Here is a 115,343-nt window from a genome sequence, read left to right on the forward strand (position 1 = left end):
CCCTCAAAGCACCCGGTGCCATACGCGAAGCCGTGAGTACGTACGGAGATAATACCTTTGTTGGCGGGGATAAATTCCCCATTCATAAACAATTCTTTGGCGTTCATGGCGTGGTACTGATAAGAAGCCTCGTTGCTCCCTATCTTCCCTCCTTTTCTGGAATGATTTGGTGAGATGAATTGTAGTAGTTATACGATACTCCAGAAACAAGGCTTTGGACAACATTGTCCCAGGATTATAGGATCTTTTTGCCCAGGGCCGAGAGGATAAGCTCAACGGCCAGGCGGGCCGTCGCGTTCTCCCGGTCGAGAATGGAGTTGACTTCTACGACGTCCATAGAGACCATGTGTTTGGAGTCTGAGACCATTTCCATTGCCAGGTGAGCCTCGCGATAGCTGAGACCACCACGGACCGGGGTCCCAACGCCTGGAGCCTCGCGTGGGTCAAGTGAATCCATATCCAGGCTCAAGTGAATGGGTTGATCCTGGCGGCCCGCAATCTCGATGGCCTGGCTCATAATATTGGACATGCCATAGCGGTCGACATCTGACATGGTATAGACATGGACGCGATGCTTGCGCAGGAGATCTTGCTCGCCTGGATCGAGGTCACGCGCGCCTACGATTACAATGTTTTCTGGATTGAGCTTGGGCGACCAGCCACCGATATGGGTGAGCCTGGAGTTTCCCTGGCCGACCAGGGCCGCGAGGATCATGCCATGGATATTGCCGGACGGGCTTGTCTCTTCAATATTAAAGTCGCCGTGTGCATCCACCCAGATGATGCCCAGGTTTTTGTGTACATTGGCGACGCCGCTGATTGAACCCAGGGCCATACTATGATCACCGCCCAGGATGAGCGGAAACTGGTCGGATTTGAGGGCGTCAGTGACAACATTTGCCAGTTCCTCAGAGACTTCGACGATGGGGTCGAGGTATTTGAGTTTGGGGCTCCCAATGGGCCTGCTTTCAGGCTGGGGAACATGTATATTTCCGAAGTCAGAGACTGTATGTCCAAGTGCGCGTAGGTGGTCGTGAAGTCCCGCATAGCGGATGGCGCTGGGGCCGATATCGACACCACGACGGTCTGCACCAAGATCGATTGGCGCGCCTATAACACGAATATGCATAGAAAAACCTCTTGTTCAACGCTGAACGCTAACTCTTTCCACGTTCCTATGTTCATTATAGACCCCCACTTGAGGTTTGTCTATGAGGGGTAGTTGAGTATATATGTGGGTGTGTTTGGCAGGCGTCCGCCTGCCAAACACACCCACATATATACTCAACTAAGTGGATAGGTAGTATGGAGCGTGGCTTTTGATTACAGATGGGGCTTTTGGATTTGGGTTTAGTTCGCTATACTATGGTGGTTGGAGTATGCTCAGTTATTCTTATTCCGAAACCCAACGTCACTGGCGTGACTAGCGCTTCGCGCTTAGGGTTTCGGAGAAGTAGTATTTTGTTTTATGGCGAAGAACAATCATTACCTGTAATGTTGTAATAGACATAGGCTCGCGAAGGCGAGTACATTTTGTGGCTTAAGAAAGTGAGGAGCCTGGATGCATCATCGCACGCTCTCTCAAATGAGCCTTTCTCCTGGTGCCCATAATCAGGTGGCGTCACGAAGGGGGAGGCAGGGAGTCGGAACCCTCTTGCTGCTGCTTTGCGCTCTACTACTTATTCTCGTTGCATGCAGCAATGGAAATTCATCAAAATCACCGGGAAATGGTACGCCAAGCCAGTCTGTGGCACAGGTCCTTAAATTCCCTAATGTTGGCACAGAGGATGCTGCCTCGCTCGATCCAGCGCAGGGTCCAGACGAGAATACAGGCCAGGTCATTTCGATGATCTTTAGTGGCCTGGTGGCTCTGGACGCGAATTTGAATGTGGTGCCAGACCAGGCAACCTGGCAGGCGTCCGATGATGGGAAGACCTATACATTCAAGATTCACGATGACGTTCGTTTCTCCGATGGTACGCCTGTAACCGCGCAGTCCTATATCTATACCTGGACGCGTGCGCTGCTACCAGAGGTTGCCTCTCCCATTGCCAGTACCTTTGAAGACCAGATCATTGGCTCTGATGAAGTGGCCAGTGGTAAGACGAAGACGCTTAGCGGCCTGAAGGCGCTGGATGACCATACCCTACAGGTTTCACTAAAGACGGCCTCGCCCTATTTTCTCTCGGCACTCACTAATTCCCTCTTTGCTCCGCTTAACCAGAAGGTGATTGAGAAGTATGGTGAGAAAAGCTGGCCGCAGAAAGCCCTGGGCGAGGGAATAGGCGCGGGTCCCTTCATCGCGCAGAGCTGGGATCACAATGTCAAAATGGTCTTTGTGCCAAACAAGTATTACTATGGCAAGAAGACGCGTCTGCAACAGGTCGAGATGTATTTTGTCAATGACGCCTCGACCGCTTTTAAAGCCTATCGAGCTGGGCAGTATAGCTTTGTCTGGAAAGTGTCGCCACAGGACCAGATAACTGCGCGCGGTATCTCTGGTTTCCGTAGTCAGTCGCGTTTACAGACTGACCTGCTCTTCTTTGACAATACCAAGCCGCCGTTTGATCGTCCCGAGGTGCGCCAGGCCTTTGCGTATGCGATTGATAAGACGAAACTGGTTAATAACGTACTCAAAAATGCAGCCCTAGCTGCGCCAACCATTATCCCTCCTGGGATGCCTAGCTACCAGCCGGATTATGCGGGCATTCCCTTCGATCCTAATAAGGCTAAATCCCTGATCCAGTCGGTATATCCTGATATTACGAAGGTTCCGACGATTACGTTCTCTTACCCCAATTCGCAGGTGTCTTCGGCTGAGGCTGCAGCGCTGCAAAATATGTGGCAGAGCGCGCTTGGCATCCAGGTAAAACTGCGCTCGGTCGAGGTCACAGCCTATAATGATGAGACGGCGAAGAAGCAGATTCAGTTTGGCTTTACCCAGTGGGGGGCAGATTTCCCCGACCCTTATGACTGGCTGTATCTGAACCTATTGTCGTCGGCGGCCAATAACAATGGCCAGTGGAAGAACACTGAATTTGATGCCACGGTGCAGACCGCTGAGACCAAGACGGGGGATGAGCGTATCTCTCTCTACAACAAAGCGGAGCAGATCGCGATTACCGATGTTGGCTGGCTGCCCCTGGATCATGCCTCGCTGGCCGCGATTATCCCACCAACCTTGCATGGCGTAACCCTGAATGCGAATGGCCTGTACTTTGGTAACTGGTCCAATGTCTACCTGACGCAGAAATAGAGAAGAGAGTTATGGGTGTGGTGGGCGCAGGTCTCCTGCGCCCACCACACCCATAACTCTCTTCTCTATTTCTAAAGTGGGGTTGGAAGCTCGCTAGAGGCCAGGCGAACTCTGCAATATATTGTAGGATTGATGGCCTTTTTTCTTGAAGGTCGCACTGACTGGTGCTATACTGAGGGCATATTCACATGCACATTTGTCCCGGCCAGCACTGGGCGGACTTTTCTAATAACCCTTTAAAGAGATAACCGCTTAAATATTCATAGGTTTTACTTCTATGATTTATTACAATGTGTGTCAGGTATCTTTTCTCTTTTCGAAGCAAAGATGCTTCACATGCGATGACGCAACACAGTCGAATGATCGACTCATACCAAGGAGGATCTAAACGTTATGGTTATTGAGATGGTCAATCCATACGATGTAGCAGTTCATCAGTTTGATGAGGCGGCGGAGCGTCTGGGACTTTCGCAGGCCATGCGCGCTATTTTACGCAAGCCCAAGCGTGAACTGATTGTAAATTTTCCTGTACGCATGGATAACGGTGATGTTGAGATGTTTACCGGTTATCGCGTTCAGCATAATATTAACCGTGGACCAGCCAAAGGTGGTATTCGCTATAGTCCGGCGGTCTCCCTCGACGAGGTGCGTGCCCTGGCTATGTGGATGACCTGGAAGTGCGCGGTCGTCGATATTCCCTTTGGTGGTGCGAAGGGTGGAGTCATCTGCGATCCCCACTTGATGTCGAGCGCCGAACTTGAGCGCATGACACGACGCTATACAACTGAGATTTCGCTCCTGATAGGCCCCGATAGCGATATTCCCGCGCCAGATATGAATACTAATCCCCAGATCATGGGCTGGATTATGGACACCTATTCCATGCACCGTGGCTACTCGGTTCCAGCGGTAACGACTGGTAAGCCCCTGGCGATTGGTGGGAGCGAGGGACGCCTGGAGGCCACGGCGCGTGGTGTACAGGTGGTGACACGCGAGGCCATTCGTGATAAAGGTTGGCAGCCAGAAAATTGTTCAGTCGTCGTGCAGGGCTTTGGTAACGTTGGTGGTATCGCCGCGCGCCTGTTGCATGAAATGGGCTGTAAGGTGGTTGGTATCAGCGATATCTCTGGTGGACTGTATAACCCCAATGGCATTAATGTTCCGGCGGCGATGCGCCACTCACGCCGCAATGGCAGCTTGAAGGGCTATGCCGAGGCCGATGCCGTAAGCAATACTGAGTTGCTGGAGCTGCCTTGCGACATCCTTATTCCCGCGGCATTAGAGAACCAGCTTACTGAGCGCAACGCTCCTCGCATTAAGGCGCGCCTGATCGTTGAGGCCGCCAATGGTCCTACCACCAATGAGGCGGATGCGATCCTCAATGATATGGGAGTCACGCTCATCCCTGATATTCTGGCTAACGCGGGCGGTGTGACGGTTAGTTACTTTGAATGGGTACAGGACTTGCAACGTTTCTTCTGGGCGGAGGACGAGATCAACAATCGCCTGGAGATGATTATGAAGCGCTCGTACAAGGCGGTCAAAGCTAAAGCTGATGAGCAAGAGGTGAATATGCGTATGGGGGCCTATCTACTGGCTGTTGCGCGTGTCGCCGAAGCGACCGAGATTCGCGGCGTTTATCCCTGATTTAAGGGCGTGTAGAAAAAAAGAAAAGAGGCGATGGACCATGCCATCACCTCTTTTCTTTTTTTCTACAGGGTAGGGGAATATTTGTGGGTACACCCCACACCCCGGCAGGAGGGTTTCCCTCCCGCACCTCCCCTAAACGGGTTCGATATCGAGTAATTTGAGGCGTGTGCTGGGGCCAATGCTGTCCTCGTAGACCTCCAGGTGGAAGATGATGTTGACCTGGGTGACCTCGCGCAGGCTCTCGAAATGCACGGCACCGCGTACAAAAGTGCCTTGCAGTTGTGTGCGAGCGCCTTTTTGCTCCAGACGCAGGCTCAAATTCTGCTTCTCGCGTCCCGAGAGCCACTTGCTTTTAATGGTCAGGTGCTTCATCTTGAAGACTGGCTCGGGATTGCCCGCGCCGAAGGGGGCCAGTTGATGAATCTCTTTATACAACTCGTGATTGAGGTCCTGAAGATGCAAGTGTTTGAACTCCAGGTCGATCATACGGGGTGGAAGCGGGATCTCCTCGCTCTCCTGGGTACTCTCCACAACCAGGCCAGTTTGATCGGGAAGTTGAGTGCCCTCGATCTGCGCGGGAACGCTTGCTCCACCATTCTCCTTCCAGGCGATCAGGTGCTGGTGTAGCTTCTCAATGGAAGCCTGCTGGAGGGTGAAGCCTGCGGCTTGGGCATGGCCGCCATAACGCTCAAAGGTGCCATCGAAGCCGCGCAGGGCCTCGATGATATTGAAATCTTTAGGGCTGCGGGCTGAGCCACGGCTGAGACTGGTCGCGTGATTATCACTCAAGACCAGGACGGGTTTCTGTACCTCTTCGGCTAGTTTGCCTGCTACCAGGCCAATGATGCCTTCGTGCCAGTCCTCGCCTCGCACCAGGATCACGGGAAGCTCGGATTGGGTCTGGGCCTGAGTACGCACGTTTCGCATCAGCTCCTCGGTTTCTTGCTGGCGCCCTTGATTCAGACTGTCCAGTTCAGCGGCGATACGTGTGGCCTCGTGTGTATCGTCGGTCGTGAGGAGGTCAAAGGCGATGCTGGCCTCTTTCATGCGCCCGGCGGCGTTGATGCGTGGCGCGATGGCGAAGGCAATATCGCGCTCGCGAATATGCCCCATCTGGAGTGTAGAGCGCCGGACCAGTTCGAGCAGGCCGGGCTTCTGAGTACGATTGAGTTTACGCAGGCCCAGGCGCGTGAGGGTATGATTCTCGCCGAGCAAGGGAGCGATGTCGGCGACGGTACCAATCGCGACCAGGTCAAGCAGGTCTTGCGCATCCTCTACAGGGCGCCTATATGCTCGGTAGAGGGCCTGTACCAGTTTAAAGGCTATCCCAGCCCCGCAGAGGTAACGCTCGCCGTATTCGCAGTCTGGGCGCCAGGGATTGACCATGGCATAGGTGCGAGGCAATTCTTCGGGTGGGCGGTGGTGATCGGTAATAATGACATCGATGCCCAGCGTACGCGCATACTCCACTTGCTCTACATCCGAGCTGGCGCAATCGGTAGTAATGATGAGCGTGGTGCCGCGTGCTTTAAGCATATCCAGGGCATGGAGGTTGAGTCCACAGCCATCATTGAGGCGGTGAGGAATATGAAAGCTGAGTGGCGCCTCAGGATGTTTGAGGGTGCGTAGCGCGCGGTAGAGGAGCGCTGAGGAGGTTACGCCATCGGCGTCGTAGTCGCCATAGACTGTGATATGCTCGTGCTCCGCCAAGGCCTGTTGAATGCGTGTGACAGCCCGGTCCATGTCGATCAGCTTGCTAGGATCGAGCAGGTTCTCATAGCGGGCCTCCAGGAAGGAGCGCATTTCGGATGTTTCTTCTATGCCGCGATTATAGAGCAGTTGAGCGCGAATGCGTTCATACTGTGTACGTGTGCCGAGTTGTTTAAATTGTTCGGCGCTTAGCTGGGGAAAGACATCCCAGGTGGAAGAGGAAAAATTTGCCGATGATGCCATAGTGTCGCCTCCCTTTCAGTTAGTCTGGCAGCAGGCGGAGAAAGACCTCGTTGCCAAGGAGGCGTCCGCGCTGGCTCAGGCGCAGCCAGTCGCCTACCTGTTCCAGTAGTCCCGCTTCGTCGACGATGTGCAGGCGATCCCCTACGAACTGGGCGAAAGGCTGGGCGAAGCGGCGTTCAAAGGTAGGTAGGTGCAGACCCATCGCGGTCCGTAGTCCCAGGAAAGCTGTTTCAGACATCGCCTGAGCCTGGTCTACCTCCTCGCTCTCGCTCTCTATGACGGGGATCTCATCGCGCTTGAGCCTTTTGATGTATGCCTGCGGATCGCGCTCGTCGGTGTAGCGTTTCTTGCCAAAGAAGGAAGAGGCGCCAGCGCCCATGCCGATGTAGGGCAGATTCTGCCAGTAGGTCAGGTTATGGCGGCTATGGTGACCAGGGAGCGCCCAGTTAGAGATTTCGTAGTTGATATAGCCCGCGGCGCGCAGGCGCTCGTCGGCGTATTCATACATGTCCGCGCACAGGTCTTCGTCGCCCGGGGTGATGCGTTTCTCCGCGACCCACTGGTGGAAGGGGGTGCCCTCCTCGATGATAAGCGAGTAGAGGGAGAAATGCTCTGGATGCAGATCGAGGGCGCGGTCAAGCGTTTCGCGCCAGTGTTGCATAGTCTGGTCGGGCAGGCCGAACATAAAGTCCAGGTTGATGGAGGTAAAGCCCGCGGCGCGCGCGAACTGGACGGCCTGGGTAATCTCGTCTGGATTATGGATACGTCCCAGCTTCTGCAAGAGCGCGGCGTCATAGCTCTGGGCGCCCATGCTTAGTCGATTGATGCCTGCCTCGCGGATGCCGACAAGTTGCTCCTGGTAGAGGGTACCTGGATTGGCCTCCAGTGTGATCTCTGCCTCTGGATCAAGCGCGAAAGCCTGGCGGCAGGTGTCGAGCAGGCGTGTAATCTGAGCGACAGTTAATAAGCTGGGGGTGCCTCCGCCAAAGAAGACGGTGCGTGAGCGACGTGGAGTGCCATCAGGATGTCTTGCTTGCTGACCCGCCAGTTCTATTTCGTGCAGGAGTGCCCGCACATAGGGTTCGCGCAGGGGGAGGATACCGGCGTAGGTATTAAAGTCGCAGTAGTAACAGCGTGTATGGCAAAAGGGGATATGAAGATAGAGTGAGGCTGTCTCCAGGAGATCTTCAATGGGTTCGGTCCGTAGAAGCTCCTGGGGGAGGGAATCTCTCTGTTGGGTTGTAGTGGGTGCAAAGCTGGTCATAGTGAAAAGCTCATCCTCAACTGGCTTAGATAGCGCGAAGGGTCGACCATCCATGGTGTCTGGTCGACCCAGGCTCGTGCGGGTGCGCTATGAGCGCCTGCACGAGCGCGAGACAGTGGTATGGTATACAAAGTTACTGGCTATTGGCCGCTTGTGGGATCCTGCCCAGGCAGGCCACTGGGCAGGCCAGTGCCTGAACCATTCTGGTTCTGCTGTGCAGGCGGAGAAACAGGAACGCTAGAGGGCAGATTCGACGCATCGAGAATCGTATCGATATCGGTGGCCGTAATCTTCGAGCCGAGAAGCGCTTTCTGCTTCACAAGCCAGAGGTCTAAGGCGCTGCCCTTGAGCGATTGCAGCTTGGCGCTATCGACGGCGCGTGACTGCTGGATCCCTGTAATCTGCACGATGTGGAAGGCGCCCGCATCGGAGATGATAGGACTGAGCTCATTGACTTTGCGCTGTGAAGCGAAGAGCCAATTATCGACAACGCCCCCGACTTTTTGTGCGTAGTCTAGTGAGTACTGGCCGTTGACCAGCCAGCCGAAGTCGCCACCTTTAGTATTGGTGTTGACGTCCTTGGACATATCCTTCGCCACTTTAGCGAAGTCCTCCCCCTTATGCAGGCGGTCGAGAGCCTTCTGCGCATCGGCCTGGGTATCCAGGGTTATGCCACGTGCCTGGACCTGGTAGGCGGGAGTGGTGTACTGTCCGGCCAGGTATTTCTGCATATTATCGCGGCGGACCTTGATGGTAATCATATCGTGGATATCCTGATCGCTGACATTGTCGCTGCTCAGGAATTGTGAGTAGCCGCCATTGGAAGACGCGGTATCGGCCTTGAAGGCATTGAAAGCCTGAGTAATAGTGTTGGGTGTTGGATCGATCTGAGTGCGTACATTCGCGCCCTGGTTGGCCTCCCACTGGCGAATCATGGCGTCTTGCTGGAGCCAGTCGGAGCTATCATTGGCGACTTGCGACTGGGTATAGAGTTGCTTCGCGTTGGGAATCTGGTTTTGCAGGATATCGTTGGACTGGACATCCAGAGTATCTTTTTTCGTCTGTGTATCCTTCACCTTGGCCTGGGCGTCGGTGACCTGTTTGGTCAGGGCATCATGCTGGTCCTTCTGGTCGGCGGGCAGGGCCTTGATCTGCTTATTCAGGTCATCGATCTGCTTATTGGTCGAGTCGATGGTCTTTTGCAGATCTGATGATTGCTTGGTGAGGGAATCGCCCTGTTTGGTGAGATTATTGATGCTATTCAGGCGCATCTGGGCCTGAAGTGCGGCCATCTTGCGGAAGTTCGCCAGCGGGATATTCTCACCATTAACGGAGGTGATGGTGTGATTAGGAATGATAACGTTGATATTAACCCATGAAAAGACGACTGTGCCCACGATAGTGAGGGCGATGAGAGCGGCAAGGACCCAAATAGCACGACGTTGTAGACGTGTTTTTTCGGTGCGAGAAAGGTGGCCTCCCCAACCAAAAATTAAGGGTGTTCCATCGCGCCGGGCCTCGACATGAGCTGTCTGTTTCGCGTATTTGCGGCTTCTTGCAGGGCGCGTGTTTTTTGTTTTCTCGGGGCGACGCGCTGTTTGACTGTTCATCAAAACCTCCAGTGAGGAAATCCAGCGGATATCCAGAACTGAACTACGAGGGAGAATTGGGAGTAAGGGATGAAGTTGGAATTTTACATATGGGCCTCTCCTGTAAGAGGAAAGGCCCATATGGCTACCACTGTTTACATTCCGCGAATGTGTTCGGCGGTATAAGGGAGCAGGGCCATGTAGCGGGCCTGCTTGATCGCTGTGCTCAAACCGCGCTGATGCTTGGCGCAGGTGCCGGTTTTGCGGCGCGGCTCGATCTTACCACGATCCGAGATGTAGCGCTTCATGAAGCGGCTGGCATCTTTATAGTCGATTTCACGAACATGATCGTGGCAGAACTGGCAAATTTTGCGGCGAGAGCCACGCTCTCCGCGTCCGCCCTCGCGTCGTGGGCGAGGGGCGGAGGTAGAATCAGTACGTCTCTGCACTGATAGTCTCCTTCTATCTGACTAGAAGGGATGATCGCCTAAGTCTCCCAGGTCGTCGTCGAAGTTTCCTCCGCCAACGCTAGCAGGGGCGGCACCAGGCTGTTGATTTTTTGGCGTAAGCATCTCCATATCTGTGACACTGACCTCGACAGCCAAACGCTCAGCGCCAGTCTTGTCCGTGTATTTACGCTGGACAAGACGACCTTCAATGAAGACTTTTGAGCCTTTATGAAGGTACTGGCTACACGTTTCGGCGAGTTGACGCCAGGCGACGATATTAAACCAATCAGTTTCACGTTCGCGTTCACCACTGCTATTGCGCGTGGGACGACTGACCGCCAGGCTGAACTTGGTGATAGCGGTGCCATCTTGAAGGTAGCTCATCTCCGGGTCGCGACCCAGGTTACCAATCAACATAATTTTGTTCATGTCTCAAACAAATCCTTTCGCCCGTAAAACTGCCCTGACCTATGATTGAGAGTTAGAACGAACATGCCCTGACATGTGACAACTAAGCCTCAACAGACTCCTCAGAGCTGGGGGGGACGGGTCCCTCCTCGGATGCAGTAGCGGGGCTGCTCTCGGTGCTGGCCTCGGCAGTAGCGACCTCGGGGGTCTCCTGCTCGCTGGTCGGCGCCTCACCCTCGCTGGCGGGAGCGGCGGCAGCGGCGGCGGCAGCCTCGGCTGCACGTGCCTCGCGGGCCTCACGATCCTCGCGCTCCTTCTGCACTGCTTTGGGGTCACGTTTCTTGGTCATATAACGAAGGACAGACTCCGAAACCTTGAGCGTACGCTCGATTTCGGCTACCGTCTCCGGGGTCAGGATCATATCAATGAATACATAAATGCCGTCGCGGTGTCGCTCGATAGGATAAGCGAGACGCCGACGTCCCCAATTATTCACCTTTACAATCTGACCGCCATAATTTGCGACGATCTGTTCGACACGATCCAGAATGGCGCGTGTCTCCTCTTCGCTGACTTCGGGGTTGAGAATGAAAGCCAGTTCATAATCTCTTCTCACGAAGCCCCCTCCTTCCTGTGGGTTCGACCCTGGTCAGGTATTTTTTCTGCCAGGGCTAGGTGGAGCATCAATTCCAGTTGAACGATGCAAGTGACAGATGCCGCGCACGAATTGGCGGCTTATAACAAATTGTCCCACGCTCAAGCGTGGGAGCGACATCCACTGCCATCAAGACGGGTATCTGTAGGTAACAGGTACCAGCAACGGCTATTGTGGGCATCAGTACCACGCTATTATAACATTGTTCATTCTAACTGACAATAGAGTCGGGCAAGTGACTCTTTGTATCTACCTATTCTTTTTATACACCCCAAATCTGGCAAAGCGGAAAGAAAAGTGGGGAGTTTTTGGCGTTTATTTCCAATGTACGCCAAATTCATGTTTTGGGTTTGTGTGCTCTGATCAGTACTTTTCATATGGTAAGGATTGGCTATGTCACAGCGAGCACCCCATAGAGGGATGACTTCAACTTATACACAAGAGCGTGAGTTTATTGAGTCGTTGCCTACTACTCCTGGTATAACGCGTATGCGCAGGTATGCTCAGGCTCTGCTAAAGGGGGAGCGTCCTCCTGGCCTTGGGCGCTGGCTTTTGAGCTTGTATGGCCTGGGTGCTGGATTGGGCCTCTGCCTGGTCGCGCTCTACCCATCCTGGCTTCGCCTGGGCTTTGCGCCTATGCAGGCTAGCCTGGCGACGCTCTGGCCCTGGCTTTATGGTATCTATCACCTTCTGGATGAGAGGCTCCCACTAGATGCTGGCTGGTGGCAGGGGCTGATGTTCCTGCTCGCACTGCTGGTACAGGCGCTGCTCTGGCGCTGGAGCGTGCGAGCGGCACGCTACCAGGATCGTGCTGCTCAAGGTATTCTGCTTGGTAGCATCGTTGGTTGGGCTGCCCTCTTTGTCGTGCTGATGCTCTTGGCACCGCTGGGCAGCAGCCTTCTGGCCAGCGATATCTTGCATTCAAGTTTATATGGGCGCTTGATAGTTCTCTACGCGGTAAATCCTTATCTTGTGAGTCCACAGATGTTTCCTCAAGACGTGGCTGTCATGGGGCTAGGGGGGCATCTCACCCCTGCAGCAGCGTATGGCCCGGCATGGCTAGATATAAATTTACTACTCACACTGGTGGCGCGGGAGCATGTGGGATGGCAGGTGCTGGGTTTGCGCTTGCTTGGGAGCGTGACTTACTTCTTGACGATAGCCCTGCTCTGGCAGCTGACGAAGCACCTGAAGCCAGAATGGCGGATTTCGGCCGTGCTACTATATGCCTGGAATCCCCTGGTACTGGCACTGGGTATCGCGCAGATGCATGTGGAGATCGTGGTAATTTGCCTGCTATGCGTTGTGCTCTGGTGCTGGTTGCGCGGGGCTTTGCTGGTTGGCTGGCTCTTTCTACTGCTGGCAATGCTGATGTATCCCCCCTGTGTCGTACTGCTCCCGCTCTGTGCAGGCTTCTTTATCCGAGAGAACGCGCTACGGCATGCCTCGCGCTGGCGACGCCTTGGGCAGTGGACTCTGTTATGTGTGCTGAGCCTTTTTGCGCTGGGGCTTACCTATCTGCCGTATTGGCAAGGTTGGGGAGGAGGGGGTCTGCTCCAGCAGGGGCAGATGATCTTCTGGTCGCCAGAGGCGCATGCTTCATTGGAGGCGGGCCTGCTTGCACTTATCAGGGGCCATCCTGGCTGGGTTGCAGACATGTGGCAACCTTCGTGGTGGGTGGTGGGTGAGCTAGTAGTGATGGCATGCTTTCTTGGCTTTAGCCTCTGGCTGGCTCAGACGCTAGAACTACTCGCTTTTTGTGCGGCCTGGTTGCTATTATTGCTGGCTTATCTGCATCCTGTATATCGATCGGCAAGTTTGTTGCTGCCCCTGGTGTTATTGCTGTGTACCGGGAGCTGGCGTAGCCTGGCCTTACTCTTACTACTCCAGATTGGCGCGCTTGCCACGTATGACTATGGGCTACAGCAGCCCGGTTGGGAACTGGCTGGCTTGCTGGGTATCTGCCTCCCGTTTCTGCTCTGGGGATGGGGGCTCTGTATATGTGCAGCCTGGCGTATGGCACGCGCGCGTAGTGTTCCCGAGGAGCCGGTCAAGCCTCGGCGTGGGCTAAGCCGCTTTAGCAGCCGCCTTTCGCGCCCTGGCTGGCTCTCCAGGCCCTCTCTGCGCGGCTTCAAAAGAAATGTCACTTAAAGGGAAGGCTGCATATTGCGAAGAGAGAGCCAGTTATGCTATAATCGTTCACGCAAGCGGGGAATATCTCTTGAAAAAGGCTTCTCTGCGCCTTTGATGGAGTGCTTATTGCTTGAAAGGGCTGAAAAATTTAGCATTCAAGCATTGCGGGATACGTTATAGTACCGCCCTCTTCTGATGTAGGTGCCTTCGATCCTCACGCTGTTGGCTGTTCTTGATATGAGAGCATGAGACTACAGAGAGAAAAGGTTGATGCGCTGCGTTAGCAATTGAGCGGCTGTTTTTGTGTGGGAAACACAGGCAGCCATGAGGATTGTGAAGAGGTATGGCTGCATAGAAAGCAGTTGCTCTCATTTATTGTCTACCCCGCCAGAAATGGAAAGAAGAGTCATGAAGCAGAAACTCAAAACACACAAAGCCATGGCCAAGCGGGTCCAGGTGACCGGCTCCGGCAAGTTCATGCGTCGTAAAGTGGCCATCAACCACCTGCGCACCAACAAGTCCTCCCATTTCACTCAATCGGCCGACAAGAAGTTCCAGCTCGCGACAGCCGATACACGTCGTCTGAAGCGCTTGCTGCCTTACGCCTTCTAGTTGTTGAGATTTAAACGGAGGATTCTAAAGAACTATGCCAAGAGTAAAACGTGGCGTACCTGCCCACAAGAAGCATAAAAAACTTTTACAATTTGCGGAAGGCCACCGTGGTACACGCAAGCGCTTATTCCGCCCGGCGCATGAATCAGTCATGCGTTCAATGGCTTACATGTATCGCGACCGCCGTAACCGCAAGCGCGATATGCGTAGCCTCTGGATCACACGTATCAACGCCGCCGCGCGCATGCATGGCATTTCTTATAGCACTTTGATGCACGCCATTCATGTTGCCAACATCGACGTCGACCGCAAGATTCTTGCCGAGATGGCTGTCAATGACATGGACGCCTTTAGCGCTGTGGTGAAGGCCGCGCTCGCGGCTGTCGAAGCCGCCAAGTAAGGATTGCAGTAGTAGCGCAAAAGAATGCGCCGGAACCAGCGTGCTGGTTCCGGCGCATTCTTTTGCGCTACTACAGAGGGAAAAAACATGACATTGATTAGTAGTACAGCTAATCCGCGTGTGAGTAAGCTACAGCGTCTGCATACCACGCGTGGGCGCAAAAAAAGTGGCCAGTGTCTTTTAGAGGGGCCGCACCTCTTGCTGGCGCTGCTGGATGCGGGAATGGTTCCGCTGGAGGTATACTACCAGCCGGAGGTCATGCAGCGCCAGGCTGAGACTCGACTCTTACTTGAGCGAGTGAAAAACGCAGAATTGGGCGAGCAGCAGCTTTTTGAAGTCAGTGAGCGGGTAATGGAAGCCATTAGCGACGTGCAGACCTCCCAGGGGATTGTGTGTGTCATGGACCTGGCGGCCTTTGAGGCCGCGACCGTGACCCGGCGACGTGCACCCGCATCGCGTCCCGCGCTCCTGATTCTGGACGACCTGGCTGATCCAGGCAATATGGGGACCATTATGCGCACTGCCCTGGCCGCTGATGTTGAGCGTGTGCTTCTGACACCCAACTGTGTCGATTGTTTTAACCCCAAGGTGATTCGTTCTGCTGCTGGTGCTCATCTCTTCTTGCCTGTTGAGAGAAATGTCAACTGGGATGAGATTCAGGAGCGCGTGCGGGCACATTGCCAGGAGCGGGTATTGATGGCAGAGGCACACAGCCCCAATGTGTACTTCGACCTTGATCTCGTGGCGCCTTTTGCGCTCATCATCGGAAACGAGGCGCATGGTCCTTCGCAGGCCGCGCGCGCCCTGGCAACCATCCCTGTAGCTATCCCCCAGGCGGCTGGCATTGAGTCTCTCAACGCCGCAATGGCTGCGGGCATTCTGCTCTATGAGGCGGTACGCCAGCGCTCTGTAGCTCGCAGATAGTCCAAGCGAGCCTGGATCCTACAGCTGGTAGACGAAAAAGAGGGCACTGTCACAAATGACAGTGCCCTCTTTTTCGTTTGTTGATTACCAGTTCGAGTTTTGCGGATTCTGTGGATAGCCTCGGTTGCCATTGCTATTGTTATTGCCATTATAGTCGCCACCGTTATTGTACTGCTGCCCGTTTTGCTGGGGAGCATTCAAGCGAGGTGGATTCTTGCTGGTTGGTGGTAGCCCTGCATTCCACCCTCTGCTGTTGGCCTGAGCTTCGACCGGGAACTGGGGCGAGAACTGATTGAAATCATCGTAGCCATTATCGAAGCCGCGATTATCTGAATTTGGTGAATAGGCTGGCATGGCGGTTGACGAGACAGTGCGGAACGTGTTTGTCATGGGGACTCCAGGATTGTTCCCATCGTCGACCGAGATGCGAGCGTTGCTATTAGGGGCGAGATAGCCTTCATTTTCGCGTAGCTTAAAGGCTTCCACCGAGGCGCGTAGCTGTTCAACCAGGCGTGCCAGGCGCTCCATGTTCTCAGAGGCATCGCGTGTGCTTGCGTTGCTCTGATGCGTCGACTCCGAGACGGCATGCATCAGGTTTACGACGGAGCCAGTTGATGTGAGCTGTTCAACGGCTAGCTGGTTGATGCCATCAATTTCACGGGCCTGGTTTTCAATGGCGGCGAAGATCGAACCCAGGGAGATACCGGCCTGCTGCGTCAATTGTGCTCCGCCAGCCGTCTCGCGCTGCGTATCTTGCATGGAGACTGCTACCGCGCCAATGTCTTCACGAATGCTGCGTACCAGGCGGTTAATAAAGCCTGCCTGCTCCTTTGAGCGTTCGGCCAGACGGCGGATGTCGGCGGCAACGGCGCCAAAGCCCTTACCGTTCTCACCGGCCATGGCGGCCTGGATGGCGGCGTCGAGCGCAAGTCGATTTGTCTGGTGGGCGATGCTGGAGATAACTTCAGCAATTTCATTGATTTCGCGTGAGCGGTCACCCAGGTTCTGAACTTTACTCGCAGTGGTCTGTACGTTTTCGTTGATGCGTCCCATGCCTTCGATGGCTTGATACACCGAGTTACGACCGGCGCGGGCATCGGTACGCGCCTGATTCGCCACTTCCAGGAGTACTTGAGAACGGCTGGCGACCTGGCGGCTGGAGGATGCAAGTTGTTCGACCACGGCCTCGGCTTCACCGATCTGGCCGATCTGAATGTCGCCGGTCTCTACCAACTGCGTCATACGGTCGAGGGTAGAGGTAGCCGATTTTTCAACCTCGCCTGCCACCATCTTGACGCGTACGACCAGGCTACCTAGCTCTTCAACCATATAGTTGAAGGAGTCGGCCAGCACACCCAGGGCATCCGCAGTGACCTCAGCCTGAACGCGCAGGTCACCTTCACCAACACCACTGACCTCACTCACCAGCTTTTCAACCTGTCCCTGTAGAACGTCGCGCTGCGATTGGGTCTCTTGAATCAGGCGAACGATGTTATCGAGCATGTTATTCATGGAGGTGGCGACGGTGTAGATCTCGTCGCGCCCATCGATATTAGCGCGTGCGTTTGTCTCGCCGCGGGCGATACGCTTAGTCAGGTTAGCGAGGTCGCGCAGGGGATCAGTAATGGTGCGGTTGACGACGTAACCAATAACGATGATGATGGTGATGGTAAACAGAAAGGAGATGGTGGTAGCGCTGATAAGAGTATTGTTCAGGGACGCGCCGGGATCGGCCACAATGTTGCTTATCTCGGTCGCGTAGACATCAACGAAGCCCCAGCGGTCGGAGAGCTCTTTATATTTGCTATCTAACGTTTGGAGATCGTTCAGGATAGCAGTTTTGTCGCCATTTGGCATATCGTGGTTATCCAGCCTCTGTTCTGCCGCGTAGTATTGACGCCAGGTGGTGCTTGTTAGCAAGTTAAGGGTCTGTGTCTGAACATGTGGAATATTAGTGTCGGCTGAATCAGCTGTGACAGCGTCGAGAATACCCTTCATCTTAGGGGAATCTTGAAGCGAATACTTGTCCTTAAATTGGCTGAGGTTGCGATCAATCTCACTGGCCTGGGCATCGAGGTTCTGGACAAAGTTCGTCAGGCGATCACCATTGGAGAGGTTAGACCGAATCAAGTCTGGCTGATCGCGCAAGAGGCGAATCTCCGATTTGATATACGCGCTATCCTCGATCATGTTTGTCGCGTAGCGTAGTTGGGCACTACGACCGTTGATCGTATTTGTGAAGACAAATCCAAGGATGATGATGATAAGACCAGGAACGACTGCCGCCAAAAGAAAGGCGTAGAAGAGGCGGCGAAAGATTGGAATATTCGCAATAGACTTAAACATTGTACGCGTGTCCTCCGCAGGCGGCAGGGTGATGATTGTATGAATTGTGGACTACAAGGCACATTGCTGAGTGGTGAGTTTCAGATTTGAAAGGACTACATTGGAGTGTAGCGTACTTTATAGTGAAAAGAAATACTCTTCCAAAAGAATGGCCTTTTTTTCCTAGTCGTCGATGTTTATGACATGTTATACTGTGTCAAGGAAAAATACCTGAAGTCGAAGGAGCCTTCATATGCATGCCAACTCTCTTGATCTCTGGCCATTTCGTAAAGTGTTGATCGTGAATCGCGGAGAGATAGCGCTGCGCATCATTCGTGCTTGTCGCGAACTAGGTTTGCGCAGTGTTGCTGTCTACAGCGACGCGGATCGCGATGCTCTGCACGTACGTATGGCCGACGAGGCTTATCATATAGGACCTGCCCAGGCGTCACAGAGCTATCTACATATTCCAACCCTGGTAGAGGTCGCGAAGCAATCAGGCGCCCAGGCGGTTCATCCCGGTTACGGCTTTCTGGCGGAGAACGCCGAGTTCGTGCGTGCCTGCCAGCAGGCGGGACTGATTTTTGTGGGCCCTCCCGTTGAGGCACAGCTTGCGATGGGTGAGAAGACCGCGGCTCGCCGCACCGCCCAGGCGGCGGGAGTTCCCATTGTTCCTGGCGCGATGGCAGATGTAGAGGATGACCAGGTGGCGTTGGAGATTGCCGAGGGCCTGGGATATCCTATTCTGCTGAAAGCCGCGGCGGGTGGTGGTGGCAAGGGTATTCGCCTGGTACGTGAGGCCAGAGATCTCTCATCCTCGTTACGGACGGCGCGCAGCGAGGCTCAGAGCGCCTTTGGCGATGGGCGCGTCTACCTTGAGAAGGCTATTACGCCCGCGCGCCATATCGAGGTGCAGTTTATCGCTGATACGCATGGTAATGCGGTTCACCTGGGAGAGCGCGAGTGTAGTATTCAGCGTCGCCACCAGAAGCTGATTGAAGAGTGTCCCTCGCCTATTGTCGATGAAGAATTGCGTGAGCGTATGACCTCGGCGGCGCTAAATTTGATTCGCTCTATTGGCTATGTTAACGCTGGCACGGCGGAGTTCCTGGTTGGACCGGACGGTAATTTCTATTTCCTGGAGGTCAATGCGCGTATCCAGGTTGAGCATCCCGTCACAGAATGGTGCACAGGAGTTGATCTTGTCCAGGAGCAGTTCCGCGTGGCCGCGGGCTTGCCCCTCTCCTTTACCCAGGAGGATATCGTCTTGCGAGGCTCTGCGATTGAGTGTCGCATCTCGGCGGAAGATCCCGAGAACCGCTTCCTGCCTGCCACTGGAACTGTAAGCGCGTTGCAGGAACCAGGTGGACCGGGTGTACGGGTTGAGAGCAGCCTCTATGCGGGCTTGCAGGTGCCACTGTATTATGATCCGCTGCTCTCCAAGCTGGTTGTCTGGGGCAAGGATCGAGAGCAGGCCATCGCGCGTATGCGCCGCGCCCTGGCTGAATACCAGGTGGTGGGGGTGCGCACTACGTTGCCCTTCGCGCGCTGGCTGATGGAGCAACCGCGTTTTCTCGCAGGCGATATGTCGACAGACTTTATCGCCCAAGAGTGGGATGGGCATAAGGCGCAGACTCTTGAGGAGCGGGATGCTCAGGAAGAGCCGTCGCTTGAGCAGGTCGCTGCGCTTGCCGCCAGCCTGCTAATGGATGCGAATATCAAGGAAAAGCAGCTTCGGACGCAGCCCCAGGAAGATGGAACAGGCGGACATAGCCGCTGGCGCGAGCGAGGTTGGAGAGAAGCCGTCTGGCGTGTATAGGTAATATATTGGGTTGAAATCAATGATTTCAACCCAATATATTTTTTTATTCTTCGACGGGATGGGGAAGTTCAAAGGCGGGAGGCTCCTGGCCCTGGCGTGCGGCGGCGGCAGCCTTGAGGCGTTCGACGGCCTCATAGGGGACATAGCGACCACCCAGAGGGGTGGGATGGATGCCAGGCCCATGAAAATCTGAGCCTCCGGTTGGGATGAGGCCATAGATTTTCGCTAGCTGGAGCAGGGTTGTCTCCTGCTCTGTGGAGTAGTAGCCGTAGTAGGTCTCCAGCCCCACGAGTCCTGCCTTGCAGAGATCTGGCAGCCATTCTTGCAGGCGAACGACTCCTGGATGATCATAGGGATGCGCCACGACGGGCAGGCCGTTGGCGCTGGCAATCAGGCGAACGGCGTCTAGTGGTGCCAGCTTATAGCGCGGTACGTAGCCGACCTGGCCGTTGCCAATATATTTCTCGAAGGCCTCGGGGATGCTCTGGACATAGCCTGCTTCAAGCAAGGCTCGCGCGACGTGGGGGCGTCCGACCGATCCCTGGGCAATTTCGCGCACCTGCTCCCAGGTGATATGGATGCCAGCCTCATTCAACTGTTCAACCATGCGTTGCCCACGATGCTCACGCGCGTTGCGTAGGCTCTGCAAGATGTGCTGAAAGGCTGGCCGTTTGTACTCAAGGAAATATCCCAGGACATGGACCTCTCCCCCGCTGAAATCGGTGTTTAGCTCGATACCAGGCAGCAAATCAATGTCATACTGGCGCGCGGCCTCCAGCGCCTCGTCCAGGCCATTGGTGCTGTCGTGATCGGTGAGGGCCATAACCTTGAGTCCAGCCTCCTGAGCATGGCTCAGAAGTTCCGTGGGAGAATAGATGCCATCAGATGCCGTGGAATGGGTGTGAAGATCGACAAGATTTTTCATGAGTGATCTTTGTACCTCTTCTATGCTTTAAGGAGGTATGGGTGTGGGACAGAGGGGGCGAGTGCACCCTCTGTCCCACACCCATACCTCCGAATGTTTCTTTAGCGAGCGTAGTCGACCGCACGTGTTTCGCGGACGACGCAGATTTTGATCTGGCCTGGATAATCAAGGCTCTCTTCAATTTTGTGAGCGATCTCGCTGGCGAGCTGGGAGGCGCTATACTCGTCCACCTCTTCAGGTTTCACGATAATGCGCACCTCGCGCCCGGCCTGAATGGCAAAGGATTTCTCAACTCCGGTAAATGAATTGGCGATATGCTCAAGTGCCTCCAGGCGTTTGATGTAGAGATCAACCGTCTCGCGGCGTGCGCCAGGGCGAGCTGCCGAGATGGCGTCCGCGGCCTGCACGATAGCGGCTTCTAGGGTCTGAGGCTCGGTCTCGCTGGCGTGGTGGGCAACGATGGCATGCACGATGCGCGGCGACTTGCCGAAACGCCGCGCAACCTCGCCACTGATGATGGCGTGTGGCCCCTCGACCTCCTGGTCAATGGCCTTGCCCATGTCGTGTAGCAGGGCCGCGGCCTTACACACATTGACGTCGGCACCTAGTTCATGCGCGATGGTCGCAGCCAGAATCGAGACCTCGACCGAGTGGGCCAGCACGTTCTGCCCATAGCTCGTGCGGAAGTGCAGGCGCCCCAAAATCTTGAGCAGTTCTGGTTGCAGGCCATGAACATTGGCCTCCAGTGCTGCATTCTCACCCGCCTCGCGGATGATGATATCCACCTCCTGGCGGGCCTTGGCCACGACATCTTCAATGCGCGCCGGGTGAATGCGTCCATCAATAATGAGCTTGGTCAGAGCGAGGCGGGCCACTTCACGCCTGACGGGATCAAATCCCGAAAGAATAACTGCCTCGGGGGTATCATCAATGATCAGGTCAACCCCGGTGGCGGCCTCCAGGGCGCGGATATTGCGGCCCTCACGTCCGATGATACGTCCTTTCATCTCATCATTAGGAAGCGGCACAACGGAGACAACGGCCTCTGCTACCTGGTCGGAGGCACAGCGCTGGATCGCCAGGGTGATGATCTCGCGTGCGCGGGACTCGGCCTCCTCACGCGCCTGCTCTTCGATCAGACGCGTACGCTGGGCGGCCTGGACACGCACCTGGGCCTCGATGCGCGAGAGGAGCAGTTGCTGAGCCTCCTCCTCTGTCATCTGTGCCAGGCGTTCAAGTTCAAGCAGGTGCTGGCGCTTGAGTTCCTCAATCTTGTCGCGGGCCTGTTCCAGGTCGCGCTCCTTCGTATTGAGTTTACGCTCGCGTAGTTCCAGGTTGTCCAGCTTGCGCTCCAGGTTCTCTTCTTTAGTTAGAATACGGCGCTCCTGGCGTTGCAGTTCAGAGCGGCGCTCCGCATTCTCTTTCTCTATGGTCGCGCGAAAGCGTGCGGTCTCCTCGCGTGCTTCCCGCAACGCCTCCCGCTGTTCGGTTTGGACTTCCAATAATTTCTGTTCACTGGTCTCGCGAAGCTCGCGTAGATTCGTTTCATGGCGTCCTTTACTTTTAGTTATCCCATATTGATAACCAGAGTAGAGGGCCATGAGTACGCCAATGATGAGCAAAAATGCTACTAATAACAAACTTATTTGTGGTGACACGACGGCCTACCTCCCGGTCGTGGTAAACAGGCCATTATAGGCTTGGAATAGCAGTATAAGTGTTCCATTCCCTTTGTAATTCATGCTTGGACTGTCTGTCAGCTTCCCTTCATAACAGTTCTCAACACCTGCGGTGCTTCGCTCGGGGTTATGGGTGTGGTGGTGGGCTAGCAGAGCTAGCCCACCACCACACCCATAACCCCGAGCCATGAAGTGGCGAGGTGTCTTAAACGTGTTCACTCATATGAAAAGAAACATAACACTATGCAATATGGAATGGTACAGCGCTTAATATGATGTTCTTCAATGATGGGCTTTCAAGGCATTCTGCAAACGGATGGAACGTACAACCGAATTATACATTAAAAAAAGATAACAAGGGTATTCTGTATATGTCCTCGCGAGAGGAGAGTGCGCAAAAAGCGCAAATGCATCCTACTCTATTTTTGCCTGCTTGCGCGGGAAAGCGTTCATCAAACCATACGACTAAGCGCGCGGCTATGCACACGCTCACGCCATATCAGAAGGTATATTATGCGCCTAGCATACTATATAAGAGTGGGAAGGCTACGTCAAGGCTGAAAAATGGGGGATATGGCGGAGAGCAAGGGGGGAGCGGGCAAGCAAGCAGGATATCTGGCTGATTTTGTAGGTAACCAAATATCCTGCCAATGCGTGATGATTGTATTATACCGTCCAATGTCCGGTCATAAATTGCAGGGTCAGGAAGGTGAGGAAAGGGAGCGAGAGCAGCAGATAGGCTTGATGAAATTTAGGTGAGCGCTCTCCCAGGCGGGCAAGGACGATAAAGGCCATAAAGAGTTCCAGCACAAAGCGCTGTGTGGAAGGCATTGGATCGTAGCCCTGTCCAGGAGCGCCAGGAACGCCAGGCCAGAGGATGGCGTAAAGCAGGGCGCAGCCCCAGAAGACCAGCAGCGGCCATTGATCGCGTGGGAGACGATCTCGTCCAAAGATCGCCAGGAGGAAGAGGACCAGGAAGGCTATAAACGTACCCAGGTCAATCAAGATATGTGGTGTAGAGAAGCTCAAGGGACTATGCACGACAAGCTGTTGCAGGGATTGATAGATTGCCATTCCAGGAATGACCGCGCTCGTACGCCAGTCTACCTGGGCATGCGAGAAGGCCAGAGGATCACCCAGGCGTACATACAGACCAAGCATGTAAACAATAAGCCCCAGTGGAATGAGGAGCGCGGGCAACAGGTGTGGAATGTGTTTCAGCAGGGCCACGGGACGTACCGGGCGCAGATTGGGGCGCAGCTCTGGCCAGCGCTGGCGCACATACTCACAGAAGAAGATGACAAAGAGTAGGATCGCGATAGAGCGGCTCATTGCAGCCAGGAAGCCGAAGACGCCCGCGAACCACCAGGCTCCTCGGCGCAGGGCGTAGAAGCAGCCGAGCATCAAAAAGATAAAAAGCGATTCGTTATAGCCAGCAAAAAAGAAGAACGCCGTGGGGAAGATGGCCTGGTAGAAGACAGTGCGCTGCGCAAGCTCTCTGCCAAACTCCATCTCCACAAAGCGGTAGAGCATAACCATCATGCCGAGCGTGGCTACATTTGAGACCAGCATGCTGGCGATAAGCATGCTATGGGTCGGAATGATCTTACTGGTAAAGGCCACAAGTGCGGGATAGAGCGGAAAGAAGGCTGCGTTCTGCACCTTGGTGTAGCCACTGGTGGCGATGGTGATGAAGCGGATGGCGTCCCAGCGATACCAGGTATGAAGCATAGTATTAAAAGAGAGATGATCGTACGAATAGTTCGGGATATTGAAGAGGACGCCCCCAAAATAGGTGAGTAGTAGAAAAATCAGGCGTGTGATAATGTATAAGAAGAGAATGTTACGCGTCGCCTGCCACCAGGGGGAGAGAATTTCGCTCCATGCCTGGTGCGGGCTACGCGTGACCGGGGCTGAGCTATTGGTCGTGATAGCTGAAGGTGTATGCTGTATGCTCATTATGTAGAATACCTGCTTTCACAGCTAAAAATTGTATGCGTTCAGTGTAGTGGCGGGACCATGTAGCGATCCAGCGATGGCATATCTGTAAAGTTCCACATGAGAAAAATTTTGTTGACGTATGTAACGTGGTTAGTATAGCGGAAAATAATTGTAGCTGTCACCGTCCTAACCCTTTATTCCGAAAACCAACATCACTTTCGTGACTAGCGCTTCCCCCATTCGGGGACAGGCGCGCTCAGGTTTTCGGAGAAGAAGTAAGATCTTATTCCGAAACCCAACGCCACTTTCGTGACTAGCGCTTCGCGCTCAGGTTTTCGGAGAAGAAGTAACCTGAATATCGCAATGAGGTGCAAAGTTCTATGAATGTTCAGAGCTCAAAAAAAGCGGTACCACGCTCGGTACTGCGTCCAACACATGTCGTAACCTGTTTCCTCCAAAAGGGTGAGGAAGAGCATACTCGCTTATTGCTGGTGAGAAGAAGTCAGCAGGTGGGGAGCTATCATGGTCGCTGGGCTGGTATCAGTGGATTTGTCGAGGTAGGGATCTCACCTGAGCAGCAGGCATATACCGAGATTCGTGAAGAGACGGGACTCGCACGTGAGCAGGTGCATATGTTGCGGCGCGGTGGGATTGTCGAACATGTCGACCAGGATTTGGGGCGTCACTTCTATGTGCATCCCTTCCTCTTTGCCGTCAACGAGGACGAAAGTATTACGACGGACTGGGAGGCGACAGATATGCGCTGGGTCGATCCAGATACCATGCGTAATTTTGAGACCGTACCCAAATTGCGTGAGGCCTATGAGGCGGCTTTGCGTGGCGAAGAGGTCCAAGCTGAATAAACGCTCCTTTTGTTTGCTTCTCTGGATGAGCAGAAACGTATTTGCGCTGGAGCAAGAAAGGAGGCACATCCGTTAATTTGGGATGTGCCTCCTTGTTGTTTGAAGCCTATTTTTAGAGGCGCTTAGAGGTGCTCAATAATGGTTGCGATGCCCTGGCCAACGCCGATACACATGGTCGCGAGGCCATAGCGTCCGCCACGGCGCTCTAACTCGTGGAGCAGGGTAACGACCAGGCGGGCGCCGCTACAGCCTAGTGGATGGCCGAGGGCGATGGCTCCTCCATTGACGTTGAGCCTCTCCTGGTCGATCTCTAGCTCGTGGCCGCATTGTAGCACCTGGGAGGCAAAGGCCTCGTTCAGCTCGACCAGGTCGATGTCCTGCATGGTTAGTCCTGCGCGTTGCAGAGCTTTGCGGGTTGCGGGAATGGGTCCCAGGCCCATATAGGCTGGGTCGACGCCAGCGACGGCTGTCGCCACGATGCGCGCCCGTGGATGCAGATCCAGTTCCCTGGCGTGGGAGGCGGAGGTCACGACCAGGGCCGCGGCTCCATCATTGATGCCAGCCGAGTTCCCAGCGGTCACGCTGCCTCCTTGGCGGAAGACTGGCTTCAGGCGCGCCAGTTTCCCTAGAGAGGTATCGGGGCGCGGATGCTCGTCCTGGGAGACGCTGAGATCCTCGCCCTTCTTTTGTGGGATCGCGACCGCGACGATCTCCTGGGCAAACTTTCCTGACTGCTGAGCGGCGACGGCGCGCTGGTGGCTGTGCAGGGCGTAGGCATCCTGCGCCTCACGGCTGATCTGATAGCGCTCGGCAACGTTCTCGGCGGTCTCGCCCATGCTATAGGGATGATACAACTCGGACAGTTTGGGGTTAACAAAGCGCCAGCCGAGCGTTGTATCCTCAAGCTTCTGCGCACGACCAAAGGCGTTGTCGCTCTTGCCCATGACTAAGGGGGCGCGTGTCATGCTTTCCACTCCGCCAGCGATAAAGGTATCGCCCGCCCCGGTTTGAATGGCCTGGGCCGCGCTATTTAGCGCCTGGAGTCCCGAGCCGCAGAGGCGGTTTACCGTCTGACCAGCCACTGTGATAGGGAGGCCCGCCAGGAGCAGCGACATGCGAGCGACGTTGCGGTTATCCTCGCCAGCCTGATTTGCGCAGCCAAAGACCACATCTTCCACGCTGGCTGGATCAACCTGCGCTCGCCTGAGCGCCTCCTGAATGACCAGAGCGCCCAGATCATCTGGGCGTACATCTTTGAGGACACCACCATAGCGCCCGATAGGCGTACGAACTGCCGAAAGAATAACCGCATCTTCCATGTTTCATCTCCTTAGACGAAAACCAACCCCTTCGGGGGCGCAGCGCCCGCTCTCGCGGCTAGCGCTCACGCGCTCAGGTTTTCGAGAGGCACTACCTGCCCTTGAACTCGGCCTGGCGCTTCTCAATAAAGGCGTGCATGCCCTCACGCATATCCTCGGTCGCGAAGAGCAAGAAGAAGTTTTTGCGCTCGATCTCCAGCCCATCTTCCAGCGGCGTCTCAAAGGCGGAGAGTACCGACTCCTTCGCTAGGCGTGCGGCAACAGGAGCCTGCTGGGCCACCTTCTTCGCTAGCTCAAGAGCGGCTTTCAGGTGTTCGCCTTTGGGCACGATGCGGTTGACCAGGCCCAGGTCGGCCAGTTCTTGCGCGGGAACCTGCGCGCCTGTCAGCACCATCTCCATGGCGCGGTACTTGCCGAGAGTACGCGCCAGGCGCTGTGTCCCGCCCGCGCCGGGGATAACTCCAATGAGGATCTCAGGCTGGCCAAAGCGCGCGTTCTCTGAGGCGATGATCATATCGCAGAGCATTGCCAGCTCGCAGCCGCCACCCAGGGCGTAGCCACCAACGGCGGCGATGAGGGGCGTATGCACACGCTTGATACGCTGCCAGCCGTCGAAGGCGCTTAGCATCATATCGATGGGCGACTTGTCGGACATCTCCTTGATATCGGCGCCCGCGGCGAAGGCCTTTTCGCCCGAGCCCGTAATGACGATACAGCGAATCGCCTCGTCGCGATCAAACTCCTCCAACGCGTCAGCCAATTCATTTACAAGCTGGAAATTGAGCGCATTCAATTCTTTGGGACGGTTCAGGGTCACAATCCCGACGCGCTCGTCACGTTCAATGAGGATATACTGATATTCTGTCATAACTCTCCTTAGATGTTTGCTAGAGAACGAGGGGCGGGGGACACTGCATGGCCCTCATATGCCCCTCAAAAGGGTCTATGTGCCAGAAATATTCTGCTTGTAGTATATCATCCATGAGGGACGCGACGCTGCTACAGCACGCGGCTCTAACGGGTCCAGACGCCCTGGGGATCGCATTCGCGGATGATGTGTAGTTCCTCGGGGCTGGGTGGTGGCGTCTCGCGGCAGTCGGGCGCGAGGCGCAGCGGCCAGCCAGTCTGTTCCTGTACTTCCTCGATAGAGGTGCCTGGATGGTAGGATTGTAGCAAGGCCTCGCCGTTATCTGGATCGAAGGCGAAGAGCCCCAGGGTGGTGATGAGCGCGGCGGGGCCTCCACGGGGCAGGCCGACCCGGCGTCGCCAGGCGCTGCCCGCGGGACCCTCTGCATTGGGATAGCCATAGCCGGGGCTGGTCACAAAATCGACGCGCTCGCGCAGGCGATGGCGTTCATGGGGCATGATGATCGCCAGGCGGTGGGCGAGCGAGGCGATATCGGCTCCGCCCCCGCTGCCAGGGAGGCGCACGCGTGGCTGCTGCCAGTCGCCAATGAGCGAGGTGTTGAGATTCCCATAGCGGTCGATCTCCGCCCCGCCAATGAAGCCAAGCTGAACGTCGCCTGCCGCCAGCGAACCCAGGACATTGACCATATCCGTCGTCCAGAGCGCACCAGTGATGTTGGGGGCATCGCCCATGGTGTAGAGCAGTTCGGGCGCGGGCGTATCGCGCACGATGCCACACTCAAAGAGGCCAATGCAGTTGGGGGCATGCGTGCGTTTCGCCAGGGCAAAAGCCAGCAGGGGGAGGCGCATCCCGACGAAGACCAGTTCATGATCGTGGATCTGGCGTGCCGCGCATACGACCATCAGTTCGCGCTCGCTATATTCTCTTGCCATATGGATTGCCTTTCTGCACTCGAAAGTGGGCCTTAAGCATGGACCCTACCAAGTATTTAATAACCATAGTCGACGGGGGAGGCGTAGCGATGTTCTCTGATTTTCAGGGTACGCATGCGGTCTTCGCCCAGGTGTGCGAGATAAGTAGCACGATTGGGGACGTTCAGGACCCATTCCTCCAACCATTGCTGAAAACCCTCCTGGGTGCGGGTGCGCTGGTGATACTCATGATAGAAGGCGTGATCGCGATTGTAGCAGCCCTGGACCGAGGAGGGATGTGCTCCCCAGGGTTCATGCACCACGGCGCGGACCTTGTAGGATGGGCCAAGCACGCGGTTGGGATCGCTCAAAATAGTCTCGTGTGAGACGAGGTCATCGGCGACGATAATTACATCGCGTGCGGCCAGAAAGGCGCTTTCACAGATACCGAGATTTCCCCAGGCGTGGGCATTGCCCTCCTCGTCGCTGCGTTGCACATGCACGACCGTCACATCTGGCTGGAGCGCGGGTACAAGCAGGATGGGGGCCTCATCCAGGGATGAGTGTTTAACGCGCAGGCGTGGGTTCTGGCGGGGAATGTCGCTTCCCAGCAGGGTGCGCGTGGGTATGTAGGGCGAGCCAACGCTGGCGGCCAGGAGGGCCAGAGCGATGGTATGATTGCTATATTCTTCAACATGGATGGAATGGGGAAGCTGTTTCTCTACGGCGCGGCGATAGCAGTGGCCCAGGCCCTCGCTCACATTACCGACCCAGGCAGCCTGGATTGTGCTGACGCAGCCTGCGCCGATTAACTGGTCAAAGAGGATATCGGAAATGGGGCCAATGAGCGCCAGGTTCTGGCGACGCTGGCGAATGATCTCGTGTCCGACGGCGAAGGGAATGAGGGGTTCGAGGGCCAACCCGAGGGCTACGGAGGCTCCATTGGGAATGTAGCGCGCTACGGCTTCGGCCATTGAGAGACGTTTGCTCATACGCTTGTTCTCCATCGAAGCTAATGCAGGGAGACACGATAGGGCACCATTGCCACTACCGCAAGTATTCAAGCACACGCTCTTATCCTACCACATTACGCTTTGTATGAAATATTGTGCTCAATTTTTACACTTACATAATTCTTGTCCTAAAAATGGGTGTAGAAAGCGTCTAAAAGAGTGAGAGAGGAAAATTGGATGCCTCAGCTTTACCGTTTTTAAGCGCGACAGAAAGAATAGATAAGTGTGTGGATGGAGGAGGCGGAGAAATGGTGCAAATGTCCCATGTGCCTGGGGGAATGGGACGGTATAGTTGTACCTGTAGCGATGTGTTGGTCATCGAAAGTATGTGCGAGGAGAAACAGCAATGAAGAACCAGCAGCCAAAGAATGTCCTGTCCGCTCTCGGCCTGTCGTCGTTTGTGTTTGGTATGTTGATTGCGGCTGTGGCACTGGGCGCGAATATGCTCCGCCCAACAGTGCATGTGGGAAATACGAGCCTAGACCTGGCGCAGGTGGTCGTGTTGGTTCTGGGTGTGGTGCTGGTTCTGGCGGGGGGCATGCTGACCTTCCTCAAGGGGAAAGTGGTGAGGCTGATGCGCTGGGATGAGGATGTGCAGGTTGCTGAGCAGGCGTAGGACGAGCTTACGAAACGCCCTGGAAAGCGTCATTCATAGATAAACGTTACTGATAGATAAAAGAGAACAACCCGGAACGACTCTCGTTCCGGGTTGTTGTTCTCTGGCTATCCCGCGTCTATTCCCACTCGAGTGTTGAGGCGGCTTGGTACTCGGTGACGCGGGTCTCGAAGAAATTCTTCTCTTTGCTCAGGTCCATGGTCTCGCTCATCCAGGGGAAGGGGTGAGACGAATGGAAGATGGGCGCGAGGCCGATGCGCTCAAGGCGGCGGTCGGCGATGTGCTGAACGTAGCTGCGGAAGGACTCGGCGTTCAGGCCAAGGATGCCATTGGGCAGGCAGTCATAGGCATAGGCGATCTCCAACTCCACGGCGCGCTTGATCAGGTCATAGATATGCGCCTGGAACTCGGCGGTCCACAGTTCGGGATTCTCAGCCTTGATGCCATTGATCAGGTCAATGCCGAAGTTGAGGTGGATAGTCTCGTCGCGCAGAATGTACTGGAACTGCTCGCCCACGCCAGTCATAAGGTTGCGGCGATGGAACGAGAGCATCATCACGAAGCCACTGTAGAAGAAGATACCCTCCATGATGATATAGTAGCCGATCAAGTTTTGCAGGAACTTCTGCATGCCCTCAAAGGTCTCGGTCGAGAAATCGGGATCAAGCACCGCTGAAGTCAGCTGCATCTCGAACTCGTCCTTCTCCTTGATCGAGGGGATTTCGTGGTACATATTGAAGACTTCGCGCTCGCTCAGACCCAGGCTCTCCACGATGTAGAGGAAGGTGTGCGTGTGGATCGCCTCCTCGAAGGCCTGGCGTAACAGATACTGGCGGCACTCAGCGTTCGTAATGTGTTTGAAGATCGCGAGCACGAGATTATTGCCGACCAGACTCTCGGCGGTGGCGAAGAAGCCCAGGTTGCGCATGATGACGAGGCGCTCGCCGGAGGTCAGCTTAGTGGAGCGCCAGGTCTCGATATCCTTGGTCATGGGAACTTCGGTGGGCATCCAGTGATTGGCGCAGCCGTTGAGATAGTGTTCCCAGGCCCAGCGATACTTGAGGGGCATGAGCTGGTTGACATCAACGTGCCAGCCATTGATCAGGCGTTTCTTCTGAGCCTGCTGCTCGCTGGCGGGGGTAGTATTGGCAGTGCTGGTGGTATTGGTAGGTGTGATAGGGGTATCGTCAAAGGATATGCTCATGTTCTCTACGAAGCTCCTTATATTGTATATAAATCGGTTTAACCGCTAAATGATGCGGAGATCTGTAGGGTCCATGCTTGCATGGACTCAAAGCGTCGCCCTGCGAGACGTAACTCATCTAGTGGATATCTCGCTTAGGTGGCGTTAGAGTCCATGCAAGCATGGACCCTACAATTTGCGTGAGTGTTACTGGCAGGCTTCGCAGTCATCGCCGAGGTTACAGACCGCGCCCTCGCCGCTCAGTTCCAGGGGAATAGGAGCGGACTTAGGCTGCTGGGCCTGATTCTCGCGCTCGACCTGGATATTGCTCGATGGGCTGCTGTTCTTCATCCAGCGAGGCTGAATGCCGAAGCGGTTAATATCGACGGTCGACTTCTCAACCTGGGTCGCGGCCAGGGTACGCAGGTAGTATGTGGTCTTGAGGCCGCTGTTCCAGGCTAGCTGGTACATATCACTAAGCTTCTTGCCGCTGGGATTGTAGAGGTAGAGGTCAATCGACTGTCCCATGTCGATCCACTTCTGTCGGCGGCTGGCGCAAGCGATGAGCCAGCGTGGCTCGATATCAAAGGCGGTCAGGTAACGCTGGCGAATCTCCTCCGGCAGGAAGGTCATCTCTTGTAGGGAGCCGTCGTAGTACTTGAGGGCTTCCAGCGTATTGCGATCCCAGATCTCCAGGCGCTTGAGATCGTCAACCAGGAAGGAATTGATGATCGTGAACTCGCCCGAGAGGTTGCTCTTGACGTAGAGGTTCTTGTAGCTAGGCTCAATCGACTGGCTGACGCCAACGATAGAAGAGATGGTCGCGGTCGGAGCAATCGCCATGACATTGCTATTGCGCATACCATTCTGCTTTACTGCCGTGCGCACTTTATCCCAATTCAGGGTCATGCTGCGGTCCATGTCGACCTTCTGACCGCGTTCCTCCTCCAGGATGGCGATGCTATCGATAGGCAGGATGCCACGATCCCACTTCGAACCTTGGTAGCTGCCATAGGTGCCACGCTCGGCGGCCAACTCGCTTGAGGCCAGGATAGCGTAGTAGGAGATGGCCTCCATGCTGCGGTCGGCGAACTCGACGGCGGCCTCGCTGGCATAGCTCACGCCCAGTTTGTAGAGTGCGTCCTGGAAGGCCATCAGACCCAGGCCGACGGGGCGGTGGCGCAGATTGGCATTGCGCGCCTCATCGGTTGGATAGTAATTAATATCGATCACGTTATCGAGCATGCGAACCGCTGTACGGACGGTCTTCTGCAAGCGCTCGTGATTGAGCTTGCCATCGATGATGTGCGCTGCCAGGTTAATCGAACCCAGGTTACACACGGCGGTCTCGTCGTTCGAGGTGTTGAGCAGAATTTCGGTGCAGAGATTGCTGCTATGCACGACGCCGGCGTGATCCTGGGGCGAGCGTACGTTGGAAGGATCCTTAAACGTGATCCAGGGATGGCCAGTCTCGAAGAGGCGGGTCAGCATCTTGCGCCAGAGATCGAGAGCCGAGACGCGGCGGTAATGCGTGATCTGGCCGGCCTCAACCATGCGCTCGTACTCCTCGTAGCGCTGCTCGAAGGCCTTGCCATAGAGGTCGTGCAGATCGGAGACCACGTCCGGACTAAAGAGCGTCCACTGCTCGTTGCGCTCGACGCGCTTCATGAAGAGATCGGAGATCCAACATGCGATATGCATATCATGTGTGCGGCGGCGATCATCGCCCGTATTCTTGCGCAGGTCGAGGAACTCCTCGATGTCCAGGTGCCAGTTCTCAATGTAGGCACAGACCGCGCCTTTGCGCTTGCCGCCCTGGTTGACGGCCACTGCGGTATCATTGACGACCTTGAGGAAGGGGATGATGCCCTGGCTGATGCCATTGGTACCCTTGATGTGCGCGCCCAGAGCGCGAACGCGCGTCCAGTCGTTACCCAGGCCACCAGCCCACTTGGAGAGCAGGGCGTTATCCTGGATGCACTTGAAGATATGGAACAGGTCATCGTCTACCGTCGTCAGGTAGCAGGATGAGAGCTGTGGATGGGCTGTACCAGCGTTAAAGAGGGTTGGCGTCGCCGAGGTGAAGTAGAACTGGGAGAGCAGTTCGTAGAACTCGATGGCGCGAGCTTCTTTATGCTCTTCGTTAAAGGCCAGGCCCATCGCGACGCGCATCCAGAGCAGCTGTGGCAGCTCGAAGCGGCGATTGTTGTCCTGGAGGAAGTAGCGATCATAAAGGATCTGCAAACCCTGGTAAGCGAAGAGTTGGTCGCGCTCAGGATGGATGGCCGAGGCCAGTTCAACCAGGTCATACTCTTGAAAGCGTGGGTCGAGATAGCCCTTGCTCACACCAAATTCAACATAGTCTGAGAGATAGTTTTTATAGATACTGGCCGCGTCATTGAGTCCAACACGTGTGGCCTGAGTCGTAGAGAGGGCCTCATTGTAGAGGCTGATCAACAGGAGGCGGGCAGCGACAAAAGTGTAGGCTGGCTCGAACTCGATATTCGTGCGGGTCGCCATAATCAGTGCCTGCCACAGCTCCGCATCAGAGATACCAGCATACGTGGTAGCATTTACAGATTGGAATAATTGATCAACATTGACCTCGGGTCCAAAGCCCTGACAAACTTCTTCGAGAATACGTCGTACTGCTTGAGAGTCGGAGGGACTGGTCGCCCCGGTAGAGGTGCTACCCCGCTCGGAATTGCTTGCCGTATTTAATTCAAATGTATCTGATACTTGAGACATGGACTAATACCTCTTATAAAATACAATCAAAAAAGCCTGTCCACAGCCGGATCAGGCTTGAGAAAGAGGAACGACATAGAGAACAGTCAGACGCGTGTGTTCTGACTGCTAGCAATGCCTCGCGAAAGGCGGAAAGCTCTAGAAAACTCTAAATATACGTTCTCAGTCTCACCAGTTAAAACGCCAGGGTGAAAGTGTTTTCACTTGTATGAAAATGGTAATTGTTCCCACTAGATTGTGTCTGTGCCAGCCAACCCGTGTTAACCGTTTTTCTTATATACAGTCTTTTTATCGCTTTTATTGACTAGCTCGCGGCGTGTTAGGTTCTGTGTCTTTTATTTCCGCGTGGTATTACACTACCATAAGGCTTGGGAGAAGTCAAGACCGTATGGGACCGAATTCTCAACATGTTGTGTCGAGGTGCACGCTCAGAAACAACATATAGTGGTTTTCTCGCCAGGGACGACCTCATACTCTAAGCTTAGCCATACAAATCTTCTACCGGAAGGGCTATAAGCGCTTCTCTGGCTGTTCCTGGCCCTAAAAAGACCGCGATACCGAAGGCCACAATAGAATGTCTTATCACCTACACGCAGCCAGGACAAGCCAGGGTTCAGAGCCTGGAGCATGAGGAGGCGAAGGTACTACGCCCTCCAACAAAGAGGTACTACCACATCGTGGATATGCTTTTGAACCAGGGTGCGATTCAGCCTGTGGCATTACTGTTGCCGGTAAAAATATCTGCAAAAGTGATCTTTAGCCAGGGCTAAGGGGCCTATTATAGTGTTGCCTGGGCATTAGCGGTGGCGGGTATGATAGAGACAGGGGCATGGCCGTGTACACCATATGTCGAAGGGACAAAGCGGTGACCTCTGAGCGTCTCGTGCGCTTTATCATGCAGCTACAGAATGAGAAAAAACCAGCTGAAAGGCGCCAGTTACTGCTAGACGAAGTTCGCCAGTGCAGCGGGGCGCTCCTGGCTGCCTTATTTCTCTATGTACCTGGCGCACATGCTTTTGTACTGCGTGGGTATAGTGGCGCGTACCCGCCAGGAGCGCCCCACCACATTCCAGGTGGTGGGGGACTAAGCATGGCCCAGGCCCAGCAGGGATGGCTCCTGCTCCCTGCCCAGGAAAGCAGGCAGTACCTGAACTCACAGGAACTGGCATGGATTGAAAGAGACGCGTCTATTCGCCTGCATAGTTTACGCTCAAGTAAGCGTAGTGAGGCGGATCAAGGGGTTATATTACTGGCCCCCAGAGATACAGGTCCACAAGGCCGTGAAGGGATGGAGGCACTAGACGTCTATGTCTCGTTGCTACCGGCTTATCTCTCGCTCGCACAGGAGGAGGAGAGTGTGATGGATGAGTTATCATTGATTGACACTGGCGAGGGTGGGCGCCAGGAGACAGTTGCATTGCAAGAGATGGAGCAGCGCGCTGGAGTGGATACGTCCGCGACAAAGGACCAGAAAACCCAGACAAACCCACACACAGTACCCGCTGAGAACGCCCTGGCGAGGTCTATTGATGCGGGGTTGCACCAGGGGAACACTCCCGCTCTCGCAACCAGTCTCAGCAGGCTCTACGAGGTAATGCTGATAGGTGAGTACAAGGTTGAGGATGATGCCTTATATTCGTTGCTGGTGGGGCAGATGAGCGATCTCATTGGCGCCGAGCAAGCCTGGCTCTTTCTCTACCAGGCGGAGCAGCAGCGTTTCTCCCTGGCGGGAAAACAGGAAGCGGGTGATGCTGAGGAGCTATTGCGACGCCTTCCTGAGCCAGGAATGCTGGAAGAACTGGCTCAGCGCGAGCCAGGAGAGACAATGACAGCACTTCATATCGAAGATGGCGTTCTCCTGATCCTGCCGCTGAGCCATGAGCCAGGGCTGGCTGGGGTCGCTCTCTTCAGGCTCTCTCACTCCATGCCCCCTCTCGAGACCCGGCTTGTACTGTCATACATGGCGCGAGTCGCGGTACTGCTCCTGCGTGACCGCGAGGCGCATGCGACCATTCAGCGCGAGAGTATGTTGGAAGAGTGCAACCGCCTCGCGCGCGATATTCATGATGGCCCCGCGCAGCAATTGACGCTAGCTCTGCTCAAATTAGAGTATGTACAGAGGCGTCTATTGAAGTCTCCGGAGCATGCCCAGAGCGCGTTCTGGCACACCCTATCCGAGGATTTGGATCGCGTAGGCGCGGTCTTGCGCGAGTGTGTGGAGGACCTACGGCACACCATCACCACCGAGATACCCATGCAGCTAGAGCAGCAAAGCTTTATATTCGCACTTCGCCTGGAACTTACTGAGCGCGAGCGGGAGGTTCTACGCCTGATGAGCGAGGGCCTGACAAATCATGCAATTGCTAGCCGTCTACTGATCAGCATTGAGACCGTCAAAACGCATATTCACCACATCATGCAGAAGCTCCAGGCCAGAGATCGCACCCAGGCGGTCACGCTTGCCATAAAGTATGGCCTGATCTAGCCTATGGACCGACGCGTGCTTTAGCAGCGTCGAGCCCCACTCTAGGATTGCTCGCGCAAGGCTCGGGGTGCCATCTCTTCATCTGTTAGCAGCCCCTGACGCAGGGCAAAAATAGCGACCTGGGTGCGGTCGCGCAAGTGGAGCTTCTGGAAGATAATTGAGAGATAGTTTTTCACTGTCTTCTCTGAGTAGGAGAGCCGTTCGGCGATCTCCTTGTTGCTCAAGCCCGCGGCGACATAGCGGATAATCTCCAGCTCTTTCTCCGTGAGCAGGTCCGTACCCTGGTTACTGCTGGTAGTATCGGCCAGGCGGCGAAACTCGCCTACGATGGCACGTGTCATTTCTGGTTGGATGGAAAGCCCCTCGTTATAGACGGTGCGAATGGTTTCAGCTACCTCGTGCGCAGAGGCCGACTTGAGGATGTAGCCGCGAGCACCATTCTTCATGGCCTGGAGCATTTGCTGGCTCTGGCGATACATGGTGAGCATAATGACGCCCACTGTTGGAAACTCCTGTACAACCTGGCGCGTCAGGGTGACGCCATCAACTATAGGCATCAGAATGTCCATAAGCACGATATCAGGCTGAAGCTGGCGAATCTTTTGCAGGGCCTCAAGTCCATCTCCTGCCTCACCCACTACTTGGATATCCTCTTCCAGCCCTAGCAGGTGATGCACACCCTCGCGAAAAAGGGCATGATCATCCACCAGCAAGACCGTAATAGCGCTTGCTCCTCTCTGCTCATGTCTCTCCCCTCACCCCCTCCCGGCTTTGGGAGATAGGGACTATCGATATGATCTTCTGGGGATTCATGGGGTAATGGCGAGGGTCGCTCAGTCATGGCTATGGTATACTTCCTAGCGTCTCTATCCTAAGAGGCACACTATATTACATGCAGAAGCTTCCTTTGGCGAGATGGTTGTTTGGGCTGATTGGCTACAATGCGGATAATTCTTTCTGTAGTATACCAAGCAAGCGAAATACGGCATCACTCATTTGAGGGATTTTGTTTCGGAGAAGTTTTTATGAATTTGGATTTGGCAGAGCAGGCCATTGTAGAGGCGGTATACGCTGAGGTCAAAGAGCACTTCACGCAGGTTCACGACCTGGCTCATGGTTGGGACCATATCGAGCGCGTCTATAAGCTGGCGCGCTATATTGGCGAGCGCGAGGTGCGGCGCGAGCCATGCGACCTGTTTGTGGTCGAGATGGCGGTGCTGATGCATGATCTGGGGCGTGCTGCGCCACATGATGTTGGTGGACACCATGCAGATCTCTCTGTGTCGATGGCACGCGATGTGATGCAGCACCATACCCTCGCAGAGGAACGTCAGCAGGCCATTGAGCATGCTATCATTGCGCATAGCTTTAGCCGCAAAGTTGAGCCGCAGACGCTGGAGGCAAAGATCGTACGCGATGCCGACCGCCTGGATGGGCTGGGAGCGATTGGCGTCATGCGCTGGGCCGTTACTGGCGCCGTCCGCCATGGCAGGGAAGGCGAGACCGTTGCCTATCACCCAACTGATCCCTTTGGCCAGCGGCATGAACTGGATGATAAACGCTATATGCTAGATCATTTTTACAAGAAGTTGCTTCAATTGATGGAGACTATGCAGACGGAGACTGGTCGCGCCCTGGCCTGGAGGCGCACTCAGTTTATGGAGCAGTATCTCGATGAATTTCGCAAAGAATTGGAGTTGTTCTAAGCGACTGGCTAGAGCTTATAGAGCTTGAAGTTGTTAAAGATCCCTTCACCGGTATGCTGTGGCGTGAGTGTGCCGGTGACAAGGGCAATCTGACCACTGCTATAGAAGCTATCGCGAGTCTCGGCCACAAAGCTGCCATTGATGTAAAACTTGAAGGTTGCACCTTGCGCGATTACCAGCAGCGTATTGGACTGGCCTACTTTGATGGCGGCGCTGCTGGTTGGCTGAAGCAGGTAGACATAACTGGCCCCTAAGCCAACATCATGACGGCGGAAGAAGTAGGTGCCCTGGGAGCTGATCTCAAAATCGTAAAACTGTTCGCCCTGGGCGCGCACCAGAATGCCGGCGTTGTTGGCACTCAGCAGGGTACTGTCGACCTGGAGCGCGCCATCACTAAAGCTGGTGTTGCGCAATGGACATGGCTGCAAATAGTCTGCCTGTTGCACCAGCACGTGGTAGCCACCATTTGTGAAAACGCAACGCCCCACGCCCTCGCTCCAATTGCCGCTATCATTGCTGGCCAGAGAAGTGTTGAGCAGCGGTGTGGCGCTGGTAACTGTGGCGATGGGCGCGGCTGTGGCTGTCGCGCTTATATCCAGGCTGCTGGCCTGTGAGGTTCTGGCAACGCTGGGAGTGGCGATCTCATTGGTCCCAGGGGTGTGCGTTCCTCCCTGGTGCGTGACAAAGATATAGTAGATAAAGGCCATGGGCAGCACGACTGTAAGAAGCAGCCCGATCAGGATGATTGCCAGGACGCGGTTCCTACGCTTGCGTGCATGCTCCAGGCGTTTTTGCTGTGCCGTTCGTGTGGTATTGGTGCGTACGGCTCGGATGGCACTGTCTCCTGAGAAGTGCTCTCCAGAAGGGGCGTTTGTGCCAAAGAAAGGTGTGCGCCTGTCGTCACGCGTCTTCGTCACCGTCGTGGGTGCGAGCATAGGATTATCAGGAAGCACCAGGCGTTCGCGGGTCGTATACGGTGTATGATGGGAGGCGTGTTCAGCCACCTGGACGGGGGCATCACCGTCCTCAAGCCGGGCCGACGGGTCATCTAGCTCTCCCGATGCATAGTTCGCCCCCTCGTAGAGGTCATCGTCGTCTGCGGACAGAAGCATTTCAGGAGAGATGAGCGCGATCTGAAACTCATCGGCTAGCTCTCTGGGGGATTGGTAACGTTGCGCCGGGTGCTTGGCGAGGGCGCGCATGACGACATGATCAATCGCGGGCGAGAGATCTGGCTTCAGGTGCGAGGGGGGATGTGGACGCTCACGGAGCTGTTTCCAGTAGACGGCAATGGGGGTCTCGGCGGTAAATGGGAGACGCCCGGTGAGCATCTGGTACAGTACGACTCCCATGGCATAGATATCGCTGCTGGCGGTAGCAGGTCCCTCGGCCAGGTCGGGGGCCATATATTCTGGGGTCCCTAGCAGGGTGCCACTCTGCGTGAGCGTCATTTCGTGCGAGTTCTCCAGGGATTTGGCGAGGCCAAAATCGGCCAGGTAGCTGTAATGGTCATCACGCATCAATATATTAGAGGGCTTAATATCGCGATGAATAATGCCGCGGTCATGTGCAAACTGCAAGGCGTCCGCTAACTGATAGAGTATTTCACCAACATGTGCCGGTCGCAGGGGACCTTGTTTGATCAACTGGCGGAGTGTCCCTCCTTCAATATGGGGCATGACCAGGTAATGCCAGTGCTCCTCGGTGCCATAGTCATACGCGGGCAGAATGTGCTCATGCTCTAACTGCTCAATCGCACTGATCTCGCGCCAGAAACGCTCAAGATATTCCTCATTGTCCGCGTGCACGACCTTGATGGCGACTTCGCGTTCTTGTGCGGCATCGTGAGCCAGGTAAACGCGAGCCATGCCACCTCTGCCGAGCAGGCGTATGATGGTGTAGGGGCCGAGTGTTGTTCCCTCTAATTCAGACATCGTTGTTGTGTGTTTCCTCATCTACCGGGTCATGAGGGAGCCGGTGGGTAGGTGTTCCCTTGTAGGCGAAACGCTTGATGCTTGTGCTTGAAAGTTTATGTATTTAATCGGGCCAGTAGCGCCTAATGCCTACAGGGCCGGAAAATATTTTGTCAAAAGCACTAATCAAAAGTGCTGATTAAAAGTACTAAATTGCGCATTTTACCAGTATAGAGTCTTGCCTCGCTGATGTCAATGTTGCCTATATCTCTTATTCTTGTTCCTCTGCGCTTGCTCTACTGACCAATGACCAGGTCCAATCAGAACGCAACAGGTGACCAGGCCCGCTCATCGAACAGTATCATTGTTTACTTGTTATGCCCTTTCCCACTGGAGGAGCCACCACGGTGACTTCCTCCATTCCCGTTGCTATTGTTCCCGTTTTTGCCATTTTTCCCATCTTTCTGGCCAGATTTGCCACTACCACCACTACTGTTACTGGCTGGCGCAGGATTGCCGTGATTTGTCCGAGCAGGTGCGACAGGGGCCACGTTCTGTGGATTCCCTCCCTTGTTATGCCCAGCCGTTGGAGAGGGGGAGGTCCCAGCCGTTGGGGTGCTGCTCGCTGCCCTCGCTTTAGGCGTGGACGAAATCGTTCCATTAATGATTGGATGCGTAGATTTCGCATCGGTGGTTTTGAGCATATAGATTGAGAAGCCAAAGAGAAAGGGAACCAATAAAGCCAGCGCCAGCGCGGGTAGTGCAGGTATAGGCCTTCTAGTCTGGCCAGGTATCAACCCTGGCTCCGTAGCTTCTGCTTTCAGCGTGACCACATGAACTGTAGTTTTCTCATCGTTCGCGATGCGCTCCTTATAGGCGGCAAGTGCCTGCTGATAGGCCTCAGCAAAGGCGCGAGCCGAAGGGTAGCGCAAGCCCGGCTCTTTCGCCAGAGCGCGGAGCATGATCTTCTCAATCTCTTTGGGTACATTACGGTTGCGCCGCGAAGGCAGTGGTGGACGCTCAGAGAGATGCTTCATAAAGGTTCCTACGGGAGTCGCTCCCTTAAAGGGCACATCTCCAGTCAGCATCTGGTAAAGCAGGATGCCCAGGGAATAGATATCGCTTGCGGGAGAGGCGTCTTCTTCCGCCAACTCAGGCGCCATGTATTCCGCCGTTCCGATTAAGTAGCCGCTCTCGGTCAGACTCTCGGCTGTGTCATTTAAGCTTTTGACAAGACCAAAGTCAGCCAGGTAGGCAAAATTTTTGTCGCGCATCAAGATATTAGAGGCCTTGATATCGCGATGAATAATACCGTGTTCATGAGCATGCTGCAAGGCAGAGGCGATCTGCGCAAGATAGTCTCCAGCCTCATCCAGGGAGAAGGGTTCCTGCTGCATATAGTCACGCAGAGTTCCATTAGCGATATAGGGTGTTACTAAATAGCACCAGGGGCCATACTCTCCATAATCGAGGGCGGGAAGTATGTGCTCATGCTGAAGAGAAGCAATCGCGCGCGCCTCGCGTTGGAAGCGTCGGCAATACTCCTCATTGCTGCTATGCACCATTTTAATTGCGACATCCTGCTGTGTTTGGAGATCACGTGCCAGATAAATTTCGGACATGCCGCCTTTGGCTAGATAGTGTTGGATGGCATAGTGTGCGATAATCGTGTTTTCTATGTCACGCATATTTTTCCCGCACTTCCTATCTTAAGCGAAAGAATAATTACTACCAAGTACACGCATGCCGGTGGGAATTAGTCTCACCACTCTTATGGTAAGCATAATGCGAAAACATGGCTCCAGACGGGGGCGCAGCCAATAATACCTTATTGAAGGAAAAGAAAAAATTACACAGGTTTAATATACGCGGTATCAATGATGGGATAAACGCGGAGAGGCCTGCCAGCCGCAAATGTTCGCGGCTGGCGTGGGGAACAAGGATAGCTAGCCTGCGGGTAAAGCACGACTCAGAAAGCGTTGCCAGTTGCCTCCCATGATGTTGAGGATATCGACTTCTGTATAACCATTCTGGCGCAAGACGTCGGCAATTTTTACAAAGTCCAGGGCCGTGTCCAGTTCTTCGGGCGTCTCATCGCGGCCAAAGCCACCATCGATATCGCTGCCCAGGCCAACGTGTAGGGCGTCACCGCTGAGCTGGCAGATATGATCAATATGGCGCACGACCTGTTCGAGCGTCACCGGGAAGCGGTGGTTGCGCCGCCACTCGCCATTCAGGAAGAAATTGCCGGGAACCATACCAATCACCGCGTCGCGTTCAATAAGGGCGCGAATCATCTCATCGCTCAGATGGCGGTCGGTTGGAGTATAGATACGGCAATTACTGTGGCTGGCCATGACCGGGCCAGAGTAACTCTCCAGGGCTTGCCAGAAGCTCTCTTCCGCGCTATGCGACATATCCAGAATAATGCCTACGCGCTCCATGACGCGTAAAAGGTCACGTCCCAGTTGCGGAAGTGGTCCGGGCGCCCTTGTTCCGCCAGAGTAGCGCGTTCCCTGCCAGGCCAGGCCAATAATGCGCAGCCCCTGGGCGTACCATTGCTCGGCCTCCTCAGGAGCACGAATGGGATCAGCCCCCTCCATGAGGGGAATGATGCCAAAGGGGCGCTGTGGATCTTCGGGGGAGCTAGCCTCCCAGGCTTGCAGATGCCGTTGTAGATCGGCCTGGTTAAGAATCAGTGAGATGCCTGGTTCACGTACTAGCTCGTGGTAGTAGGCGAACTGGGCTTGTCCAACCTGGTATGCCTCCTCAGCGGTGCGGTAGGACTGTGTAAGCTGTTTGCTACACGCGGGAATATGTTGTGAGGAGCATGGCTCACAGAAAATAGTGGCGCACACCATGGCAAAGCCAGCGCGGCGTAGTTCTGGCAGTCCCGACATGGCAATGCCGCCCGCACCCTTGGTAGGGTGCGATTCGGGATCTCCGGTATAGCGTTCTTCACGCTGGCGTGTCTCGTAGACTGAGCGTCGAATGTCGCGGCCCCATTCGAGCGCATTGTAGGCAATATCCTGGTGAGCATCAATGATAAGCACGGCACAATCCTCTCTAGCTCTAAGTCCATGCTTAGCATGGACCCTACAACGTTGCTCTCTATCATACACTGTTAGTGATCGCGAAGGATAGGCTCCTATGGTAAGATAGGGGGCGTAGTGGAAGCACGAAAGGAGCCTGTTGTATGCCAGACCGAATCGTCTATTCGACCGATAGTGGCCGTGTCTCAACCTGTCCGCGCTGTGGCCAGTCGTATAAAAAATGTCGTTGTGAGCAGGCAGGAGCGAGCGCGCCCACCAAGAAAAGCGATGGCTTTGTCCGCGTCATGCGTGATCGCAAGCAACGTGGCGGTAAGACGGTCACAGTTATTAGTGGAGTTCCCACGGAAAACCTGGTTGAACTGGGGCAGCAGCTCAAAAAATTATGTGGCTCCGGCGGAACGGTTAAAGATGGGAACATCGAAATTCAAGGCGATCACCTGGAAAAGGTAGAGGTCAAACTCATCGCCCAGGGCTTTAAAGTCAAGCGCGTCGGCGGATAATTTTAAGCGTATCTGCATATAGTCCTCAGCAGGTACGATGCCAGTAAAGATTCGTGCAAACGCGCGAATCTTTACTGGCATCGTTATGTATTTCCGCTTTTCCACTTTTGGGATGTATAGAGAGAATAGCAGGGTGTAAGAGGGAAGATGCGGCAGATACAGATGTTCTCCAACACATACTGCAACGTATGGTGTACAGAAGAGGCGGCGAGCATGAATATTCACGAGCAATTTGAAGAGTTTCTGGCAAAGCTGGGGGTGGAGATGGAGCGACCAGAGGAGCAGCCTTTTAAAAAAGAGCGCTACAACGGCGAGGCGCTACCGGAGGTCTCAATCTTCCAGGCCTCGCGCGATCATTATGGCGTGTTCTACCGCCTGGACATTGTGGAGCAGCGACCCGAGCTGCGCATCATGGTCCCGACGGAGCGTGGCGAGACAAAGATGAACATTTACCTGGTGCGTTTAAGCGACATGATGCCCATGGCCGCCTGCTTCGCGGATATGGATGTGTATGAGGGGAGTGATGCCTATGAGCGCGGGCGCGAGGCCACCCTTCAGCATCTCCTCTATGCGACCGCCGAGATGATGAAGCAGTTGTTCTGGACCGGAGACCTGGAATCCCAGATCTTTCCACCAGAGATTGAGGTACATGCCCTGTTACAGCAGGACCAGTTGAAGTTGCAGGGATAGGGGATGAGGATGGAAGCAGATGGCGTGCTAACCATGGCTCCTGCGCATCGCTCTAGACAACAGTACCTATGCGGTCGTTTTCTGCTGTGTCCTTCTGGCTATGATACACTGTCTATAGTACAGAAAGGAAGCAAATCGTATGCCCGACAAATTAGAGCAGATTGGACAGCAAGCGATAGAGCATCTCTCCCTTAAACATGCCGCGCGCGAAAAGGCTTTGCCCAAGTCACGTACCGTGATTCGCCATTGTGCAAACAGTATTCGCGCGACGCATCGCCATGAGCGCGAGCGGGCCAATGAGCTTATGGCCCAGGCGGCACAGCTATTGCAAGAAATGAAAGATGATCTGCTGGATCACCAAGATATTTACTATGCGGGCTTCGCGCAGGATGCGCAGAAAGAGTATGCTGAGGCGCGGTGCCTGGCGGCGCTTACCCAGTACCAGGAGCTACCAGACGCCGAGGAGCTGGGGATTGGCTGGGCCGCCTACCTGAATGGGCTAGCCGAGGCCGCGGGCGAGTTACGGCGCTACCTGCTTGACCAGTTGCGGCGCGGAAATCTCCGCGATTGCGAGGCGTACCTGCGTCAGATGGATGATATTTATTCCCTGCTCATCTCCGTTGATTTCCCCGATGCCATTACCTCTGGCTTGCGTCGTACCACCGATGTGACGCGTGGTATTCTAGAGAAGACGCGTGGAGACCTCACAACCTCTGTTGTCCAGGCGCAACTCCAACACTCCATTCAAGAGCTTTACCAGGCGCTAGGACAGGCTGGCACCACGGATACCAAATAATGACTTTACTGGGAAATTGGGAACGTACGAAACCCGGTAGGGACCAGCTTTAGCGCACCCGAAGGCGATTAATCGCACTTCGGCGCGAGCCAAAAACGATGAGATACTCCTCTGCTCGGATAATGCTTCAGGCTTACGCCGCACTGCCATGAGTGGCATTCGGACGCGCTAAAGCTGATCCCTACCGAGTGTGAGAAGCCACCTCGTGAGATGGCTTCCTGGTTGGTGGCATCGCCGTAGGCGCGAGAGGTATTGACCAGCGTCCCAGGCAACTTGACGCTCTCTATGGAAGCGTATATAGTTGATAGATAGTGAGATGCATATGCTTATAAGAGGGTGTTTCCCTGCCTCTGTATACTAAGAACAGTAATAACGCTCCTGAAGGTTATGGGAGCGCGAAATGCTGCGCTTATCATGACCACCTGGGTAGCGATCCACTTATATTGAGCAAGGGGCGCAATATTCTTATTCTTTTCCTGAATGTTGCGTTCTCGCCATCCACATCGTCTTTCTTAATGAACAGTCAAAACATAATAAACATATCGCTTAGCTAGTTAACGCCAGATGCACACTATTTCTGATAGATGGTGTGATGTACCCTGGTAGCCGCAGGCTGCCAGGGTACATCACACCATCTATCAGGACGAGCGCCGCAGGCGCGAGAGGTCAAGATGACGTTAGCAAAAATGCACTTATTTGCTATTTCATGGGTCTATGCCGAGAGGGAAGCGTATGGAAAAAGAAGAGCAGAAGAAGCAGGCTATCGAACGGCCTGAAAAGGAGAGCAAGAGTTCGATAGCGGGTACCACGGCACCAATTATTGAGGCTGATGGTGAGAAAGCGGAGCGTTTACCAACGATTCCGTTAGATTCGCTCAAGGCTATAGGTGAACTGGAGCCGCCCGTGGTCTCCGTTCATTCGGTAGAATCAACGCGCACCTTTAGCGTGCCTACTCCTCTGGTTGTGCAGCCAGCAGAGTATCATCGTTCCTCTGGGGAATGGATGCGTATCTTCTGGGATGGCATACGCCCATCCTATTTGAGCCTATCGCTTTTCCCATTTCTCTTTGGAACGACTTTAGCATGGAGTCAGCAGGTCAGTTCAGCCCATGTGCTGGGCCATTTCCGCCTCCTCTCCTTCGTGCTTTCCCTGGTGGCACTGCTTCTGGTGCATATGGGCGCTAATCTTATCAACGACTACTATGACTATATCCGTGGGGTCGATACCAGCAATCCTCTTGGGCCTGGTGGTTTGATCCAGCAGGGGTTGATCAAGCCTACCCGCGTGCTTGTGTTGGGCCTGATTTTCCTGGGTGCTAGCGCGCTATCTGGCCTGGCTACTGTGCTCATCTCAATGAACTGGATGCTGGCTTTGTTTGGCCTGGTGGGCCTGCTTTTCGCCTATTTTTATAGTGGTAGCGGGAAGTCTCTCGCTGCTCTATGCCTGGGTCCGCTCGTGGCTCTAGGGATCTTTGGTCCCCTGGTAACGATAGGAGCATACATAGTCCAGGGTGGTGGTGATCTGCACAAAGCCTTGCTCTATAGCCTTCCGCTTGGCCTGACGGCGGCGGCAACGATCCTGGTAAACGACATGCGTGACCTGGAGGGAGACGAGCAGGCACGCAAGTTTACCCTGGCCAATCGCCTGGGACTGACATGGAGCCGTGCCATCTTCCTCGTTTTGCTACTGGCTGCCTATGGCTTTGCGGCTTTCCTGGCCGTGCCATCGCATACGCCACACTGGCTGCTCCTGGCTTTTTTGACGTTGCCGTTACTGGTTAATATTGTGACTGGGATATTACGTGCCAGCAGCCCGAATAGCCTGCATCTCGTCTTTCGGGACATGCTCAGGCAGAATGCCTGGTTCGGTGTACTGCTTCTTATAGGCCTGATTGTCTCTACCCTGGTCTCGGCCATATCACTGTTGCCAACGCACCTGATGCGTTAAACACTTGCAATTGCAAACACGTTCTTTGGGGTAATGTGTAATGAGCACTGTGGTAACTTGCGGTTGCCACAGTGCTCATTACACATTACCTCTACGAGCGCCGCAGGCGCGAGAAAAAGTAGCTTCTGGGTCTTAAATGTACTACAACAAAATTCCTACTATAAGCGTGCTAACTGTAACCATTCGGGCCATTTACAAGGCTAAAACACTGTGTTACACTTCGCTTAGTGCAGGATCCTCAGACGGATCACGGAAATAACCCGAAGCTCAGCAGCCATTTACCACATCAGCTCGTACTGGCGCGAAGAGCCTAACAAGGGAAATCCGGGCATGTCAGATGGTTTTGCATTAGGGCGTAAGGTAGGCAGAGACAGAAAAGGCCATAGCGAAGACATCCCTCAGTGCTTGCCCTCAACGATCTTTTCTGTTCCCGTGACTTCCCCATGGTAGCATATGCTTTGTTTGTACGCATGGTGTCACCGCCTGGTCCGCTTACTTCTTCTCCGAAAACCCTGAGCGCGCTTGTCCCCGAATGGGGGAAGCGCTAGGCACGCAAGTGACGTTGGGTTTCGGAATAAGATCTTAATGGCCTGGCTCAGATCACTGTTTGCGGTTGTTTCACAAGGAGGTGCTCTATGGCTGGCTGGGAAGAAGAACTGGCTATACTGTTGCACGAACTGGGTGTCAAACAGGAAGAACCTCAAACACCTTTATGGCAACGAGGCAGGCCCTATCCCCAACCTGATGACAACAGAAAACAAGATCACATTGCCGACGTGCTTTCCTGGCGTTTAGAGCAGACGACAGGCGAGGACGCGGATATTGACGATGAGATTGAAGAAGCGTGGGCAAACGACCTGAACTCCATGCGTCAGGAGGTCGACGCTATCGTTAACCAGGTAGTCCTCTTGATGCAGCGAGGTGGGCTTGATAGCTCAATTAAAGAAGATATTATGGTTGTGTTGCGTGCCCTGCGTCGACGCGCCCTCCAGCAGCACCAGTTAACATCGAATGATGAAGCGAGCTACCTGGAGTCCGCTACCGCCATGCTGCACTTCTGTCGCCTGGTCTTGCAACTTAGTGAGCAGGCCACGGAACACGATTAGCGCACCCCTCTCCTCATAAAACAATATTTTTGCCCTAAACAAGGTTTCTCCTTCTGGTTATATGCCAGGTGCGCCAGGTCTGCGATTGTCAGATCTTGCAAGTAACTCCCTTGCTTGACTTTCGAGCTTTCCAACTGAAATACTATACTGTTCGTGTACAGAGTATTAGGTTGTACCAAGTTGAGCGAGGAGAGTACATATGCCAAAGGTGAGACAAGAACAAGAGGTCCAGGAGTTCTCCACAACGAAACCTTCGTTAAGTGAGTCTCTCTGGGATTTGACAAACTCGCCCTACGCGCAGAATATAATACAGCGGGGGAAGTACTGGCCGACGAACTGCGGACACGAGGAGAGCGCGTGGCCTCCACTGTGCGTCATCGAGGTCGTAAGCAGAGCCAGCAATTGGCGAAGCATGGCGGGCATTTACGCCATGATCTGGGTGAATATAGCGAACAGGCCGCGCACGAATTCGCGAAGAGACGCGAGCAGGCTGTGCGTGAACTGGCTCGTTTTAGTGATCGGACCGCGAAGCGACTCTCAAAGAAGAGCGAGAAGGCTGCTCGTTCTGTGACAAAGAAGAGCCGGAAGATCAATAAAGGTCTGAACGAGTATGGCCAGCGTGTATTCCAGGAGATCAGCGAGCAGGATGGGCGCTTCTGGGCGCTTATCGGCTTCGGTATTGGCCTGGTTGCCACAACGATTGCCATGATCTTTGTCATACGTAAGCGTATGCAACAGCCTGAATCGACAGAGGAAGAGCATGTCCTGCTCAAACAGAATGGAAATCTGCGCGAGAAAACTGTTGAAACCGCGCGAGGAACTATTCACGCCATTAACCTGCCTCGTGAGGAGGGCGCGCAACCAGCAGAGGCCGCCCTACCGATTGTAACCGAAGAGCAGTCAACAGCCGACCAGGAGACGCCAAAACTGGTTGGTGTGGCAAGCTCAAAGCGTTACTATCCTATGGGCACACCTCAGCAACTCACATCTGAGTCGACCTCACCCCTGGATATCGTCTACTTTGAGTCAGAGGCTCAAGCACAGGCCGAGGGATATACACCTGCGGAATAGCCTGTCAGAAGCACAGTTAAAAGACGGGAGGACTCTCCTCCCGTCTTTTCTTTTTGTTTGTCTAACTTCTTCTCTGAACACCCTGAGCGCGAAGCGCTAGACACGCCAGTGGCGCTGCGCCCCCGAATGGGGGTTGGGTTTCGGAATAAGACCTTAGTCGTGGAAGCGTCTCTTGCGATATTGCCTGGGTAGTGCGTCATCCGCGAAGCCCTCATTGATGAGCCCATGTTGATAGAGGTAGCGTAGGTAGGCGAGTTGCTGTTCAAAGGTGGATGCTGGTCTCTCGGGCTTATTGGCGGCGGCATCATCTTTTCGGGCATTTTCGGCGGCTTGGTTACTAGAGGATGGCGTTTTGGGAAGCGCCGTCTGGTCAGTGGAACTGCCTGGTTTTTGACTAAAAGGTGTATCAAGAATGGGGGGATGCTCATGCTCAATAGCGACAGTGGTCATGCCTGTTTGAGGCATAGGGCCTTCTGAGGAGAGGAGCCTGGGGGGATTCGAGAGCATGGAGGCATTCCCCAGGTTTGTTGCCTGCTGGTTGCTTGTCGCTTTGGGGCGTCCCCATGGCCACCATGCGAATACATTGTGCAACCACCTCTGGATTGTTTGCGTGATCATAACTCTACCTCTTCATTTACGGCGGACAATCGGTCACTGATTACCCTTCAATCACGCACGATTTGCGATTAGCGTCTCAAAATAAGATAACTCATATTGAGAAACATAGAAACATAGTAGCATATCAACCCAGCCCTTTGCAACCGTTAACTATATTGATTGGCGGCGCGAAAAGTTAGCTTGGAGTTGGCGCACTGAATGCGCATGGGGCTTGAGCTTACCTATAGTCAATTGTACTTGCAATTTCAGGGTGCGCGTGCCATAATCAATAGGTCAGATCGCCTTATTCCAGAGAGAAGCGTTGTGTGCTATGAAACCGGTTATATGCGCGTGGCTGGATACGTAAATGAGTATATCAGTCAGCATGGCCCGGTTGGGAATAGTCGCAGCTTCTGTATGGTTCTTATGGATAGTGAAAAGACGTTGTGGCGAAGTGATCTGAATAGCTAAGGTTTGTAGGACACGTCATCGCTGAAATAGTACAAGAAAGCCAGGTGTCGGCTATGCAGGAAGATGTTCTTGGAACCCGCCGAACTGCCGTCGCAGAAGATATTGTGCTGTGCGCACGATGTGGTAAGGCAACTCCTATAAAGGACTCCCATATCATTGAAGGCGATGTACTGGACGAAACCCTTTCTGAGTTCGAGTACCTTTGCCCCGATTGCTGGCAGGCACTTGAAACGGGCGAAAAAGACCTGCCTATTGTATAGGCGTGTCGTCTTGTAGAAATATTGTAGGCAAAAGGCAAGGTGACGCTACAAGACGTAGTGAGCTTTGGACTTTTGCCTTTTTGCTCTTCATTCGCATCGCCGTTTGTCGCCAAATTTGGAGAAAGAGTCGCAGGGAGCAGATCAGTCAGGGCTATGACTCATGTCCATGGTCCATGTCTATATGCCTATGATGACTGGTTCCCCGTCTCATAAAGAGGGATACTAGTATGCGCATGCGTTACAGGCAGGTAACCTATCGCTCAGTGGGAGCGGGGGCGCAACACCAGTTGGAGCAGCATTATCGTCGTCTCCTTAATGAGGCCTTGCGCCAGGGACAGCAGTCTATGTCACATCGCTCTTCCTCCTGGCGTCCGCTCGCTGACATCCTTGAATCGCCTGAGATGATGATCGTCAAGGTCGAGCTGGCAGGCATGACAGAAGAAGAGATAGAGGTAACACTGTACGAAGATGCTCTGATTGTGAGTGGAACGCGCCAGGATATCCATGGCGGCTTGCCAAATCTCTATTATCATGAAGCCCAGGTACGCTACGGCCCATTTCGCCTGGAGGTGTATATTCCCTATCCCATTCAAGGGGACGCAGTCACCGCGCGCTACGAAAATGGATTCTTATGGGTCGAATTGCCCAGGCTACCTCAGGCGGGAGCCGAGCGTGTAGCTATACAGCGTCCTGATACAGACGCCTGATGAAGATGTGACAATGTATTCTCATTCTCTCTACCCTTCTAATAGGGGCATACCAGCCAGGTGAGATTGATGTTTCTTCCAGCGGTGCGCAGCCATTTCGCTCGCCATTGTAAGTCACCCTGCGAGAAGTTGTAGAGAAGGTTTTGGAGTTATATAAAAATGCATAATAGTGAGCAAGAGTTTGCACAGCAGGAGACACAAGAGGATGAGACTCGATCTGCTAGCATCCCGGGCCAGAATGAGCCCGGTGCTGCCGAGGTGACTCAGCCGCAGGAGCATGAGGAGTCTCCTGCCGATGAGGTCGAAGATCCTGCTCAGAATGAGGAGTCTCCCAGCGCCGAAAGTGAGGAGGAGAACCCGGAGGAGAGCGAGACGCCACGCGAAGAGCCGCAGGCGCAGGAAGTAGTTGAGGAGTCCCTGGCCCAATTCATAGAAGAAGGTGTGAAGGCTGAGGGGGAGGAAGAACCCTTCAACATTCCCGAGATTCTGCCCGTACTGCCGCTAAAGGATGTCGTGGTCTATCCCTACTCGGTACAGCCGCTGGGCGTAGGCCAGGAGCGCTCGATTCGTTTGATTGACGATGTGATGCGCGGAGATCGCCTGGTCGTCCTCGTCGCGCAGAAGTCGGCCGAGATTGAGCAGGCTGGCCCCGATGAGATCTTCCGCATGGGCACGGTCTCGCGTGTGGGGCGTATGTTCCGCATGCCTGATGGAACGCTCCAGATTGCTGTGCAGGGACTAGAGCGCGTCGAGATCGGCGAATTTACCCAGGAGAAGCCCTACTTGATGGCGCATGTTACCGCTCGCCCAGATGTACAGGAGAGCGATAACGAGACCGAGGCCCTCAAGCGCAACGTCATTGGTTACTTCCAGCGCCTGGTCGCCCTGGTACAGAACATGCCCGAGGGGGTCGCCGCTGCAACCCTCAATCTCGAAGAGGCGCGTCAGGTAGTATATGTAATCGCGACCTTCGTTCAGATGGAGCTGGAGCTTCGCCAGAAGCTGCTTGAGCTGGACTCTGTGCGCGAAAAGCTGGTGCAGCTAAGCTTTTTTCTCGCACATGAGCTTGAGATCCTGGAACTGGGCAAGAAAATTCAGACCAGCGCTCAGGAAGAGATGGGCAAGATGCAGCGCGAGTATCTCTTGCGCGAGCAACTCAAGGCCATCCAGCGCGAGCTGGGCGAGGAGAGCGAGGAGCAGGCCACCGTTAACGAGCTTCGGCGCAAGATCGACGAAGCGCAGATGCCCGAGGAGGCCCTTAAAGAAGCCAATCGTGAACTCTCGCGCCTGGAGAAACTGCCCTCGGCCTCGCCCGAATATAGCATCATTCGCACCTACCTGGAGCTGCTCGTCAGCCTGCCGTGGGGGCGGAGCACGGGCGAGAAGATTGATGTCTCGCATGCGCGCCAGGTTCTGGATGAGGATCACTATGACCTGCAAAAGATCAAAGAGCGCATCCTAGAATACCTGGCGGTGCGCCATCTGAAGGAAGAGCGCCAGCAAGAAGAGGAGCAGCGCGAGCGCGAGCAGGGGGAGGCTGAGAGCCAGATCGAGCTTGAGGAGACAGGTGAGAAACGTCGCACCCAGCCACTCTTAACGCAGGAGCAGAAGCGGGTCATTAACCGTGAGCCAATCCTCTGCTTCGTTGGGCCTCCTGGAGTTGGTAAGACCTCGCTGGGTCACTCAATCGCCCGCTCGCTCGGTCGTAAGTTCGCGCGCATCTCCCTGGGGGGTATTCGTGACGAGGCGGAGGTTCGTGGTCACCGCCGCACCTATATCGGCGCGATGCCTGGCCGTATCATCCAGACCCTGCGCCGCGTCGATTCCAATGACCCGGTGATCATGCTCGACGAGGTCGATAAAGTGGGCGCTGACTGGCGTGGAGACCCCTCCTCGGCGTTGCTGGAGGTGCTTGATCCAGAGCAGAACTACAACTTCCGCGACAACTACCTGGACTTGCCCTTTGATCTCTCCAAGGTAATGTTTATCGCCACGGCGAACTCTCTGGAGCCTATTCCGGCCCCCCTGCGTGATCGCATGGAGATTCTGGAACTCTCCGGCTATACCGAGGACCAGAAGGTGCATATCGCGCGTAACTACTTGCTGCCCAAGCAACTGGAAGCCAATGGTCTTAAGCCAGAGGAACTGACACTCGATGACGATGTTCTGCGCCTGGTTGTTCGCAACTATACCCGCGAGGCGGGCGTGCGTAACCTGGAGCGCGAGATAGGGGCACTCTGCCGCAAGGTCGCCAAGCAGATCTCTGAGGGGAAAGAGGGCCCCATTCATATCGAGTCTAACCAGTTGACCGACTACCTGGGTCGCAGGCGCTTCTTTGAAGAGGCCGCCGAGCGCCTGGACCGTCCCGGCATCGCGACCGGCCTGGTGTGGACCGCCGTCGGTGGCGAGATCATCTTCATCGAGGCCGCGACTATGCCTGGCAAGGAGGAGCGCCTGATTCTTACTGGCCAGCTTGGCGATGTCATGAAGGAGTCTGCGACCGCTGCCTTGAGCTATGTGCGCTCTAACGCCCAGGCGTTAGGTCTGCCAAATCACGTCTTCGAGAACCAGAATGTGCATATTCACGTTCCCGCAGGAGCCATTCCTAAGGATGGCCCCTCGGCTGGCGTCACCATGACGACGGTTCTGGTCTCGCTGGCGAGTGGACGTAAGGTTCGCTCCGATGTTGCCATGACGGGCGAGATTACCTTGCGTGGCAAAGTGCTACCGATTGGTGGCGTCAAAGAGAAGGTTCTGGCGGCCTACCGCTCAGGCATTCGCGTCGTGCTCCTGCCCAAGAAGAACGAGAGCGATCTCATGGAAGACCTGCCCAAAGAGCTGCGCGAGGAAATGGAGTTCCACTTCGTCAGCGATATCAGCGAAGTGTTGCAGATCGCGCTTGAGCCAGAGGAGGCAAAGGCTGACCATAAACACGAGGAGAATGGCACAGCGCGTACGCGCAAGCGTAAGAGCGACAAGGGCGAGAAGGTCGTCGCCCACGCTCACGAATAAATAGACAGTCAATCTCCAGTTAGAGGGAGGTCCGGCAATGCCGGACCTCCCTCTCTTGTTTGCGTTCAGGGCTGCTAAAGACCTCAGTATCATATCGGCAATGAGGACCCTGAATTATACAAAATTCCTTGACGTGTATATAAATTCGTGTTATGCTTAAGCTCCAGATATGGAACAAAATTTCCATGTGCTGAAGAGTCGCCTTGTAATGTAAGCACTATATCAGGAGGAACTATGCAGACCAAACTTAACCCATACCTTAGTTTTAAAGACAACGCTCGCGAAGCTATGGAATTTTACAAAACTGTCTTTGGTGGCAACCTGACGATGAGTACTTTCAAAGAATTCCATGCCTCGCAAGATTCAAGCGAAGACAACCTGATTATGCATTCTGTGCTGGAGGCCGATAACGGCATTACTTTTATGGCTTCCGACACCCCCAGCCATATGGAATATAAACCCGGAACAAACTACACTATGTCGCTCAGCGGCGACAATGAGGCGGAGCTAAGAACCTATTTTGAGAAGCTTTCGGCCGGTGGCAATATTACCATGCGGCTTGAGCATGCCCCATGGGGCGACACCTTCGGCTCATTGACCGATAAGTTCGGCGTACCATGGCTCGTGAACATCGCGGGTCAAAAAGCGTAGCGTCTCAGCTCAGGCAAACACTATGCGTGTTATATACAACCAGTGATTGACAGCAGCAAGGAGGCCCGGGATACCAGGCCTCCGCTGCAGTTGAGGAATATTTTGCCAGCTCAGCTGCTCTTTGAGGCTCACATAGCGTCATGTACCCCCGCATCGAATGCGGGGGCTTGCGAGGGGCGCTCGCGCCGTTTGCAGGCCCGAGACATGAGCAGACTCAGCCAGGGGAGGAGCACGCTCCTCCCATCGGGCTCCGTTGCAAGCGAATGCGGCACCGCCGATGTCCATAGGCACGTTCAGGTGCTTCACCAGCCTGAACCTCTGCGGGAAAGCGTTAAAAGGTGTAGAGGGTGAAGCCGGTGCGCTTTCCAACAAACCGCTTGCACACATTGTCGAGGTGAGCATTACCCGCGTAAGCGGAGGCCCGCAAGGGCAAAAAGGAAGGAACCATGTCCAATGTCTTTGTTCTCGATACCATGAAACGGCCGCTGGCCCCGGTCCATCCGGGAAGGGCCCGCCTGCTGCTCAAGGCCGGAAAAGCAGCCGTCTATCGGACCTCTCCCTTTACCATCATCCTCACGCGGGAGGTCGAGCATCCTGCCCCCGCACCACTGCGGCTCAAGATCGATCCGGGAGCCCGCACCACCGGGTTGGCGCTGGTAGACGACGCGGGCGGGGAGGTCGTCTGGGCGGCCGAACTCACCCATCGGGGAGCTGCGATCAAAAAAGCCCTGGACACCCGCCGGACTGTGCGTCGGGGGCGCCGATCCCGCAAGACTCGCTATCGCGCCGCGCGCTTTGCCAACCGGAGGCGCAGCGCCGGCTGGCTGCCCCCCTCGCTCCTCTCGCGGGTGGAGAACATCCTGACCTGGGTGGCGCGGATCAGCGGGGTCGCGCACGTGAGCGCGCTCTCCCAGGAACTGGTGCGCTTCGACCTGCAGAAGCTGGAGCACCCGGACATCTCCGGCATCGAGTATCAGCAAGGGACGCTTTTCGGCTATGAAGTGCGGGAGTACTGCCTGGAGAAATGGGGAAGGGCATGTGCGTACTGCGGGGCAACGGGCATCCCGCTCCAATTGGAACACATCCTTGCGCGTGCCAAGGGGGGCAGCCAGCGGGTCTCCAACCTCACCCTGGCGTGTGAAGCCTGCAACCTGGCAAAAGGCACCCAGGATATTCGAGACTTCCTCGCTCATGATCCTGGGCGCCTGGAGCGCATCTTGAAGCAGACCAAGGCGCCTCTCAAAGATGCGACGGCTGTCAACGCGACGCGATGGCGCTTGTTTGAGCGGCTCAAAGCCACCGGACTCCCGCTGGAAACCGGCTCCGGGGGCCTGACCAAATATAATAGGATCAAACGTGCCCTCCCCAAGACGCATTGGCTCGACGCGGCAGTTGTAGGAGCCTCCACGCCGGAGCGTCTGTGCGCGGCGGATGTCGTGCCCCTGCTCGTGCAAGCAACGGGGCGGGGGCATCGACGGCTGTGCAACGTCAATAAACAGGGGTTCCCGGTCAGCCATCGCAAGCGGCACAAGCGCTACTTTGGGTATCAAACGGGGGACCTGGTGCGAGCCGTTGTCCCCGAGCGCTTTGCCTGCCGGGGAACCCATGTGGGGGGTGTGACGGTGAAAGCTAGCGGCTACTTTACCATCACGACGGCGCACGGCAAGGTCACCGATGTGCCTCACCGCTTTTGCCGGCAGATCGGCCGTAGCACTGGCTACGCCTACCAGATCGGGACACGGCACGCTGCCCCCAGCCCATAAGGAGCGGCCGCCGTGCCCCCTCTGGGGGTTCCTCCCCGGCTTGCAAAGACCGGGACTCCCTGGCCCGTACTTCTGTGGGGCAGTTGCGCACTACCGCTGGACGAAAGACCTCTGAGGAGCGCAGCACGGAGCTATTGACCGTGCCCTTATAGCGCTTGGCGTGTTCTACCACGCGGTTCTTCGTGTCGAGAATCAGTATGTGCATTTCGTCTGATGCAGCCCGAAGTTACTCAATACTTAATGCGAGCGACGGCGGAACTGGCCGAATTGCTTGGTATCGCTGTGTAAACCCAAGCAGGAGGGAGGTAACTGGCTCCCTCCCGCTGCTCCTAACACTATCGCGAACGTTGCGAATGATGTAGTAGCGGGAAGTGGTCAAATCTGAAAGCTTGTAAAAAATGCTGAATGGCAATCTTTACATGAGGCGAGCTTGAAATGGTCTCTTTCCTCCCCTCAAAACGAGCTTACCTCTAGGCAAGATTGCCATTCAGCAAAAAAATGGCTATGAGGATATTGTGGCGTTTCGCGCGCTTATAACTGCTAGGAAGAACGAGTTTGCGCAATTTCACTCGTTCTAAGATACCAGTGAGGCACCCCTTTGGACATATTTGCTCCTAAGGAAATGTTATTATCTCTTGCATACTCATTGCGAGGAGAGAAGACACTGTCGCTCATCTCGACTGAGAAGACAGCAGCACGAAATGCGAGCATTGGAAGGAAATGCATATGCAAAGTTGGCTCATAGTGCCTACCCATAGTGGAGGTCGGTTACAGCAAATAGAGCAAGAACAACCACAGCCTGGACCCGGTCAAGTCCTGGTGAAGATCCGAGCGGCCTCATTGAATCATCGTGACCTCTATATCCTTGAAGAGTTCAGTGCTGAAGATACAGATACTCCCATTGTCCCTTTGTCTGATGGGGCTGGGGAAATTGTTGCCTTGGGCGAAGGAAGCAAGCGTTTTCAAATAGGTGATCGTGTGGTGCTTACGTTCTTTCCCTATTGGCTTGACGGCCCCCCTCGTGAGGATGTGCTCTTGGGGCGAGGTGAAGCTGGGACTCCTGGGGTACTGGCAGGCTATCTCGTCATTGGGGAGCAAGAAGTCCTCCCACTCCCTGAACATCTTAGCTACGCTGAAGGGGCAACGTTGCCTTGTGCAGGAGTGACTGCCTGGAACGCGCTTGCCACTGGGCAACTGCGTACAGGTGAGACTGTCCTGCTTCAAGGAATGGGAGGGGTCTCCGTGTTCGGAATACAGTTTGCCAAGGCGGCAGGAGCGCGAGTAATCGTTCTTTCTCGTTCTGAGGAGAAATTGGCACGGGCGCGGTCTCTAGGAGCCGATGAGACGATCAATACCACCACCACGCCTCGCTGGGACGAGCGAGTGCTCGCACTCACCGATGGACAAGGAGTTGATCACGTGCTTGATGTGGGAGGAGCAGAGACCTTACCTCCTTCATTGCGGTCTGTACGATTGGGGGGCGCATTAATTTGATCGGTGAGCTCGGAGGCTTTACAGGACCAGTGGAACTGAGCGAACTTCGGCAGCGGATGGCTATTGTCCAAACATTCTATGTGGGCAATGGGTGCGCCACAGATTTTTGCATTGAGTCTACCTGAGCAACAGAGCACCGCCACAAGCAGCATCAACGCAAGCCAAGAGATCGCATTTTGGTGATTCACCTCCACTATTTGCCGATGGAACACGGGGGTAATGTCTCTCGCAGAGGGGACTCTAGGTCATAGCACCGAGATTCTCTTGCATCATGCTTTCTGTTGGTGGGTTGCGATCCCTGGCAAACCCACTTCGTCGCTACCTCTTCTTGTGAAAGGAATCGGGAGGAAAGAAATTGGCAGGAAGCAAAGCATTTATCCCCTCCTGCTCCACACGTCTCCGGAATTCCTTCAGAGTTCGCCTATCGCGCGGGGTAAATAACGATGGGCTGGGCTGGCCTGGCTTATAGGTAAGATTGATTGTCAACCTCTTCTCCGTAATAGAAAGATAGAAGGGGTCCGATCGCGCTAGTGTGACCAGGACAAGGTGTTCAGGGTCGGGAAAACCGTTGCGTGTATTCAGAGTATTGACATCTTCACTCTCTACAAGGAAATCCAGGCGTTCTTTGAAGGGGGTATATGGTACATCCTCTGGCGATTGTCTCTGTTTTTGTAAGCTCTCACGCATTTCGTAGAAGACGATCAGCCAACGAAATTCTTGCTCACTTAGTCCATTGTCAGCAAGAAGAGAGGTCTCTTTAATCACCTCATCAGTAGCGAAAAAATAATCATAAATTGGCTCAATGAGAGCAATGTATGCCAGATCGGCACGATCGAAAATATAATCGTAACCTTGAGCGGCAAGCTTCGCCGCAAATGGTTTGCAATATGCTAGATTATCTGCCAGAGTACGTTCATGCATGAAAAGCTCCTTCCTCATAGAGATTTTTTTCTGAGTATATCCTATCACACAGCCACATTTCCTCTGTGATCTGTTGATTATGAGTAGAGGGAAAAGACGGCATAATGTGGTTATGTAACCACGTGCAAAAAGATGTGGGACACCTGTGGGCAATCGTGCCACGTTCGAAGCCATGAATGCCTTTCTCGAAGAGCACCACATCTCTCCCGTCATTGATCGGATATTTCCTTTTGAGCAGGTTCCCCAGGCATTTGAGCATCTTGCAGGAGCCAGTCACGTTGGGAAGGTCGTCATCGAGTGGTAAACACACGCTACCAGTCATGTGTTTGAGGGAGAAGATGGCGTCGCGAACCTCGTTGTGCGAAAGCACTTTACTGGGTAGTGTTGCAAAAATTTTGAGCGGAGAAAATGGAGCAAGTAGTTACGGCACAAGAATCATTGTTATAGAGAAAAGGCGCATGTTTTGCATCTTTTACTGGTAAGGGTGTGTTTGTGTGTCCTTCAATTTGCAGAGCTTTAATTTTTTGCAACACTACCTAGGTTTGCCCGGTAATTGGTTAGCATTGATGAAAAAGCAGAGAGAGCAGTGTCTCACGATGCGCGTGGTCGTCCTGGTGGCTACGGTTCGCGCAAAGTACACACGCTGCTCTCTCTGCTTTTTCCATTTATCTGAGGATTTTAGGCCCTTCTCGAAACAGGGGCCGCTTTGAGCACGTATCTATCTACAATCGAATGAAAAGCAACCGAAAAGCGAGCAGGCTCCTGCGCCAGATAGATCAGGCCGTGATGCAAGATAGCTTTTCGATCAGATTGCTGATCACAAATAAAAAAGCGAACAGCCGTACAAGGTGATATTAAATGCTTAGATGCTTGGCTGCTTACGTTGTCACATTATAGCATACTCAAGGGCCCTGTTCCTCTTTTTGGGAGATTGCGAGGGACATAAAATACTAGCATCCCATAAGGAATTGTGCTAACATAATGAGCATACATTTGCATGCATCTATTTTGAAAAGGTGCATCAACTTCTTTGGGTGCGTTCCGCTCTCCCCAAAGAGAGCTCATCGTTCTGCTGCCTTTGCGCGGACACCTCACAGATGAGCAACGAAATCTCCTCTCGGAGGTTTCATGAGAGCACCTTCTGAAGTCTTGCGCGAGAGGAAATTCCCTCTTCGCAGCAACACAGCAAGGGAACACAACCACTGCCAACAACAAGAGATAAGGAGGTAGAGCACATAAGCACACCCTGGGGAGTAATGAAGCGACTTCCCAGGCCAATCAAAACCGTCCCTACCGAAGGGCTTCCCATGCCACGGGAAAAATTGCTCGTTCTCTACCAGTGGGCATTGCTCTTGTCCACAATTGGCTCCTCCATGCAGGCCTTCTCAGCCAGCATGGACATTGTAACCCGAGCTTCCCTGCCCGTCTCGATTACGCTAGCCATTGCGGCCTTGCTCACTTACTGGCCGTGGGCTGTATTCCCCCTCTTCGGGGGAATTCTCAGCGACCACTTCGAACGGCGGACAATCGTTCGGGGAGCACAAGTACTCCTCTCGCTGCAGTCGCTGCTACTCGCATGCTTCCACACAGAAGCGGCAGTGCTCTACATCATGGGGACTACTGGGGGCATCATTGGGGCACTGAGCAACCCAGCCCAGCTTGGGCTGCTCAGGGATCTCGCGGATGAGAAATATGCCCAGGCGAATGCCAAGATATCGGTGTACAATCAGGCGGGGCAAATCATTGGGGTCACTGTCGGAAGCCTGCTCTTTTTCCAGGCAAATCTCGCTGAGGTGGCTTATATCGCAGACGCCGCCAGCTATCTGCCGGTGATCGTCGTGCTGGGCTTGCTGCCAAAGACGATGCTCACGAGCATGCCGACGGTGGCTGAGTGCACGCAAACCCGCCCCACACTCAAGGAAGCCCGCACCTTTTTGTGGCAAGACGCCACACTCAAACAGGTGCTCATCTTGCGCCTGATTCTGGCATTCGGCGCGAGCGGCGGCTACGTGGCGCAACGGCTCCTTGCTTCCGATGTCTTCGGTGGACTGAAAACATACACCTGGTTCACAGTCATCAATTCAGCGGGCGTCCTGATCGGATCGTCCATCGCGGCGCGTCTGTTCAGAAAGCAACAGCCCTCCGTTCGTGGTGTCTTGACTGGCGCTATAGGATCGCTACTGCTCACAGTAGCGACCGGGCTGTCACACAGCCTCCCGCTGACACTGGCGATCCTGCTCGGCGGGTGCATAGCCTATCTATACTCGAGTGAGCACAGCACACCGTTGCTGGTCGTGAAGGATGGCAGGCTCCGCGAGAGAGTAGCAGGCCTGATGCAGGCGACCACCATGATCTGCACCATCATGTGTAACCTGCTCATTGGGCTACTCACGCTCGTAATCGGTGTATTGTCCACAGAGATAGTACTTGGAGCCTCTTGTCTCCTCATTATGGGCCTCTACAAGGCCCGCGTCAGGTTGAGGGAGAAGAGTTTGACCTAAGGATTCCCGCGTCTCCCTCAGGCGGATACCACGTATTCTGTGGTGTCCGCCTGGGTCGAGTCGTCTCCATGACCTTGACCCGTCTTCGTAGAGCCTCCACCGATTGGAGCTGAGAGGATGGAAGACGTTTCTACGTTACGTAACGTAAAGGGTGCGACACAGATTTTTGCACACCAATGCATAGCTCTACTGTGCCATGCTCTCTCTATACTCCTGAGTGAATACTACTTTGCGCAGGAAGAACCATGCCTGCGTACCCTTTTCTACAACGTATTCAGACACATACGACTGTCGCCAATACCAACAGTTGAGACGCCTTCCTAAGCTAGTAGGAAGACGTCTTTTTGCGCTGAAAGGCGAGCGCTCAATTTCCTCTCACCACCCCTTGCTGGCATGCTCATTGTGCGCAAAAAGTTGTGGCGCACCCTAGCTTGAGAACGCGCGTGACAAAACGTGAACGTTAACCAATATTACACTATGAGGGACGCTCGATGGGCCCAGGGGAAGGGCAGGTACCGGTTTCGAGCCAGGCAACCAGATGTTCGAGATGAATGTTCCAGCCGTTGTTTCTGAGAGTGTAATAGTGATCCCACTCCTTGCCTTCGCCGATGCCCGAATGGATGAGATAGAGACGGGTGCCATCGTTTTCTGCGGTCAATTCAAAGGTTACCGGAGTGGGACTCGGCTCCATGGCTTCCCAGGTATAGCTGAGGCGATGAGGCGGGTCGAGGACGAGGATCTTGCCAAAGTTGTACACTCCCCTCGCACGATCCCACTCAAATCTGATCGCACCCCCAGGCCGTAAATCGAGTTCGGCTTTCACAAGAAACCAGCGTTCCAGCTCGGCTTGCTCGGTCAAGGCCTGGAAGACGCATTGTGGAGTGGCTTTGATGAAGAGTTCTTTCTCAATTGAGCGGCCATCAGAATTGGTTTTCTCCATGATTACTGTACAATCCTTTCTTTATCGGTCACGCCTAGTGCTCAATTCCTTATGGATCTAGAGTACTATTCTCAGACAGGGTCTGTTTTTCGGTGAGAGATTCCTCTCTCTTGAAACTGCGCAGCACATGTCGTTTCTCACTCAATGTGCAGCCGTTCTGCACTTCCCAGTGCATTCCAATTTACAAAGTACAGATGGAAGAAACCTCTTGTGGAGCACTTTGCCCACGAACATTTCTATCAGTGCTCAAGATTGAGGGCAAATCTCATGTTTGAGGGCCAGATTCGCTCACTTCGGTACAAGGCTGAGCAGCTTCGATTATCTCGATGCAACAGGGATGTGCATTTCGTCTAATGCAGCCCGAAGTTACTCAATACCTAATGCGAGCGACGGCCGAACTGGCTGAACTGCTTGGTATCTCCGTCTAAAATAAAGCAGGAGGGAGACGGCACCTCTCTCCTGCTGTTCCTTGGTACCGTCGCGAACGTTGCAAATGATATGGTAGTGAGAAGTGGTCAAATCTGAACAATAACTAGAGAAAGTTAGTCTTTGCAAATATCTCGAAGGAAAACTTCATATACAAAGAAACACGTTCGCGCTGAAGAAAGAACAACACGTTGAGCGGCTCAAACTGTAAATCACGGGATTATGAGGCTCTCACGCACTTTGTGTGAAAGCTCTGCCATATTCGCGAGGCAGGAACATTGAAACTGGCCTTCAACTGGAGATCGCCATTTCTGTGCATCCCGCTCTGGGTATCAGAATCACGCAAACCGCGGGAGAGCCATGTAATTCCCGAATGTACAGTCTGTCCCTACTGCTCAGTCGCCGTCAACCTTTTGCAAACAGTATTCGTTTGAGGAAGAAATAAGGAGGAATGAGAGCTCTTCACCTTGCTGCACAAACTTGTTAAAGTGCATTACAAGCTCATGCAGCAAGATGCATACATTCTACCTACCAGGCGTACGCCTCTGGAGCAGCACCTCCAGGACCTGGGAAGATGCTATCAAGCTGCTTCAAACTATCAGCTGTCAGCGAGACCTCCAGCACACGTAACGTGCCATCGAGTTGCTCAATCGTCCTTGGGCCAATGATAGGAGCGGTTACCACCGGATTCGCCAGCAACCATGCCAGCGCGACGTTAGCAGGTTCCTCACCCAATTCGGCACAGAAATTCTCATACGCTTCCAGTTTGGCCCGATGTTTCTCGATAGCCTCCTGTATGCCAGGTTGAGTGCGGCGTCCCCGCTCCGTTTTGCGCAGGACACCGCCGAGCAAGCCACCAGCAAGAGGACTCCAGGGGATGACACCTAACCCATACGCCTCACAAGCAGGCAGGACCTCAAGTTCAATACTACGAGCGTTCAGATTGTAGAGGCTCTGCTCGGAGACCAGACCGAGGAAATTACGGCGCTGTGCAATCTCGTTGGCCCTGGTGATATGCCAGCCCGCAAAATTGCTACTGCCGACATAGATCACCTTGCCCTCGCGTACCAACTGCTCCATTGCCTGCCAGATTTCTTCCCAGGGCGCCTCGCGGGCGACATGGTGCATTTGATAAATATCGATATGGTCTGTTTGCAGACGGCGCAGACTGGCTTCACAGGCTTTGCGGATATTCAAAGCCGACAGGCGCGAATGGTTCGGCCAGTCACTCCCCATATTCCCATACACTTTCGTTGCCAAGACCACCTTCTCACGACGTCCACCACCCTGAGCGAACCAGCGTCCAATGATCTCTTCGGTGTGCCCTCTGTGTTCAGGACCGCCATAGACATTGGCTGTATCAAAGAAATTGATGCCATGTTCTAGAGCACGGTCCATAATGGCAAAGCTATCGGCCTCGCTCGTTTGCGGCCCAAAGTTCATGGTGCCCAGACACAAACGGCTGACTTCCAGCCCTGTACGACCCAGATGAGTATACTTCATAAAAACGCTACCTTCCAGGATAGAAACAATAAGCATCGACCCCACCCCACACGAAATACGATAACAGCAAGAAAGAGGAACCGTATTCCCGCTAGGAAAATCGTCTTCTCCGATTCGGGCCATCTCATTTGCAGTACGCTCAGTATATAAGATAACCAGCAGCCTTTTTCGGTGTTCCCGCCTCTCGAATAGGCTGTGTTGCAAAAACTCGAAGAACGGAGCTTTATTGCAATTTGACCCATAAATTGCCTCATCCCACGGGATGCGCAACGAGTTTGAGCCCATCAGTGAATTGGCTTGAGGACATTCTTTCTCATGCGCCCATTTTCAAAAGGCAGAGGTATTTCTCGTCCTTTGCAAGAAAAAGCTGGAGCATTGAGCAGGCCGGTGAAGCCACTTCAGCTAAAAGTGCATCTCGTTGCGCATCCCGTGGGCTCATGCCCATTCTTGGGGATTACTGATTGTTTGCTGTGCTTAAAGAGCACACAGCCAAGAGAAACTGATATGTCAAGCAAGTAACCTATAAGCCCCCAAAGTGGACAGGAGCCCACAGGTTGCGCAACGTGGTGGCGTTTTGGAGTGAATCGGCAGTTCTTGCCATGAATGAGGACAGCTTCTCACCGCTTTGTGTGGTAGTCTGTGGTGAGATTTGCCCAAAGATGTTGCTTTTTAGCAGACAAGCCCAAATGAAAGGAAAGCAGGATGGGAACTTCTCTCAGTAAAATCCAACTCCTTGCGGAATTGCACCAGGAACAGGCTTCCTGGCAAGCCTTGCTCGACGAGATTGGGGAAGCCAATATGACACAGCCAGATGTCGCTGGTGGATGGTCGATCAAAGATATCGTTGCCCACCTCACTGGCTGGCGACGCCGGACGGTCCAACGCTTCCAGGCAGCGCTGAAGCACGAACCAGATGTTTCACCGCCCTGGCCGTCAGAGTTGCAGGCAGATGATGACATCAATGCCTGGATTTACGAAGCCAATCGAGATCGTCCCTTAGCAGATGTCCTCAGCGATTCGCGTGACGTCTTTCACCAATTAGTGGAGACCCTTGATGCTTTTTCTGAGGAGGATCTCCAGGATCCTCACCGCTTTGCATGGCTGGAAGGCGAGCCGTTAAGCGGCAAAGCGTTCTTCTCGCACTTTCACGAGGAACATGAGCCAGATATGCGTGCGTGGCTCGACAGAGCGCGGAGGGGGAGGTAACAGGGTCGTGTTCTCAAAAGAGGAACATCGAACTGTGACCACCGAGTTCCACCGCCAGGTCACCTGGATCAGCCGCATCAGATTGCAAGATGTGTGCTGATGGCTGCCAACAGGTCATGCCCACGGGGGCGCAACGAGCTGCCCAGTAGCGAACGCGTGCAAAAACAGGAAGGGGTCGAGGGCACGGATAAGGCACATTTTTCTTCGTGCTCGCTACAGATTTGTAGCTCGTTGCGCATCGCGTGGGAAGAGCCAAAGTCGACCAATGGCAATGAAAACCTTTGACTTTTTGTCGTCTAATGCAGCCCGAAGTTACTCAATACTTAATGCGAGCGACAGCTGAACTAGCCGAGCTGCTCGGGATTGCCGTGTAAACCAAAGCGGGAGGGAGGCAATCGGCTCCCTCCTACTGTTCCTTGGTACTAACGCGAACCTTGCAAATTGAGCGATAGAATCGGCTCTCCAGATGCTATACTGTAAATCCGGCAGTATGTCAAGTACTGTGTAAAAGGACAAGATCTGGCTGAGCTTGCGATGCTAGTGGCATCGTGAGCTTGTGGAAGGTCAAGCCGCGAATGACAGCATAGAAGAGCAGCAGACAGCTCCCCTCATTGCGAAACGCGGCAGCCATCTTGTGCGAACGACGTTTGACTTCTCCAAAGAGCCGCTCACTGACATTGTTGGTGCGAATGGTCTTCCAGTGCGTCTTCGGAAAGGTGTAAAAGGTGAGACAAGCCTCCAGATCCCGCTGCAAGCACTCTACCGCGGTGGGATAGACCTTCTGGTACTTCTCAAGGAAAGCAGCCACGGCTTGATCGGCCTGCTGTCGGCTTTCTTGGGAAAAGAGGGCTTTGAGCTCAGGTTCAAGCTGTTCTCGCTGCTTGCTCGGAACGTAACTGAGCACGTTCTCCATCTTGTGCAGAACACAGCGTTGTCTCTGTGCGGTCGGGAAGTGCTTGGTGATGGCATTGAGCATGGCCCGGTTGCCATCACTGATCCAGAGCCCGATTTCCTTGACTCCTCGTGCTTTGAGGTCCTCCATGAGATCCTCCCACGCCTGCTGATTCTCCCGATCCCCCACGCGAAAAGCCAGCACTTCTCGCTCTCCGGTGATGGCAATGCCCACCACCGCCAAGATGGGCATCTTGCAGCCTTCGCTCTGGTAGATCACGGTGAAGTAGGTCCCATCGGCAAAGGCGTAGGCATAGCGCTGAGCTAGGGGACGGGCTTTCCACTGCTCATACTCCTCTTGCAGCGTATGAAACACCCGCGAGACGGTTGAGGCACTCGGATGCAAACCGGTTAATGTCTCGATGATCTCTCCGACTTGAGCCATGCTCACTCCTTTGATGAACATGTCTTGCATGGCGCCATCCAGCTCGTCGCGGCGGCGATGATAACGCTCAAACAACTGCGTGTGATACCCTCCTCGCGTGCGAGGAACGGGCACATCAGCGATTTCTCCCACGGTGGTGTCCAGATGACGGCTGTAGTGTCCGTTGCGTTGATCTCGACGGTGTTGGCTGCGCTCATACGGCTTGGCTCCAATAAAGGCCGTCACTTCTTCTTCCAGCACATTGATGAATGCGATGCGAACGGCGTACTGGAGTCGCTCTTTCACCAGCTGCTCAAAGGCCTCTTGACGGGTGATGATGTCTTCGCTAGAGTGATCGTAAAGGGTCATGGCTATCCTCCTGGTTCAGTTTTACTACATTTTCCAGTTCAGGATACCAGACCTTTTTTTTACACACCACTCAGAATACTGCCCTTGTGGGTAGAAAGAACCAATTTGAAAGAGAGAATAAAACGATGAAAAGTCCAATCCAAAATCGCGTCACCAGTGTCTTTGTGCATGTGACGGATATGCAGCGCTCCAGCAAGTGGTATAACGAGTTGCTCGGCGTGGCCCAAGGGAGCACTACCCACGAAGGCACCATTTATGATGTGCCAATGGATCGCCAACACAGTCCTTTTTTAACTCTGGATGCCAACGTGACACTCACTCAACCAGATGGCAGGCATCCCCAGTTGATGCTCGAAACAGCTGATATTCAAGCTGCACATGATTTTCTGGTGGCCAGAGATATCGAACTGCTAAACGGTATTGAAGATATTGGCTCAATGTATTTCCTGGCTTTTAAAGATCCTGATGGGAATGTTTTGCTCGTCAGTCAGAAGAAATAAAAGGGTAAGAAAAGAAGCAGGGATGATGATATGAAGCACCTCTTCTGCTTTAGATGAGATTGCGCTGACAGCGCTGTCAGCGCAATCTCATCTAATTAATCCCATCAAGAACACGCCGAAGATGTTGGTGTCCCAGCCGGCTTTGAGGCGCTTGGCATGGATGCCCACACGGGAAGAACGTTCTTGACGCAACAAATTCAAGCTGATATGGCGAAGCACTGCGAGATTTTCGTCGGCATGACCGAGCCTGACACGTGATTCATCTTCTCGAAAAGCGATATCGAGGACCCAATGCAGGCTATTTTCAATGCCCCAGTGGCTTCTGGCCGCAGTGGCAAAGGCGTTGACTGACGAAAAACTGAGCAAGAAGTAGCGCGTTTCTTTCGTGGTCTTCTGCTCCATGCGCCGTTGCGCCCGAACGACCCCAATGCCTCGCAAGCCTTTCCACTGATGTTGCGGGTCGAGATAGGCCAGGATTTCCGGATCACTCAGGGTCCAATATTCGCGAATTTCCAATCGACCGTGACCTTTCTCCACTTGTCGATCCATCTTCCAGTACGGGCAGGCAAAGCCATCTTTTTCCGCGAGAGCAAACGTCGCCTTCACCTCGTCAAACAGGTTCCCGTGATTGTCTTTGAGAGCCAGGGCATAGTCGCCGTCTTGCTTGATAATCTGCTCGGCAATCTTGGTTTGCGTCCTATCGCATCAATGGTCACAATGCAGCCATACGCGCACCAGTTGCTCTAAGAGCAGCGGGATGGCGGCAATCTCGTTGGACTTCTCTTCCGTCGCGAGTTGAGCCAACACCAGACGATTTTCGACTGCCCAGGCACTGACCAAATGGAGCGCTTTTTGGCTTGCTGCCTGATCGTGCGAGCGGCGCAGCGTTTTGCCATCAATCGCAATCACTCCTTTGACGGTTTGGCTGATCCCTTGTACCCATTGGGTGAAACTCGCTTCAAACTGTTTGGGATCAATGAGGGCAAACACGCGCCCGAACGTATCATGAGACGGAATTCCATTGGGCAAGCCGAGCAAGTCCGTGAAAAAAGCCTCTTTCGCCTTCCCGAATTCCTCAATTTCAACCCATCCTTCTGCTCCACATAAAACTCCACAGATCGCCAGAATGATGATATCCCGTAATCGATGCCGCTTGGTTCGCTCCATTCGAGGGTCTTCCACTTGCGCAAACAGGCTTTCCAGATCTTGTCGGCTGTTCTCCTCCATCTCGTGGCCTCCCGCTTTTTCGGCTTATTTTATCACCTCCTCTTCCTTTCTTCTATTGTTGTTGAGCTTATTTAGATACGATTGCCCTGCTAAACGGGATTTATTAGTCAGATCGCTCTTAGCCGGAACGCCCCAGCAAAGCCAAGCAGGAGTAGCGCACGGTCGCGCTGATCGATCAGTGAGGTACCTAGCGGGTCAACCAGCCAATAGATAATACTGGACGGCGGGCCGCGCATCTTGCGTACCACTTGCTGTGGGACATGGGTTCGTCTGATGCCCTGCATGGTGAGTTTGACAGTGGGCAAGCGTGTAAGGAGTGGTACCCGGCAGCCGAGCGTAGTTGGCTGATGGCCGACAGCCGCCGCTGGATCGTCGATACTTTGCAGAGCGGCGCCAAGTAGGCCCTTTACCATTGAGCATCCTGATGTCAAAGCTGGTTTTCAGGCGGGCCAGCAGGCAATCTACCGTGATACACGGCCGGAGAGGATATGGAGTTGGTGCGGTTTATCAGCGACTTTAGGAGCGACGAGCAGCAACGGTTGGCATATAACGTGGGCTTTTTGTTCGGGTTGTATGCCAACAAACAATAGCACTATACATAAAGAAGCAGGAGGGGGCAATTGCTCCCCTCCTGTTTTGTCTTACACAGCAATGCCGAGCAGATCGGCCAGTTCGACCGTCGCTCGCATTAGGTATTGAGTAACTTCGGGCTGCATGAGACGAAATGCACTTCATCGAGTACCTGCCCTACACTTTTAATATATTGGACAATCTTTCTTAAATGCCCCCCGATGACCCTCTTCTGTCCCTGTTCCTCATTTGTAGCAACGTATTCTGTATTTGCCTCAACGCATATGCATGAGTAATACGTTCCTGCTCCAGACGTATCGAGTTCTGAGCAAGGTGCAGGAAAAGCTCATGCTCATCTGCTGTCAGATAAGGCAGTCTTCGCACTGCACAGGGCGTTCCTCGCACGCAGTATTCGGCAAATATCTGCAAGGTTTCTTTTTCCATCATGAGCGAGATGACATGCGGAAAGATCGAACGAAGCTGGGAGAGAATCTGGAACCCATGGGCATCAAGATCCCCCCAATAGATCATTGGACATTCAGACAGCCAGGGGATAGACACCAGGCTGCCTACTTTGAAGCCCCCACCAAGAATTGCAAAAGTGTTAGGTAAAGGAGGCAGCGTAAGAAACGTCATCTTATTTTCAGTGATGATACAATACTGCCCTTTGAGAGGCAGTGCTGCACATTGAGAATGTGGGAGAGTCAGCTCAGTAATTAACAGCGCATAGTGCGTTCTGAGCTGATCATCGAGCAAGCGTATATGAACCTGGATCTCCTCCTCACGGAGTCCAAAACGCTTCTCGAACGAGGTGGTATCGTGCATGATGGCTTCCTGAGGAAGCAGTTGTTCGAGGAGTTCTTTCAAAATCCCGGTGTGCCGCTCAATAAATTTGGTATCGACATTGATGGGGAGTTCTCGAATGTAGAGATGTGGTCGGGGATGATCCAGAAAATAGAGACAGACAGCAAGCAATCCCGACCAGCAGTTATGGTTATCAACGACCTTCTTTGGATTCGTTTGCATCCAGCTTTCGAGTTGTGGAATCTGCTCACGGATAAGCTGCACATCCTGTTTAAAACGAATAAATTCTTCGTCCTTCTTGATGGTGGACAGCAAATCCTTCGACGTGTCCAGCACAACGTGGATCGGCACTGTTTGTGTTCCCAGCAATCGCTTTTGTTGCGTTACCGACTCAATCCGGTAGCCGGACCCGCCCTCTGTTTTTGCGCAGGCTTGCAAGCGCTCTACTTCGTTTTTGAGACGTACGAAGTCAGAGGAGGGTTTCCCTGCCGAAAATACCATGGGGACGAAAGCTTCCCCTCGCAACCAGGCTCGCAAAAATGGAATGTACTGCCGTTCAGCCTTCTGCTTGATCTCATCAGGCGTAATCACAGATTCTTTGCTCCTGTTTGCCATGCTTGCTTCCGTTCGAGATACTCGGCGAAGGTCAGGTTGTACACTTTCGAGTCATTTTCTTCTTCGGTATTCGTCACGAAATGGCAGGACGAGATATATTTTTCGACCACATGAATTTTATCGAGCGGAGTTACGACCAGAACTTGCAGATCGAGCTGCCGGAACAAATCCATGGCGTACCGTGCATTCCGTTCATCCGACCGGTTAAACGCCTCGTCAACTGCCACAAAGCGGAAGGTGCGTTCGCGGCCCTCTTCCTGGTCCAGGTTGTATTGATAGGCAATCGCGGATGCCAGAATAGTGTATGCGAGTTTGGCCTTCTGTCCCCCCGACTTGCCGGAGGAGTCCGAATAATAGTTTTTTTGTTCCTCACTCTCCTGATACAGCTCAGAAGCGGAGAAATCAAGCCAGTTGCGAACATCGGTCACTTTTTTGGTCCAGCGCTCATCCTTTTCAAAGCGTTGTAGGAGGGCGTGGATACGCTGAAAACTGACCTCGTTTATCTCAGCAGTCCTTGCCTGTCCAATATCCGGCAAACAGGCACGTAAGAGCATTCTGAACTCGCGGACCTCTGCATCATAGGATCGTTCACCGTTCAGTTGGATATACGTCACGTCGGTATAACCAATGGTACGAAGCGATCTGTTGAGCCGGGCAATCCTCTCCCGAATCTCTTCCTCTTGCAGATCCAGTGCTCCCTGAAAACTTCCGATGTCTGTGATCACTTTTTCATTCAGCAACTCTTTGAAACGGCGACGATGACGTGGTAAGTCTTCATGCTTGAGATGCTCATAGAGATCACGATACGCCGCTATAGCGTCTATCGATACATCCATTTCTTGGGCAAGAACAGGACTCGTCTCGCGTACATCTCTCATTCTGCCGACGATCTTTTCTGATACCTGGCGAAGCTGGGCATTGAAAGATGATGAGCGATTGGCATAGAGTTGCCCTAATCGGTCGCGGGCATCGTCGATGGTCGTTAAAGAAAGGGCAGGTTTTTTCTCTTGCTCCAATATCTCCCTTAGTTCTTTGTCTATACGCTCCAATACTTCCGCTTGTTGTGAGAGCACCATTTGATCCAAACCACGATCACATCCCTGCTGCTGCGCTTCATATCGTTGGATATCTCCGTGCAATACCTGCTTTTTCGCAAAAAATGTGTCTCTCTCCTGTTTCTTCTCTTTCTGCAATTCCTGAACAGATTTCAATTGGTTGCGCAACGTTGCAAGCTGCTGATTACTGGCTTCTAACTCCAGCAAACGCCGCTGCCGACCTTGCAATTCTCTTTCCACAACCTGCCAATCGATTTTGTCAAAGCTCTCCCATGTCAGCAATGATTGCACGCTTGACTGTGTCTCCCAGCATTGCTTCTGTTCCTGCTCTATTTCTTTTACTACCCGATCAGTTTCTTGTAATAAACGCTTCACTCTCTTAAGCGCTTCTTCAAGCGTCGCACGTTTTTCCTGGTTGTTCCACCCCAGAACATACCGTCGACGATCACCGAGGGCATGCCGATCATCTTTTTCATGACGAGCACCTCCATGCTTTATCTGACCCTTGAGCGTTACCGCCTGGTGGCCCCGCTGAAACTCCTCCAACGACTCACAACAGAGATAGTTGTAATAGTCAATCAACTCAGCATTCAACCAGCCTGTAAACGCAGTGCCGGGTTTGGTCTCAAGCTTGTAAAAGAGCGATTGTGGCGATAATCGCTCCTCGTGGCGCGGCGTTCTGGCGCTGGAGACACGATGATAGACCAATCGTCCACGCAAATTGGTATGATCAACATAGCCGCTAACACGTTGATACAGGTGCTCAGCGACCAGCAGTCGCCGCCCAAAGTTGTGCAGCAAGCGCTCAATCGCAGGTTCCCATCGCTCCTCGCTGCTGCGCACCCGGAGCAGTTCACCGACGAATGGCAGATCCTCTTCCGCCAATTTCAGCTCTGTTATCAACCGCCGGCGCAACAGAATATCTTCAGTGGGAACCTGACTGCTACGCTGTTGAAGAGAAAGCAGTTCCTCCTCAAGCTCCTCCTGCTCGTGTTTGAGGGGCGTAACCTTCTCCATGTGCAGGTCGCGCTCTTGCTTGAGATATTCACCCCTTTCTTCAATCTGTTCCTGTATTGCTCTGGCTTGTTGCTGGTTTACATAGAAGGAGCTTTCGTCCTTATACTCTGCAAGTCTAAGGTCCCTTGCTCGCTTGTTGTATTTTTCGACTTCTTTTTCACGCTCTCTTTTCTGTCGTCGAAGAGAGTCTATTTCCCGGTTCAAATCCGTGATCTGCCTGCCTATCGCATCATTTTCGAGGTCAATTTGCAAGCGTACTATGTGCTGGTCGAGATCATTCAGTTCATTTTCGAGTTTGTCAAAGCTTGCCTCCGCTTGTGCCAATTCCTGGTTCGCGTCCTCGATTGTCTGGACAAGAAGCTGTTTCTTTTGCATCATGATATACGTGGGAAGAAGACGATTGCTTCGCACGGTCTCGTCAATACGAGCTTGTTGCTCCATATAGCGTCGTGCATCCTGCATCAAGGGTTCTAGTATTGCTAACTGGCGCTCTGCTAATTGAATGGCATCATGCGCGCGCGTCAAATTCGTGAAGTTTTCCTGCAACTGCTTGATACGATCCTGAGCATCTGTTCGTTCGAGCATGTGATTGCGGACAAAAGCGTTGAGACCACCAATCTCCTTGATAGAGACAATTTGATTAAACAGATCGAGGGCATTCTCTGAGCCTATATACATCAGTTGGCGAAAGCGCCGGCTATACTGTACAAATTCGTCATAGACTTCAATGCCTTGCGCCTTGAATTGTTTGCGCCACTCTTTCGGCGCTCCCTGCAAGCGAAAGTGGGTATCTATGCTGAGAGGAGCGGTGGCAATCAGGTGCAATTTCGACACTTTTTCATCAACCCAGAGAACCTGGGCCAGGGTAACAACCTGATCCAGTTCGGCATTCGCAAAAACGGCCAGTAAGACAGAATAGGTCGTATTCGAGCGCAAGTATTGCGGCTTGGAACGATTGCTTTCAAGATCTTTCTGCTTCCCCCACGCTCCTAAGATGTAGGAACGCTCATCACGCTCTTTGTGCTTCTCTGAACCTGATGCAAGATTGTAACTACGTTTGCGCAAAGGGACGAGCAGTGTCAATAACCCATCCACTATCGTTGATTTGCCGGAGCCATTTCCGCCTGTCAGCAGAGATGTGCCACCGTGTGGGCACAGGCTCCAAATGCGACGATTGAAGGTTCCCCAATTATAAATTTCCATCCGCTCCAGGCGGAAACCACTGGCCACCACCTGGTCCTCACGCCCTGCTTCTTCACTCCTCACTTGCACCATAGTGTTGTAACCTCTCCTTAATCTCGACTAACCGATCAGCATCGATCTTGGCCTTGAGGATACGACGCACCTCAAAATAGTCCGGGCCGAGCTTTGGCAATCTCTTGAGAAACCCCAGGTCGACCACGCGCGAAATAAGCGCATCCATTTTGCTCTGCTCCAGTAATTCATTGCTACGTTCAGGCAGGAAATGCATGAGGAGTTCATGGATCTGTCCCCTGGTGAGAATACAGGTCGTGCTTTCAAGATTACTGGCCTCAAATTGTAAAAGTTGTTCGCGTAAGAGGACACACAGCACCGTTGTGGGATAATTCAGAGGGATACGTCGCGTCAGGCGGGGCAGTTCAACGACCTGCCCTTCCTCATTTTCCAGATCCGGCTGGATCAGATAGGCAAAGCCATCTTCCTCCTGCATATGAAGTTCCAGTCCGATCTTTGCACAATGAATGCGGATCTGATCCAGATGCCTCAGCAATACATTCCAGGTCTGAGCGTCATCACTAAAAAGCGGACCTTGCAGCAGTTTGATCACCGCCGGGGCAAAAGGCTCGACACTACTCCCCCTCATAGTCGCTCCTTCGATACAAAACGCTTGGCACGACTAACACCCGCTCCACTGAACCATCCTCTTGTGCCAGCGAAGAAAACCGTATTGTTTCGCTCGCATCCACATCGATTTGGTGGCGTGCATCTCTGGCGGCCAGCATACAATAGGTCAGGATTTCGGCCAGTCCTTTCTCTACCGGATACCGAGCAAGGACTTCGCAAAGGCGGATCTGTGGCGTATACTCAAGCAGAGTTTCAATGCGTGCTCGTAACATGTCCTCATCAAGAGAGAATGGGGTATAAAGTGCTGTCAGATCGATGTCACGCAGATCTTCTTCACTCACGAGAAGAGGCGGCTCGCCGGACGGCCTCGCTTTCTCCGGTTTCCAGAGATCACGTTCCATCGACAAGTTGATCTCCGGCGCTCCTTCAATTTCCAGAAATGTCATGCTTCCATCAATGACATGAGCCAGACGGTATCCCTCTCGTTTGATGTCCTGAATCAGTGCCTGGACACGACGATTTTCTGCTGCTGCCTGCTCATCCAATAAGCGGCGCAATTGTTCCGCCAAACGAGCGTTGGAGTGAACCACTTTTTCGGCAGCCTCAATAAGCGTGCTGGAGAGTCGTGGTAAGACACGCTCTTCGTTAAGCACCGAACGGAGTTCAGGCAGGTGCGTCAATTGCTCAAGGAATGCTTTCAACTCGTCACGTTGTGAGGGCGAAATGAGGAATTCCCAGAAGGTGTAGAAACTGCGTCCCTGATCTGACGATTTCAGATCCGCATCTGCATCGAGGACATATTCGACCAGCGATCCCTTGCGCGCTCCCGGTTGGAGTTGGGCCTGCTGGACTGAACGGGCAATGTCACGAAAGCGCTCCTCGACGAGCCGAAAATCACGGAGCAGTTGGCGCGCCATATTCGAGGCTTCAATGAAGCGCTCTCGAAGTTGGGTCGGACTATACTGTTTTTCCACCATCCCTGTCTGATAAATCTGCTCAATCTGCTGATCCAGATCTTTCCTTTGCTGTTCTAATTGTTCCAGGCGCTTATCGGGATCGTCTGTGCTCTTCTCGATAAGATCACGAATGAGCTGCACAATCAGGAGGAAACGTGACTCGGTTCCCACAAACGAACGCGGCTGCATATCTTCCAGCCAGCCAATCGCACGCTCGGCTTCTGAAGTCAGCACCACCATTGGTACCTCAGAATTGCCGTGTGCCACGATATGGATGAAGCGGTGGTCGGAGTCTGACCATGTCCTGATATATGCCTGAGCTGTTCCAGGATACTGTCCTGGCTTCTGCTCACGAAGATATTCTAGGTATTCCTCAAGATGTTCGATGAACTCAGGATGGGGAACAGCGACACGCTGTGCCTGTTTAAATTCTCGATGTAAAAAACTGATAATCAGCGCGGCAGAATCGGCTTTCAGAAGTTTAATACTAGAAGCGTGCTCAAGAGTGTAGGCTAATTGCTCTTCGCTCATATCAAAGCCCATCGATCACTCCTCTACTTTGCCATTGCCACTTAGTCCCACATACAAATCTGCACAAAAAATCCTATCGTAATTGAGCATCTTCCTCCACATACTCCAGCCTGATGGAGTTTTCAGCGAGCAATTAAGAAGAATGCTTGGTGTGGGCCAAAGAGAGGCACTTGCTCGCCTTACTTTTTCTGTTTCTTAGATAGCTTCTCGCTTCTATTAGAATACATCTATTATAACATATCACACGATTTTGCTATCTCACTGTCCCCTCGATTCCTTGAGGATATATTCCGCTCTCTAAGCCACCTGGTAGAGTCGGGTCGAGAAGAACAGGAGGATAGTGCGCAGCTAGATAGCACAGAAGAGGTTGAAATAATACGGTATTATTTCAACCTCTTCCTTAGGCTCTAGAACACGATCAGATAGTGACTACTATTCCCTTTTCCTCCAACAATTCATGGATCCCGCTCAGTATTTTCTCTACGTCGCGAAGTTCTATACACTTAAGGTCATCAAGACTGACTTTCTCTCGTTATTGTTCAGATTTGACCACTTCCCACGACCACATCATTTGCAACGTTCGCGATAGTCCCAAGGAGTAGCAGGAGGAGGCCGATTGCCTCCCTCCTGTTTTGTTTTATACGGCAATGCCGAGCAATTCGGCCAGTTCGGCCGTCGCTCGCATTAGGTATTGAGTAACTTCGGGCTGCATCAGACGAATTAAACAAACAGGGACAAACAGCCAAAACAGTCTACAGGAAGGTCTCCAGTGTAGCGCAATCTTCGCGAACTCTGGTATAGTTTACACCAAGTTGATAAACTAGCTGCTTTTGCTCCAAAACTACGAGAGGACGGAGTACCAAGCCATGAACGAAGATAAAGATCTGGTTGGGCCAATGGCTTGTCATCACTGTGGAAACAGAACAATTTTTAAAAAAGAGGGTGAGTATATCTACTTCACAGAAGATGAACATTTTGAAAATGAATGGGCAAAGTATATTTGGCAATTACTTCGTTGTCTTACATGCTCGAAACCAACATTGGTGGAACTTTATGCCGACGATGGTGGTGCCTTGTTTAGCAAGAGACCAGAAGATATAGAGGATGAGGATTACAGATGGAAAGAATTATATCCTATTGCATTAGTTCAGCAATACGCTCGTGATATGCCCAAAGATATTATTGAGGTCTATAAAGAGGCATCAGCAATTTTCTCTCACTCTCCTCGTGCTAGCGCTGCTCTTCTCAGACTCGCACTTCAAAAACTCTGCATTCATTTAGGGCAACCTGGGAAAAATCTCCATGATGATATTCGGGCACTTGTAGAAGCAGGGTTATCTCCTAAAGTTCAACAGGCATTTGATATTGTACGAATTGCTGGAAATAATGCGGTGCATCCAGGAGAAATTGACTTTAACGACGACGCCAAGACAGTAAAAACGCTTTTTAAGCTCATTAACTTTATTGTGGAAGAGATGATAACCCGTCCACGCGAGATTAAAAAGATGTATGATACTTTACCCCAAACTAAAAGAGATGAAATTGAGAAAAGAGATAGGAGCAAATGAAGAATATTCAACTACATATAATGGTACTGATATTGTTGTCCAACATACAAAAAGCCTCTCCTTCCTTCGCATTCAAATAACGACATGAGTATGCCCCGTTTTTCTTCCCAAGACGGGACTGTGGAGTTGGCCCAGTTTGGTGTGGTCGATGAATGGAGAAGGTGAAGGTGAACGGGGCTCTTGTTCTCTCATCTATTTTCGGCAAGAGTCTATCTTCTTCAGAAAAGTCTACCTTCGGCATCGCAAATAGTAGACCTTGCTGAAGAAAGTAGACGTTTCGAGATGAGAGTAGATCTTTCAGCAGTAGATAGACCTTTCATACACGCAGGATCAGAGTCAATCCATGCTAAAACAACCTGTAACAGCGCCTTTTTCCCTGCTCTTTTTGCGATTGAGCACCCGGATGTCAAGGCAGGCTTTCAGGCAGGCCAGCAGGCCATCTACCGTGATACACGGCCGGAGAGCGATATGGAGGTGGTGCGGTTTATCAGCGATTTTATGGCTGACGAACCACGGCGGCTCGCCTATAACGTCGGCTTTTGGTTCGGATTGTATGCTAACAAACATAGCACTCTACGTACAAAAGCAGGAGGGGCAAGTGCTCCCTTCCTGCTTTTGTCTTACACGGCAATCCCGAGCAGCCCGGCTAGTTCGGTCGTCGCTCGCATTAAGTATTGAGTAACTTCGGGCTGTTGAGCGCTATCAGGATGCTTTAGAGGCCAGCAATCGAGCCATTGAGAGCGATCGAATGAACTCAGCGACTTATAAGGAGAAAAGTGAGAATCTTCATTGCCTGAAACGTGAAACAGAGGCATTGGAAGCACTAGAACAAGCTATTACATTGAAACCCAATTCTGACCACTTCTATAGACAGAAAGCAGAGATCCTTGCTAGCCTGAGACGCTATGACGAGGCATTAATTGCCTATGATCAAGCAATCCGTCTCGATCCTGATAACGACTACTCTTATTGGGCCAAAGCCAGATTTCTTTCGCAGCTTGGTCGTGATGAAGATGTGCTGGCCACCCATGATCAGTTTATTGAACGTTTTCCTGCTGTTTTTAAGGGATACCAAGAGAAACTGTTTTTTCTCTCAAAACGGCAACGCTACGAAGATGGATTAAAAATATGCGATACTTATTTGCAACAGCATCCCCATCAGGCTCAAGCGTATGAGTGGAAAGGCCGTCTGTTGTCTCACCTTAATCGCCCTGAAGAGGCCCTGCTCTTCTACGAGGAGGTCATTCGCTTACAACCGCAAGATGAGGATGCCTATACGGCAAAGGCAGAGGCACTAGTGAAGCTCAAGCGGTATGATGAGGCGCTAAGCACCTTTGATCAGGCGCTCCAAGTAGCTCCCGATGAGGTTGAAATCTCGAAGAAGAAAGGCAGGCTTCTGATTGAATTGAAACACTACGAGGAAGCTTTGCCAATCTGGCAGAAAGCTGCTCGCCTCGATACAAAAGATGCATCTCTTCAAGATACCATCGGTGATATTCTGAGAGAACTAGGTCACTATGAGGAAGCCATCCAGACTTATAACCGGGCGATTGGCAGTATTCTGAGTGGTGTGTAAAAAAAAGGTCTGGTATCCTGAACTGGAAAATGTAGTAAAACTGAACCAGGAGGATAGCCATGACCCTTTACGATCACTCTAGCGAAGACATCATCACCCGTCAAGAGGCCTTTGAGCAGCTGGTGAAAGAGCGACTCCAGTACGCCGTTCGCATCGCATTCATCAATGTGCTGGAAGAAGAAGTGACGGCCTTTATTGGAGCCAAGCCGTATGAGCGCAGCCAACACCGTCGAGATCAACGCAACGGACACTACAGCCGTCATCTGGACACCACCGTGGGAGAAATCGCTGATGTGCCCGTTCCTCGCACGCGAGGAGGGTATCACACGCAGTTGTTTGAGCGTTATCATCGCCGCCGCGACGAGCTGGATGGCGCCATGCAAGACATGTTCATCAAAGGAGTGAGCATGGCTCAAGTCGGAGAGATCATCGAGACATTAACCGGTTTGCATCCGAGTGCCTCAACCGTCTCGCGGGTGTTTCATACGCTGCAAGAGGAGTATGAGCAGTGGAAAGCCCGTCCCCTAGCTCAGCGCTATGCCTACGCCTTTGCCGATGGGACCTACTTCACCGTGATCTACCAGAGCGAAGGCTGCAAGATGCCCATCTTGGCGGTGGTGGGCATTGCCATCACCGGAGAGCGAGAAGTGCTGGCTTTTCGCGTGGGGGATCGGGAGAATCAGCAGGCGTGGGAGGATCTCATGGAGGACCTCAAAGCACGAGGAGTCAAGGAAATCGGGCTCTGGATCAGTGATGGCAACCGGGCCATGCTCAATGCCATCACCAAGCACTTCCCGACCGCACAGAGACAACGCTGTGTTCTGCACAAGATGGAGAACGTGCTCAGTTACGTTCCGAGCAAGCAGCGAGAACAGCTTGAACCTGAGCTCAAAGCCCTCTTTTCCCAAGAAAGCCGACAGCAGGCCGATCAAGCCGTGGCTGCTTTCCTTGAGAAGTACCAGAAGGTCTATCCCACCGCGGTAGAGTGCTTGCAGCGGGATCTGGAGGCTTGTCTCGCCTTTTACACCTTTCCGAAGACGCACTGGAAGACCATTCGCACCAACAATGTCAGTGAGCGGCTCTTTGGAGAAGTCAAACGTCGTTCGCACAAGATGGCTGCCGCGTTTCGCAATGAGGGGAGCTGTCTGCTGCTCTTCTATGCTGTCATTCGCGGCTTGACCTTCCACAAGCTCACGATGCCACTAGCATCGCAAGCTCAGCCAGATCTTGTCCTTTTACACAGTACTTGACATACTGCCAAAAGTTTCCTCTACAGGCTACTTCGATCGTGGAGACCCTTGATGCTAAACAGTTAAGAGTCTCTTGCGATCTCTTTATTACAGATCCCCCTATGCGGACGCGGTACACTACCAGGAAATAACTGAATTCTTTATTTCCTGGCTCAGAAAAAATCCATCAAAATATTACAAAAACTGGATTTGGGATAGCCGTAGAGCTTTAGCTATCAGAGGTTCCGGAGAGGAGTTCCGCCGTGACATGGTAGCATCCTATAAGACAATGGCAGATTACATGCCCGATAACGGTCTACAAGTCGTGATGTTTACCCACCAGGATACAGGCGTTTGGGTGGATATGGTAGCTATTATGTGGGGAGCCGGCCTTCAGGTGACGGCGGCTTGGTATATCGCCACAGAAACTACCTCCGAGCTGAAAAAAGGTGGTTATGTCCAAGGTACGGTATTGCTGGTGCTCCGCAAGCGCAAGGAGCAAGCCTCTGCCTACCTGGATGAACTGGTTCAGGAAGTCAAGACCGAAGTCGAACGGCAAATGGATACTCTATTGGGCCTGAATCAAACCATTGTTTCTAAGCGTAAAAAGCACGCCGAGAGCAATACCCTGATTGAGAATCTGTTTGAAGATGCCGACTTACAAATGGCAGGCTATGCTGCCGCCCTGCGGGTCTTGACAGGATATACCCATATTGATGGTAGAGATATGGCTGCTGAGGCTTTACGACCTCGTACTAAAGGCGCAAAAGGCGTAGTGAGTGAGATTATCGATTTTGCTGTTCAGATCGCCAACGAGCACTTGGTACCAGAAGGTATCCAACCCGCTATTTGGGAAGAGCTAACTGGTAGTGAACGTTTTTATCTCAAGATGATAGAATTAGAAGCCTTAGGGCTAAAGAAGCTGGATAACTACCAAAACTTTGCGAAGGCTTTTAGGGTAAACAACGATAATTCGATGATGGCATCCTCTAAGGCCAATGATGCCCGGCTGAAAACTGGTTATGAGTTCAAGAAAACCGAGTTTGACGGCGAGTTTGGCCAGTCCGGTTTGAGGGCCGTCCTGTTTGCACTCTATGAGCTTCAAAAAGATTTGGATAGTGATGAAGTAATGAGTCACCTGCGAGATCTGGTAGTGGATTATCACAGCCGCCGGGAAGCGCTGAAGGCATTGATTCACTATATTGCCTCCAAACGGGAGAAAACAGCTCCACGGGAGGCTGAGGCGGCTAGAATTCTGTTAGGGCGTATTCAAAATGAACGGTTAGGTGGGTAACAAGGATGCAGTCACCTATGTCGGAAACAGCTTTCATCCGTCGTTTTTCATCCAGGACTGGCCGCTTGTCCCATATTTTTCTCAAGGATCGTCTTCAGAATGCCAGTGAATACAAACGGATTGCTGGCTACTTTCGCTCTTCTATCTTTGAGGTGGTCGGCGAGGAGATTGTCGGCATTGAAAAGGTTCGGATTGTCTGTAACAGTGACCTGGATCCCCGAGACATCAAAGCATCCCGTTTGGCACAAGAGTCCATTCTGAAAGAGAAGTGGAACGAAGGAACAGATGAAATTGATACTCTGCTCCATCGTCCCCGCTATAAAAAGCTCTATGAGTTACTGAGGAGTGGTTGTATTGAGGTCCGCGTTTGCTCTGCCTCGGAGGCTCCTTTTCTCCATGGGAAAGCTGGAGTTATCCGACAACGTGACGGATCTGCTTCCGCCTTTATCGGTAGCCTAAATGAAACGCGCGAGGGCTGGCAAGCACATTATGAAATTGTTTGGGAAGATACCTCGGAAGAGGGGATTGCTTGGGTTGAAGCTGAATTTGAATACCTATGGGAACGGGGAGTTCCCCTGCCCAATGCGGTCATCGAGGAAATAGGACGACTTTCCCGCAAACGGGAAGTGGTTATTGATGAGATAGAACCTGAAGATGTTGCTCCTGCTGCCCTAGTGGAGGCTCCGCTTTATAGGATGGGGGAAGAACTCAAACCTTGGCAACGATCTTTCGTTGGCCTATTTTTAGAACACCGGAGCATTTACGGGGTAGGGCGTTTTATCCTGGCCGATGAGGTGGGGGTTGGAAAAACCCTCTCTCTCGCTACTAGTGCGATGGTAGCTGCTCTTCTGGGAGATGGTCCAGTTCTGATCCTTTGCCCAGCTACTCTCTGTCTGCAATGGCAGGTTGAGCTTAATGATAAGCTAGGAATCCCTTCCGCTATCTGGATTTCCAATCGCAAGGTCTGGCAGGACCATAATGGGAACATCATCAAGACCCGAGGGGCTGAGGATATTGGCCGGTGCCCTTACCGTATTGGGATTGTTTCTACGGGCCTGATCTTTCATCAGGCAGAAGAAGCTAGTATCCTGCTGAACCGGCGATATAGAACCCTCATTTTGGATGAAGCTCATCGTGCCAGACAATCCAAGGGCCTTGGGAACAAGGAAGGCGAGCCAAATAACCTATTGAAATTTATGATAAAAGCTGCCCAACGTTCGAAACATGTTGTATTGGGGACAGCGACACCTATTCAGACCAATGTGGAGGAATTGTGGGATTTGCTGGAAGTATTGAACCAAGGGGCGAATCACGTTCTAGGACAGTTTTTGAGCCACTGGAAAAGCTGCCAAACAGTGCTCCCTATTCTGACAAAGGAAAAGAACGTCACGAATGAGAGCGAAGCCTGGGATCTGGTTCGCAATCCGTTGCCTCCCAAAACCGAGGATGCGCTCTTTGACCACATCCGGTCAGATCTATCTATCCCAGACACCCGCTTCTACACGGATAAATCTTTCACGGATCTGGATCTATTCACGCGCGTAGGGTTTTCTGAGAGGCTGGAATCTGATGAAGAGGGTCTGAGCTTCTTTCAACGGAATAACCCCATTGTTCGTCACACTGTTTTGCGGAAGCGGGCAACCCTGGAGAATATGGGCCTTCTGGAGCGGATTGCAGTAGACATTTGGCCCAGCGAAATGGAACGTCTCCCGATGTTTCAAGGAATTGCGCTGCGGACATCCACTGATTTTGATGGAGCATATAAGGCGGCAGAGGATTTTGGAGATGCCATGCGGCGCCGTACCAAGGCGGCTGGCTTTATGAAAGATATGATGCGGCAGCGTATATGTTCCAGCTTCGCAAGTGGTCTGGCTACTGCTAAGAAACTCTTGGAAAAACGGCAATTCCCCGAAGACGAAGAGCAGGCGAGCCTCATTGAGAATTTTGAGGTTATCCTGAGTCAGGAAATCAGCCACCTTGAGAGATTGATTGATTTTTTGGACCGGAAACCAGCGGATCCTAAGCTGAAAGCCGTATTGCACTTTCTAAAAGATAAGAAATGGCTGGAATACGGCTGCATTATCTTCAGTCAGTATTATGACACATCCTTCTGGGTGGCAGAGAGCCTAACCAACTCTCTACCGGATGAGAAAATAGCTCTGTACGCAGGAGCAGGAAAGTCTGGATTATTCTTTGCCGGGGAGTGGCGCAGTGTCGAGCGGGAAGAAATCAAGCGGGCTGTTCGGGATCGCATTATCCGCCTGGTGGTGGCTACGGATGCAGCCTGCGAAGGTCTAAATCTGCAAACCCTTGGGATACTGATTAACGTGGATCTGCCTTGGAACCCTTCTCGCCTGGAGCAGCGTATTGGCCGGATCAAGCGATTTGGGCAAACACGGGAACGTGTGGACATGCTAAATTTGGTTTATCAAGACACGATAGATGAGAAGGTATATCAGGTTTTGTCTCAGCGCATGAAGGACCGCTATAACCTCTTTGGCTCTCTTCCAGACACTATTGAGGATGAGTGGATTGAGCATATTGAAAATCTGGATGAGTACTTTTCCCAGTTTACTCAAAAGAAAAAGCAGGCGAATGCTTTTGATTTGCGCTATGCTAGTACTGTACAACCAGCAGGTCCTGGATGGGAGCTTTGTGAGACAGTTTTGTCTCGTCGAGATATTATAGAAAGGTTGTCAGAGGGGTGGTAAGCTTTAAGTCTATAGAGATGAATAAGCGCTCGGCAGGACCATCCACCGGTTGCTTCAGAGCGCGCACCACTACTGTAGGACCGACGATGCCAGCGTTGAAGCCCACGGATTGCGCAATGAGTGTGACGAGCCCATTGAGGCGGAAATCAATCGGTCGGATATGAAGGAAGCAACGTCCTCTGTACGCTCACAACTGAGCCAAATGATATACTACTGATATACTGTTGAAGAGCTATCCTCTTCATTTGGCTCAACGAGTAGGATTTCCCGCTTGCATCTGACATCAGAGGGAGTTATGGAGTATCTGATCATCTATCAAGGCCAAGCAATCGCAAAAATCACCCATCCAGAAGCGGATGTTGGGCAGGGCATCGTCATTGGCCCGTTTGTCCCGTTTCCAGCTTATGAAAGCGTTCGCGCTGTGTTTCAGATCTCTGGGCAGCTTATCGCTGCTGAGCTTGAGAGCGGGAGACGGAACGAAGGTGCCTGGCAGCAGTACTACCAACAGCGAGATGTGCTTACGCAGCGTCTCTCTATTACCACTCTTGATGATCTCCCAGTGGAAACCACTTGGATCGACATCCTTGACTGCTCGGAGGACATGGGAGACGATGGATACGAAGCTCACTTTGTGGTGGCGACTCCTGAATTCTTCAAGGATGTATTGCTCTGGGATCAGAGAGCAGAAAGGGGCGGGGCACCCTTTTCAAGCTGAAAGCATGTGGAGGCGCTCCGTGCCTCTGTTCTGGAAAGAAAGAAGGCCGGATCGATAGGTGGAAACCGGGCCTATCAGCCACCTTTCTCCGCTGGCGTTCCCTCTACACCGCGATCAGACCGAGCCAGATAGCAAAGCTCTCTGGGATACCGAACAGCTTGAACGTGAGCTGGCCAGCCTGAGCCTCGCGGGCATTGCGTGCAAGCCGCTCATCCCACGACAAGCGGTAATGAGCACGCTGGGCCCGAGAGATCGTCGGAGGGGAGACGATTGGGGTGGGAGGAAGAACTGGCCCCATCTGGATGTCCAGGCGTTGGCGGTGCAAGTGCAAGCACGCCTGCCGTTGATGTCGCCGGCTCCAGTCCCGCCAAAGCAGCGGATCCGATCCCACCACCAGGGGATGAAGCAGAACGCTGACCTGGCGCGGTTTGGCCGTTGTACTGCCGTTCCATTGGCACTGCTCGCGCAAGGGACAGGGACGACAACTCCGAATGCTGGCCCCATAGACCACGCGCAGGCTCCCATCGGCTTCTCGGCGCTGTTCATGCGGCAGGAGCGCGCTCCCAGCAGGGCAACGCACCGTTCCATCGGGCTGGAGCGCAAAGTCCTGGCCTGAAAAGCGACCAGCCTTCCATGCCGAACCCACTTCTGGAGGAGCATAGCCAGAGGCAGGCGCTGCGTGTGGTGGAGGTGGTGGGAGAGGAGGAGCAAACTCGGTCATACGCAGTGGCTCTGGTGTGAGCTGATGGCCCAGTTCGAGTCTCAGGTTCCACACCCATTGGGAGACCAGTTGCCAGCATTCCTGTCCCCAAGCCGAATGGCTGCACCACCGGTCGGGATCGATCTCCTGGTCTTCATCTGAGAGGACGGGCTCAAAAGCGCCGCGATGCAGGTACAACTCAACCACATCGCGGGCGGTAAACGCCTGTTGGGGCAGGTTGGTGAAGAAGAGTTCGTAGACCACTCCTGCGCGTGTGACCCCAATGGGACTCTTCTTTTTGCCTGCCGGATGGGTCGCGACGAGCACGCGGCAGGAGACGCCATCAGATCCCACCGGGATCTCTGGGCAATCGTAGAGGCTGCGCTCCATCTGACTTTCGGGACGCTGCTGGATCTGATCAGGTGGGAGATGCAACCGGGCCGAGACGCTCGGATGATCGAGCAGGTGATAGTCTTTCCCACGGGTCACAAACGCGAACCCCGCCACCTCGGCGAGCACGGCCCCATTGCCATATAGCCCATCGAGCCTGAGCAGCGTACGTTCTGGGGAGAGTTGATGGGGCGCCAGATACCGGCCAATGGCCGCAAGCCCCTTGCGCAGTTCCTCGCGATAGTGTCCGTTCCCGCGATTGCCAAACGTGCCTACCCACTGATAGCTGTGCGCCTGCGACACCGTGGTCCTCGTCCTGGCCGTTTCCCCCCGTTTGCGGCCCCGGTAACCAGGTGCGCAGACCTCATCCAACCGGCGAAAGGGCGGGGGCAGCTCATCGGTTTGGGGTAAAGCACGTTGGCGGGCGGCTTCCCGTGTGCCGTCGATATCGAACACGGTCCAGGGGGCACCCTTTCGATCCACCAGTCCTCCAGTTTGCTTGTCGGGGGTCAGAGGACGCGCGAGCAAATCATCGAGAAAGAGGGTCCGCAGCGCTTCGACCGGAGCCTGGGTGAGCGCTGCTAAAAAACGCGAGAGCGCTGAGCGTGAGGGGAGCCGGTCGCGATCAAACAGGGCCATGAACGGGACGGCAAACGGCTGGAGTCGCTGGTAGAACTCCTCGAGCGTGCGCTCTCCGCTGATCGCGTAGCCGAAAAGCACCGCGAGGAAGTCAATCACCTCATACTGGCCAAAACGCTTCCGCGCAAAGCGGACCTGCTCGTTGATCTTCTTGAACACACCCTGCGTGCGAAGATACGTGCTGATCACCACGACTTCTCCAAACCACGATGGGGTTGAGAGGTTCGACTCCGGAGTGGTCTGGATTTTCACTGAACCATCGGCGATACTGGTCATACCTGGACCTCCTTGTTGAGAACAGTTGTGATCGTTCTCTTCAAGGAGCCACATTTCTACGCCGATGGGCTACCAGTTACAACTCGTTGCGCAATCCGTGGGGAAGAGAGCAACGTAGCTCGTCGCGAAGGAGTTGAAGCCTTCGGCCTCTTCGAAGCCTGACTAGAGGGCGTCCGAGAAGGATCTAGCGCTTCAAGCCGCTTGAGACGCCTTCTCGACGCCCTCTAAGTACAATCAACTAACTTTTTTGGCATTGGAGTCGATAACAGACAAAATTTTGTGTGGGCACTGGTTGAAGCGGTCAAAGCACTGTTGGGCCGCCGCAAGTAGTGCCTGCTTGGTTTCAAAGAACTCACCGTGGGTGACTTCCCGGCGAAAATGCCGCCACAGCATCTCGATGGGATTGAGAAAGGCAACTATAGGTTGGCAAGCAAAGCAAGACCAACCGCCCTGCCGCCGCTCGCACAACCGCTTCCACTTGCTCTGGACACCTACGGCAGGTTCCTGGCTCAATATGGCCGAGTCGCTGTATACGATAGTAGGACTACACGTACTCCGAGCCGTTCTCCAGGCTGAACTACGACGACCCCGATATTTTGGTGTTCCCGACTGGAATCGAACCAGCGCACACGCCTTCGGAGGCTGGTGCTAGGCAATTGCGAGCAGCATTCGTTGACACCCTGCTCTCAGCTAACCAGGAGATACCTATAGAGCATCTTTCCTCTCCAGAGCATATTCGTATGCGGGTCAAGGCTATTCATGCCCGGTTATCGGAGATCGTCGCGACACTACGCGAGACATAAAGCCACAAAGGGTACGTTGCCCTGGATCATGATATGTATTTTTATAATTTTACTCACCTCAAATAACAGTTGGGCTTGCACTTTTAAAAAGCCTAACTGTTATTGATACAAACTTTTATTTTATTTGCTACAGATGATACCTGCCTAGCTGATATGCCTCAACATTGTGTTCACGGAGCCAGAGCTCAACGTATCCTACACCTATATGCTGTACATCAAGATCAGATACAAATGCCTGTAACATAGTATGGGCTTTCTCTGGATCATCCTTCTCGTCACAGCGAACTTCTACTTCCAAGAAATCACCAAGCTGAGTAACGTGATCGACACTGATATAGATATCATCCTGGGAGTATTCTTCCCTTTTATTATCAATACGAGCTAGCTCAACGAGTCCGTTTTTGCTTATGGCTGCTTCTACAGTAGCTTGAGCTTGCCAGGTGGGAAGAAAGTGAGCAAAGAGGGCATTCATCTTTTTTGCCTGATCGGTATCTGGGTGAAGTGGAAAGGTGCGCTCAGTACTTTGACCATGTATTTTTTCAATACTCTCGTTGAATTTAAATTCGACCTTTGTGCTATTTCGTACTCTTACAAACGCTGCTTGCTGAAGGAGAGCATAGTCCTGGGTATCATAATAGATATCTATGTTATGCACTTCACCGTCAAAACGCATATGTTCAAGCTTTGAATGGAGTTTCTGGAGAAGCGCAGGTGAGAGCTGGCATTTTAATTCTACCTCGATCATCGACTTTCCTCTTTTCGTGAGCAAACTCTATGGCATCCACCGATGAAAGAAAGACCTTTCCTCCCTTCCTCTCGATCATAGAAGCGATACGATGTAAACGAGCTTCGTCCTCATATCGTCTCCATGTGGGAGCGTGAGCAGACCAGGGAACGATGACTTGACGATGTGGAGTTTGTGTCAGGATTTCTGTTGGGATGAAGCGAACAAACTGCCCTCCTTCATCTGCGTAAAGAGGACCTAGAACAAAGCCGCCACATCCAGCATCTATACCTGCCTGCGCTAGTTGTTCATATTCTCTATCCCGAATACCAGGTAAGATGGGCCGTAATGCAATGTAGGTTGGAATGTTCCTACGTTTTAAGTTTTCGATGTTCGCAACTCGTTCTTGGGCAGTGGGGGTATGAGGTTCGACAAGACGAGCAGAATCCCAACAACTCAGAGAGATAAAAGCAACTAGTGTGTTCCCATCTTGTAACATACCATCATGGATGTCTACAAGGACGTTCAGAAGAGCATTATCCAGAAGCGCTTTGGTACTGAAGCTAATATTCTTACGGAGTCTCGCCAACCGTTGTAGCATCATGGCACCGCGTTCTGGCCTATCAAATGGATCGCCGTCATACCCAAACTGAATAGTTTCAAAGGCATGAGTGCGCATAAACTCTTCAAACTGGCGAAGAATTTCCTCTGCATCAACCTTTGAAGGGCCAACCTCTCCTTTTCGGGTATAACAGTATTTGCAACCGAACCGACAAGCCTGACCAACCGGAACGAGAACTCTATTCTTCTCGACTTTAAACTGGACATTTCCGGCCATACTGATCCTCCCATACGATACGTGCTATAAAAGCGTATCTCTGATAAGTGTAGCATGGCAAGAATATCATGTCAAAAGAATAGCGTATTTGGAGGTTGCGCTTTAAAGAGAGATATTGTACTATGCTCTTCAGATAACATTAAATGATATTGTTATTAGAAGAGCATATTCTATGCTCTATCAGCTTGATTTTTGCAAGTCGTGATAGAACACTTCCTAATGGTGAGAAAAGGAGCACGATGATGTTTACCGATTCACCTACTCCACAAAATATTTCAGAAGGAAAACTGCTTTCAGATGATCGCTTTTTGCGTGAAGTCGCTCATTTGTATTATGACGAAGGGCAGACTCAGGAAAATATTGCTGAGGCCCAGTATTGCTCAAGGCAGACAATCTCAAAAGCACTCCAGAGAGCCAGAGATCGTGGCATTGTTCGTATCTCAGTTATCCCGGAACAAAGAACGGGGTATTTGCGCAACCTTGCTCGCGACTTGCGTTTGCGACTCGGTTTAGAAGATTTAATCCTTGTGCCTGGTCGCAATATGGATGAGGAGCAGAGCTCTGCGAGCGATGTGTTGGATGACATTGCTGGTACCGCTGCTGATTATCTCGATCAGTTGCTGACAGATGAAGATATTCTGGCTGTATCAGGTGGGAAAGATACCATGCGCCAGGTTGTCCGCTATCTCAAACCAACAAAGCTTTTACCTCATTTAAGGATTGTTCCAACTATTGGTTTTGTAAGGCCGCAAACAAGTGTTGGAGATGCCAATCTGACCTCCTTTGACATCGCCACAGCTTATGGAGCAAAACATAACTGGCTTCCTATCCCTGCGATTGTTGAGTCTGAGGAACAATGTGAACAGGCTCGCGCCCTTCCAATAGCGCGAGACGTTTTAAAGATTATGGAGGACGCAAACATTATTATGACGGGATTGTGGCCTCCATTTGCTCAGAAAGCGATATTTACCCAGCAGAAAATTGAAGAAATCACGACATACAATCCAGCTGTTGATATTAATCATTGGATTTTTGATAATGTTGGTGCTTGCATTAATGACAGGTTAGAGTCTCCTCCCTACTACCTCACTGGATTAGAGATACCACGACTGAAAGAGAAAATCCAGCAAAACCACGCGAGAGTTATTCTTGTGGCTGGAGCAAATCTCAAATATATACCAGCCATACGTGCTGCTCTGAAAGCAGGCATTGCCAACATCTTGATTACCGACCATGTAACAGCCGAAACACTCCTGAAAAAGCCAGAGTAATGGGCCTGAGCAAAGACCTTGCGTTTTCACTTCCCTCAAACACATCACCATTGATGTGTTTTTTCTTTGCATTCCACCTTCTCTCTACGAGACCGATGGGGCACATTGCTCGCACGAGAAGCCCAAATAGCAGAGCGCTAACAATGATTGAGAAGTTTACATATGCTACAGCTTGGATTTTTGTTGTCTCTTGTCCACTCTTTAGGAAATAATGGTTTTATCATAAAGCAAACGTTTAGTAGTAGCATATGCTACAAAATTAGCAAATGCGCCAAAATGCATTGATAAATGCGTTCTCCCATGCTACACTCCAATTATCGACAGTCTTGGTTGTCATATGCTCTTACGTTTGCTCTTTAGTAAGATATTCCTTCAGATTGGTAGGAGGACCCAGTTATGGATAAAAATCAAAGTGAAGTGGCAACTCTTTTACAACAAATAGAAGCCGAATATCAGGCAGCATATAACGGATTAGATGGCTTTGCTATGACTGCACCTCATGTCTTTCGTACGTCCTGCTCAGAACGCATAGGGAAATTGCATGAGGATTTACAGCAGATAGTTGGCTTAGAAGATGCTATCCAGCTTGTCGCGCAAACATTAGATCGATTGTAGAGGAGCAATAATGGTAGTCCATAGGCACATTTCTACGTTTCCAACCGAAACGATACCTTCTTTGAGGCCAGCACCTCTGGAACAAGAACCAATGCTGAGGCATAACCGAGGCCTCGACCGCTGGGAAGGGGGATCCCGAGAGCGTTTCCTCTGGATGGACAATACGACCTTCCTGCTTTATGTGGATGCCTATCTGGAGTTTCACCAGTTGAAGCCGCCAACACCAGAGCAGGTACAAGAGGCCATTCAGCATTGTGCTCGCCTGGACTATTGGAATGGCTGCGAGCGCTTCTATGATTGTCATGTCCATGTTCAACGGGAGAACGAGGAAAGGATTTCATGATGCCATTATTCCCTCTTTTTACGACGAAGACGCCGGGGCACCATTCCAGCTTTTGAGCCTCCTCCTTTCAGCGCGAAACCTACCGCAACCGTGATTGGGGAGCGCCGGTTCCGCGTGGACGTGCCCTATCTCTTTCCCAAAGATATGCCTGAGTACGACCGTCTGACCTTTCAGCGTGCGCCCAGAGAGGTCTAAGAATCCTTACCATCAGAGGATGGTGCCACTGAAGGACGGTGGCTAAAGCAGCGTCTTACCTTCACTCGAAAGAGCTGGGGGGACAATAGCATGACGTGAAAAGGCAGGCTAAGTCCGAGCATCACGGACCAGTACGCCAGTCAGCTAGGTCGTCTATGGTGAAGGCTGATTGCCAGAACCCAAGTCATGGGGGTTAATGCGAGGCTTGCAGGCGAAAAAGATGCCGTGGCCTGTATCCGGCGCCATCAGAAGGGTGTTGGAGTTCTGATGGTCCTTCCACCGGACCCAACCCGCGAGGAGCGGGAAAAGACGTAATGGGCACCTACGGACGAACCAGGATTCTCAAGATAACCTGGGGATCGCCTACGTCTCGCGAGAGATATGGCGACGGAGTGATCATAGTACTCAAATGCTCACCGTAATGGGTGAGACACGGGGAAGAGTCACAGGGAACCCATTCCATTCATTGGAGGTTCATTCGGATGAATGACAAGACCTTAAAGCGATTGGAATACCTGCAACAAAAGAATAGCAACCCAGCATGGGTCAATCACGATCTGTACCGTCTCATGTACCAGGAAGACTTCTACATCCTGGCCTATGAGCGCATGAAATCGAAACCTGGAAATATGACAGTTGGCAGTGATGGAGAGACCCTGGATGGATTTTCGAGAAAGGTCATCCAGGCGATGCGTACCGAGCAATTTCGCTTTCAACCCGTTCGACAACAGTTCATTCCGAAATCAAATGGGAAAATGCGAAAACTGGGTATTCCATGTGTACGGGATAAAGTGGTACAGGAAGTCATTCATATGATTCTTGAAGCCATCTACGATAGCCCGCATGGAGCCTACTTCTGTCAGAGTAGTCATGGGTTTCGATCACAGCGCAGTTGCCACACGGCATTACGTGAGTACCGGAAAAAATGGACCGGGGTGAATTGGATCATTGAGGGAGACATTCACGCCTGTTTTGACGAACTCGATCACCAGATCCTGGTTTCCCTCCTGCGAAAGAAGATCCAGGATGAGCGATTTCTCAATCTGATCTGGAAATTGCTGAGAGCAGGATACATGGACGTGCATGGAACCAAACGAGACAGTCTCATTGGTTCCCCACAGGGTGGATTGGTCAGCCCAATTTTAGCCAACGTCTACCTTCATGAACTCGATGTGTTCATGGAGAAACTAGGTGAAGAGCGAAAAAAGGGAGAAAAAAGACAGAGAAATCCAACCTACACTCGACTAAGCAATGACTTAGCGGGTCTCAGGAAGTGCGACCAAGCCAAGACAAGAGCGTATCGAGAACTCATCAAACAACGGCGAAAAGTTCCCTCATTTGTGCCCAAGGACCCGGAGTATCTCAGAATAAAATATCTGAGATACGCAGATGATTGGATTATTGGTGTGTATGGAGATAAACGCTTCGCTCAAGAGATCAAGGAGCAAGTGAAGGAATTCCTTCACACGACGCTCAAACTCCAACTGAGTGAAGAAAAGACCTGCATCACACATGCCAGAACGGAAGAGGCGCAATTTCTCGGGACCCTTCTTACCCTTGGGTATGGAGGGGAAGCGAAAATCGCACGTATTGCAGAGAAAGCAAGACGTTACAAACGCCGATCAACCGGATGGGAAACCGTGATTAAAGCACCAATCAAGAAGATCATCAAACGGCTCCATGAGCACAAGATATGTACGGCGGAAGGGGAACCAACCGCAAAGGGAGCGTGGTCACACCTGGACCTTCAGCAGATAGTAGCTCTCTACAGCAGCATCAATCGCGGCATACAGAATTACTACCGCTTCGTGGACAATTGGGGTGAACTGACACGCATCCAGTACATCTTGCAATTCTCGCTCGCCAAAACCCTGGCACAGAAACTGAAACTGTCCAAGCGAGCGGTCTTCAAGCGTTTTGGCAAAAATCTCTGTATCAAAGGGAAAACAGTTGATGACAAGAAGGAGCAAAGCGTAAGTTTCTTCTTGAACCACGACTGGACAAAGAAAAGAGACGCCTTCCGAGGAGGCACCTTTTCCGACATTGATCAGGTGAGAATGTGGAGACGCTTAAGTACCCGCTCGAAATTGGGAAAACCGTGTTGCATCTGTGGGATCACTCCCGAAGAGGCGCAGATCGAAATGCACCATGTTCGACACATTCGAAAACTATCCGGGAAACGGGAAGCCGCAGGATTCAATCGTATCCTGCAAAAACTGAACCGGAAACAGATTCCAGTCTGCGAGATGTGTCATGGGAAAATTCATCAAGGAGGATATGATGGCATCAAGCTATCCCAATTGGCATACCTTCCGCGATAACGCCATTCTTCACAGTGCAGGGGAACCTGGAGAGCCGGATGCATCGAAAGGGTGCAAGTCCGGTTCGGTGGGGAGAGGTTGGAGCGCTTGGGAAACCAAGTCCCGGCCTCTTACCCGACACTACTTCTTGAAGTCCTTGCTTGGTAGCAATTATGCCGCTCCAATTGACTATCCCAAGCGTATTCTCGATGTTGGCTGCGGTACGGGTATCTGGGGACGGGAGATGGCACATGCCTTTCCCGATGCTCAGGTGGTCGGCTTCGATATCGAGCCTCAAACTCCTGTCTCACATGCCCTTGAGGTCCCATCCAATTGCCTCTTTGTCCAGGGCAACGCCCTGCAAGGCTTACCGTTCGCCAATCAGGATTTTGACTTCACTCATCAGCGCTTGATGGTGGCGGCACTTCCTGCTCGCGCCTGGCCCTATGTGGTGAGCGAACTCGTTCGTGTCACCCGTGCTGGCGGCTGGATCGAGTTGGTTGAGGCGGCTGATACCTTCGAGCGTATAGGACCTGTGACAAAAAAATACATGGAGTGGTGGCACAAACTCGAGAGCAAAACCGGCTTTGATGCCTCTCTCATGACGAAATTACCGACTCTGCTGATAAAGGCTGGTCTCTCACAGGTCAAAGATCGGGTACTTCAAGTCCCTCTTGGGACCTGGGGTGGACGAGGAGGAGAGCTTCTGGCAAAGGATCTGCACGCCATTTTTGTCAATCTGAAGCCCGTGTATTGCTCTCAACTCAAGCTTTCGGAGAAGGAATTCGACAAAGCGCTCAATGCACTTCCTCAAGAATGGGAAACCTACCAGACGTACTTTCATTTTTACCTCGCTTACGGGCAAAAATGAGGGATGGCTAAGGGTCAGGAGGGTCGTCCATGCAGCAATCTCAGACCTATCTCCTCGCTTTTCGTCGCTCCGTGACCTTTCGGAGCATAGAAGGAAAAACGACGTTTATTTCGTCTGCTGAAATCGTGCCCGGCGTCAAGCTGATACAGAAGATTCCCGCGACACGTGAGGCCCCTGCCCTCTATGAACTAGCATTGACGCTCGATGGTGAGCCCAAAGTACTCATCGTTCAGAAGAACCTGATTGAACTGCGCAAGGAGAAGCTTCTTCAGAAGATAGAAAGTAGTGTCACCCAATAATGTCTGTTGTGAAAAGCTTTCCCACGATAGGGAGAGTGACAAACACCAAACAGCTGGTATCTTCCTGAGTTTAGTAAGCACGAGAAGAGGGTTGTCATGATCTCTGAGCACTCTAGAGAGACCTTGTCGCAACACGTATTGCATGTCATCCTCCTGAGTTCTCCTCAAGAAGCTCGAATACTGAAGCCGAAGCTGCGAGGAGGCAATATCGCAATAACACATCTGGTCCATCTCGGAAGTAATGCGTCAGCGATGACAGCGAGACTCATGCAATCTGACGTCTGGCTTGCCTGTTGTTCTCATTCACGAGAGATCCAACAGATTCGGCAGATCACCCCTCATGCGCCACTGATGATCTGCTCACAGATGGAGGAGGAAGCCCAGATTGTGAAGATGCTCGATGCTGGCGCCGATGATTATATCTTCTTCACATGCGGAAAACAGGAACTTCATGCGCGGTTGCACGGGCATGCCAGACGTTACAGAGGACGCCAGACTTCTTCTTGTGAGGCACCAAGACAGATCGGTCCCTTCCTGGCACTTGAAAGCAAGGATCAGCGGATTCGCTTGCAATGCGCAAAACGCTCTGTCATCGTTCGTGGGCAGATCGTCCACCTGACACCCATAGAATGCGCGCTGCTCTTCATCCTCATGCGCGAAGGGGGCAAAGTGCTCTCTCATCAGTCGTTATTGCATGCTGTCTGGGGCGAAGCGTATCATGGGGAAGTAGATTATATCCGTGTGTATCTGCATACCCTTCGTCTCAAACTGGAAGAAGATCCTAAACATCCCTCCTATCTCGAAACGATCACGGGCGTAGGATATCGTTTCAGTCAGCTATGCATTCCCACAACGTTTCATGGAGAAGCCTCGCACTCAGAGATCGTTGGAGAAAACAGAACATGAGAGCTCACCTGAGTTGACTTTACTACGAAGACACGTTATCAGTAGGCTCACCATACAGCCATAAAAAGAACAAATCAGGTCGAGATGGTTGTATTCAGAACCGCGAAAGCAGTCATATAAGCCGAGAAGCAGAGTAGACAGAAGACATTCAATGAAATGACCAATGTTTGGTACGAGCAGATGAACCAAGGGCATATTCTCCCAGTTCTTATGGATGGGAAAATACCAAATTTTGGTATTCTACTATTTATAGAATAACCTCTTCAAAAGAGAAGATCCTCTTGGAGAGAAGGTTGGCTTTGTCGCACATATTCATCCTGTTACCAGGAGAATACCGCCATCCCATTCTGGTCGCTTTTCATCGCTCACACCTTCTTCATCGGTCGAAAGGCGCACTTTTCCCTAGGAAAGCAAGGGGTCAGTTCAGTACTTCCGAAGCCACTTGCAGATGTCCTGAGACACCGTGCAGAGCGAGATGAAGGCGGTGAGATGCTCCGTCCTCTCAAGAACTCCCTGTTTGTCTGTTTATTCTTCCATCGGAAGAGGCCCACATCACACAGGCCCAGAAAACAAGGTGTTTCTGCCTTCACATCGTGTGCAGCCAGGGAGCAACGCTACAACCTGGCGCACGGGCAGCGCCAGAATACCGGGGTGAATGGAGAGACTCAACATCCACCGGGGTATCCCTTCTTATGCACTGCGGTTCTCATATGAGAGAACACATGTTCGGTTGTAATACGAGTGAAAGGGGCGTGTGGTTACATAGATCGAAACAAATCGGATACGCACTGATATTTTTGCACTCAATAACCTCCAGGGAGAATTTCCTGTAATCCTCAAACATGGTGTTATTGACCGACGACTTCTAGCATTTTGAGATTATTTAGCTTATCGTCCAAAGCCAAATCTGACCTGCACTATCTCCTGCAAGCAAATATTTGCCATCAGGAGACCAACCAAGTGCTTGAAGAGCATAGAAGTCAATGCCTCTTCCGTCATTTGTATCTGGGTCAGAGGTGGTAGAGGTGTTCGAGAGTGTCTTGCTCGATATATTCCAGACCTGGATTTTATTGTCTTGCCCTACCGTCGCAAAATGGGTACTGTCAGGAGACCAGCTAATTTCGTAGACAAGCCAAAAATGAGCGGCGACAGAACCATCGTACCTCCAACGTCCTCCCTGTTCTTGCCGGGACCAGAGAGCAACTATTCCTTTATCATAGTTGTGATAAGCAGCAGCAATGTGTTGGCCATCTGGCGACCAGGCTATCGAATTGATAAAATTTGGTTCATCAACTGGTTCTTTGAATGGGAGAAGGGTTGCTTCACCAGTGATTGTATTCCAGCAAGCAAGAAAATCGCCCTGATGAGGGCCTAACGCTGCAATATGGCTACCATCTGGGGACCAGGCAAGGCTATTGAGATACACTTCACCATCAGCATTTTTATATGCCTGCAACGTGAGTTGAATACGACCACTCTCAGGATCCCGGATCTGTATCTTGCCATAGTCACCGCCTACAGCAATCCGCTTATTATCTGGCGACCAAGCAACGACCGTCCCAGCAAACGTAGGAAATGACGAGAGGAGTTTTCCATTGCGAGCATTCCAGATATGCACACCAGATCCTCCCGATGCAAGATACTTTCCATTTGGGGACCAGGCAATCAATGAGGACAAGGTATTGTTTTCACTCTCTAACGTTGACTGGCTATATACTTGCTGCCCGTCTACAGTCCACACCGTCATCATGCCTGTTGTATTCAAAGCAACAAATTGATGACTATCAGGCGACCAGGCAACCGCTATAACTTCCCCATCCATATGCTGAATATATCGAGGAGAATGCGTATATTGCCAATTGAGAAAACCACCGAGTCCCAACGCTACTACTCCACCACCACCAAAAATAAGCAGCTTGCGCCGGGAGATGCGACGTCGCCCACTAGATTGAGATTGGTGCGCTTCAATTTGAGATGGAGAAGAAGAGGATTGGATTGTCATGAAATGGTAGGTATCCTTCCTGAAATAGGTAGAGAAGCCAAAAAAGAATCAAATGAGAAACGCGCTATGGAAGCGCAGGCGGCATATTTGAAGAGTCAGTATACTCATCGGTAAAATGCCCTGTCAAGATACGGATATGTGTATGGCTGGTTGGCTTTTCTTTATTATGCGTGATTGCCCCTTGATGATCGTCTTTTTCTTCTTCCCTGGCTTTGCCAACCTGGAGAAAGTGGACATTTGCCGGCTTCGTCCGAAATTGGGAATTACTTCGCCCACTATTGGGTGGTTTTCTTCTTCCCTTTTTGACAGGCTATTGAGTACACTAAGAGCAGGTCGTGTGGCTCTTGCGTTGTGCGCTACATAAGGCCTTCCCCATGAAGTCGGGCGAGAACATGAAACAGCGGGCGGCCGAACACGGCATACGGCGATTGATTGACGGCCGCTCGTGCCGATCTATCATTCACCGGTCCATGTGTTACGCTGATTGGGCGAATACCGCAAAGGCGCTCAATATCGAGCCGGAGAGCGAGGAGGGGTACAAGCTCCTCAAGCAACTGAACCACTATGCTATTACCACGGAACATAAAGGGCTGTCGTTCTGGTGGCTGTTGCCGGTCATGGAGATGTCGAACGTTGAGGAGAGTTTGTCTCCTCATGTTCTAAAAACATAAGTTCCATACGCACCAGGTTAGCCACGTCATCCGCCGAGCGAATCTGATATTTTTGGTCCTGCTGAAGCATGCTGAGGCGCTTGCCAAGCTCAAGCGCAGCCTTGAGTTGCGCGGCTTTCGCCAGGCCAAGCCCATACTCTTCGCTTAATTGATGAAAGCTGGCGCTCATCAATCCCCCAGGCCCCCGTACTTGGCTAGCAGCTTCCCGGCCATCTCCATCACGTTGTCGCGCTGGGTTCCGGTGCGCAAGATGATCGCCAGCAGGTCCGCGTTCGACAGCGAATCCGCGCCCTGCTTCTGCAGGCGTTCCCTTGGTCGTTCATCGTGGGGAAGGTCGTGTACTGTGGCGTGATATTCCGCGCGTACAGGCGGCTGTAGCTCGTCGTCATAGGCGCGTTCGCGCATGCTCTCTCTCCTTAGGTAAACTCATCGAATCACTTCTATGGAGAAGAGTATGCCGACCACCCGGAAAAGACAATAGGCAAAATAGGAAGTAAGCAAGTCAATAAATCGGGAAAAATAGGAAGTGCCCGGGTGGCACGCAGGAAAAGCGCACTCACCTGCGTTACAGGGAATAGAACGAGAAGATACATGAAGGCGAGGATAACTATCGATGTACCAGGCCTTTGGCGACGGATCTTCCGACTGCTCAGGGGAAGAGGCCTCCCTTGAACAGTTAGTGGCGCAGGCTCGTCAGGGAGAGGCTACCGCGTTTGCCCGCCTCTTTGAAGCCTTTAACGCGCCCATTTGTACCTATCTAGCCCGCCTGGTGGGAAATGATGAGTTGGGGCGTGACCTGGCCCAGGATACCTTCCTGAAAGCCTGGAAGGGCTTATCGAGCCTACAGGGCGAGATACAGTTTCGTGCCTGGCTCTATCGCATTGCAACCAACGTAGCCTACTCACACCTGCGCCATACGCGGCATGTGCGTTGGCTATCCTGGATCCAGGTGAGCGAGCATGAAAGCCCAAGCATTGAGGGGCCGGAGGAATGGGTGAGCGAAGTAGATGTGATTCAGCATGCCTTGCGTCAGATCTCGCCACAATACCGAGCATGTTTGCTGCTTCAGGTGATTGAAGGCTTTTCGCAACGCGAGATCGCACGCATGCTGCATATCAGCGAGAAGAGTGTAGGCTCAAATGTCTCGCGTGCCCGCGAGCAGTTTCGCCGATTCTATCAGCCAAAGAAAGGAGTAATGGAATGAGGAAGCAGCAGAGGCGGCCTGTTTCCGCGCCCTGTGTTCAGTGGCAAGCACAACTGGCCAGCTTGCATAGGAATGATCTTCTGCCACGTGAGCGGGAAGCACTAAGGGTCCACCTTAAGGAGTGCTCTGCCTGTGCCCAGGCTCAGGCAGACTACCGGGCTATGGATGTCGCTCTTCGTAGTTTACCGCCAGTCGCTCCCCTGTCTCAACTTCCCAGGGAACTGGCAGAAGCTGTGTACAAACAGCAGAGAGGAACAAGAATGCTCAAGGATGACACCCCAATCAAAGGAGTAACCGGTGATCTTGAAGTGATTGACCTGGATGAACAGCTTGCGAAACGTGCACGCAAAGTCGGTTCCAGGACAGCGCTCCCGCCCAGGCCTGAGCGACATGTAAGCCGCCCTGTACGTATCATCAGCTCGCTTGTCGCGGTTCTGGTAGTGGCGGTCCTGGCTGGAGGCGCTTTCCTCCTCTTCTCGGGTCATGAAGGACCTGAGAGCAGCGTGACAGGTTCAAATGTGCCTTTAAATGCCAGGGCGTTCTATATCTGGCCAGGGACTTCTGGTCAGTTGAAGAAGGCAGACATTTATGCGTTGAGTATGCAGAATGGATCAGTCTATTGGAAGGCCACCCTCAAGACCCAGTTGACGATTAGTAAACTAGTCCCATACCAGGGAAAATTGTTTGCGCCAGGTGAGGATGGCAATCTGTATGCTCTGAGCGCGAAGACGGGCCAGGTGCTCTGGAAATATTCGGTTAAGAGCGATCCGGCACCAGATGAAGCTCCTGCGTCACCCATTGCTGATGGGAACACGGTCTACTTTGAAGCGGGTAGTGGCTTCTACGCCTTAAATATCAGCGATGGTAAGCTTCTCTGGCATGTAAAGACACCCTGCAAACCGACGATTCCAGGGGTAGTAGGTACTGACTGTGTCAATGTGTTGAGTACAGTGGACAATGGTAAGGTCTATGGCTTCTTCGATGGACTCTATGCCTTTGACGCCAGCAATGGGAAGCAACTCTGGCACGATCCACAAGTACAATTTAGGGGCGAAAATAGCATCGTCGTCTCTGGGAAGTACCTATATAGTGCTGGTGAACGCCTCGATGTACTAAATGTAGCTGATGGCAAGAAGGTGAACGCGCCTGCATTTTCCAGTCTGAATCGTTCAGGTAGCTTGTTAGAGGCAGATGGAGTGGTCTACTACTCAACTGGAACTCAGCTTACAGCTATTCGTGATCTAGATATACTCTGGCAGCATCATTACGCGAATGGCCTGACACCATTGGCTGCGAGCCAGAATACCTTGTTTGTAGATACGGATCACCCGCTTGAACAAACCGGCAATGCTCTGGGAATTTACTTCTATGCCCTGGATGCCAGCACCGGGAAGATCAAGTGGCATTGGGAACAGAGGTCTCCTAATGGGCGACTGCCTTCGCTCCCATACTATATCACGTCGATGAATGGCAAGCTTTACCTCTACTTACCAGAAAATGGTTTTAGCAATAACTCGGCCGGTGGCCTCTGGGTCTTGCATGATGGCAAGCGCGACTTCTATCCTTCGCAAAACTAGTAGAGAAAAAAGCAGAGGAGGAGATCTGCCTACCGCAGGTCTCCTCCTCTGCTTTTGCTATTCATGAATATTATTTATGGGATGGTTAGCGGATACGCAACTCGTTGCGCGTGCGAAGCCGTGGCTTCGGAGTTTCGTGTTCGCGCTGTTGCAGTTCTAAGACGAGCTGCGTCACTGTAGCAGTTGTGGTCAATTCGGCTGGCTGGTGCTCGACTTCCTGCGGCTCGCTTGTCGCGGAAGGGAGGAAGCTTACAGCGGCCTCGCGGACCTGTGAGGACGCGACCGGCTTGCGTGTTTCTCGTGATGTCTCTGTTCCTGGCGTTTGCATTGCCTGTTCCATTAACAGCGTGCCACAAACACCGCACATCCCATGGCTTGCCTTATACAGTTTTGGCAGCGGCAAAAGGGAGACCCGCTCGCCCGCGCTATCAATCAAGCGCAGGCACCATGCACACTGTCGTACCATAAATCCACACTATCCTTTCCCTCACGGTGCAAACGATACATAGCGACATAGTATGTCTCTGGTACTTGGGTGGGAACAGGACCGGTGAAGATCCGCCTCTGTGTATCGTCTTGCTGGTTTCAAAAATCAGTCAATGTCGTCCGTTGACTACCGTGTAACATCCTCCTTGTTATAATACCTTCCACAGAAAGTAATTTTCATCCTTTGTCTGAGAATTTGTACATATAGATATGCGGCATTTCGTATATTATCTCCCCTTTTCTACATATCTTCATACCCACCACCACCTTTTCTTTGTAATGGTTGCTCGATTTTGTCTTTTAGATGTAGTGCAGGTGTCCCGCATGTCGTTGCCCTCTGACCTACTGTCAGGGTGCGTAGTACTCAGACGCCAAGGAATAAGACAAAAGGTAAGACAAGGCAAGATATTGATGGTTGCCTATTTTTCCCTACATCTTAAACAACGAATGGCAGGCGAAAAAGTTGCAATTAATTTAATGTAATGCATCTTCATACGTCTTTCGCCTGCATTAACGAACTGTAATGGAAATGGTGTGATAGCCGGATGAACCTGCGGGTGCGGGCGAGGCAATGGCCGGGTCCTGGACGTTGCCCTCCAGATCGATCGCTCGCGCTACGACTGAGTACTGTCCCGCTTTAGGGGTCCAGGAAAGCTCCCATAAGACCCAGGTAATCTGCGAGAATGGTTTCTTCAGGGTTGCTCGCTGCCAGCTCGCACCACCATCCAGGCTCACATCGACCTGGCTGATACCTTTATTTCCCGAGAAGGCGACGCCGGCAATATAGCTAGTTCGACCGTCTGTGAGTGTCGCTCCGGTCAGTGGCGTATCGATACGCGTGGTCATACGAACGGGGGCGGCATCGTCCCAGCCGCGATTCTGCCAGTAACCTTGAAAGTTGTAGTTGACGACCTCAATGCCTGTGATCCACTTCACGTGTTTCATGCCATAGATGCCAGGGACCAGGAGGCGAGCCGGGAAGCCATGCTGCTGCGGAAGGGTCTGCCCATTCATGCGCACGGCGACGAGGGTTGTCGGCTCTAGGGCCTTGCTCAGGTGAATGCTGTCACTATAATCATCCGCCGCGTGCAGGACAACCTTGGTCGCGCCCTCTTTAACGCCTGCACTCTCCAGCAGTGTGGAGAGTGGGAAGCCTTCCCAGAGGGCGTTCCCCATATAGGGGCCGCCAACCTCGTTGCTGATGCACATTAGCGACTCATATTGTTGCCTGGTTGGCATCTGGAGGATCTCGTCATAGTTGAGTGTGTAGGGTGTGCGTACCTGTCCCTTGATCTCCATATGCCAGCCTCTGGCGTCGACTGTAGGATCGGAGACCAGGTTTTTGGAGACGGTATAGAACTGGTCGTTACTGGTAAGCTCTGGCGAGAGATTCTGCGCGGGCTGAAGTGTGCCATAGTTGGGTGTAGGTGGTGGCACGATTTTACGCTTGAAGTTCTGCGTAATGTGCGCAACATTCGTGCCCGCGCTTCCAAGTCCATTGGAGATAAAGCGCCATGCCAGGTAACCCATGACGCCTACACCCAGCACCAGGCCGCCGCTACGCAGGACATCGCGGCGCGTCTGACGAGAGCGCTCGCGAGCTGCCTGCGCGTCCAGCGCTTCTTTCGCGACTTGCTCGCGTACGCTAAACAGATTGCGGAGCAGGACGTAGAGCAGGCCATAGACCAGGCCAACCACGCCCATACTCCACATGCTACCGCTAAGGCCGCTGGTTGTGTTCGCGCCAAAGAGCCCACTGCCAAAGAGGGGGAGCAGAAGTAAACCGCTGAACAACCAGAGCAGAAGTGCCAGGAGGAGTCCAGCACTCCATCTCATGGTTGTACTCTTGCCATCCGGGCGTGGATGCGCACTACTAGAATGCCCGCTTACCTGGTTAAAGAAGCCGCCTGCGAGACCGAAGACCGCGCACTGCCCCACCACAACGATGGCGACGAGAACATGTTTGGCATCGTCGCCAATCAACTGGTGCAGGAAGGCGAAGAGGGGCGCAGGCATAAGTTGGGTGATCCAACTGCCCATCTCTTCGGGCAGCGAGACGCCATGAAATTCGATATTGAGCAGGAGCATGATGCCGGTGGCAAGAATACCTGCGGCAAGTCCCGCTAAGAAGCCATTGGCAAAAAGCTCCTGGCGCGCCTGTGCTTCTGGCGGTGGCGTCTGCTCGGGTTGGGTCGGTGGTTGTGTCGTTTGCACGGTGATGCCTCTGTCTGTAAGAAAATAGAAAAGTTCCTGATTGAATCAGATCGTTCTTAGATTCACACGTTGTCTACGAGCTTCTTTTACAGAGATGCTGGACATGTAGTAATCGTATCATTACGGGGAACTTTGTGTAACCTTGAGCCTATGGCTGTGCGTACTATAAATGCTATCTTATCAAATTGCTGGCTTTGTGTCTGAAAGGAGGCCCACCATGATGGGCAGGGATTCAACGGATCTGACGCTGGAGATGCTTAACGAAGAGGTGCGTATGATTTGGGATGCTAACGCACCCTTCTGGGCGAGCTACATGGGCGCTGAGGGGAATAGTTTTCATCGCTTACTGGTTGCCCCATCTGCTGAACGATTGCTAGCTTTACAAGCTGGGGAGGAGGTATTGGAACTTGCCTGCGGGGGTGGTCTTTTTGTCAAACAGATGGCACTCTTGGGAGCTAGAGTGGTCGCCACAGACTTCAGCTCAGTTTTTCTGGAGCTTGCGCGGGAGCGCGTCGCCGAGTTCGAGGAGCAGGTACAGTTTGCGCAGGTGGATGCCACGCATGAAGAAGAGATTGTCGCCCTGGGTGAGCAGCGTTTTGATGCCGCGGTCTGCAATATGGGTATCATGGACATGGCAGAGATTGATCCCTTAATGCGTGGCCTGGCGCAGGTGCTCAAGCCGGGAGGGCGCTTCGTCTTTACGATTATGCATCCCTGTTTCAATTCATCACATGTAACGATGGGGGTTGAGACCAGGGATGAGAGTGGCGAGGTCATCACGGAGCGCTTCTTGAAGAAAACAAAGTATTTGTATATGGAGCCTGAGAAGGGTACAGGTATCGTGGGTCAACCTCTCCCTCAGTACTATTTTCATCGTCCGCTACATAAACTCCTTGGGAGCGCCTTCCGCGTGGGCTTTACCATGGATGGCATCGAGGAGCCAGCCTTTGGCGGAATCGAGGAACCAAAGGCGCGGGTACATTGGCCAGATTTTCATGAGTTTCCCCCTGTGCTGGCGGTGCGTTTACGCCTGGCATAGAAATAGCGAGGAGAGGTGCGGAACTTTCCCGCACCTCTCCTCGCTTGAGAAAGAAAGCCGTTACGCTCGCTCACTGGTACTATGGATGATTAGCGTCTTCCTTTAGTGATGAGGTGTGGGATCTACTCCTGGCTTTCCATTGCCTGTATTTTGATTGCCTGATCCATGATCGTGCGTATTGTTCCCATTGCCGTTGTTTCCCGAGCCTTTGTTATTAGACCCTGGTGTATTGGCCTTGCCATTCCCGTTATCGGGAGATGCCGTGGTGATCATAATTGTTCCCGTGCGTACTAGCGTAGCGTCCGGGTTGGATAAGTATATAGTCTTGATCGATCGTTCAGTTCTCCACTCGACGAGGAACACATACGTGCCCTGTTGTATGCTTCCCGTCGCATTGACGGGTTGATTATTGATCCAGAGCCGTGCTCCTGACTGAAAATGTGTTCCAGAAAGTATAATTGTTACCTGACCATGAGATGATGGCGAGAGAATAACCGTGGCGCTTTGTAGATGGGTGACCTGTTCGCCCAGGTGCTCCAGTGCCTCGGTTGTTGCTAGTTGCGCTGTTGTTTTCAGTGCAGGTAATAGATTGCGAAGTGTCTGGCGAACATTGGTTTGAGTCGTCGCGAGTTCTTGAGACAAAAGGGTGTGATCTTTGCCTGGTGGAATGGCGCCAACGGATTGTGTAGCTGTGGTGAGCTGCTGTTCAAGCTCTGTGAGTTCGTTAAGATAAACATCCTGTTGCGAGGCGGCTGCCGCGCTTTTCAAGGCCGTCAGGTGATCTCGCACAATGCGCAGATGTAGTTCGGCTTGATCTGCTGGTGAGTTTATGAGCGTCATTTGTACTTGCTGGATCCAACTCTTGACGCCATAAAGAGGGGTGTTGGGTGTAGCTGTCTGGGCGGCGAGCGCGACTCCTGCCGTTCCTAGCACAAGGCAGAGCAATATTGCAGCCAGAGCCAGGGGTGTGCTGAGTGGCTGGAGAAAGCGGAACTGCCACCAGAAACCAGCGGGACGTTTTTGCTGGCTTGTATATGCATGTGCGCGCAGGCGTGTCTCTAAACGACGTGCGAACTCAGGATCTGGCTGAATGGCGGGATGTGTGCGTACGCGCTGGGCCAGCTTGACCAGTTCGTCAACCTCAGTCTCTTGACCGAAGAAGACAGGAGGTGGCATGAATCCAGGTGCCTTGGCTAAGTGTCCTTTATACATGTGCTCCTCTAGACGCGTATTGAGGAGTTCTGATAGTGGTTTCATTTTTATCTCTCCTGTTTCTGCGATGTGCGTCGCGAGATTGGTCTGGCACGTCTGGATTTCTGCTTTACAGGTTTCGTGGGATGAAGGAGGCGCTGGAGACTCTGGAGCGCGCGGAACTGTAGCGCTTTGATTGCATTCTCTTTCTTGCCAAGCATTCTGGCAACCGTGGCGACATCATAGCCAAGCAGTAAACGACTAACAAGCACCTGCCGTTGCTCCTCAGTCAGTGCATTCATCGCCTGAACCACACTTTGCCATTCATCCCGTATTTCAGCGATATGAGCTGGATCATCATCGGCATAGTGTGTCGCCAATATATCTTCTTCGCTTGTTGGCCGTATTGGGGTCAAAGATACTAGTAGTGGTTGCTTCTCCCGGCCACGGTAGTAGCCAGCGACAGTTAACTGCGCAATGCGTAGGAGCCAGGCCGCAAAGCCAGACTCATCATTGGTCCTGACCTTATGGATGCCTTCCACCATCTTTAAGAAGACTTCAGAGGTAAGATCTTCTGCCAGAGAACGCTCAGGCATTCGGGTTGCTATATAGCCAAATATGCCAGGAAGAAATTGACGATAGAGCGCGCCAAGCGCCTCACCATCTCCTTGCCTTGCCTGGTTGAGGAGGTGATCAAATGGATGAGGATGTTCTTGTTGAGGCAAGGGCTCACTCTCCGATGGCCGGGGCCAGGAAAACATATATAATCCTCTCAACTCCACAAAATAATAGTTGTGTTGTCTCCTCTTAATTAGTTGTATTTTTCTTCTTTCTAGTTACGGCATCATAAGCCGAACTTTTAGGGATGCCGATTACATTTCATCACCAGGGCCGTAACCAAACTCAAGTAAAAGACAACTATAGTAACGAGAGATGCGAGACAGTACGCATACTCAATGGCAATACGTAAAGGCCTTATTCTTTCTTAGCATTTGCTCGAGATAAGCGCATTTGAAGAGACAGAGCGGGGGGAACTCTCCTCGTAAAATGTTGCCTATCTTTCCCCATAAAAGATTATTTATGAAGGGGAATGTTCGTATATGAGTCTCGGAAGCACGATTGTAACAGCCATCAAAGGAAAAATTGTTGTCACGGCACTGGTTAGCCTGGCCGTCGTTGGTGGTGGTACTGCGGCGTTAGCAGCCAGCCCAGCGGGACAGAATTTTGCCAAATCCATTGCCACTCCTGCGCATACCGCTACACCTGACAAGCAGGATGGCAAAGACCAGAATGCTAAGAATGGTGCTACTCAGGACAAGCAGTCGAACGATCACAAAAATGACTGTCCTGGACTCGCAGAAGCGCAGAACCTGGCCAAGAAGTTTTCGCTGAGCACCGATAGCAAGGGCACGACTATCCAACTTATCTGCTCGTTGCATGATGGTACATATAAAGGCCTCGATCATCCCCTCGGGTTTGGCGAGATCGAAGATCTGCTAACCTACGCTTGGTACCTGGCGGGACATGACAAGAGCGCTACAAACGCGAAGCTCACGGACGAGACACTGAGCAACTATGTCGCGAACGCCTTGAAAACCTGCAATAACGGCTCTATTGCTGCCTGTGTGAAGGCGAGCATGTCAGCTACTCAGGGCAAAGACGGAAACAACAATGGTAGCAGCAATGGCACTGACCATAGCAAGAGTGGAACTACGGGGAAACCAACAATAACTCCAACTCCCCATCACTAGTGGTGTAAGGCCCACTGATTTTGTATCCCCCTATCAGCCGTTCGCGGCTGGTAGGGGGATATTTTTTGTGCAAATGAGGGTTAACTTGCTTGCCAGGTGCTTGCGGGGAGAAAGTAGAACTCAAAGGTGCAGAGCTCTTCAAAGCCGAGACGGCGATAGATGGGAAGCCCCATCTTTGATGATTGCAGGGTGGCGTAGCGGTAGCCCCTGGCGTAGGCGCTACGTAGGGTGGCCAGCGTTACAGCTCGTCCGATACCGCGTCCCCGTTCCTCGGGCAGAGTGCAGACGTTATAGATTCCAGCCAGGCCCCCGCCGGGACTAAGCAGTGAGGTGCCAACCACGCGCCCCTCGTGTAGCGCACAGTAGGGGCGATAGTGCTCCGATTGGCGATAGCCCTGGCGCTGTAATATATCGAGCAAGAGGGTTGTGACAAAGGACGGGAAACTGCTTCCCTCCGAGAGGGTATATATCCATTGCTCCATCTCAGTGGCATTTTCCACCACTTTGATCGTGATCCCCACTGGTGGAGCTTCGTCGAGAGGGAGGTTCCGTAGATCAACGGCCATGCCGGGCAGGCGTTCATCCAGTGCCAGTCCGTGCTTGAGCAGATGTTTTCCCAGATTGTCTGGCGTCGTCGAGGGAAAGGTTAGCCACGCCATCGGCAGATCTCGCTCACGAAAAGGCGCCAGCAGGCGTTCAATCTGGGCGTCCAGACCCTCGGTCGAGAGTTGGGCGCGGATGATGCCATTAAACATAGAGAGCTGGGTTCCAGAGAGAAACCAATCAACCTCTGGTGTAGAGTGGATCTGGCAGCCGAGCACGCGGCCCCAGAGGGCCACGGTCTCCTGAACATTTGCCTCCATGGCACGCACGAGGTCTTCGCGCGTGCCAGAGCCAGATGTAAAGATTTGCGCCATTTAACGCACCTCTTCGGGTTGAGGCGTGGTTGCCTGGTCTATCTCATCCAGAACCGAAGCATGTACCTCCACAAAGCCCTCGCCCGGCTTATAGTCTGGCGATTGGTGGCGGAAGTAGGTATTGTACAGGTGAGCGTAGTGCCCCCCCTGGCGCATCAGGTGCTCATGGTTGCCTTCTTCGACGATGCGACCACGGTTGAGCACGATAATACGGTCGGCCTGTTTGATGGTCGAGAGCCGGTGTGCGATCAGGATAGCGGTGCGGTCCTCGAGGAGAAGGTCCAGGCCCTCCTGAATCTGAGACTCCGTCAGGGGATCAACGCTGGCGGTGGCCTCGTCGAGGATCAGGATGGCGGGATCTTGCAAGAGCACGCGTGCCAGGGCCACAAGCTGACGCTGGCCCATGGAGAGCGCCTTGCCCTCTTCGCCGACCTGCGTCTCCAATCCCTCGGGTAGCGCTTCAATCCAATCACCATCGCCAATCTGGCGCGCTATCTGGAGCACCTCGGCGTCGCTGGCCTCAGGCCGCGCGTAGCGAATGTTCTCCGCGACAGTGCCTGAGAAGAGGAAGGGCACCTGGGGCACGATGCCCAGGCGGCGGCGATAATCGTGCAGATCGAAGCTGCGAATATCACGCTTATCGATAAGCAACTTGCCACCCTGGTACTCATAGAAGCGCGCCACCAGCTTGGCGATGCTGGATTTGCCCGCGCCAGTGTGGCCGACGAAGGCGACCGTCTCGCCAGCCTGGATCTTCAGGTTAAAGTCAGGCAGTACCGTCTGGCGGTCATCATAGCTAAAGAACATGTCCTGGAACTCGATCTCGCCTTTAAGGGCTGGCACCATTTCGTTACCCGTCTGGTGTACGCGAGGCTCAGCGTCGAGCAGAGCGAAGACACGCTCGCTGGCGGAGAGGCCAAGCTGAAACTGGCTCCAGAAAGAGGCGATGCTGGTCACCGGGAACCAGAGCGAGGCGATACCCTGTACAAAGAGAAACCAGTCGCCAGCAGTGATACTGTGGTTGAGGACGTTATGCCCACCAAAGTAGATCACCAGGGTTGAACCCAGGTTTGCGATAGCGACCAGGACAGGGAAGACCCCGTTATAGAGGATGCCAGAACGAACATCGACGTGAAAGGCCTGGGTGTTGACCTCCTTGAACTCGTTGTACATATTCTGTTCCTGGCGGAAGTTCTTGGCGACGATGATGCCGCTGACTGCCTCCTGGACATTCGAGTTCACGCGTCCCATGGAGCGCTGTGAGCGCTGGGTCGCTGTGCGCGCCAGGTAGCGGAAGCCCAGCGCCACCAGCATGATCGCGGGCAGAATCGTAAAGGCGATCAACGCAAGCTGCCAGTTGCGGAAGAAGAGGATGATCGCGATCAGGATGAAGAGCAAGAACTGGCTGAGCAGGTTGACGGTCAGGGTCACCACCGTGGCAAATTTATCCGTATCGGAGGTGACGCGGCTGACGATCTTGCCCGACGAGAACTCGTCGAAGAACGACATATCGCGATCCATCACCGCGTTAAAGGCGTCCTTGCGTAGTTGCAGCACGACATCTCCAACCGCGATGGCGGTGAGCCATTGGCGCAGCATATTGAAGACCCAGGAGAGGACGCCCGAAACCAGGAGTAGCGCCGCCAGCCAGATCGCTGTTTGCATTGCCTTATTCGATACCAGGGTATCGATACCATTGGAGACAAGTAGAGGGAAGGCGGTGTCCATTAGAGTCTTGAGCACGACCAGAATGCTGACAACGACCACCACTCCCAACTTTGGTTTAAAGTAGCCTGCGATGCGCTTGATAAGCTGACCATCGGTATATGTTCGATCATAGGCCTCGGCGTCCAGGCCATCCATAAGAAAACCCATTGTTCGCTCTCTTTCCTCTCACTTCTTATGCGGAAACCAACGTCGCTCACGCGACTAGCGCTTCCCCCATTCGGGGACAAGCGCGCTCAGGTCTCCGAAGAGGCACTTAACTATTCGCCACTGGCCAGAACAGCCTCCGGCGCCGCTACGTTCTCATAGTGTGAGAAGATGCGTTGGTAGGTGCGGCAGCGCTGCATCAACTCCTCGTGTGTACCCTGATCGATGACCTCGCCATTGCGCACAACGAGCACTTTATCCGCCCAGCGAATCTGTGAGATACGATGGGTGATAAGGAGGGTGGTGCGATTCTGGAGTACACGCTTGATCGCCTTCTGAATCTCATCCTCAGTGGCGCTATCGATGGCGCTGGTTGAGTCGTCGAGGATGAGGATACGTGGATCCGTGAGGAGGGCGCGCGCGATCGCCAGGCGCTGGCGCTGGCCGCCTGAAAGCATGACGCCACGTTCGCCAATAACGGTCTCGTATCCCTCTTTAAAGCTCATGATAAAGTCATGGGCCTGGGCATCTCTGGCCGCCTGCTTGATAGTGCTGGCATCGGCTTGTTGCCCCATGCCATAGGCGATATTGTCGGCAATTGAGCGCGAGAAGAGGAAGATGTCTTGCTCAATGGTCGAGATCTGTGAGCGAAGCGCATCCATATTCCAATCGCGAACATCCTGCCCATCAATAAGCACACGTCCACTGCTGACATCATAGATGCGGTTGACTAGCTTGGTGATGGTGCTTTTGCCCGAGCCGGTCTGGCCCACAATGGCGATGGTCTGTCCGGCTTTGGCCTGGAAGGAGACATTCTTCAGGATGGGTGTCTCGCCATAGCCGAAGGAGACGTTCTCGAAGACGATATTGCCCTGGATCTCGGCCTTGTAGCCATCCTCGTTCTCGTCGATCTCTGTCTCTTCTTTCATCATATCGAGGACACGCCGTGAGCCCGCGACCCCCAGTTGGACCAGGGTAAAGCTCCAGGTCGACATATCGGTGACGAAGCGCAGGTTCGTGGCCAGGCCAATGAACGTGACCAGTTGACCAACGCTGATCTGGTGTTGCAGGAGCAGGAACAGGCCATGCAGGAAACAGAAGGCCAGCGCGATACCCAGCAGAAGCGTTGGCAGGTACTGACCCTGGATGATGCCGTTCTTGACGAAGAAGTCGCGATAGCGAGAGGCATTCTTTGTGAACTTCTCTTTCTCTTGCTCCTCCTGCGAGGTGGCTTTGATGACCTCGATGCCGGTAACCGCTTCGTTTAGGATGGCGTTGGTCACGCCAAACTGCTCGCGCATCTCTCGCGAGACGGGGTTGAGGCGCCGTGAATAGAGTCGCAATGTTAGCAGAAAGACCACCAGGTAGAGTAGTGGCACCAGCAAGAGCTGGATATTCAAGATGCCGATAAAGATCATGATTGCCAACAGGCTTGAGAAGGAGTCGTAGATGATATCGAAGCCAGGCGAAACCATGTCGCTGATCTGCGACATATCATTGGTTGCACGCGCCATGATATCACCGACGCGCTGTCGATTATGGAACGACTGGCTCTTGCCTAAGAGACTGACATAGAGCTCCTCGCGTGCATCACGGGCGAGGCTCTTGGCAATGATCTCAATCATGAAGCGTGCGCCAAAATCGATCAGGCCACAGCAAATGACCAGGGCCAACATCTTGAGCGCGATAATGCCAACCTGTGCGCCATCTCCCTTGAGGACAGCATCAAAGGCATTACCGGTCAGCACACGGGTCCCCGAGAAGGCAAAGTTGGTGATTAGGGCCAGCACCATATACAGCAAGACGCGAAATTTATAGCGGAACAAATGCGAGATAATCCAGCGCGCAGGGCTGGCGCGGTTAAATGTATATTCATTAGAGACGGTAAACTCGCGTTTGGACAAGGGGTACCTCCGACGAGCTAGGATAAAAACAGACTACAAATACTGCCTCTTAGGAAACCTGAGCGCGGAGCGCTAGCCACCCCCATTCGGGGGCACGGCGGTCTGGCGTTGGTTTCCGCATGAGATCTTGCTTCTTATGCGGTCGTACATTGAAGTACACAGATGAGAATGAGGTATAGGCATGTATATGTCTATAAATACACGCGGCATCTCCCTTCCACACAAAACAACCTACAAAGGATGTCTTCCTTCTATCTATATATTCTCCTGGTCACAGATATACGCTGATGAGTATACCATGAAGCACTGCTTGCTTGTCTATGCCCTATTGGACAGTTTCTCTCAACATATCGCCTTCATAGTATAATCCGGAAAACCTGCCACCTTCTGTCAGGTAAGCTATGTATCTAATAGCGCGCCTCACAAAGCCAGTACACCCTCATTCTTTTTCCTCCTGTTTCTTTTTGTCGTGCCTCAAACTGGTAAGACGGTAGGTGACGCTGCGGTCCGACGCGGGCTAAAGCCCGCGTCGGGCTTTATTCTTGCCACCTTCTGTCAGGAATATAGGGTAATATAGAGATGGGCAAATGTTTTGACGAAGCCTGATGGCTTTGTTTGAAGGAGGAGTAGTATGCGTGCTGAGCGCTTGATCTCGATTTTAATGTTGTTGCAGACGCGGCGGCATGTAACGGCGCGCGAGCTTGCAGAGCGTTTGGAGGTCTCGGAGCGTACTGTCTATCGCGATGTTGAGGCTCTGAGCGCGGCAGGCATCCCGATCTATACCGAGCGTGGTCCAGGAGGCGGCTGTAAGTTGACGGATGGCTATCGAAGCAATCTGACAGGACTCAATGAGAATGAACTACGCTCGCTGCTGGTCCCTGGCTTTAGTCCAGCACTTCCAGAGGGGAAGGGCGAGAAGGCGCGAGACGCCGCACTGCTAAAGGTGCTGGCCGCCTTACCTGCTGTGCAACGACGAAGCATCGAGCATGCACGCGAGCGGCTCTTCTTTGATCCACTACCCTGGTTTGTGGGTGAGGCCACTACGCCATTTCTCCCTCTGCTACGTGAGGCAGTCTGGCATGATCGCTATGTGCGCCTCTTTTATCATAAACCCAGTGCCGAGGTCGTCGAACGCCTGGTAGAGCCGCTGGGGCTCGTCTCCAAGGCAGGGATCTGGTATCTGGTGGGACGTAACAAGCAGCAGATGCGCGTCTATCGCCTCTCGCGTGTGCGAGATGTAGTGGTGCAGGAGGAGACATTTGAGCGACCGCTCGATTTTGACCTGGAGCGCTACTGGACGGAGTGGAGTGCAAACTTCCAGGAGAGTATCGCTACCTATAGTGTGACAGTGCGTGTCGCGCCAGAGTTTCTACCAATCTTGCCTATGATCATGGGCGAGTCGGTGCGTCAATTGATTCGTGAGGCGGGATCCGGCGATGAAGAGGGGCGCATCACGCTGACTCTGCGCTTCGAATCCAAAGAGACGACTTGTAGCTTTATTCTGGGCTTTATCTACCGGCAAGAGGTAACTCCTGGCTCCTCGACCTTTGTACCAGGCATAGAGATTCTGGACCCACCAGAGATGCGCCAGGCGGTGCTAGAATGCGCCCGCAAGATCGTAGCCCTCTACAATGTCGAATAAAATGGCAAACTGCATTGTTTGTGAGAGAGGGGACGCGGTACTATGGCGTGATAGAGTGTCCTGTGCATTTGACGTGAGAAGGCCCGCGGTTTATAATCTTGCGGATAGCATTCCTTTTTCTTTGCGTGAGCTTATGTACGACGCTCTCTACCATTCGTACAGCTTTTATAGCGTTTTTCGTAGAGCCAGCACAGGTTCTCTCCCAATCGAGCGAAGATGTAGCAGGAGTAATAAATTTTCTTCCCCCACAGGTTTCGAGGTTAAACAATGCCAAAACTATATGGATGGGTGCGTGAGGTAGTGCCCGAGAGCCCGGCTGACCACGCAGGGTTGCAGCCAGGCGATCTCATAAAAACAATCAATGGTCATCTTATTCGCGATCTCGTCGACTATCGTTTCTATGTGGCCGAGGAAGAGCTGCTCATTGGTTACGAGCGCCAGCAAGATGAGCGCTCAGTAGCGGTTGCCAAGCGTGCGGATGAGAATCTGGGTGTTCTCTTCGGTGAAGAGCCGGCCCCTTTTATTCGCCAGTGCGCCAACAAGTGTGTATTTTGTTTTATTAAGGGGCTGCCTGAGCGTTTCGCGCCTCAGCCGGGTCTCGA

Annotated in this window: 94 protein-coding genes and 1 pseudogene (2 of these 95 only partly in view); 48 read left to right on the forward strand and 47 right to left on the reverse strand. The window is 52.9% G+C overall.

Annotated features, from left to right (window positions below; genetic code table 11):
- Positions 1-107: the beginning of a branched-chain amino acid transaminase gene (locus JMJ04_RS10695; protein WP_201370477.1), read on the reverse strand. 817 nt of this gene lie to the left of the window's left edge; only the first 107 of its 924 coding nucleotides appear in the window; its start codon is at positions 105-107; its stop codon lies off the left edge, out of view.
- Between the two features lie 128 nt (positions 108-235).
- Positions 236-1,129 (reverse strand): arginase, encoded by an 894-nt coding sequence (gene rocF, locus JMJ04_RS10700; RefSeq protein ID WP_201370478.1) that lies wholly within the window; start codon positions 1,127-1,129, stop codon positions 236-238.
- 432 nt (positions 1,130-1,561) lie between these two features.
- Between rocF and JMJ04_RS10705 the strand changes: the two genes are divergently transcribed.
- On the forward strand, positions 1,562-3,256 hold the full coding sequence (locus JMJ04_RS10705; protein ID WP_201370479.1) for a peptide ABC transporter substrate-binding protein: 1,695 nt from the start codon (positions 1,562-1,564) through the stop codon (positions 3,254-3,256).
- Between the two features lie 393 nt (positions 3,257-3,649).
- Entirely contained in the window at positions 3,650-4,903 is a 1,254-nt protein-coding gene (locus tag JMJ04_RS10710) for a Glu/Leu/Phe/Val family dehydrogenase (protein WP_201370480.1), read from the forward strand.
- Positions 4,904-5,038: 135 nt separating this feature from the next.
- Here the strand turns inward: JMJ04_RS10710 and recJ are convergent, their stop codons facing one another.
- From recJ to rpsF, 6 genes are all read right to left on the reverse strand, one after another.
- The gene (gene recJ / locus JMJ04_RS10715; RefSeq protein ID WP_201370481.1) at positions 5,039-6,859 is read right to left on the reverse strand and encodes a single-stranded-DNA-specific exonuclease RecJ; all 1,821 of its coding nucleotides are present in this window, start codon (positions 6,857-6,859) and stop codon (positions 5,039-5,041) included.
- A gap of 19 nt (positions 6,860-6,878) precedes the next feature.
- A complete protein-coding gene (hemW, locus tag JMJ04_RS10720) occupies positions 6,879-8,123 on the reverse strand; it encodes a radical SAM family heme chaperone HemW (protein ID WP_201370482.1) in 1,245 nt (414 codons plus the stop codon).
- 140 nt (positions 8,124-8,263) lie between these two features.
- A complete protein-coding gene (locus JMJ04_RS10725) occupies positions 8,264-9,733 on the reverse strand; it encodes a peptidylprolyl isomerase (protein ID WP_201370483.1) in 1,470 nt (489 codons plus the stop codon).
- Positions 9,734-9,867: 134 nt separating this feature from the next.
- The gene (gene rpsR / locus JMJ04_RS10730) at positions 9,868-10,161 is read right to left on the reverse strand and encodes a 30S ribosomal protein S18 (RefSeq protein WP_374226773.1); all 294 of its coding nucleotides are present in this window, start codon (positions 10,159-10,161) and stop codon (positions 9,868-9,870) included.
- 21 nt (positions 10,162-10,182) lie between these two features.
- Positions 10,183-10,590, reverse strand: coding sequence for a single-stranded DNA-binding protein (locus tag JMJ04_RS10735; protein WP_201370484.1), 408 nt, complete (start codon positions 10,588-10,590; stop codon positions 10,183-10,185).
- Positions 10,591-10,672: 82 nt separating this feature from the next.
- Positions 10,673-11,185, reverse strand: coding sequence for a 30S ribosomal protein S6 (gene rpsF, locus JMJ04_RS10740; protein ID WP_201370485.1), 513 nt, complete (start codon positions 11,183-11,185; stop codon positions 10,673-10,675).
- 432 nt (positions 11,186-11,617) lie between these two features.
- Between rpsF and JMJ04_RS10745 the strand changes: the two genes are divergently transcribed.
- From JMJ04_RS10745 to JMJ04_RS10760, 4 genes are all read left to right on the forward strand, one after another.
- On the forward strand, positions 11,618-13,375 hold the full coding sequence (locus tag JMJ04_RS10745) for an MptA/MptB family glycosyltransferase (protein WP_201370486.1): 1,758 nt from the start codon (positions 11,618-11,620) through the stop codon (positions 13,373-13,375).
- A 390-nt stretch (positions 13,376-13,765) separates the two neighbouring features.
- Complete coding sequence (gene rpmI / locus JMJ04_RS10750; RefSeq protein ID WP_007908521.1) at positions 13,766-13,969, forward strand: 50S ribosomal protein L35; 204 nt, start codon at positions 13,766-13,768, stop codon at positions 13,967-13,969.
- A gap of 34 nt (positions 13,970-14,003) precedes the next feature.
- On the forward strand, positions 14,004-14,369 hold the full coding sequence (rplT, locus tag JMJ04_RS10755; RefSeq protein WP_007908520.1) for a 50S ribosomal protein L20: 366 nt from the start codon (positions 14,004-14,006) through the stop codon (positions 14,367-14,369).
- A gap of 87 nt (positions 14,370-14,456) precedes the next feature.
- Entirely contained in the window at positions 14,457-15,293 is an 837-nt protein-coding gene (locus JMJ04_RS10760; RefSeq protein ID WP_201370487.1) for a TrmH family RNA methyltransferase, read from the forward strand.
- A gap of 84 nt (positions 15,294-15,377) precedes the next feature.
- On the opposite strand, the gene JMJ04_RS10765 is transcribed toward JMJ04_RS10760, so the two are convergent.
- Complete coding sequence (locus tag JMJ04_RS10765) at positions 15,378-17,639, reverse strand: methyl-accepting chemotaxis protein (protein WP_201370488.1); 2,262 nt, start codon at positions 17,637-17,639, stop codon at positions 15,378-15,380.
- Between the two features lie 232 nt (positions 17,640-17,871).
- Between JMJ04_RS10765 and accC the strand changes: the two genes are divergently transcribed.
- Positions 17,872-19,437, forward strand: coding sequence for an acetyl-CoA carboxylase biotin carboxylase subunit (accC, locus tag JMJ04_RS10770; protein ID WP_201370489.1), 1,566 nt, complete (start codon positions 17,872-17,874; stop codon positions 19,435-19,437).
- Between the two features lie 46 nt (positions 19,438-19,483).
- On the opposite strand, the gene JMJ04_RS10775 is transcribed toward accC, so the two are convergent.
- From JMJ04_RS10775 to JMJ04_RS10785, 3 genes are all read right to left on the reverse strand, one after another.
- Positions 19,484-20,365, reverse strand: a complete 882-nt coding sequence (locus JMJ04_RS10775) for a PHP domain-containing protein (protein WP_201370490.1) — start codon at positions 20,363-20,365, stop codon at positions 19,484-19,486.
- Between the two features lie 101 nt (positions 20,366-20,466).
- Positions 20,467-22,023, reverse strand: coding sequence for a ribonuclease Y (gene rny / locus JMJ04_RS10780; RefSeq protein WP_201370491.1), 1,557 nt, complete (start codon positions 22,021-22,023; stop codon positions 20,467-20,469).
- 687 nt (positions 22,024-22,710) lie between these two features.
- Positions 22,711-24,003, reverse strand: coding sequence for a mannosyltransferase family protein (locus JMJ04_RS10785; RefSeq protein ID WP_201370492.1), 1,293 nt, complete (start codon positions 24,001-24,003; stop codon positions 22,711-22,713).
- Positions 24,004-24,365: 362 nt separating this feature from the next.
- Here JMJ04_RS10785 and JMJ04_RS10790 point away from each other — a divergent pair, with 362 nt between their 5' ends.
- A complete protein-coding gene (locus tag JMJ04_RS10790; RefSeq protein ID WP_201370493.1) occupies positions 24,366-24,848 on the forward strand; it encodes an NUDIX domain-containing protein in 483 nt (160 codons plus the stop codon).
- Between the two features lie 122 nt (positions 24,849-24,970).
- Here the strand turns inward: JMJ04_RS10790 and pcaF are convergent, their stop codons facing one another.
- The 4 genes from pcaF to JMJ04_RS10810 form a co-directional block, all read right to left on the reverse strand.
- Complete coding sequence (pcaF, locus tag JMJ04_RS10795; RefSeq protein WP_201370494.1) at positions 24,971-26,167, reverse strand: 3-oxoadipyl-CoA thiolase; 1,197 nt, start codon at positions 26,165-26,167, stop codon at positions 24,971-24,973.
- Between the two features lie 91 nt (positions 26,168-26,258).
- Complete coding sequence (locus JMJ04_RS10800) at positions 26,259-27,035, reverse strand: enoyl-CoA hydratase-related protein (protein ID WP_201370495.1); 777 nt, start codon at positions 27,033-27,035, stop codon at positions 26,259-26,261.
- A 146-nt stretch (positions 27,036-27,181) separates the two neighbouring features.
- Positions 27,182-27,967, reverse strand: a complete 786-nt coding sequence (locus tag JMJ04_RS10805; RefSeq protein ID WP_236037978.1) for a CoA-transferase subunit beta — start codon at positions 27,965-27,967, stop codon at positions 27,182-27,184.
- A gap of 56 nt (positions 27,968-28,023) precedes the next feature.
- Complete coding sequence (locus JMJ04_RS10810; protein WP_201370496.1) at positions 28,024-28,938, reverse strand: CoA transferase subunit A; 915 nt, start codon at positions 28,936-28,938, stop codon at positions 28,024-28,026.
- Between the two features lie 367 nt (positions 28,939-29,305).
- On the opposite strand from JMJ04_RS10810, the gene JMJ04_RS10815 reads away from it, so the two are divergent.
- Positions 29,306-29,575, forward strand: coding sequence for a hypothetical protein (locus tag JMJ04_RS10815; RefSeq protein ID WP_201370497.1), 270 nt, complete (start codon positions 29,306-29,308; stop codon positions 29,573-29,575).
- Positions 29,576-29,693: 118 nt separating this feature from the next.
- On the opposite strand, the gene JMJ04_RS10820 is transcribed toward JMJ04_RS10815, so the two are convergent.
- Positions 29,694-30,779: a ribonucleotide-diphosphate reductase subunit beta gene (locus tag JMJ04_RS10820; protein WP_201370498.1), complete on the reverse strand. Its 1,086-nt coding sequence runs from the start codon at positions 30,777-30,779 to the stop codon at positions 29,694-29,696.
- 186 nt (positions 30,780-30,965) lie between these two features.
- Positions 30,966-33,506: a ribonucleoside-diphosphate reductase subunit alpha gene (locus JMJ04_RS10825; RefSeq protein WP_201370499.1), complete on the reverse strand. Its 2,541-nt coding sequence runs from the start codon at positions 33,504-33,506 to the stop codon at positions 30,966-30,968.
- An 865-nt stretch (positions 33,507-34,371) separates the two neighbouring features.
- Here JMJ04_RS10825 and JMJ04_RS10830 point away from each other — a divergent pair.
- The gene (locus tag JMJ04_RS10830) at positions 34,372-35,991 is read left to right on the forward strand and encodes a helix-turn-helix transcriptional regulator (RefSeq protein ID WP_201370500.1); all 1,620 of its coding nucleotides are present in this window, start codon (positions 34,372-34,374) and stop codon (positions 35,989-35,991) included.
- A gap of 41 nt (positions 35,992-36,032) precedes the next feature.
- Here JMJ04_RS10830 and JMJ04_RS10835 read toward each other — a convergent pair whose 3' ends face one another.
- Complete coding sequence (locus JMJ04_RS10835) at positions 36,033-36,698, reverse strand: response regulator (protein ID WP_236038149.1); 666 nt, start codon at positions 36,696-36,698, stop codon at positions 36,033-36,035.
- A gap of 318 nt (positions 36,699-37,016) precedes the next feature.
- Here JMJ04_RS10835 and JMJ04_RS10840 point away from each other — a divergent pair, with 318 nt between their 5' ends.
- Positions 37,017-37,697: an HD domain-containing protein gene (locus tag JMJ04_RS10840; protein WP_201370502.1), complete on the forward strand. Its 681-nt coding sequence runs from the start codon at positions 37,017-37,019 to the stop codon at positions 37,695-37,697.
- Between the two features lie 8 nt (positions 37,698-37,705).
- On the opposite strand, the gene JMJ04_RS10845 is transcribed toward JMJ04_RS10840, so the two are convergent.
- From JMJ04_RS10845 to JMJ04_RS10855, 3 genes are all read right to left on the reverse strand, one after another.
- The gene (locus JMJ04_RS10845; protein ID WP_201370503.1) at positions 37,706-39,631 is read right to left on the reverse strand and encodes a serine/threonine protein kinase; all 1,926 of its coding nucleotides are present in this window, start codon (positions 39,629-39,631) and stop codon (positions 37,706-37,708) included.
- A gap of 347 nt (positions 39,632-39,978) precedes the next feature.
- Positions 39,979-41,298 (reverse strand): serine/threonine-protein kinase, encoded by a 1,320-nt coding sequence (locus tag JMJ04_RS10850; RefSeq protein WP_201370504.1) that lies wholly within the window; start codon positions 41,296-41,298, stop codon positions 39,979-39,981.
- Positions 41,299-41,556: 258 nt separating this feature from the next.
- A complete protein-coding gene (locus JMJ04_RS10855) occupies positions 41,557-42,663 on the reverse strand; it encodes a dipeptidase (protein WP_201370505.1) in 1,107 nt (368 codons plus the stop codon).
- A gap of 143 nt (positions 42,664-42,806) precedes the next feature.
- On the opposite strand from JMJ04_RS10855, the gene JMJ04_RS10860 reads away from it, so the two are divergent.
- From JMJ04_RS10860 to JMJ04_RS10885, 6 genes are all read left to right on the forward strand, one after another.
- Complete coding sequence (locus JMJ04_RS10860; protein ID WP_201370506.1) at positions 42,807-43,163, forward strand: SUI1 family translation initiation factor; 357 nt, start codon at positions 42,807-42,809, stop codon at positions 43,161-43,163.
- A gap of 213 nt (positions 43,164-43,376) precedes the next feature.
- Complete coding sequence (locus JMJ04_RS10865; RefSeq protein WP_201370507.1) at positions 43,377-43,853, forward strand: hypothetical protein; 477 nt, start codon at positions 43,377-43,379, stop codon at positions 43,851-43,853.
- A 139-nt stretch (positions 43,854-43,992) separates the two neighbouring features.
- Positions 43,993-44,649 (forward strand): translin family protein, encoded by a 657-nt coding sequence (locus JMJ04_RS10870; protein ID WP_201370508.1) that lies wholly within the window; start codon positions 43,993-43,995, stop codon positions 44,647-44,649.
- Positions 44,650-45,381: 732 nt separating this feature from the next.
- On the forward strand, positions 45,382-46,596 hold the full coding sequence (gene menA / locus JMJ04_RS10875) for a 1,4-dihydroxy-2-naphthoate octaprenyltransferase (RefSeq protein WP_201370509.1): 1,215 nt from the start codon (positions 45,382-45,384) through the stop codon (positions 46,594-46,596).
- 635 nt (positions 46,597-47,231) lie between these two features.
- Positions 47,232-47,702, forward strand: a complete 471-nt coding sequence (locus JMJ04_RS10880) for a hypothetical protein (RefSeq protein ID WP_201370510.1) — start codon at positions 47,232-47,234, stop codon at positions 47,700-47,702.
- A gap of 357 nt (positions 47,703-48,059) precedes the next feature.
- Positions 48,060-48,773 carry a tumor necrosis factor receptor family protein gene (locus tag JMJ04_RS10885; protein WP_201370511.1) on the forward strand — a complete coding sequence of 238 codons (714 nt, stop codon included), beginning with the start codon at positions 48,060-48,062 and terminating at the stop codon, positions 48,771-48,773.
- A 153-nt stretch (positions 48,774-48,926) separates the two neighbouring features.
- On the opposite strand, the gene JMJ04_RS10890 is transcribed toward JMJ04_RS10885, so the two are convergent.
- Positions 48,927-49,391 carry a hypothetical protein gene (locus tag JMJ04_RS10890; RefSeq protein ID WP_201370512.1) on the reverse strand — a complete coding sequence of 155 codons (465 nt, stop codon included), beginning with the start codon at positions 49,389-49,391 and terminating at the stop codon, positions 48,927-48,929.
- A 503-nt stretch (positions 49,392-49,894) separates the two neighbouring features.
- Between JMJ04_RS10890 and JMJ04_RS10895 the strand changes: the two genes are divergently transcribed.
- The 5 genes from JMJ04_RS10895 (at position 49,895) to iscB (ending at position 56,234) form a co-directional block, all read left to right on the forward strand.
- Positions 49,895-50,101, forward strand: a complete 207-nt coding sequence (locus JMJ04_RS10895; RefSeq protein ID WP_201370513.1) for a hypothetical protein — start codon at positions 49,895-49,897, stop codon at positions 50,099-50,101.
- A gap of 227 nt (positions 50,102-50,328) precedes the next feature.
- On the forward strand, positions 50,329-50,808 hold the full coding sequence (locus JMJ04_RS10900) for an Hsp20/alpha crystallin family protein (protein WP_201370514.1): 480 nt from the start codon (positions 50,329-50,331) through the stop codon (positions 50,806-50,808).
- A 159-nt stretch (positions 50,809-50,967) separates the two neighbouring features.
- Positions 50,968-53,820 carry an endopeptidase La gene (lon, locus tag JMJ04_RS10905; protein ID WP_236037982.1) on the forward strand — a complete coding sequence of 951 codons (2,853 nt, stop codon included), beginning with the start codon at positions 50,968-50,970 and terminating at the stop codon, positions 53,818-53,820.
- A 234-nt stretch (positions 53,821-54,054) separates the two neighbouring features.
- Positions 54,055-54,471, forward strand: a complete 417-nt coding sequence (locus JMJ04_RS10910; protein WP_201370515.1) for a VOC family protein — start codon at positions 54,055-54,057, stop codon at positions 54,469-54,471.
- A 446-nt stretch (positions 54,472-54,917) separates the two neighbouring features.
- Positions 54,918-56,234, forward strand: coding sequence for an RNA-guided endonuclease IscB (iscB, locus tag JMJ04_RS10915; protein ID WP_201370516.1), 1,317 nt, complete (start codon positions 54,918-54,920; stop codon positions 56,232-56,234).
- On the opposite strand, the gene JMJ04_RS10920 is transcribed toward iscB, so the two are convergent.
- On the reverse strand, positions 56,140-56,439 hold the full coding sequence (locus JMJ04_RS10920; RefSeq protein ID WP_201370517.1) for a JAB domain-containing protein: 300 nt from the start codon (positions 56,437-56,439) through the stop codon (positions 56,140-56,142). The two genes, iscB and JMJ04_RS10920, sit on opposite strands and share 95 nt — an antisense overlap.
- 521 nt (positions 56,440-56,960) lie before the next feature.
- Between JMJ04_RS10920 and JMJ04_RS10925 the strand changes: the two genes are divergently transcribed.
- Positions 56,961-57,728: a zinc-dependent alcohol dehydrogenase family protein gene (locus JMJ04_RS10925; RefSeq protein ID WP_201370518.1), complete on the forward strand. Its 768-nt coding sequence runs from the start codon at positions 56,961-56,963 to the stop codon at positions 57,726-57,728.
- 318 nt (positions 57,729-58,046) lie between these two features.
- Here JMJ04_RS10925 and JMJ04_RS10930 read toward each other — a convergent pair whose 3' ends face one another.
- Complete coding sequence (locus tag JMJ04_RS10930) at positions 58,047-58,649, reverse strand: hypothetical protein (protein WP_201370519.1); 603 nt, start codon at positions 58,647-58,649, stop codon at positions 58,047-58,049.
- 145 nt (positions 58,650-58,794) lie between these two features.
- Here JMJ04_RS10930 and JMJ04_RS10935 point away from each other — a divergent pair, with 145 nt between their 5' ends.
- Both JMJ04_RS10935 and JMJ04_RS10940 read left to right on the forward strand, forming a co-directional pair.
- Positions 58,795-58,953, forward strand: a complete 159-nt coding sequence (locus JMJ04_RS10935; protein ID WP_201370520.1) for a zinc-binding dehydrogenase — start codon at positions 58,795-58,797, stop codon at positions 58,951-58,953.
- 1,003 nt (positions 58,954-59,956) lie between these two features.
- On the forward strand, positions 59,957-61,150 hold the full coding sequence (locus tag JMJ04_RS10940; protein ID WP_201370521.1) for an MFS transporter: 1,194 nt from the start codon (positions 59,957-59,959) through the stop codon (positions 61,148-61,150).
- Positions 61,151-61,625: 475 nt separating this feature from the next.
- On the opposite strand, the gene JMJ04_RS10945 is transcribed toward JMJ04_RS10940, so the two are convergent.
- On the reverse strand, positions 61,626-62,090 hold the full coding sequence (locus JMJ04_RS10945) for an SRPBCC family protein (RefSeq protein WP_201370522.1): 465 nt from the start codon (positions 62,088-62,090) through the stop codon (positions 61,626-61,628).
- 954 nt (positions 62,091-63,044) lie between these two features.
- Positions 63,045-64,019: an aldo/keto reductase gene (locus tag JMJ04_RS10950; protein WP_201370523.1), complete on the reverse strand. Its 975-nt coding sequence runs from the start codon at positions 64,017-64,019 to the stop codon at positions 63,045-63,047.
- 702 nt (positions 64,020-64,721) lie between these two features.
- Between JMJ04_RS10950 and JMJ04_RS10955 the strand changes: the two genes are divergently transcribed.
- Positions 64,722-65,225, forward strand: a complete 504-nt coding sequence (locus JMJ04_RS10955; RefSeq protein ID WP_201370524.1) for a ClbS/DfsB family four-helix bundle protein — start codon at positions 64,722-64,724, stop codon at positions 65,223-65,225.
- 493 nt (positions 65,226-65,718) lie between these two features.
- Here the strand turns inward: JMJ04_RS10955 and JMJ04_RS10960 are convergent, their stop codons facing one another.
- Positions 65,719-66,909 carry an IS256 family transposase gene (locus tag JMJ04_RS10960; protein WP_201370525.1) on the reverse strand — a complete coding sequence of 397 codons (1,191 nt, stop codon included), beginning with the start codon at positions 66,907-66,909 and terminating at the stop codon, positions 65,719-65,721.
- A 125-nt stretch (positions 66,910-67,034) separates the two neighbouring features.
- On the opposite strand from JMJ04_RS10960, the gene JMJ04_RS10965 reads away from it, so the two are divergent.
- The gene (locus JMJ04_RS10965) at positions 67,035-67,409 is read left to right on the forward strand and encodes a VOC family protein (protein WP_201370526.1); all 375 of its coding nucleotides are present in this window, start codon (positions 67,035-67,037) and stop codon (positions 67,407-67,409) included.
- An 87-nt stretch (positions 67,410-67,496) separates the two neighbouring features.
- Here the strand turns inward: JMJ04_RS10965 and JMJ04_RS46495 are convergent.
- The 6 genes and pseudogenes from JMJ04_RS46495 to JMJ04_RS11000 form a co-directional block, all read right to left on the reverse strand.
- Positions 67,497-68,636 (reverse strand): annotated as a pseudogene (locus JMJ04_RS46495) (ISAs1 family transposase).
- 107 nt (positions 68,637-68,743) lie between these two features.
- On the reverse strand, positions 68,744-69,049 hold the full coding sequence (locus tag JMJ04_RS10980) for a hypothetical protein (RefSeq protein WP_201370528.1): 306 nt from the start codon (positions 69,047-69,049) through the stop codon (positions 68,744-68,746).
- 364 nt (positions 69,050-69,413) lie between these two features.
- On the reverse strand, positions 69,414-70,601 hold the full coding sequence (locus tag JMJ04_RS10985; protein WP_201370529.1) for a Wadjet anti-phage system protein JetD domain-containing protein: 1,188 nt from the start codon (positions 70,599-70,601) through the stop codon (positions 69,414-69,416).
- Positions 70,598-73,972: an ATP-binding protein gene (locus JMJ04_RS10990; RefSeq protein WP_201370530.1), complete on the reverse strand. Its 3,375-nt coding sequence runs from the start codon at positions 73,970-73,972 to the stop codon at positions 70,598-70,600. The genes JMJ04_RS10985 and JMJ04_RS10990 overlap by 4 nt, the downstream gene beginning before the upstream one ends.
- Positions 73,953-74,540, reverse strand: coding sequence for a DUF4194 domain-containing protein (locus tag JMJ04_RS10995; protein ID WP_201370531.1), 588 nt, complete (start codon positions 74,538-74,540; stop codon positions 73,953-73,955). The genes JMJ04_RS10990 and JMJ04_RS10995 overlap by 20 nt, the downstream gene beginning before the upstream one ends.
- A complete protein-coding gene (locus JMJ04_RS11000; protein WP_201370532.1) occupies positions 74,527-76,020 on the reverse strand; it encodes a DUF3375 domain-containing protein in 1,494 nt (497 codons plus the stop codon). Before JMJ04_RS11000 ends, JMJ04_RS10995 begins: the two co-directional genes overlap by 14 nt.
- An 854-nt stretch (positions 76,021-76,874) precedes the next feature.
- Between JMJ04_RS11000 and JMJ04_RS11005 the strand changes: the two genes are divergently transcribed.
- From JMJ04_RS11005 to JMJ04_RS11035, 7 genes are all read left to right on the forward strand, one after another.
- Positions 76,875-77,576, forward strand: coding sequence for a DUF4145 domain-containing protein (locus tag JMJ04_RS11005; protein WP_201370533.1), 702 nt, complete (start codon positions 76,875-76,877; stop codon positions 77,574-77,576).
- Positions 77,577-77,858: 282 nt separating this feature from the next.
- The gene (locus JMJ04_RS46500; protein ID WP_236037983.1) at positions 77,859-78,254 is read left to right on the forward strand and encodes a hypothetical protein; all 396 of its coding nucleotides are present in this window, start codon (positions 77,859-77,861) and stop codon (positions 78,252-78,254) included.
- 70 nt (positions 78,255-78,324) lie between these two features.
- Positions 78,325-79,152 (forward strand): tetratricopeptide repeat protein, encoded by an 828-nt coding sequence (locus tag JMJ04_RS11015; protein WP_201370534.1) that lies wholly within the window; start codon positions 78,325-78,327, stop codon positions 79,150-79,152.
- 59 nt (positions 79,153-79,211) lie between these two features.
- A complete protein-coding gene (locus JMJ04_RS11020; RefSeq protein ID WP_201370535.1) occupies positions 79,212-80,402 on the forward strand; it encodes an IS256 family transposase in 1,191 nt (396 codons plus the stop codon).
- A gap of 247 nt (positions 80,403-80,649) precedes the next feature.
- A complete protein-coding gene (locus JMJ04_RS11025) occupies positions 80,650-81,675 on the forward strand; it encodes a hypothetical protein (protein WP_201370536.1) in 1,026 nt (341 codons plus the stop codon).
- 17 nt (positions 81,676-81,692) lie between these two features.
- The gene (locus JMJ04_RS11030) at positions 81,693-84,386 is read left to right on the forward strand and encodes a phospholipase D-like domain-containing anti-phage protein (protein WP_201370537.1); all 2,694 of its coding nucleotides are present in this window, start codon (positions 81,693-81,695) and stop codon (positions 84,384-84,386) included.
- A gap of 271 nt (positions 84,387-84,657) precedes the next feature.
- Positions 84,658-85,101, forward strand: coding sequence for a hypothetical protein (locus tag JMJ04_RS11035; protein WP_201370538.1), 444 nt, complete (start codon positions 84,658-84,660; stop codon positions 85,099-85,101).
- Positions 85,102-85,204: 103 nt separating this feature from the next.
- On the opposite strand, the gene JMJ04_RS11040 is transcribed toward JMJ04_RS11035, so the two are convergent.
- Complete coding sequence (locus JMJ04_RS11040; RefSeq protein ID WP_201370539.1) at positions 85,205-87,106, reverse strand: hypothetical protein; 1,902 nt, start codon at positions 87,104-87,106, stop codon at positions 85,205-85,207.
- Positions 87,107-87,762: 656 nt separating this feature from the next.
- Between JMJ04_RS11040 and JMJ04_RS11045 the strand changes: the two genes are divergently transcribed.
- Positions 87,763-87,909, forward strand: coding sequence for a hypothetical protein (locus JMJ04_RS11045; RefSeq protein ID WP_201370540.1), 147 nt, complete (start codon positions 87,763-87,765; stop codon positions 87,907-87,909).
- Between the two features lie 127 nt (positions 87,910-88,036).
- Here JMJ04_RS11045 and JMJ04_RS11050 read toward each other — a convergent pair whose 3' ends face one another.
- Both JMJ04_RS11050 and JMJ04_RS11055 read right to left on the reverse strand, forming a co-directional pair.
- A complete protein-coding gene (locus JMJ04_RS11050; RefSeq protein ID WP_201370541.1) occupies positions 88,037-88,654 on the reverse strand; it encodes a CYTH domain-containing protein in 618 nt (205 codons plus the stop codon).
- Positions 88,587-89,471, reverse strand: a complete 885-nt coding sequence (locus JMJ04_RS11055; RefSeq protein ID WP_201370542.1) for a radical SAM protein — start codon at positions 89,469-89,471, stop codon at positions 88,587-88,589. The genes JMJ04_RS11050 and JMJ04_RS11055 overlap by 68 nt, the downstream gene beginning before the upstream one ends.
- A 239-nt stretch (positions 89,472-89,710) precedes the next feature.
- Between JMJ04_RS11055 and JMJ04_RS11060 the strand changes: the two genes are divergently transcribed.
- From JMJ04_RS11060 to JMJ04_RS11090, 7 genes are all read left to right on the forward strand, one after another.
- On the forward strand, positions 89,711-90,742 hold the full coding sequence (locus JMJ04_RS11060; protein ID WP_236037984.1) for a sugar-binding transcriptional regulator: 1,032 nt from the start codon (positions 89,711-89,713) through the stop codon (positions 90,740-90,742).
- A gap of 396 nt (positions 90,743-91,138) precedes the next feature.
- Positions 91,139-91,357: a hypothetical protein gene (locus JMJ04_RS11065; protein ID WP_201370543.1), complete on the forward strand. Its 219-nt coding sequence runs from the start codon at positions 91,139-91,141 to the stop codon at positions 91,355-91,357.
- Between the two features lie 91 nt (positions 91,358-91,448).
- Positions 91,449-91,700 (forward strand): hypothetical protein, encoded by a 252-nt coding sequence (locus JMJ04_RS11070; RefSeq protein WP_236037985.1) that lies wholly within the window; start codon positions 91,449-91,451, stop codon positions 91,698-91,700.
- Positions 91,701-92,377: 677 nt separating this feature from the next.
- Complete coding sequence (locus JMJ04_RS11075; protein ID WP_201370545.1) at positions 92,378-94,216, forward strand: reverse transcriptase/maturase family protein; 1,839 nt, start codon at positions 92,378-92,380, stop codon at positions 94,214-94,216.
- Positions 94,173-95,066, forward strand: coding sequence for a class I SAM-dependent methyltransferase (locus JMJ04_RS11080; protein WP_201370546.1), 894 nt, complete (start codon positions 94,173-94,175; stop codon positions 95,064-95,066). Before JMJ04_RS11075 ends, JMJ04_RS11080 begins: the two co-directional genes overlap by 44 nt.
- A 29-nt stretch (positions 95,067-95,095) precedes the next feature.
- Positions 95,096-95,365 carry a hypothetical protein gene (locus JMJ04_RS11085; RefSeq protein ID WP_201370547.1) on the forward strand — a complete coding sequence of 90 codons (270 nt, stop codon included), beginning with the start codon at positions 95,096-95,098 and terminating at the stop codon, positions 95,363-95,365.
- Positions 95,366-95,617: 252 nt separating this feature from the next.
- Entirely contained in the window at positions 95,618-96,271 is a 654-nt protein-coding gene (locus tag JMJ04_RS11090) for a winged helix-turn-helix domain-containing protein (protein WP_236037986.1), read from the forward strand.
- A gap of 883 nt (positions 96,272-97,154) precedes the next feature.
- On the opposite strand, the gene JMJ04_RS11095 is transcribed toward JMJ04_RS11090, so the two are convergent.
- From JMJ04_RS11095 to JMJ04_RS11105, 3 genes are all read right to left on the reverse strand, one after another.
- Positions 97,155-98,273, reverse strand: coding sequence for a WD40 repeat domain-containing protein (locus tag JMJ04_RS11095; RefSeq protein ID WP_201370549.1), 1,119 nt, complete (start codon positions 98,271-98,273; stop codon positions 97,155-97,157).
- Between the two features lie 615 nt (positions 98,274-98,888).
- The gene (locus JMJ04_RS11100; RefSeq protein ID WP_201370550.1) at positions 98,889-99,113 is read right to left on the reverse strand and encodes a JAB domain-containing protein; all 225 of its coding nucleotides are present in this window, start codon (positions 99,111-99,113) and stop codon (positions 98,889-98,891) included.
- Complete coding sequence (locus JMJ04_RS11105; RefSeq protein ID WP_201370551.1) at positions 99,113-99,349, reverse strand: UPF0758 domain-containing protein; 237 nt, start codon at positions 99,347-99,349, stop codon at positions 99,113-99,115. The genes JMJ04_RS11100 and JMJ04_RS11105 overlap by 1 nt, the downstream gene beginning before the upstream one ends.
- Positions 99,350-99,557: 208 nt before the next feature.
- On the opposite strand from JMJ04_RS11105, the gene JMJ04_RS11110 reads away from it, so the two are divergent.
- The gene (locus tag JMJ04_RS11110) at positions 99,558-100,148 is read left to right on the forward strand and encodes an RNA polymerase sigma factor (protein ID WP_201370552.1); all 591 of its coding nucleotides are present in this window, start codon (positions 99,558-99,560) and stop codon (positions 100,146-100,148) included.
- Positions 100,145-101,725 (forward strand): outer membrane protein assembly factor BamB family protein, encoded by a 1,581-nt coding sequence (locus JMJ04_RS11115; protein ID WP_201370553.1) that lies wholly within the window; start codon positions 100,145-100,147, stop codon positions 101,723-101,725. Before JMJ04_RS11110 ends, JMJ04_RS11115 begins: the two co-directional genes overlap by 4 nt.
- A gap of 85 nt (positions 101,726-101,810) precedes the next feature.
- On the opposite strand, the gene JMJ04_RS11120 is transcribed toward JMJ04_RS11115, so the two are convergent.
- Both JMJ04_RS11120 and JMJ04_RS11125 read right to left on the reverse strand, forming a co-directional pair.
- Positions 101,811-102,191: a hypothetical protein gene (locus tag JMJ04_RS11120; RefSeq protein WP_201370554.1), complete on the reverse strand. Its 381-nt coding sequence runs from the start codon at positions 102,189-102,191 to the stop codon at positions 101,811-101,813.
- A gap of 530 nt (positions 102,192-102,721) precedes the next feature.
- Entirely contained in the window at positions 102,722-104,425 is a 1,704-nt protein-coding gene (locus JMJ04_RS11125; RefSeq protein WP_201370555.1) for a molybdopterin-dependent oxidoreductase, read from the reverse strand.
- A gap of 217 nt (positions 104,426-104,642) precedes the next feature.
- Here JMJ04_RS11125 and JMJ04_RS11130 point away from each other — a divergent pair, with 217 nt between their 5' ends.
- Positions 104,643-105,464: a class I SAM-dependent methyltransferase gene (locus tag JMJ04_RS11130; protein WP_201370556.1), complete on the forward strand. Its 822-nt coding sequence runs from the start codon at positions 104,643-104,645 to the stop codon at positions 105,462-105,464.
- Positions 105,465-105,566: 102 nt separating this feature from the next.
- Here the strand turns inward: JMJ04_RS11130 and JMJ04_RS11135 are convergent, their stop codons facing one another.
- Both JMJ04_RS11135 and JMJ04_RS11140 read right to left on the reverse strand, forming a co-directional pair.
- Positions 105,567-106,721, reverse strand: a complete 1,155-nt coding sequence (locus JMJ04_RS11135; RefSeq protein WP_201370557.1) for a DUF5667 domain-containing protein — start codon at positions 106,719-106,721, stop codon at positions 105,567-105,569.
- A 2-nt stretch (positions 106,722-106,723) separates the two neighbouring features.
- Positions 106,724-107,380 carry an RNA polymerase sigma factor gene (locus tag JMJ04_RS11140; protein WP_236037987.1) on the reverse strand — a complete coding sequence of 219 codons (657 nt, stop codon included), beginning with the start codon at positions 107,378-107,380 and terminating at the stop codon, positions 106,724-106,726.
- Positions 107,381-107,755: 375 nt separating this feature from the next.
- Between JMJ04_RS11140 and JMJ04_RS11145 the strand changes: the two genes are divergently transcribed.
- Positions 107,756-108,406, forward strand: coding sequence for a hypothetical protein (locus JMJ04_RS11145; RefSeq protein WP_201370559.1), 651 nt, complete (start codon positions 107,756-107,758; stop codon positions 108,404-108,406).
- Positions 108,407-108,486: 80 nt separating this feature from the next.
- Here JMJ04_RS11145 and JMJ04_RS11150 read toward each other — a convergent pair whose 3' ends face one another.
- The 3 genes from JMJ04_RS11150 to JMJ04_RS11160 form a co-directional block, all read right to left on the reverse strand.
- On the reverse strand, positions 108,487-109,323 hold the full coding sequence (locus tag JMJ04_RS11150; protein WP_201370560.1) for a GNAT family N-acetyltransferase: 837 nt from the start codon (positions 109,321-109,323) through the stop codon (positions 108,487-108,489).
- Positions 109,324-111,198, reverse strand: a complete 1,875-nt coding sequence (locus JMJ04_RS11155; protein ID WP_201370561.1) for an ABC transporter ATP-binding protein — start codon at positions 111,196-111,198, stop codon at positions 109,324-109,326.
- Positions 111,199-111,308: 110 nt separating this feature from the next.
- Positions 111,309-113,099, reverse strand: a complete 1,791-nt coding sequence (locus tag JMJ04_RS11160) for an ABC transporter ATP-binding protein (RefSeq protein ID WP_201370562.1) — start codon at positions 113,097-113,099, stop codon at positions 111,309-111,311.
- A 631-nt stretch (positions 113,100-113,730) separates the two neighbouring features.
- On the opposite strand from JMJ04_RS11160, the gene JMJ04_RS11165 reads away from it, so the two are divergent.
- Positions 113,731-114,741 carry a helix-turn-helix transcriptional regulator gene (locus JMJ04_RS11165; RefSeq protein ID WP_201370563.1) on the forward strand — a complete coding sequence of 337 codons (1,011 nt, stop codon included), beginning with the start codon at positions 113,731-113,733 and terminating at the stop codon, positions 114,739-114,741.
- Positions 114,742-115,008: 267 nt separating this feature from the next.
- Positions 115,009-115,343 carry the 5' end (the start) of a DUF512 domain-containing protein gene (locus JMJ04_RS11170; protein ID WP_201370564.1) on the forward strand. Its footprint extends 1,096 nt past the window's final position, so 335 of the gene's 1,431 nt are visible here — the first part of the coding sequence; the start codon lies at positions 115,009-115,011; its stop codon lies off the right edge, out of view.

It is taken from the genome of Ktedonobacter robiniae, from assembly GCF_016587375.1.
GTDB lineage: Bacteria > Chloroflexota > Ktedonobacteria > Ktedonobacterales > Ktedonobacteraceae > Ktedonobacter > Ktedonobacter robiniae.

Coding starts and splice junctions, on each gene's coding strand:
- rocF (WP_201370478.1), bottom strand. CDS start 1,129: ATGCATATTCGTGTTATAGGCGCGCCAATCGATCTTGGTGCAGACCGT.
- JMJ04_RS10705 (WP_201370479.1), top strand. CDS start 1,562: ATGCATCATCGCACGCTCTCTCAAATGAGCCTTTCTCCTGGTGCCCAT.
- JMJ04_RS10710 (WP_201370480.1), top strand. CDS start 3,650: ATGGTTATTGAGATGGTCAATCCATACGATGTAGCAGTTCATCAGTTT.
- recJ (WP_201370481.1), bottom strand. CDS start 6,859: ATGGCATCATCGGCAAATTTTTCCTCTTCCACCTGGGATGTCTTTCCC.
- hemW (WP_201370482.1), bottom strand. CDS start 8,123: ATGACCAGCTTTGCACCCACTACAACCCAACAGAGAGATTCCCTCCCC.
- JMJ04_RS10725 (WP_201370483.1), bottom strand. CDS start 9,733: ATGAACAGTCAAACAGCGCGTCGCCCCGAGAAAACAAAAAACACGCGC.
- JMJ04_RS10735 (WP_201370484.1), bottom strand. CDS start 10,590: ATGAACAAAATTATGTTGATTGGTAACCTGGGTCGCGACCCGGAGATG.
- JMJ04_RS10745 (WP_201370486.1), top strand. CDS start 11,618: ATGTCACAGCGAGCACCCCATAGAGGGATGACTTCAACTTATACACAA.
- rpmI (WP_007908521.1), top strand. CDS start 13,766: ATGAAGCAGAAACTCAAAACACACAAAGCCATGGCCAAGCGGGTCCAG.
- rplT (WP_007908520.1), top strand. CDS start 14,004: ATGCCAAGAGTAAAACGTGGCGTACCTGCCCACAAGAAGCATAAAAAA.
- JMJ04_RS10760 (WP_201370487.1), top strand. CDS start 14,457: ATGACATTGATTAGTAGTACAGCTAATCCGCGTGTGAGTAAGCTACAG.
- JMJ04_RS10765 (WP_201370488.1), bottom strand. CDS start 17,639: ATGTTTAAGTCTATTGCGAATATTCCAATCTTTCGCCGCCTCTTCTAC.
- accC (WP_201370489.1), top strand. CDS start 17,872: ATGCATGCCAACTCTCTTGATCTCTGGCCATTTCGTAAAGTGTTGATC.
- JMJ04_RS10775 (WP_201370490.1), bottom strand. CDS start 20,365: ATGAAAAATCTTGTCGATCTTCACACCCATTCCACGGCATCTGATGGC.
- JMJ04_RS10785 (WP_201370492.1), bottom strand. CDS start 24,003: ATGAGCATACAGCATACACCTTCAGCTATCACGACCAATAGCTCAGCC.
- JMJ04_RS10790 (WP_201370493.1), top strand. CDS start 24,366: ATGAATGTTCAGAGCTCAAAAAAAGCGGTACCACGCTCGGTACTGCGT.
- pcaF (WP_201370494.1), bottom strand. CDS start 26,167: ATGGAAGATGCGGTTATTCTTTCGGCAGTTCGTACGCCTATCGGGCGC.
- JMJ04_RS10800 (WP_201370495.1), bottom strand. CDS start 27,035: ATGACAGAATATCAGTATATCCTCATTGAACGTGACGAGCGCGTCGGG.
- JMJ04_RS10805 (WP_236037978.1), bottom strand. CDS start 27,967: ATGGCAAGAGAATATAGCGAGCGCGAACTGATGGTCGTATGCGCGGCA.
- JMJ04_RS10810 (WP_201370496.1), bottom strand. CDS start 28,938: ATGAGCAAACGTCTCTCAATGGCCGAAGCCGTAGCGCGCTACATTCCC.
- JMJ04_RS10815 (WP_201370497.1), top strand. CDS start 29,306: ATGAAGAACCAGCAGCCAAAGAATGTCCTGTCCGCTCTCGGCCTGTCG.
- JMJ04_RS10820 (WP_201370498.1), bottom strand. CDS start 30,779: ATGAGCATATCCTTTGACGATACCCCTATCACACCTACCAATACCACC.
- JMJ04_RS10825 (WP_201370499.1), bottom strand. CDS start 33,506: ATGTCTCAAGTATCAGATACATTTGAATTAAATACGGCAAGCAATTCC.
- JMJ04_RS10840 (WP_201370502.1), top strand. CDS start 37,017: ATGAATTTGGATTTGGCAGAGCAGGCCATTGTAGAGGCGGTATACGCT.
- JMJ04_RS10845 (WP_201370503.1), bottom strand. CDS start 39,631: ATGTCTGAATTAGAGGGAACAACACTCGGCCCCTACACCATCATACGC.
- JMJ04_RS10850 (WP_201370504.1), bottom strand. CDS start 41,298: ATGCGTGACATAGAAAACACGATTATCGCACACTATGCCATCCAACAC.
- JMJ04_RS10860 (WP_201370506.1), top strand. CDS start 42,807: ATGCCAGACCGAATCGTCTATTCGACCGATAGTGGCCGTGTCTCAACC.
- JMJ04_RS10865 (WP_201370507.1), top strand. CDS start 43,377: ATGAATATTCACGAGCAATTTGAAGAGTTTCTGGCAAAGCTGGGGGTG.
- JMJ04_RS10870 (WP_201370508.1), top strand. CDS start 43,993: ATGCCCGACAAATTAGAGCAGATTGGACAGCAAGCGATAGAGCATCTC.
- menA (WP_201370509.1), top strand. CDS start 45,382: ATGGAAAAAGAAGAGCAGAAGAAGCAGGCTATCGAACGGCCTGAAAAG.
- JMJ04_RS10880 (WP_201370510.1), top strand. CDS start 47,232: ATGGCTGGCTGGGAAGAAGAACTGGCTATACTGTTGCACGAACTGGGT.
- JMJ04_RS10890 (WP_201370512.1), bottom strand. CDS start 49,391: ATGATCACGCAAACAATCCAGAGGTGGTTGCACAATGTATTCGCATGG.
- JMJ04_RS10895 (WP_201370513.1), top strand. CDS start 49,895: ATGCAGGAAGATGTTCTTGGAACCCGCCGAACTGCCGTCGCAGAAGAT.
- JMJ04_RS10900 (WP_201370514.1), top strand. CDS start 50,329: ATGCGCATGCGTTACAGGCAGGTAACCTATCGCTCAGTGGGAGCGGGG.
- lon (WP_236037982.1), top strand. CDS start 50,968: ATGCATAATAGTGAGCAAGAGTTTGCACAGCAGGAGACACAAGAGGAT.
- JMJ04_RS10910 (WP_201370515.1), top strand. CDS start 54,055: ATGCAGACCAAACTTAACCCATACCTTAGTTTTAAAGACAACGCTCGC.
- iscB (WP_201370516.1), top strand. CDS start 54,918: ATGTCCAATGTCTTTGTTCTCGATACCATGAAACGGCCGCTGGCCCCG.
- JMJ04_RS10920 (WP_201370517.1), bottom strand. CDS start 56,439: ATGCACATACTGATTCTCGACACGAAGAACCGCGTGGTAGAACACGCC.
- JMJ04_RS10925 (WP_201370518.1), top strand. CDS start 56,961: ATGCAAAGTTGGCTCATAGTGCCTACCCATAGTGGAGGTCGGTTACAG.
- JMJ04_RS10930 (WP_201370519.1), bottom strand. CDS start 58,649: ATGCATGAACGTACTCTGGCAGATAATCTAGCATATTGCAAACCATTT.
- JMJ04_RS10940 (WP_201370521.1), top strand. CDS start 59,957: ATGCCACGGGAAAAATTGCTCGTTCTCTACCAGTGGGCATTGCTCTTG.
- JMJ04_RS10945 (WP_201370522.1), bottom strand. CDS start 62,090: ATGGAGAAAACCAATTCTGATGGCCGCTCAATTGAGAAAGAACTCTTC.
- JMJ04_RS10950 (WP_201370523.1), bottom strand. CDS start 64,019: ATGAAGTATACTCATCTGGGTCGTACAGGGCTGGAAGTCAGCCGTTTG.
- JMJ04_RS10955 (WP_201370524.1), top strand. CDS start 64,722: ATGGGAACTTCTCTCAGTAAAATCCAACTCCTTGCGGAATTGCACCAG.
- JMJ04_RS10960 (WP_201370525.1), bottom strand. CDS start 66,909: ATGACCCTTTACGATCACTCTAGCGAAGACATCATCACCCGTCAAGAG.
- JMJ04_RS10965 (WP_201370526.1), top strand. CDS start 67,035: ATGAAAAGTCCAATCCAAAATCGCGTCACCAGTGTCTTTGTGCATGTG.
- JMJ04_RS10980 (WP_201370528.1), bottom strand. CDS start 69,049: ATGGTAAAGGGCCTACTTGGCGCCGCTCTGCAAAGTATCGACGATCCA.
- JMJ04_RS10990 (WP_201370530.1), bottom strand. CDS start 73,972: ATGGTGCAAGTGAGGAGTGAAGAAGCAGGGCGTGAGGACCAGGTGGTG.
- JMJ04_RS10995 (WP_201370531.1), bottom strand. CDS start 74,540: ATGAGGGGGAGTAGTGTCGAGCCTTTTGCCCCGGCGGTGATCAAACTG.
- JMJ04_RS11000 (WP_201370532.1), bottom strand. CDS start 76,020: ATGGGCTTTGATATGAGCGAAGAGCAATTAGCCTACACTCTTGAGCAC.
- JMJ04_RS11005 (WP_201370533.1), top strand. CDS start 76,875: ATGAACGAAGATAAAGATCTGGTTGGGCCAATGGCTTGTCATCACTGT.
- JMJ04_RS46500 (WP_236037983.1), top strand. CDS start 77,859: ATGAGAGTAGATCTTTCAGCAGTAGATAGACCTTTCATACACGCAGGA.
- JMJ04_RS11015 (WP_201370534.1), top strand. CDS start 78,325: ATGAACTCAGCGACTTATAAGGAGAAAAGTGAGAATCTTCATTGCCTG.
- JMJ04_RS11020 (WP_201370535.1), top strand. CDS start 79,212: ATGACCCTTTACGATCACTCTAGCGAAGACATCATCACCCGTCAAGAG.
- JMJ04_RS11025 (WP_201370536.1), top strand. CDS start 80,650: ATGGTAGCATCCTATAAGACAATGGCAGATTACATGCCCGATAACGGT.
- JMJ04_RS11030 (WP_201370537.1), top strand. CDS start 81,693: ATGTCGGAAACAGCTTTCATCCGTCGTTTTTCATCCAGGACTGGCCGC.
- JMJ04_RS11040 (WP_201370539.1), bottom strand. CDS start 87,106: ATGACCAGTATCGCCGATGGTTCAGTGAAAATCCAGACCACTCCGGAG.
- JMJ04_RS11050 (WP_201370541.1), bottom strand. CDS start 88,654: ATGATCGAGGTAGAATTAAAATGCCAGCTCTCACCTGCGCTTCTCCAG.
- JMJ04_RS11055 (WP_201370542.1), bottom strand. CDS start 89,471: ATGGCCGGAAATGTCCAGTTTAAAGTCGAGAAGAATAGAGTTCTCGTT.
- JMJ04_RS11060 (WP_236037984.1), top strand. CDS start 89,711: ATGATGTTTACCGATTCACCTACTCCACAAAATATTTCAGAAGGAAAA.
- JMJ04_RS11065 (WP_201370543.1), top strand. CDS start 91,139: ATGGATAAAAATCAAAGTGAAGTGGCAACTCTTTTACAACAAATAGAA.
- JMJ04_RS11070 (WP_236037985.1), top strand. CDS start 91,449: ATGCTGAGGCATAACCGAGGCCTCGACCGCTGGGAAGGGGGATCCCGA.
- JMJ04_RS11075 (WP_201370545.1), top strand. CDS start 92,378: ATGAATGACAAGACCTTAAAGCGATTGGAATACCTGCAACAAAAGAAT.
- JMJ04_RS11080 (WP_201370546.1), top strand. CDS start 94,173: ATGATGGCATCAAGCTATCCCAATTGGCATACCTTCCGCGATAACGCC.
- JMJ04_RS11085 (WP_201370547.1), top strand. CDS start 95,096: ATGCAGCAATCTCAGACCTATCTCCTCGCTTTTCGTCGCTCCGTGACC.
- JMJ04_RS11090 (WP_236037986.1), top strand. CDS start 95,618: ATGACAGCGAGACTCATGCAATCTGACGTCTGGCTTGCCTGTTGTTCT.
- JMJ04_RS11095 (WP_201370549.1), bottom strand. CDS start 98,273: ATGACAATCCAATCCTCTTCTTCTCCATCTCAAATTGAAGCGCACCAA.
- JMJ04_RS11100 (WP_201370550.1), bottom strand. CDS start 99,113: ATGAGCGCCAGCTTTCATCAATTAAGCGAAGAGTATGGGCTTGGCCTG.
- JMJ04_RS11105 (WP_201370551.1), bottom strand. CDS start 99,349: ATGCGCGAACGCGCCTATGACGACGAGCTACAGCCGCCTGTACGCGCG.
- JMJ04_RS11110 (WP_201370552.1), top strand. CDS start 99,558: ATGTACCAGGCCTTTGGCGACGGATCTTCCGACTGCTCAGGGGAAGAG.
- JMJ04_RS11115 (WP_201370553.1), top strand. CDS start 100,145: ATGAGGAAGCAGCAGAGGCGGCCTGTTTCCGCGCCCTGTGTTCAGTGG.
- JMJ04_RS11120 (WP_201370554.1), bottom strand. CDS start 102,191: ATGGTACGACAGTGTGCATGGTGCCTGCGCTTGATTGATAGCGCGGGC.
- JMJ04_RS11130 (WP_201370556.1), top strand. CDS start 104,643: ATGATGGGCAGGGATTCAACGGATCTGACGCTGGAGATGCTTAACGAA.
- JMJ04_RS11135 (WP_201370557.1), bottom strand. CDS start 106,721: ATGAAACCACTATCAGAACTCCTCAATACGCGTCTAGAGGAGCACATG.
- JMJ04_RS11145 (WP_201370559.1), top strand. CDS start 107,756: ATGAGTCTCGGAAGCACGATTGTAACAGCCATCAAAGGAAAAATTGTT.
- JMJ04_RS11150 (WP_201370560.1), bottom strand. CDS start 109,323: ATGGCGCAAATCTTTACATCTGGCTCTGGCACGCGCGAAGACCTCGTG.
- JMJ04_RS11155 (WP_201370561.1), bottom strand. CDS start 111,198: ATGGGTTTTCTTATGGATGGCCTGGACGCCGAGGCCTATGATCGAACA.
- JMJ04_RS11165 (WP_201370563.1), top strand. CDS start 113,731: ATGCGTGCTGAGCGCTTGATCTCGATTTTAATGTTGTTGCAGACGCGG.